The sequence below is a fragment of the Micromonospora lupini str. Lupac 08 genome, from assembly GCF_000297395.2.
GTDB classification, from domain to species: Bacteria; Actinomycetota; Actinomycetes; order Mycobacteriales; family Micromonosporaceae; genus Micromonospora; species Micromonospora lupini.
Genome location: NZ_HF570108.1, coordinates 6,003,877 through 6,117,257 on the forward strand (window position 1 = coordinate 6,003,877; position 113,381 = coordinate 6,117,257).

106 protein-coding genes and 2 pseudogenes (2 of these 108 only partly in view) are annotated in these 113,381 nt (G+C 71.6%); 47 read left to right on the top strand and 61 right to left on the bottom strand.

What is annotated here, in order from left to right:
* A protein-coding gene (locus MILUP08_RS28460; RefSeq protein WP_007464306.1) for a TMEM175 family protein crosses the window boundary here: on the bottom strand, positions 1-331 show its start. The gene continues 368 nt to the left of window position 1, outside the view; only the first 331 of its 699 coding nucleotides appear in the window; its start codon is at positions 329-331; the stop codon falls past the left edge of the window.
* A gap of 133 nt (positions 332-464) precedes the next feature.
* Here MILUP08_RS28460 and MILUP08_RS28465 point away from each other — a divergent pair, with 133 nt between their 5' ends.
* The gene (locus tag MILUP08_RS28465; protein ID WP_237747200.1) at positions 465-1,046 is read left to right on the top strand and encodes a nucleotidyltransferase family protein; all 582 of its coding nucleotides are present in this window, start codon (positions 465-467) and stop codon (positions 1,044-1,046) included.
* Between the two features lie 63 nt (positions 1,047-1,109).
* Here the strand turns inward: MILUP08_RS28465 and MILUP08_RS28470 are convergent, their stop codons facing one another.
* The 4 genes from MILUP08_RS28470 to MILUP08_RS28485 form a co-directional block, all read right to left on the bottom strand.
* A complete protein-coding gene (locus MILUP08_RS28470) occupies positions 1,110-1,550 on the bottom strand; it encodes a PPOX class F420-dependent oxidoreductase (protein WP_007464310.1) in 441 nt (146 codons plus the stop codon).
* Positions 1,551-1,685: 135 nt separating this feature from the next.
* Positions 1,686-2,711 (bottom strand): aspartate-semialdehyde dehydrogenase, encoded by a 1,026-nt coding sequence (locus tag MILUP08_RS28475; RefSeq protein WP_007464311.1) that lies wholly within the window; start codon positions 2,709-2,711, stop codon positions 1,686-1,688.
* 161 nt (positions 2,712-2,872) lie between these two features.
* Positions 2,873-4,216, bottom strand: a complete 1,344-nt coding sequence (locus MILUP08_RS28480) for a M16 family metallopeptidase (protein WP_007464315.1) — start codon at positions 4,214-4,216, stop codon at positions 2,873-2,875.
* Positions 4,213-5,505 (bottom strand): M16 family metallopeptidase, encoded by a 1,293-nt coding sequence (locus MILUP08_RS28485; RefSeq protein ID WP_007464317.1) that lies wholly within the window; start codon positions 5,503-5,505, stop codon positions 4,213-4,215. The genes MILUP08_RS28480 and MILUP08_RS28485 overlap by 4 nt, the downstream gene beginning before the upstream one ends.
* A gap of 106 nt (positions 5,506-5,611) precedes the next feature.
* Between MILUP08_RS28485 and MILUP08_RS28490 the strand changes: the two genes are divergently transcribed.
* Positions 5,612-6,370: a hypothetical protein gene (locus tag MILUP08_RS28490; protein WP_007464319.1), complete on the top strand. Its 759-nt coding sequence runs from the start codon at positions 5,612-5,614 to the stop codon at positions 6,368-6,370.
* Here MILUP08_RS28490 and MILUP08_RS28495 read toward each other — a convergent pair.
* Positions 6,337-6,555 carry a hypothetical protein gene (locus MILUP08_RS28495; RefSeq protein ID WP_007464321.1) on the bottom strand — a complete coding sequence of 73 codons (219 nt, stop codon included), beginning with the start codon at positions 6,553-6,555 and terminating at the stop codon, positions 6,337-6,339. The two genes, MILUP08_RS28490 and MILUP08_RS28495, sit on opposite strands and share 34 nt — an antisense overlap.
* A 272-nt stretch (positions 6,556-6,827) precedes the next feature.
* Between MILUP08_RS28495 and MILUP08_RS28500 the strand changes: the two genes are divergently transcribed.
* The 3 genes from MILUP08_RS28500 (at position 6,828) to MILUP08_RS28510 (ending at position 8,659) form a co-directional block, all read left to right on the top strand.
* Complete coding sequence (locus MILUP08_RS28500) at positions 6,828-7,922, top strand: 3-deoxy-7-phosphoheptulonate synthase (RefSeq protein ID WP_007464323.1); 1,095 nt, start codon at positions 6,828-6,830, stop codon at positions 7,920-7,922.
* Positions 7,923-8,181: 259 nt separating this feature from the next.
* Positions 8,182-8,415, top strand: coding sequence for a hypothetical protein (locus MILUP08_RS28505; RefSeq protein WP_377557785.1), 234 nt, complete (start codon positions 8,182-8,184; stop codon positions 8,413-8,415).
* Between the two features lie 49 nt (positions 8,416-8,464).
* The gene (locus tag MILUP08_RS28510) at positions 8,465-8,659 is read left to right on the top strand and encodes a hypothetical protein (protein WP_007464327.1); all 195 of its coding nucleotides are present in this window, start codon (positions 8,465-8,467) and stop codon (positions 8,657-8,659) included.
* Between the two features lie 64 nt (positions 8,660-8,723).
* Here MILUP08_RS28510 and MILUP08_RS28515 read toward each other — a convergent pair whose 3' ends face one another.
* From MILUP08_RS28515 to MILUP08_RS28525, 3 genes are read right to left on the bottom strand one after another with little or no spacing between them, the layout of a single operon-like run.
* Complete coding sequence (locus MILUP08_RS28515) at positions 8,724-9,263, bottom strand: DUF1360 domain-containing protein (RefSeq protein ID WP_007464330.1); 540 nt, start codon at positions 9,261-9,263, stop codon at positions 8,724-8,726.
* Between the two features lie 49 nt (positions 9,264-9,312).
* Positions 9,313-9,639: a hypothetical protein gene (locus tag MILUP08_RS28520; protein WP_007464332.1), complete on the bottom strand. Its 327-nt coding sequence runs from the start codon at positions 9,637-9,639 to the stop codon at positions 9,313-9,315.
* Complete coding sequence (locus MILUP08_RS28525; RefSeq protein WP_039906750.1) at positions 9,639-9,977, bottom strand: DUF6158 family protein; 339 nt, start codon at positions 9,975-9,977, stop codon at positions 9,639-9,641. The genes MILUP08_RS28520 and MILUP08_RS28525 overlap by 1 nt, the downstream gene beginning before the upstream one ends.
* A gap of 130 nt (positions 9,978-10,107) precedes the next feature.
* Here MILUP08_RS28525 and MILUP08_RS28530 point away from each other — a divergent pair, with 130 nt between their 5' ends.
* Positions 10,108-10,542, top strand: coding sequence for a hypothetical protein (locus MILUP08_RS28530; RefSeq protein ID WP_051066079.1), 435 nt, complete (start codon positions 10,108-10,110; stop codon positions 10,540-10,542).
* 26 nt (positions 10,543-10,568) lie between these two features.
* Positions 10,569-10,895, top strand: coding sequence for a DUF3817 domain-containing protein (locus MILUP08_RS28535; protein WP_007464337.1), 327 nt, complete (start codon positions 10,569-10,571; stop codon positions 10,893-10,895).
* A 19-nt stretch (positions 10,896-10,914) separates the two neighbouring features.
* On the opposite strand, the gene MILUP08_RS28540 is transcribed toward MILUP08_RS28535, so the two are convergent.
* The gene (locus MILUP08_RS28540) at positions 10,915-11,397 is read right to left on the bottom strand and encodes a DUF6232 family protein (protein WP_237747201.1); all 483 of its coding nucleotides are present in this window, start codon (positions 11,395-11,397) and stop codon (positions 10,915-10,917) included.
* Between the two features lie 531 nt (positions 11,398-11,928).
* Between MILUP08_RS28540 and MILUP08_RS28545 the strand changes: the two genes are divergently transcribed.
* On the top strand, positions 11,929-12,906 hold the full coding sequence (locus MILUP08_RS28545) for a C40 family peptidase (RefSeq protein ID WP_007464342.1): 978 nt from the start codon (positions 11,929-11,931) through the stop codon (positions 12,904-12,906).
* Between the two features lie 71 nt (positions 12,907-12,977).
* On the opposite strand, the gene MILUP08_RS28550 is transcribed toward MILUP08_RS28545, so the two are convergent.
* The 4 genes from MILUP08_RS28550 to MILUP08_RS28565 form a co-directional block, all read right to left on the bottom strand.
* Positions 12,978-13,967, bottom strand: coding sequence for a sigma-70 family RNA polymerase sigma factor (locus MILUP08_RS28550; protein ID WP_083915936.1), 990 nt, complete (start codon positions 13,965-13,967; stop codon positions 12,978-12,980).
* A 398-nt stretch (positions 13,968-14,365) separates the two neighbouring features.
* Complete coding sequence (gene murQ, locus MILUP08_RS28555; RefSeq protein WP_039908949.1) at positions 14,366-15,289, bottom strand: N-acetylmuramic acid 6-phosphate etherase; 924 nt, start codon at positions 15,287-15,289, stop codon at positions 14,366-14,368.
* 29 nt (positions 15,290-15,318) lie between these two features.
* Positions 15,319-16,233 (bottom strand): MurR/RpiR family transcriptional regulator, encoded by a 915-nt coding sequence (locus MILUP08_RS28560; protein WP_007464348.1) that lies wholly within the window; start codon positions 16,231-16,233, stop codon positions 15,319-15,321.
* A 75-nt stretch (positions 16,234-16,308) separates the two neighbouring features.
* A complete protein-coding gene (locus MILUP08_RS28565) occupies positions 16,309-17,325 on the bottom strand; it encodes an NAD-dependent epimerase/dehydratase family protein (RefSeq protein WP_007464349.1) in 1,017 nt (338 codons plus the stop codon).
* A 104-nt stretch (positions 17,326-17,429) separates the two neighbouring features.
* On the opposite strand from MILUP08_RS28565, the gene MILUP08_RS28570 reads away from it, so the two are divergent.
* Positions 17,430-18,122 (top strand): SDR family NAD(P)-dependent oxidoreductase, encoded by a 693-nt coding sequence (locus MILUP08_RS28570; RefSeq protein WP_007464351.1) that lies wholly within the window; start codon positions 17,430-17,432, stop codon positions 18,120-18,122.
* Here MILUP08_RS28570 and MILUP08_RS28575 read toward each other — a convergent pair.
* Complete coding sequence (locus MILUP08_RS28575; RefSeq protein WP_039906752.1) at positions 18,107-18,895, bottom strand: dTMP kinase; 789 nt, start codon at positions 18,893-18,895, stop codon at positions 18,107-18,109. The two genes, MILUP08_RS28570 and MILUP08_RS28575, sit on opposite strands and share 16 nt — an antisense overlap.
* A gap of 101 nt (positions 18,896-18,996) precedes the next feature.
* Between MILUP08_RS28575 and MILUP08_RS28580 the strand changes: the two genes are divergently transcribed.
* The 5 genes from MILUP08_RS28580 to MILUP08_RS28595 all read left to right on the top strand — a co-directional run bounded on the left by MILUP08_RS28580 (position 18,997) and on the right by MILUP08_RS28595 (position 21,488).
* Entirely contained in the window at positions 18,997-19,644 is a 648-nt protein-coding gene (locus tag MILUP08_RS28580) for a nucleotidyltransferase family protein (RefSeq protein ID WP_083915937.1), read from the top strand.
* Positions 19,641-19,916, top strand: a complete 276-nt coding sequence (locus tag MILUP08_RS28585; protein WP_007464358.1) for a hypothetical protein — start codon at positions 19,641-19,643, stop codon at positions 19,914-19,916. The genes MILUP08_RS28580 and MILUP08_RS28585 overlap by 4 nt, the downstream gene beginning before the upstream one ends.
* A 10-nt stretch (positions 19,917-19,926) precedes the next feature.
* Positions 19,927-20,703 (top strand): metallophosphoesterase family protein, encoded by a 777-nt coding sequence (locus MILUP08_RS28590; protein ID WP_007464361.1) that lies wholly within the window; start codon positions 19,927-19,929, stop codon positions 20,701-20,703.
* Positions 20,694-20,837 carry a GPGG-motif small membrane protein gene (locus tag MILUP08_RS36150; RefSeq protein WP_007464364.1) on the top strand — a complete coding sequence of 48 codons (144 nt, stop codon included), beginning with the start codon at positions 20,694-20,696 and terminating at the stop codon, positions 20,835-20,837. Before MILUP08_RS28590 ends, MILUP08_RS36150 begins: the two co-directional genes overlap by 10 nt.
* 156 nt (positions 20,838-20,993) lie before the next feature.
* On the top strand, positions 20,994-21,488 hold the full coding sequence (locus MILUP08_RS28595; RefSeq protein ID WP_007464366.1) for a TspO/MBR family protein: 495 nt from the start codon (positions 20,994-20,996) through the stop codon (positions 21,486-21,488).
* A 53-nt stretch (positions 21,489-21,541) separates the two neighbouring features.
* Here the strand turns inward: MILUP08_RS28595 and MILUP08_RS28600 are convergent, their stop codons facing one another.
* Positions 21,542-22,315 carry a M23 family metallopeptidase gene (locus tag MILUP08_RS28600; RefSeq protein ID WP_007464368.1) on the bottom strand — a complete coding sequence of 258 codons (774 nt, stop codon included), beginning with the start codon at positions 22,313-22,315 and terminating at the stop codon, positions 21,542-21,544.
* 249 nt (positions 22,316-22,564) lie between these two features.
* Here MILUP08_RS28600 and MILUP08_RS28605 point away from each other — a divergent pair, with 249 nt between their 5' ends.
* The 5 genes from MILUP08_RS28605 to MILUP08_RS28625 all read left to right on the top strand — a co-directional run bounded on the left by MILUP08_RS28605 (position 22,565) and on the right by MILUP08_RS28625 (position 28,819).
* The gene (locus MILUP08_RS28605) at positions 22,565-23,911 is read left to right on the top strand and encodes an ABC transporter substrate-binding protein (protein WP_007464370.1); all 1,347 of its coding nucleotides are present in this window, start codon (positions 22,565-22,567) and stop codon (positions 23,909-23,911) included.
* Between the two features lie 70 nt (positions 23,912-23,981).
* Complete coding sequence (locus MILUP08_RS28610; RefSeq protein ID WP_007464372.1) at positions 23,982-25,028, top strand: carbohydrate ABC transporter permease; 1,047 nt, start codon at positions 23,982-23,984, stop codon at positions 25,026-25,028.
* A gap of 1 nt (position 25,029) precedes the next feature.
* Positions 25,030-25,998, top strand: a complete 969-nt coding sequence (locus tag MILUP08_RS28615; RefSeq protein WP_007464374.1) for a carbohydrate ABC transporter permease — start codon at positions 25,030-25,032, stop codon at positions 25,996-25,998.
* Between the two features lie 67 nt (positions 25,999-26,065).
* On the top strand, positions 26,066-27,112 hold the full coding sequence (locus MILUP08_RS28620; protein WP_007464376.1) for a LacI family DNA-binding transcriptional regulator: 1,047 nt from the start codon (positions 26,066-26,068) through the stop codon (positions 27,110-27,112).
* Positions 27,113-27,145: 33 nt separating this feature from the next.
* Positions 27,146-28,819, top strand: coding sequence for a glycoside hydrolase family 13 protein (locus MILUP08_RS28625; protein WP_039906756.1), 1,674 nt, complete (start codon positions 27,146-27,148; stop codon positions 28,817-28,819).
* Positions 28,820-28,988: 169 nt separating this feature from the next.
* Here MILUP08_RS28625 and MILUP08_RS28630 read toward each other — a convergent pair whose 3' ends face one another.
* The 3 genes from MILUP08_RS28630 to xylA form a co-directional block, all read right to left on the bottom strand.
* Positions 28,989-30,407: an MFS transporter gene (locus MILUP08_RS28630; protein ID WP_007464380.1), complete on the bottom strand. Its 1,419-nt coding sequence runs from the start codon at positions 30,405-30,407 to the stop codon at positions 28,989-28,991.
* A gap of 84 nt (positions 30,408-30,491) precedes the next feature.
* Positions 30,492-31,916 (bottom strand): xylulokinase, encoded by a 1,425-nt coding sequence (gene xylB, locus MILUP08_RS28635; RefSeq protein ID WP_007464382.1) that lies wholly within the window; start codon positions 31,914-31,916, stop codon positions 30,492-30,494.
* Positions 31,917-31,925: 9 nt separating this feature from the next.
* On the bottom strand, positions 31,926-33,113 hold the full coding sequence (gene xylA / locus MILUP08_RS28640) for a xylose isomerase (protein WP_007464384.1): 1,188 nt from the start codon (positions 33,111-33,113) through the stop codon (positions 31,926-31,928).
* 78 nt (positions 33,114-33,191) lie between these two features.
* Here xylA and MILUP08_RS28645 point away from each other — a divergent pair, with 78 nt between their 5' ends.
* Entirely contained in the window at positions 33,192-34,430 is a 1,239-nt protein-coding gene (locus tag MILUP08_RS28645) for an ROK family transcriptional regulator (protein WP_007464386.1), read from the top strand.
* A gap of 118 nt (positions 34,431-34,548) precedes the next feature.
* Positions 34,549-36,222, top strand: a complete 1,674-nt coding sequence (locus MILUP08_RS28650; RefSeq protein WP_007464388.1) for a SpoIIE family protein phosphatase — start codon at positions 34,549-34,551, stop codon at positions 36,220-36,222.
* 57 nt (positions 36,223-36,279) lie between these two features.
* On the opposite strand, the gene MILUP08_RS36430 is transcribed toward MILUP08_RS28650, so the two are convergent.
* On the bottom strand, positions 36,280-36,930 hold the full coding sequence (locus tag MILUP08_RS36430; RefSeq protein WP_007464390.1) for a MarR family winged helix-turn-helix transcriptional regulator: 651 nt from the start codon (positions 36,928-36,930) through the stop codon (positions 36,280-36,282).
* 96 nt (positions 36,931-37,026) lie between these two features.
* On the opposite strand from MILUP08_RS36430, the gene MILUP08_RS28660 reads away from it, so the two are divergent.
* Complete coding sequence (locus tag MILUP08_RS28660; protein ID WP_007464392.1) at positions 37,027-38,157, top strand: PP2C family protein-serine/threonine phosphatase; 1,131 nt, start codon at positions 37,027-37,029, stop codon at positions 38,155-38,157.
* 10 nt (positions 38,158-38,167) lie between these two features.
* On the opposite strand, the gene MILUP08_RS28665 is transcribed toward MILUP08_RS28660, so the two are convergent.
* The 9 genes from MILUP08_RS28665 to MILUP08_RS37220 form a co-directional block, all read right to left on the bottom strand.
* Entirely contained in the window at positions 38,168-39,652 is a 1,485-nt protein-coding gene (locus MILUP08_RS28665; RefSeq protein ID WP_007464394.1) for a sugar transferase, read from the bottom strand.
* Between the two features lie 213 nt (positions 39,653-39,865).
* Positions 39,866-41,620: a substrate-binding domain-containing protein gene (locus tag MILUP08_RS28670; protein ID WP_039908954.1), complete on the bottom strand. Its 1,755-nt coding sequence runs from the start codon at positions 41,618-41,620 to the stop codon at positions 39,866-39,868.
* 168 nt (positions 41,621-41,788) lie between these two features.
* The gene (locus MILUP08_RS28675) at positions 41,789-42,826 is read right to left on the bottom strand and encodes a lactonase family protein (RefSeq protein ID WP_007464398.1); all 1,038 of its coding nucleotides are present in this window, start codon (positions 42,824-42,826) and stop codon (positions 41,789-41,791) included.
* A gap of 139 nt (positions 42,827-42,965) precedes the next feature.
* On the bottom strand, positions 42,966-43,568 hold the full coding sequence (locus MILUP08_RS28680) for a GTP-binding protein (RefSeq protein WP_007464399.1): 603 nt from the start codon (positions 43,566-43,568) through the stop codon (positions 42,966-42,968).
* On the bottom strand, positions 43,549-43,938 hold the full coding sequence (locus MILUP08_RS28685) for a DUF742 domain-containing protein (protein ID WP_039908956.1): 390 nt from the start codon (positions 43,936-43,938) through the stop codon (positions 43,549-43,551). Before MILUP08_RS28685 ends, MILUP08_RS28680 begins: the two co-directional genes overlap by 20 nt.
* The gene (locus tag MILUP08_RS28690) at positions 43,928-44,350 is read right to left on the bottom strand and encodes a roadblock/LC7 domain-containing protein (protein ID WP_007464403.1); all 423 of its coding nucleotides are present in this window, start codon (positions 44,348-44,350) and stop codon (positions 43,928-43,930) included. The genes MILUP08_RS28685 and MILUP08_RS28690 overlap by 11 nt, the downstream gene beginning before the upstream one ends.
* Positions 44,350-46,800, bottom strand: a complete 2,451-nt coding sequence (locus MILUP08_RS28695) for a nitrate- and nitrite sensing domain-containing protein (RefSeq protein WP_007464405.1) — start codon at positions 46,798-46,800, stop codon at positions 44,350-44,352. The genes MILUP08_RS28690 and MILUP08_RS28695 overlap by 1 nt, the downstream gene beginning before the upstream one ends.
* Before the next feature lie 240 nt (positions 46,801-47,040).
* A complete protein-coding gene (locus MILUP08_RS37215; RefSeq protein WP_272944016.1) occupies positions 47,041-47,856 on the bottom strand; it encodes a catalase in 816 nt (271 codons plus the stop codon).
* Complete coding sequence (locus MILUP08_RS37220) at positions 47,747-48,532, bottom strand: catalase (RefSeq protein ID WP_007464409.1); 786 nt, start codon at positions 48,530-48,532, stop codon at positions 47,747-47,749. The genes MILUP08_RS37215 and MILUP08_RS37220 overlap by 110 nt, the downstream gene beginning before the upstream one ends.
* 229 nt (positions 48,533-48,761) lie before the next feature.
* Between MILUP08_RS37220 and MILUP08_RS28705 the strand changes: the two genes are divergently transcribed.
* From MILUP08_RS28705 to MILUP08_RS28725, 5 genes are all read left to right on the top strand, one after another.
* Positions 48,762-49,361 carry a hypothetical protein gene (locus MILUP08_RS28705; protein WP_007464411.1) on the top strand — a complete coding sequence of 200 codons (600 nt, stop codon included), beginning with the start codon at positions 48,762-48,764 and terminating at the stop codon, positions 49,359-49,361.
* An 11-nt stretch (positions 49,362-49,372) separates the two neighbouring features.
* Complete coding sequence (locus MILUP08_RS28710; protein WP_007464413.1) at positions 49,373-50,539, top strand: hypothetical protein; 1,167 nt, start codon at positions 49,373-49,375, stop codon at positions 50,537-50,539.
* A gap of 222 nt (positions 50,540-50,761) precedes the next feature.
* Positions 50,762-52,420, top strand: a complete 1,659-nt coding sequence (locus MILUP08_RS28715; protein WP_007464416.1) for a sodium:solute symporter family protein — start codon at positions 50,762-50,764, stop codon at positions 52,418-52,420.
* 14 nt (positions 52,421-52,434) lie between these two features.
* Positions 52,435-52,743, top strand: coding sequence for a hypothetical protein (locus tag MILUP08_RS28720; RefSeq protein ID WP_007464419.1), 309 nt, complete (start codon positions 52,435-52,437; stop codon positions 52,741-52,743).
* Positions 52,744-52,859: 116 nt separating this feature from the next.
* Positions 52,860-53,243, top strand: a complete 384-nt coding sequence (locus MILUP08_RS28725) for a hypothetical protein (protein WP_007464420.1) — start codon at positions 52,860-52,862, stop codon at positions 53,241-53,243.
* A 126-nt stretch (positions 53,244-53,369) separates the two neighbouring features.
* Here MILUP08_RS28725 and MILUP08_RS28730 read toward each other — a convergent pair whose 3' ends face one another.
* Positions 53,370-55,172, bottom strand: coding sequence for a glycoside hydrolase family 6 protein (locus MILUP08_RS28730; protein ID WP_007464422.1), 1,803 nt, complete (start codon positions 55,170-55,172; stop codon positions 53,370-53,372).
* Positions 55,173-55,759: 587 nt separating this feature from the next.
* Between MILUP08_RS28730 and MILUP08_RS28735 the strand changes: the two genes are divergently transcribed.
* On the top strand, positions 55,760-57,103 hold the full coding sequence (locus MILUP08_RS28735; protein WP_039908957.1) for a putative sodium/potassium/calcium exchanger: 1,344 nt from the start codon (positions 55,760-55,762) through the stop codon (positions 57,101-57,103).
* 1 nt (position 57,104) lies between these two features.
* Positions 57,105-57,812, top strand: coding sequence for a class F sortase (locus MILUP08_RS28740; protein WP_039906765.1), 708 nt, complete (start codon positions 57,105-57,107; stop codon positions 57,810-57,812).
* Between the two features lie 73 nt (positions 57,813-57,885).
* On the opposite strand, the gene MILUP08_RS28745 is transcribed toward MILUP08_RS28740, so the two are convergent.
* Entirely contained in the window at positions 57,886-62,967 is a 5,082-nt protein-coding gene (locus tag MILUP08_RS28745) for an NAD-glutamate dehydrogenase (RefSeq protein ID WP_007464427.1), read from the bottom strand.
* A 286-nt stretch (positions 62,968-63,253) separates the two neighbouring features.
* Between MILUP08_RS28745 and MILUP08_RS28750 the strand changes: the two genes are divergently transcribed.
* Entirely contained in the window at positions 63,254-65,212 is a 1,959-nt protein-coding gene (locus MILUP08_RS28750; RefSeq protein WP_007464428.1) for a penicillin-binding transpeptidase domain-containing protein, read from the top strand.
* A 927-nt stretch (positions 65,213-66,139) separates the two neighbouring features.
* Here MILUP08_RS28750 and MILUP08_RS36995 read toward each other — a convergent pair.
* From MILUP08_RS36995 to MILUP08_RS28780, 6 genes and pseudogenes are all read right to left on the bottom strand, one after another.
* A pseudogene (locus tag MILUP08_RS36995) lies at positions 66,140-67,106 on the bottom strand (arginase family protein); the annotation flags it as partial.
* A 75-nt stretch (positions 67,107-67,181) separates the two neighbouring features.
* Complete coding sequence (locus MILUP08_RS28760; protein ID WP_007464434.1) at positions 67,182-68,105, bottom strand: tetratricopeptide repeat protein; 924 nt, start codon at positions 68,103-68,105, stop codon at positions 67,182-67,184.
* A 161-nt stretch (positions 68,106-68,266) separates the two neighbouring features.
* Positions 68,267-69,955, bottom strand: a complete 1,689-nt coding sequence (locus tag MILUP08_RS28765) for a coenzyme B12-dependent isobutyryl-CoA mutase large subunit (protein WP_007464436.1) — start codon at positions 69,953-69,955, stop codon at positions 68,267-68,269.
* Positions 69,956-70,050: 95 nt separating this feature from the next.
* Positions 70,051-70,458: an Asp23/Gls24 family envelope stress response protein gene (locus tag MILUP08_RS28770; protein WP_007464439.1), complete on the bottom strand. Its 408-nt coding sequence runs from the start codon at positions 70,456-70,458 to the stop codon at positions 70,051-70,053.
* Between the two features lie 93 nt (positions 70,459-70,551).
* Complete coding sequence (gene meaB, locus MILUP08_RS28775; RefSeq protein ID WP_266249715.1) at positions 70,552-71,487, bottom strand: methylmalonyl Co-A mutase-associated GTPase MeaB; 936 nt, start codon at positions 71,485-71,487, stop codon at positions 70,552-70,554.
* A 121-nt stretch (positions 71,488-71,608) separates the two neighbouring features.
* Positions 71,609-72,808, bottom strand: coding sequence for an acetyl-CoA C-acetyltransferase (locus tag MILUP08_RS28780; protein WP_007464443.1), 1,200 nt, complete (start codon positions 72,806-72,808; stop codon positions 71,609-71,611).
* Positions 72,809-72,870: 62 nt separating this feature from the next.
* On the opposite strand from MILUP08_RS28780, the gene mce reads away from it, so the two are divergent.
* The 4 genes and pseudogenes from mce to MILUP08_RS28800 all read left to right on the top strand — a co-directional run bounded on the left by mce (position 72,871) and on the right by MILUP08_RS28800 (position 79,083).
* Complete coding sequence (gene mce / locus MILUP08_RS28785; RefSeq protein ID WP_007464446.1) at positions 72,871-73,347, top strand: methylmalonyl-CoA epimerase; 477 nt, start codon at positions 72,871-72,873, stop codon at positions 73,345-73,347.
* Positions 73,348-73,711: 364 nt separating this feature from the next.
* The gene (gene ccrA / locus MILUP08_RS28790) at positions 73,712-75,067 is read left to right on the top strand and encodes a crotonyl-CoA carboxylase/reductase (protein ID WP_007464449.1); all 1,356 of its coding nucleotides are present in this window, start codon (positions 73,712-73,714) and stop codon (positions 75,065-75,067) included.
* Between the two features lie 285 nt (positions 75,068-75,352).
* Positions 75,353-76,615, top strand: coding sequence for a hypothetical protein (locus MILUP08_RS28795; protein WP_007464451.1), 1,263 nt, complete (start codon positions 75,353-75,355; stop codon positions 76,613-76,615).
* 178 nt (positions 76,616-76,793) lie between these two features.
* Positions 76,794-79,083, top strand: a pseudogene (locus tag MILUP08_RS28800) (coiled-coil domain-containing protein).
* Positions 79,084-79,166: 83 nt separating this feature from the next.
* Here MILUP08_RS28800 and MILUP08_RS28805 read toward each other — a convergent pair.
* Complete coding sequence (locus tag MILUP08_RS28805; protein ID WP_051065837.1) at positions 79,167-79,469, bottom strand: hypothetical protein; 303 nt, start codon at positions 79,467-79,469, stop codon at positions 79,167-79,169.
* Here MILUP08_RS28805 and MILUP08_RS28810 point away from each other — a divergent pair.
* The 4 genes from MILUP08_RS28810 (at position 79,468) to MILUP08_RS28825 (ending at position 82,221) form a co-directional block, all read left to right on the top strand.
* Positions 79,468-79,914 carry a hypothetical protein gene (locus tag MILUP08_RS28810; RefSeq protein ID WP_007464460.1) on the top strand — a complete coding sequence of 149 codons (447 nt, stop codon included), beginning with the start codon at positions 79,468-79,470 and terminating at the stop codon, positions 79,912-79,914. The genes MILUP08_RS28805 and MILUP08_RS28810 overlap by 2 nt on opposite strands.
* A 139-nt stretch (positions 79,915-80,053) precedes the next feature.
* The gene (locus tag MILUP08_RS28815; protein WP_039908959.1) at positions 80,054-80,833 is read left to right on the top strand and encodes a helix-turn-helix domain-containing protein; all 780 of its coding nucleotides are present in this window, start codon (positions 80,054-80,056) and stop codon (positions 80,831-80,833) included.
* Entirely contained in the window at positions 80,824-81,012 is a 189-nt protein-coding gene (locus tag MILUP08_RS28820) for a DUF397 domain-containing protein (RefSeq protein ID WP_007464467.1), read from the top strand. Before MILUP08_RS28815 ends, MILUP08_RS28820 begins: the two co-directional genes overlap by 10 nt.
* 129 nt (positions 81,013-81,141) lie before the next feature.
* Complete coding sequence (locus tag MILUP08_RS28825; protein WP_039908960.1) at positions 81,142-82,221, top strand: AI-2E family transporter; 1,080 nt, start codon at positions 81,142-81,144, stop codon at positions 82,219-82,221.
* A gap of 3 nt (positions 82,222-82,224) precedes the next feature.
* On the opposite strand, the gene MILUP08_RS28830 is transcribed toward MILUP08_RS28825, so the two are convergent.
* From MILUP08_RS28830 to MILUP08_RS28860, 7 genes are all read right to left on the bottom strand, one after another.
* A complete protein-coding gene (locus MILUP08_RS28830; RefSeq protein WP_007464471.1) occupies positions 82,225-83,022 on the bottom strand; it encodes an alpha/beta hydrolase in 798 nt (265 codons plus the stop codon).
* Positions 83,023-83,092: 70 nt separating this feature from the next.
* Positions 83,093-83,416: a hypothetical protein gene (locus MILUP08_RS28835; protein ID WP_237747203.1), complete on the bottom strand. Its 324-nt coding sequence runs from the start codon at positions 83,414-83,416 to the stop codon at positions 83,093-83,095.
* A 44-nt stretch (positions 83,417-83,460) separates the two neighbouring features.
* Entirely contained in the window at positions 83,461-84,519 is a 1,059-nt protein-coding gene (locus MILUP08_RS28840) for a hypothetical protein (protein ID WP_007464474.1), read from the bottom strand.
* On the bottom strand, positions 84,516-85,010 hold the full coding sequence (locus MILUP08_RS28845) for a SigE family RNA polymerase sigma factor (RefSeq protein WP_007464476.1): 495 nt from the start codon (positions 85,008-85,010) through the stop codon (positions 84,516-84,518). Before MILUP08_RS28845 ends, MILUP08_RS28840 begins: the two co-directional genes overlap by 4 nt.
* Before the next feature lie 40 nt (positions 85,011-85,050).
* Entirely contained in the window at positions 85,051-86,841 is a 1,791-nt protein-coding gene (locus MILUP08_RS28850) for a 3-hydroxyacyl-CoA dehydrogenase family protein (protein ID WP_007464479.1), read from the bottom strand.
* 126 nt (positions 86,842-86,967) lie between these two features.
* The gene (locus MILUP08_RS28855) at positions 86,968-88,122 is read right to left on the bottom strand and encodes an alpha/beta fold hydrolase (protein ID WP_039906777.1); all 1,155 of its coding nucleotides are present in this window, start codon (positions 88,120-88,122) and stop codon (positions 86,968-86,970) included.
* A gap of 219 nt (positions 88,123-88,341) precedes the next feature.
* On the bottom strand, positions 88,342-88,758 hold the full coding sequence (locus MILUP08_RS28860; protein ID WP_007464484.1) for an FHA domain-containing protein: 417 nt from the start codon (positions 88,756-88,758) through the stop codon (positions 88,342-88,344).
* A 255-nt stretch (positions 88,759-89,013) separates the two neighbouring features.
* Between MILUP08_RS28860 and MILUP08_RS28865 the strand changes: the two genes are divergently transcribed.
* Together MILUP08_RS28865 and MILUP08_RS28870 are read left to right on the top strand one after the other, a co-directional pair.
* Complete coding sequence (locus MILUP08_RS28865; RefSeq protein ID WP_007464486.1) at positions 89,014-90,510, top strand: aldehyde dehydrogenase family protein; 1,497 nt, start codon at positions 89,014-89,016, stop codon at positions 90,508-90,510.
* 79 nt (positions 90,511-90,589) lie between these two features.
* Entirely contained in the window at positions 90,590-91,249 is a 660-nt protein-coding gene (locus tag MILUP08_RS28870; protein ID WP_007464488.1) for an SAM-dependent methyltransferase, read from the top strand.
* A 27-nt stretch (positions 91,250-91,276) separates the two neighbouring features.
* On the opposite strand, the gene nucS is transcribed toward MILUP08_RS28870, so the two are convergent.
* Entirely contained in the window at positions 91,277-91,936 is a 660-nt protein-coding gene (gene nucS, locus MILUP08_RS28875) for an endonuclease NucS (protein WP_039908963.1), read from the bottom strand.
* 71 nt (positions 91,937-92,007) lie between these two features.
* Between nucS and MILUP08_RS28880 the strand changes: the two genes are divergently transcribed.
* The gene (locus MILUP08_RS28880; protein ID WP_007464493.1) at positions 92,008-92,625 is read left to right on the top strand and encodes a DUF4126 domain-containing protein; all 618 of its coding nucleotides are present in this window, start codon (positions 92,008-92,010) and stop codon (positions 92,623-92,625) included.
* 580 nt (positions 92,626-93,205) lie between these two features.
* On the opposite strand, the gene MILUP08_RS28885 is transcribed toward MILUP08_RS28880, so the two are convergent.
* The gene (locus MILUP08_RS28885; RefSeq protein WP_007456619.1) at positions 93,206-93,766 is read right to left on the bottom strand and encodes a hypothetical protein; all 561 of its coding nucleotides are present in this window, start codon (positions 93,764-93,766) and stop codon (positions 93,206-93,208) included.
* A gap of 705 nt (positions 93,767-94,471) precedes the next feature.
* On the opposite strand from MILUP08_RS28885, the gene MILUP08_RS28890 reads away from it, so the two are divergent.
* Positions 94,472-94,768 (top strand): DUF1540 domain-containing protein, encoded by a 297-nt coding sequence (locus MILUP08_RS28890; protein WP_007464495.1) that lies wholly within the window; start codon positions 94,472-94,474, stop codon positions 94,766-94,768.
* A gap of 32 nt (positions 94,769-94,800) precedes the next feature.
* On the opposite strand, the gene MILUP08_RS28895 is transcribed toward MILUP08_RS28890, so the two are convergent.
* Positions 94,801-96,801, bottom strand: a complete 2,001-nt coding sequence (locus MILUP08_RS28895) for a protein meaA (protein ID WP_007464497.1) — start codon at positions 96,799-96,801, stop codon at positions 94,801-94,803.
* A gap of 151 nt (positions 96,802-96,952) precedes the next feature.
* On the opposite strand from MILUP08_RS28895, the gene MILUP08_RS28900 reads away from it, so the two are divergent.
* Positions 96,953-97,804: an ABC transporter ATP-binding protein gene (locus tag MILUP08_RS28900; RefSeq protein WP_007464499.1), complete on the top strand. Its 852-nt coding sequence runs from the start codon at positions 96,953-96,955 to the stop codon at positions 97,802-97,804.
* The gene (locus MILUP08_RS28905) at positions 97,801-98,646 is read left to right on the top strand and encodes an ABC transporter permease (protein WP_007464501.1); all 846 of its coding nucleotides are present in this window, start codon (positions 97,801-97,803) and stop codon (positions 98,644-98,646) included. The genes MILUP08_RS28900 and MILUP08_RS28905 overlap by 4 nt, the downstream gene beginning before the upstream one ends.
* Before the next feature lie 42 nt (positions 98,647-98,688).
* Here MILUP08_RS28905 and MILUP08_RS28910 read toward each other — a convergent pair whose 3' ends face one another.
* Entirely contained in the window at positions 98,689-99,537 is an 849-nt protein-coding gene (locus MILUP08_RS28910) for a 3-hydroxyacyl-CoA dehydrogenase family protein (RefSeq protein ID WP_007464502.1), read from the bottom strand.
* Between the two features lie 201 nt (positions 99,538-99,738).
* Here MILUP08_RS28910 and MILUP08_RS36155 point away from each other — a divergent pair, with 201 nt between their 5' ends.
* Positions 99,739-100,374 (top strand): hypothetical protein, encoded by a 636-nt coding sequence (locus tag MILUP08_RS36155; protein ID WP_167626073.1) that lies wholly within the window; start codon positions 99,739-99,741, stop codon positions 100,372-100,374.
* On the opposite strand, the gene MILUP08_RS28920 is transcribed toward MILUP08_RS36155, so the two are convergent.
* Positions 100,365-101,810 carry a serine/threonine-protein kinase gene (locus MILUP08_RS28920; protein ID WP_063827236.1) on the bottom strand — a complete coding sequence of 482 codons (1,446 nt, stop codon included), beginning with the start codon at positions 101,808-101,810 and terminating at the stop codon, positions 100,365-100,367. The genes MILUP08_RS36155 and MILUP08_RS28920 overlap by 10 nt on opposite strands.
* A 44-nt stretch (positions 101,811-101,854) precedes the next feature.
* Between MILUP08_RS28920 and MILUP08_RS28925 the strand changes: the two genes are divergently transcribed.
* Positions 101,855-102,403 (top strand): RNA polymerase sigma factor, encoded by a 549-nt coding sequence (locus MILUP08_RS28925; RefSeq protein WP_007464506.1) that lies wholly within the window; start codon positions 101,855-101,857, stop codon positions 102,401-102,403.
* Between the two features lie 24 nt (positions 102,404-102,427).
* Here MILUP08_RS28925 and murA read toward each other — a convergent pair whose 3' ends face one another.
* Entirely contained in the window at positions 102,428-103,870 is a 1,443-nt protein-coding gene (gene murA / locus MILUP08_RS28930; RefSeq protein WP_039906782.1) for a UDP-N-acetylglucosamine 1-carboxyvinyltransferase, read from the bottom strand.
* Here murA and MILUP08_RS28935 point away from each other — a divergent pair.
* Positions 103,869-104,441 (top strand): cob(I)yrinic acid a,c-diamide adenosyltransferase, encoded by a 573-nt coding sequence (locus MILUP08_RS28935; RefSeq protein ID WP_007464508.1) that lies wholly within the window; start codon positions 103,869-103,871, stop codon positions 104,439-104,441. The genes murA and MILUP08_RS28935 overlap by 2 nt on opposite strands.
* 378 nt (positions 104,442-104,819) lie before the next feature.
* On the opposite strand, the gene MILUP08_RS28940 is transcribed toward MILUP08_RS28935, so the two are convergent.
* The 10 genes from MILUP08_RS28940 to atpB all read right to left on the bottom strand — a co-directional run.
* Complete coding sequence (locus tag MILUP08_RS28940; RefSeq protein WP_007464509.1) at positions 104,820-105,275, bottom strand: DUF2550 domain-containing protein; 456 nt, start codon at positions 105,273-105,275, stop codon at positions 104,820-104,822.
* 12 nt (positions 105,276-105,287) lie between these two features.
* Positions 105,288-105,569, bottom strand: a complete 282-nt coding sequence (locus MILUP08_RS28945) for a F0F1 ATP synthase subunit epsilon (RefSeq protein ID WP_007464510.1) — start codon at positions 105,567-105,569, stop codon at positions 105,288-105,290.
* 89 nt (positions 105,570-105,658) lie between these two features.
* The gene (locus MILUP08_RS28950; protein ID WP_039906785.1) at positions 105,659-106,801 is read right to left on the bottom strand and encodes an LCP family protein; all 1,143 of its coding nucleotides are present in this window, start codon (positions 106,799-106,801) and stop codon (positions 105,659-105,661) included.
* A 219-nt stretch (positions 106,802-107,020) separates the two neighbouring features.
* The gene (gene atpD / locus MILUP08_RS28955) at positions 107,021-108,457 is read right to left on the bottom strand and encodes a F0F1 ATP synthase subunit beta (protein ID WP_007464513.1); all 1,437 of its coding nucleotides are present in this window, start codon (positions 108,455-108,457) and stop codon (positions 107,021-107,023) included.
* On the bottom strand, positions 108,457-109,386 hold the full coding sequence (locus MILUP08_RS28960; RefSeq protein WP_007464515.1) for a F0F1 ATP synthase subunit gamma: 930 nt from the start codon (positions 109,384-109,386) through the stop codon (positions 108,457-108,459). Before MILUP08_RS28960 ends, atpD begins: the two co-directional genes overlap by 1 nt.
* Positions 109,387-109,390: 4 nt before the next feature.
* A complete protein-coding gene (gene atpA, locus MILUP08_RS28965) occupies positions 109,391-111,043 on the bottom strand; it encodes a F0F1 ATP synthase subunit alpha (RefSeq protein ID WP_007464516.1) in 1,653 nt (550 codons plus the stop codon).
* 141 nt (positions 111,044-111,184) lie between these two features.
* Positions 111,185-112,006 carry a F0F1 ATP synthase subunit delta gene (locus tag MILUP08_RS28970; RefSeq protein WP_007464518.1) on the bottom strand — a complete coding sequence of 274 codons (822 nt, stop codon included), beginning with the start codon at positions 112,004-112,006 and terminating at the stop codon, positions 111,185-111,187.
* Entirely contained in the window at positions 112,006-112,545 is a 540-nt protein-coding gene (locus MILUP08_RS28975) for a F0F1 ATP synthase subunit B (protein WP_007464521.1), read from the bottom strand. Before MILUP08_RS28975 ends, MILUP08_RS28970 begins: the two co-directional genes overlap by 1 nt.
* 28 nt (positions 112,546-112,573) lie before the next feature.
* The gene (locus MILUP08_RS28980; protein ID WP_007464523.1) at positions 112,574-112,801 is read right to left on the bottom strand and encodes an ATP synthase F0 subunit C; all 228 of its coding nucleotides are present in this window, start codon (positions 112,799-112,801) and stop codon (positions 112,574-112,576) included.
* Between the two features lie 63 nt (positions 112,802-112,864).
* Positions 112,865-113,381 carry the 3' portion of a F0F1 ATP synthase subunit A gene (atpB, locus tag MILUP08_RS28985; protein ID WP_007464525.1) on the bottom strand. Its footprint extends 281 nt past the window's final position, so the window shows 517 of its 798 coding nt (coding positions 282-798); its start codon lies beyond the right edge, outside the window; the stop codon is at positions 112,865-112,867.

Here is a 113,381-nt window from a genome sequence, read left to right on the forward strand (position 1 = left end):
TCGTGAACAACACCCCGAGGTTGCACCACTGCAGACCCTTTCCACTGCTCACCACCCGGTGGAAGGCAGCCCGATGGTTCAGCCAGGTGATCGCCACGAGCAGGTACGACGTGACGTAGGCCAGGTAGGCCGGCCACTGCTCGACGAGCGCGTGCAGCAGCTGACCCCGGGCGACCCGGGGCGGCTGGAGGTCGAGCACCAGGAGCGTGATGATGATGGCGAAGACCCCGTCGCTGAACGCGAGCAGACGGGACGTCTCCGACCGCAGCGCCGGGCCGCCGGTGCCGTCGCGAATCCGCCCGGCGTCGTCGCTGCCCTGCTCGTTGCTCATCCCGCCCCTCCCCCGAGGTACCGCCCCTCCCCCGGCGCTCCGTATGGGCGGCGCCGGGACGGCAGCGCGGTATACCCGCCGATGGGCGGAGCACCCGCCGCACGCTTCGGCGGCACCACCTACCGTGGGTGGGGTGCTGACGGGTGAGCGGGAGCTGCGGGACCTGGTCACCGGTGACCCTTGGCTGACCCGGGCGCTGACAGTGGTCCGCGATTCCGGCCTGCCGGACGCCTGGATCGGCGCGGGCGCCCTCCGCGACCTCGTCTGGGGCGAGCGGTACGGCGACGGGTTCGACCCGGCGACGGTCCGCGACGTGGACGTGGTCTTCTTCGACCCGACGAGGCTGTCCCGCGACGACGACCACCGGGCGACCGCCCGACTCGCCGCGGCCTGGGCAGAGCCGCCGTGGGAGGCACGCAACCAGGCGGCGGTGCACACCTGGTACGCGTCGAAGTTCGGCGGTGATCCGATCCCGGCGTACCGCAGCGTCGCCGAGGCGGTGGCCACCTGGCCGGAGTACGCCACCGCGGTGGCCGTACGGCTACGCCCGACCGGTGGGTTGGAGGTCTGCGCCCCGTACGGCCTGGGTGATCTGCTGGGTGGGGTGTGGCGGCACAACCCGGCCCGGGTGGACGTCGCGTTGTCCCGGCAGCGACTGGCTCGCCACCGGCCCGCGCAACGCTGGCCCGGCGTGACAGTGATCGACCCAGGCTGACCCGGACGTCGCCGCCCGGGCGGCAGTCGACCTCGTCGCTCGCGGCGGCGCAGTCCGACCCGCTCAGCCGCGGGGCGGCATTCCGTAGATCCGCTCGACGTGCAGGCGCAGCACCAACCGCCGGTCGGCGACCATGGCGTTGCGGTAGTCGGCCCAGTCCGGGTGCTCGCCGCGCAACGACCGGTAGAGCCCCACCAGCTCCTCGACCGTGGCGTCGTCGGCGTCGGCCGCCGGAGCGGTCAGCTCGGCCCGCCCCTCGACCACCGCGTACGCCCAGCCGTCCTCGCTGCCGACGTGGAAGCTGGCGCGCGGGTCCCGACGCAGGTTGGCCGTCTTGGCCCGGCCGTCGGTGACGGACACCCGGATCAGGCCGGCCGCGCGGTCGAACGCGTAGACCACCGTGGACAGTTGCGGTCGCCCGTCGCGTTTGAGGGTGGCCAGCACGCCCATCGAGCGGCCGGCGATCAGGTCGGTCAGCGCCTGCTGGCTGGGGTCCTCCGGCACGGTTTCCTCCAGGTGGCACGGTCGGTTACGTCAATCCAAACACGGGCAGAGCGCCCCCGCCCCCGATGGATCGCCGCCGCCACGCACTGCGGGCCCCCACCGAGACCGGCCGGGAGCCCGCAGTGATCGCTTCGGTCAGCGCCGTTCGGCGGCCACCAGCTCGGCGAGCTGTACGGCGTTGAGCGCCGCGCCCTTGCGCAGGTTGTCGTTGGAGCAGAACAGCGCCAGCCCGTACTCGACTGTCTCGTCGGCGCGGATGCGGCCCACGTAGGTCGGGTCCTGACCGGCGGCCTGCAACGGCGTCGGCACGGCGGTCAGCGCGACGCCGGGCGCGTCGGCGAGCAGCTCGTGGGCCCGCTGCGGGGTGAGCGGGCGGGCGAAGCGGGCGTTGATCTGCAGCGAGTGGCCGGTGAAGACCGGGACCCGGACGCAGGTGCCGGAGACCTTGAGGTCGGGGATCTCCAGGATCTTGCGGCTCTCGTTGCGGAGCTTCTGCTCCTCGTCGGTCTCGAACGAGCCGTCGTCGACGATCGAGCCGGCCAGCGGCAGCACGTTGAAGGCGATCGGCTCGGCGAACGAGCGCGGCGCGGGGAACTCCACGGCCGACCCGTCGAAGGCCAGCCCGGCGGCGTGCTCGGCGACCTTGCGGACCTGCTCGTCCAGCTCGGCGACGCCGGCCAGTCCGGCGCCGGAGACCGCCTGGTACGTCGAGACGACCAGGCCGACGAGGCCAGCCTCGGCGTGCAGCGGGCGCAGCACCGGCATCGCGGCCATCGTGGTGCAGTTGGGGTTGGCGATGATGCCCTTCGGGCGGTCGGCGACGGCGTGCGGGTTGACCTCGGCGACCACGAGCGGCACCAGCGGGTCCATCCGGAACGCCGACGAGTTGTCGATCACCACGGCGCCGGCCTCGGCCACCCGGGGCGCCAACTCCAGGGCGCTGCCCTTGCCCGCCGAGAAGAGCACGATGTCCAGCCCCGAGTAGTCCGCGGTGGCCGCGTCCTCGACCGTCACCTCGCCGTCGCGCCAGGGCAGCGTCCGCCCGGCCGACCGCGCCGAGGCGAACAGCCGCACCTGCTCCGCCGGGAACTCCCGTTCCGCCAGCACCTGCCGCATCACGCCACCGACCTGGCCGGTGGCCCCCACAATGCCGATCCTCATGCCCGCGAGGCTACCCAGCCCACCCCCACGACCGGCACCCCTTTCCCAACCCCCGGGTCCCACCTCACACCGGACCCATCACCCCGTTGATCATGAAGTTATCGTCGCGACACGCCGCGCCGGGTGACGATAACTTCATGATCAACGGGGTCTGGCAGGGGTCAGGGGTGGGTTAGGAGGGTTCCTAGGTTGGCTTCTTCCAGGTCGTTGCGGATTACCGCGGCGTCGCCCTCGATGACCAGGGTCAGCGCCTCCGGGTGGAGGTGGGTGGCTGCCGCTGCGGAGACCTGGTCCACGTCGGCGTTGAGCAGCTCCTCGCGCAGACGGGCGTGGTAGTCGTCCGGCAGGTCGTGCACCACGAGCGTGGTCAGCGCGGACGCGATCGCCCGCGGGCTCTGCAGCTCGACCGACAGCTGCCCGGCCCGCCAGGAACGGGCCACCGCCAGCTCGTCCTCGGTCACGCCGCCCGCCTGCGTACGGGTGATCTCGCCGACGGCCTCGACCAGGGCCGGCGCGGTGACGGCGGTCTGGACGCCCGAGCTGACCGCGAACCGGCCGAACCGGCGGGACGAGGCGAACTCGCCCCGGATGCCGTACGTGTAGCCGTGCACCTCGCGGATCAGGTGGTTGAGACGGGAGGTGAACGCCCCGCCGAGGACCGTGCCGGCGAGGGTCATCGGCACGTGGTCGGGGTGCGCCCGGTGCGGCGACGGGTGACCCAGCCGCAGCGTGGACTGCACCGAGCCGGGCCGGTCCACCAGGATGATCCGACGGTCGGCGCGCAGCGGCACCTCGATCGGGCCGCCCCGCTCGGCCGGACCGCCTCCGGTGCCGGCGAACGCCGCCCCCGCCAACGCGTCCAGGTCGATCCGGTCCAGGTCACCGGCGACGATCAGCGTGCCGGGTCGGAGGAACCACTCGGAGTGGAAGACGGTGATGTCCTCCACGTCCAGGGCCGCCACCGAGTCCGGGTCGCCGTACATCGGTCGTCCCCACCGGTTGTCGGCGCCGAACAGGTCGGCGCGCAGGGCGGCGTCGGCGCGCGGGCCGGGGTTGGCCCAGTCCATCCGCAGCGCGGTGGCCTCGTCGTCGCGGACGCGCCGCACGTCGGCCGGGTCCAGCCGGGGAGTCCGGACGGCCTCGGCGAGGAGCTGCACCGCAGCGGTCAACCGGTCCACCGGGACCTGCACGCTGATCTGGAACGAGTCCCAGTCCAGCCCGGTCACCAGCTCGGTGCCGAGCGCCTCGATGGCCAGCGCGTACGCCGTGGCGTCCCGCTGCGCGGTGCCCTCCTCCAGGGCCTTGGCGAGCACCCCGCCCAGCCCCTCCTTGCCGGTCAGCTCCCGGCCGGCGCCGGCGTCGAGCAGCAGCAACGCGACGGCGAGGTTCTGCCCGGGCAGGTGCGCGGCGACCACCTGGCCACCGCCGGCCGCGCGGCGGACCACCGGCGGGAACCGGTACGGGCGAGCGGCGCCCGGGCCGGGACGGTCGGCGATCAGCGTCATGCGGTCTCCTCGGGCAGGTAGGTAAGGGTCACCCGGTCGGCGGCGCCGAGCACCTCGGCGGCGGTCTCGGCGATCTGCTCGGCGGTCACCGAGAGCCAGGCGGGCAGCCGGTCGGCGGCGCGGGCCGGGTCGCCGAACTGGGTGGCGTACCGCCCGAGCGTGTCCGCGCGGCCGTCCACCGTCGACATCTGCCGCCACCAGGCGGTGCTCAGCAACGCCTTCGCCCGGTCCAGCTCGGCGGCGGTGACGGGCACGGTGGCCAGCTCGTCGACGACAGTGGCAAGCCCTTCGGCCAACCGCTCGGCGCTCACGCCCGGGCGGGCGGTGGCGGTGGCGATCAGCGGCGCCGGGGCGTGCGCCAGGTCCACCCCGTACGCCCCGACCAGGTCGGGTTGGGCGATCCGCTCGCCGTCGGCGAGCCGCTGGTAGAGCCGGCTGCCCCGGCCGCTGCCGAGCACTGTGGCGAGCACGGTGAGCACGTCGTACCCCGGGGTGCCGAACGCGTGGCCGCGGTGCGCGACGTAGACGCGGGGCGCCGGCACGTCGGCGCTCACCGTCTCCACGGCCGGCTGCCCGGTCGCGGCGACGGTGCGGCCGTCCGGGGCGGCCGGAATGTCGTCGCGGGCGGGCAACGCGCCGAAGTACTTGTCGGCAAGCGCGAACACCTCGGTGGCCCGAGCGTCGCCGACGACTGTGAGCACCGCGTTGTTCGGCACGTAGTACGTCTGGTGGAACGCCTGGAAGGTGGCGAGGTCGGCGGCGTTCAGGTCGGCCATCGAGCCGATGGTCGAGTGGTGGTACGGGTGCCCCGGCGGATAGAGCAGCGGAAGCAGCCGCAGCCAGGCGTCGCCGTACGGGACGTTCTCGTAGCGCTGCCGGCGCTCGTTCTTCACCACGTCGCGCTGGTTGTCGAGCGTCTCCTGGGTCAGCGCCGGGACCAGCCCGCCCATCCGGTCGGCCTCCAGCCAAAGCGCCAACTCCAGGTGCTCGGCCGGGACCGTCTCGAAGTAGTTCGTCCGGTCCGGGTTCGTGGTGGCGTTGAGCGAGCCACCGGAGCCCTGGATCAGCTTCATGTGCTCGGTCTTCGCCACGTTCACCGACCCCTCGAACATCAGGTGTTCGAAGAGGTGGGCGAAACCGGTCTGCCCGGCCGGCTCGTGCCGGGATCCGACGTCGTACCAGAGATTGACGGCCACCGCGGGCGCGGTGCGGTCCTCGCTCACCACCACGCGCAGGCCGTTGTCCAGTCGGGACGTCTCGATGGGCCAGGGGTAACCACTGTCGGGCATGGCACGACGCTATCCGATCTCGCGGGCGGAAAGGTGACGTGCCGCCGGTCGGCGAGCCGATCCGTCGGCGGGGCATCGAGTCCGCCCGTCGGGGTACCGCCCAGACATGACCCCACCCACCCCCGTCCGGCCCGCACGCCGCCCGGCCGGCACGGCCGCCGGCGCCGTCGAACGCGCCACCGCCGCGCTCGGCCGGCTGCGCCGCGGCCGGCTGCTGCATCCGGCCGGTCGCTCGTTCGCCGCTGAGGTGACGATGTGGGGTACGCCCGGACCGCCCACCGGGGTCGCCCTGCTGGACGACCCCGGCCGGTACGCGGCAGCCGTCCGGCTCTCCAGGGGGACGCCCACGCCGGAGGGCTGGCCGGACGTGTTGGGTCTGGCGGTGCGCGTGCACCTCGATTCCGGCCGCCCGTTCGACCTGCTGGTCAGCTCCAGCGGCGCCGCGCCGGTGCTGCGGAACCTGCCCCTGCCCCGCCGCGGCTTCACCGGGACGTACAGCACGATCATGGGTTATCGCGCGGCCCGGCGGCGTCTCTGGCTTGCCGCTCTGGCGGACCCGGAAGCGGTCGACCTCGGCAGCAGTCTGGCCGCCGTCGCGGCGGCGGCCCGGACGGACGCGCCGCGCCTGGTGCTCGCGGTCGCGTCCGCCGTGGGGCCGTGGCGCCCGGTCGGTCAGGTCACCATCGGCGCTCAGCTCGCCGCCCGGGAGGACGCCGCGCTCGCGTTCGACCCGGTGCGCAACCTGCCACCCGACCTGCGGGCGGCCGGCCCACTCGCCTGGCTGCGCGAGCAGACCTACCGGGGGTCACGCCGGGCCCGCGGCGCGACGGCTCAGTCCGGAGGTTCGACGGCGGCCACCGTCTGATCCGAGGTACGCCGCTCCAGCACCGTGTCCGGGGCGGCGTTCTGGTCCTCCTCGCGGATGTCCGACTCGGCGAGGATGGCCTCCGCCTGTGCCTGCGGGTCGTCGCTGCCCGCCGCCACCTCCTCGGGAAGGAGGTGGTGCGCGCGGGACTCCACCCGCTCCTGATCGCTCTGCTCGTCAGTCATGGCACAGCTGTTACCCCCGGCCCGGCGTCGGCACGCGATGTTCACCCCGCATCTTGGGACGATGCCCCGGACACCCCCGCGCGGTCGGGTACGCTGGCTCCCGTGACGCGGACGTATCCATGGTTTAGGCAGCCGGCTCAGGCCGGTGACTTCACCATGATCTGACGTCACCACGGACCGAGCCGGCTGGGCAGGAGCTGTCGTTCCTGCCCTTTTGCGTACGAGCAGCCGGCTCGTCCCGGGCACCGGCCCCGGGCACGGTCGGCGGAAGGATGCCCACCGTGACGACCCCGGAGACCGATCGGGTCAGCGATCAGCGGATCGACCGTGTCGTGCCGCTGACCACACCCGCCCTGCTGCACCACGAGTTGCCCCTGGACGCCCCGCTCGCCGCGGCCGTGCTGACCGGCCGGCGCGCCGTGGGCCGCGTGCTGGACCGCGAGGACGACCGCCTGCTGGTGGTCGTCGGCCCGTGCTCGGTGCACGACCCGGCCGCCGCCCTCGAGTACGCCGAGCGTCTGCGTGTCGCCGCCGACCGGCTCGCCGACGACCTGCTGATCGTCATGCGGGTCTACTTCGAGAAGCCTCGATCCACCGTGGGGTGGAAGGGCCTGATCAACGACCCCGGGTTGGACGGCAGTGGCGACGTCAACACCGGCCTGCGCCGGGCCCGGGCGCTGCTGCTCGACGTCCTGCGCCTCGGCCTGCCGGTGGGCTGCGAGTTCCTCGACCCGATCACGCCGCAGTACATCGCCGACACGGTGGGCTGGGGCGCGATCGGCGCCCGCACCGTGGAGAGCCAGGTGCACCGGCAGCTCGCCTCCGGCCTGTCCATGCCCATCGGCATGAAGAACCGCCCCGACGGCAGCATCGGCACCGCCGTGGACGCGATCCGCGCCGCCGGTGTGCCGCACGTCTTCCCGGGCATCGACTTCTCCGGCACCCCGGCGATCATGCACACCCGCGGCAACACGGACGGGCACCTGGTGCTGCGCGGCGGTGGCGGTCGGCCCAACTACGACGCGGAGTCGGTGGCGGGCGCGCTCGACCTGCTCCGGGCCGCCGGGCTGCCGGAGCGCCTGGTGATCGACGCCAGCCACGCCAACAGCGGCAAGGACCACCGCAACCAGCCGCTGGTCGCCGCGGACGTGGCGGCGCAGATGGCCGCCGGCCAGCGCGGCATCACCGGCGTGATGCTGGAGTCGTTCCTCCTGCCCGGCCGGCAGGACCTCGACCCGACCCGCGAGCTGGTGTACGGCCGTTCGGTCACCGACGCCTGCCTCGGCTGGGACGACACCGCCGAGGTGCTCGACCACCTGGCCACCGCCGTACGGGCCCGCCGGGCCACCCTCCCCACCCGGGCCTGAGGTGTGACGGCCGGCACTGCGGGGCGCGGAACACGGGAGGCCGAGGCCTGGTTAACTGAGGTGTCGGTGTGCTCAGTGTCCCCGGGCCTCACCTAAATAGCCCTCGCGGAATACCGTTCGGCTGGAGCCGCGTCGCGCCACTCGCCGAGAGGCGACCTACACACCGACACCAGCGCCGCCCCCGGCCCACAAGGCTCGGGGGCGGCGCTGTCTGTACGGGGCCGTCGACGCGACGTTTGACCGATTCCGACCCGGGTAGCTGATCGGCGTGACCGACGACGCATCAGTGGCCGACGAGCCGGACACCCGCGCCCTCGACGATCTGCTCGACGACATCTTCCGAGGTCAGGAGCGGGTCACCCAGGGGGAGATCTACCGCCGGGCCGTGGCCGCCGAACTTCCCCCGGACCTGCTCGCGCGCATCGACGCGCTGCCCGAGGGCGAGTACGCCGTGGACGAGGCCAGCGACCTGCTGGGCGGCACCGTCGCGTGAGCCGGACCAGCGCAACCAGCGAAGCCAGCGACAGCGAAGGGACACCACCATGACGCACCACGAGGACCATGACGAGAAGGTCCCGGCGCTGGGTCAGCCGCCGAAGGGCAGGGACACCACGCCCGAGCCGGACTTCGCCAACGAGCACGACCGCACGGCGGTGGACCGGGACATCATCACCGGCGAGGACGAGGACGAACGGGAGCCGGAGTCGCCGCACGGCTGGTCCGGTATGCAGCGCTGACGCGTACGACAGCGGGGGCCGGCGAATTCGCCGGCCCCCGCTGCGCTGCGCTGGTCGTGTCGGTTCAGTCGTCGTCGTGCCCACCCTCGGCGGCCTGCTGCGCCGCGGCGTACGCCATCTGGAGGAAGTCGGACGCGGCCACCGCCGTCAACGCGGTGGCCACCAGACGCGTGAGGCGGGGGGCGAGCACGAGACCGCCGGTCAGCCCCGTGGCCACCCACACCGCCAGACAGAACGGGCAGCTCAGCAACTCGCCGATGGCGTGCCGGGTGGAGCTGCCCGAGTCGCGGACCTGCTCCATCACCTCACCGCTGCCGATCGGCCGGTCGTAGCGGGTGAACGGCGCCCGCAGCGGGCTGGTGACCGCGTCCTTGGACAGCAGCCGGCTCAGCTTGTGCGTGGCGATGGAGAGCAACACGACGTCGGCGGGGGCGGGACGCTCGGGCACCGGGCGGCCGGTCGCCTTGACCAGGCCGGCGAGCACCCCGGTCACCCCGGCGTAGGTGCCCATCGCGGCCAGGTAACCGCCGAGCGGCCGGTGCTCGTGCGGCGCGTACGCCCGGCGCAGCCGCGCCGCCTTCTGTCGCAGGCCAGTGTCGCTCACCGTTCTCCTCACATGTCGTCGTGGTGCGAAAGCGCCGTCGGTGACGGCCTCAGCCGGCCTGGAGGTTGTCGGCGACCTCGCGGGCGAGGTTGTTCAGCGCCTCGTCGGCCAACTGGTCCGGGTCGGAGCCCGAGCCGTCGGTCAGGTCGAGCTGGATCCGGGCGCCGCCGGAGTCGGCCGGATCCACCCGGATCTCGGCGGCCCAGTCGGCGTCGCCCCAGCGGGCCCGCAGCTCCTCGCCGCTGATCTCGGCGGGTGGGCTCCCGTCGGTGCGCAGCGGCGCCGGCAACCAGGCCGAGGCCCGGGCCGGGTCGGTGGCCGTGTTGAACACCACCTCGGGTGGCGCGGACATGCCGCGCACGGCTCGCGCCGGCATCAGGCGTCCCGCAGGCGGCTCGGGTCGACCTCCCGGCCCGGGTGCCGGGCGAGGTACTCGGTCTCCAGTTCCGCCGTGCGCCGCAGGTGGTTGGCGAGCGCGGAGTCTGCCGCGTGCCGGAGGGTGTCCAGCCGGGTGCGGTGCAGGCTGTGCATCTCGCGGATCAGATCGTCGTCGGTCAGCTCCGTCGGGTCGACGCCTAGCGTGTCGCCGTCGAGATCGGCGCCCCCGGAGTCGGCGAGGTGGTCGCCGCCCCACTCGGGCACCCGCTGTTCCGGGCTCATGTCCGTGCTGCCGCTGGACGGAAAGCCGTCCTCGCGTACCGATCCGGTCATCATCGCCCCCCTGGTCTCGTTTGGGCTGGCGTCTAGACGGATGCCCACACCGGGTGACGCCAAACCCTCCCGCCCGCGTGGCAGCTACGACACCGTGTCGGAGACCGCCGCCGTTCCCGGTACCCTCGACGCCATGAGGTGGCTCTGGACCCCGGCGTGGATCGCACGTCACGTGGCCATGGTCGTGCTGGTCGTGGGCTTCCTCGGCCTGGGCTGGTGGCAGATCAGCCGGGCCGCGGCCGGCAACAGCCTCAGCTGGGGGTACGCGGTCGAGTGGCCGATCTTCGCCGGCTTCGTCGTGTACGTCTGGTGGCGCGAGGTGCGGCTGGCCCGCCGCAACGCGGAGGGTGCCGCCGAGCCGGCGGCGGACCCCGCCGACGCGCCGACCGTCGAGCCGCCGCCGGCCGCGACCATCGGCGCCCGACCGGCGGTACGCCGACCGGTGCGGGTGGCCCGGGTGCCTGTCGACGGGGTGCCCGGCGACGACACCGACCTGGCCGCCTACAACGACTACCTGTCATGGTTGAACGCCAATCCGGGCGCCCGGCCCGGTGACTATCCCGGCTGAGCCGGGGCTCGGAAGGACGGACGACTGTGGGCGCTGCCCTTACCCGGTACCGCGTGATCGCCTGGATCGTGGGCGTGGTGCTGATCCTGCTGGTCGTTGTCGGCATGCCACTGAAGTACGCGTTCGACAACCCGGTGGTGGTGGAGACGGTCGGCCCGGCCCACGGCTTCCTCTACATGATCTACCTGGTGGCCGCGTTCGACCTGAGCCGCCGGGCCGACTGGCCGTTGAAGCGGATGCTCCTGGTGATGCTTGCCGGCACCGTGCCGTTCGTCTCGTTCTACGCCGAGCGTCGCGTCACCGCCTGGCTGGACCGGCCCGTGACGCGTACGCCGGAGCCGGTCGCCAGCTGACCGACCCCCCGCCGCTGGGTCAGCGGCGGGGCCGCCAGGGGTCGGCCGAGGCGAGCGGGTCGGCCAGACCGCCGTACCGGTTGACCTCCCGGGCGCGCAGCAGTGCCCGCGTGACCTGACCGAACTGCCGCTCGTCGTCGGCACTGAACAGCAGCACCTCCGCGCCCCGGTGCCATCCCCACAGCTCGTAGGGCGGTGGGCGCCAGCGGTCGCCGACCAGGACGAGTGCCGCCGGCAGCAGGAGCACCGCCCCGAGGATGAGGTACGCCTCGGCGGTCAACCGTTGCAGGCCGCCGCTGAAGCCGAGGAGCAGGCCGATCGCGCCGATCATGGATGCGGTGACCACGACGGCCCGGACGGCGATCCGGTCGTGCGGGCCTCGGGTGGTGCGCAGGTGGGTCAGGTCGACGATTCGATAGCTGGTGCGGCCGACGGTGAACCGGTCGACGGTGACGATGATGCCGGGTCGCGCGTACAGCAGCGTGGACCTGGCTCCGGGCACCGTTCGTTGCGGTCGCGTCTTTGCGCCTTCACGATTCACGGTTCCTCCCGTGGGGGGCGGTCTGCCGGGTGTGGGTCCCGGGGCCGGGCATCGCTGCCCGGGGGCGGGATTCCCGGCTGCGGCTCCATTGTTCTGGGGCACCGCCACTCCACCTGGGCATTTACGGGTTCCGACCCGCTCACCCGTCCGGGCGACATCGCCGCGAAACAGCATCCATTTCAGGTTTTATCGGATATTGGCGGCGGCCATCCGGCGGCATACGCCCGGAACGACGAAAGTCGTATATCGGTCAGAGAATGCGAAAAAGGCGCTCCGGCAGCCGTCAGCAGCCCCGCTGGCGCCACCGGGAGCAGCGGCACTTCCCGCCACTTCGCCAACATTCGCCCCTGCTTCAACTGCGCGGTACATGCGTCCCGGGTTAGGTTGGGCGGGCCGGTCCGGCCCAGTGTCGTCCATCCGGATGGCCCCGGCCGGTGTCGCCGAGGGCGTCAGCAGCCCCGTCGGCGGCCGTGGGAGAGGAGCCTTCCGCTCTTGTCATCCCTGAGAACCCTGCTGCGCACCGCATTGCTGGCCGGCATGTCGGCCGCGCTGATCGCCCCGACGGCGGTGGCGCACGCCGAGCCGTCCCCCGCCGACCTGACCCACCGGATCGAGACGTCCTCGGCCGAGTTGGAACGGATCGTGGAGTCGTACAACAAGCTCGCCGAGGACATCAAGGTCAACAAGGCCGCGGTGGCCCGATTACACGCCCGTATCGGCCCGCTGGAGAAGCAGGCCGAGCAGAGCCGGGCCGACGTCGCGGCACTCGCCAACACCGCATACAAGAGCGGTGGTCTGCGTACCGCGGACGCGCTGCTGCGTCCCGGCGGCTCCGTCGCTCTGCTCGACCGGCTCGGCACCCTCGACCAGCTGACCCGCCAGCGCCAGGAGCGCATCTCCGGCTTCACGGCGAACCAGCGGCGACTGCTCGACGAGAAGACCCGCCTGGACGCCACGTTGGCCCGACAGGCCGCGCAGGCCCGCGAGCTGGCGGCGGGCAAGAAGCGCATCGAGGGAGACCTGGCCAAGCTGTACGAGCTGCGCCGGCAGGCGTACGGGGCCGCCAGCGAGAAACCCGCGCCCAAGGCGGCCGAGGCCGAGGCCGAAAACGTGCCCGCCGTGGCCGGGGACGCCGGCGCGGCGGTGCGGTACGCGTTCGGGGCGATCGGCAAGCCGTACGTCTGGGCCGGTGAGGGGCCGAACGGCTACGACTGTTCCGGGTTGACCCTCGCGGCCTGGCGCTCGGCCGGCAGGTCGCTGCCCCACAGCGCCCGGATGCAGTGGGGCGCGGTGGCCCACATCGGTCGGGCTGACCTGCGCCCGGGAGACCTGATCTTCTACAGCGGGCTCGGGCACGTCGCTCTCTACGTGGGCGACGGCCAGGTCATCGACGCGCCGAGCGCCGGTCGCAACGTGCTCAAGCGCGGCATGAACATGATGTCCATCCACGGCTACGGCCGGGTCCGCTGACCCGACCCGATACGGCGAACGGCCGGCGTCCCCCTATCGGACGCCGGCCGTTCGCCGTCATTACTACCAGGTCAGGCTGCCTGCAGCCCCTCCGCCCGGGCCAGCTCCCGGAGCCGGCCGAGGGCCTGGATCTCCAGTTGCCGGATCCGCTCGCGGGACAGCGAGAAGCGGGACGCGACCTCGGTCAGCGAGTGCTCGCGGCCGTCCTCCAGCCCGTAGCGGGCCCGCATGATGCCGGCGGACCGGTCGTCGAGGTGGTTGAGCAGCCCCTCGATGCGCTGCCGCTCCAGGCCGCTGAGGACGATGTCCTCCGGCGACGGCGCGTCACTGTCGGCGACCAGGTCGCCGAGGTTCGTGTCGCCGTCGTCGCCCACCGGGGTGTCCAGCGAGACGGTGTCCTGCGACCAGCGGCGCAGCTCGTTGACCCGCTCGACGGTGACGCCGAGCGACGCGGCGATCTGCTCCGGCTCCGGGTCGCTGCCCAGCTCGCGGGTGAGCTGCCGGGTCACGTTGCGCATCCGGTTGACGTCCTCCACCAGGTGCACCGGCAGTCGGACGGTGCGCTCCTGCTGGGCGATCGCCCGGCTGATGGCCTGGCGGATCCACCAGGTGGCGTAGGTGGAGAACTTGTAACCACGCTCGTAGTCGAACTTCTCGACCGCCCGGACGAGGCCGGTGTTGCCCTCCTGGATCAGGTCCAGCATGGGCATGCCCGAGCGCACGTAACGTCGCGCGATCGAAACGACCAGTCGCAGGTTGGCGCGGATGAAGAGGTCCTTCGCGCGCTCACCCTCGACGACCAGTCGCTCCAGGTCGGCCCGGTCGACACCGTCGGGAACGGCGTCCTCGCCGAGCAGGTGCTCGGCGTAGAGGCCGGCCTCGATCGCCTTGGAGAGGTCGACCTCCTTGGCGGCGTCCAGCAGTGGCGTCCGGGAGATCTCGTGCAGGTAGACGCCGACCAGGTCGCGCTCCTCGGCAACCTCGTCGGTGCGCATGCCGATGTTCTTGTCCACGTTGCCCACGGTCCCCTCGCTCGCGCCGGTTGCCCGGTTCCTTGCCATTCCCCACGTCCGGTCAGCCCCTGGTAACTTCTGCTGTGCCCACCGTCGCTGACACCTACACAACAGATGAGACGTGTCGGGGATTCCATGTCGTGAGTCGAAAGTGTCACGAATGCCTGAGTAGTTGCTGAGAGCACGGTCCATGTTTGCTGTCAGCACCCGTCGGGTGGCTCGCCGCTGGGCACCTCGAACGGTTGGTGGTCGACGAATCGCCGATCGCCCCGCACCATGGCAACACCGCCGCGGCGCCGGCACAGCGACCCGGGTCACCTCCGCGCTGCGATCCTGGTCACTGGCAGATACGCAGCGATGGACCGGTCGGTTCATCCACGGGGTGTGATTACCCCCCGCCCCGGTTAACAATCCGGAGCCCCGTTCGCTTCCCCGGGCGGTGCGGCCTAGGAGGCGAGCAGGGCGAGAGCCCCGCGAACCTGGTCGGCGGAGCGGGCCAGGGCGGCGCGGGCGGCGGCCACCTCGGCGCCGGAGACCAGCGAGACCAGCGCCGTCTTCAGGTCGCCGTCGGCCTCGCCGAGGGCCCGCCGGGAAACCTCCTCCGAGCAGCCGGTCGCCTCGACCAGGATCGAGATCATTCGTCCCCGGAGCTTCGCGTTGGTGGCCACCATATCGATCATGAGGTTCGAGTAGACCCGGCCCAGGCGCACCATGACGGCGGTCGAGAACGTGTTCAGCACCAGTTTCTGCGCGGTGCCCGCCTTCATCCGGGTCGACCCGGTGACCACCTCGGGTCCGGTGTCCACCCCGATGAACACGTCCACCGACCGGGCGGCCTCCGCCTCCGGATTGGCACACAGCAGCACCGTCGAGGCGCCCGCGGCGCGGGACGCGGCGAGCGCCCCGAGGACGTACGGGGTGCGTCCGCTGGCCGCCAGACCGACCACCAGGTCACCGGCGTGCACACAGCCCGCGGCCTCGTCCGCTCCGCCCCGGTCGTCGTCCTCGGCGTCCTCCACGGCCCGCCACATCGCGTCCGCCCCGCCGGCCAGGTGGGCGCAGAACCAGTGCCGGGGCGAGTTGAAGGTGGGGGCCAGCTCGGCCGCGTCGAGCACGCCGAGCCGCCCGGAGGTGCCGGCCCCGAAGTAGTGCACCCGGTGTCCGCCGCGCAGCGCCGCCACCGCCAGGTCGACGGTGGTGGCGATCTCGTCGAGCACTGCGGCGACCGCCGCGGGCACCCGCCGATCGGCCTCGTTGATCACGGTGAGCACGTCCCGCGTCGACATCAGGTCGAGGTCGACGCTGAGGGGGTTGCGTCGTTCGGTGGGTGCGCCCACCCGGACCGTCGGGCGGGCGGGTGGTGCTGACATGTCCTCGTCCGGCTCCACCGAACCGGGCGTCACGCCCGCCTCCGGCTGGCACCTACCCGGTGCGACTGGACCGCCTCGGCGGTCGCCTCGAGGGCCTTGCGGGCCCGGGAGCGGTTGCGGGCGGCCACCCCGACGAAGAGGCAGTCGACGACGGTGAGCTGGGCGAGCCGGCTGGCCGTCGCTCCGGAGCGGTAGGTGGTCTCGCGGGCCGCGGTCGTCAGCACGAAGTCGGCGACCTCGGTGATCGGCGAGCGCGGGAAGTTGGTGAGCGCCACGGTGGCCGCGCCGCGCGTCCGGGCCTGCTCCAGCACCTCGATGACGTCGGAGGTGGTGCCGGTGTGCGAGATGCCGATCGCGACGTCGCCACGACCGAGCAGGGCCGCCGAGGTCAGGGCGGTGTGCACGTCCGGGAAGTAGAAGGCGATCCGGCCGATGCGGTGCAGCTTCTGCTGGAAGTCGGAGGCGACGAACCCGCTGGCGCCGGCGCCGTAGATGTCGATCCGGCCCGCGCCCGCGATCGCCTCGACCACCTGCTCGCAGACGGCCGGGTCGAGCTGCTCGGCGGTCTCCTCGACGGCTCGGGCGTCGTTGAACGCGATGGTGGCGATGATCTGGGCGAGGTCCGCGCCGGGCGGGATGTCACCGCCGACGACCCGGGCGTCCGGCGGCTCGACGCGGCGGGCGGCCTCGGCGGCCAGCCGGATGCGCAACTGTGGATAGCCGTCCATGCCGACCGATCGACAGAACCGGATGACTGTCGCCTCCGACGTCTCCGCTGCGGTGGCGAGGTCGGTGATGGTCCGTCGGGCGGCGGCGGCCGGATCGGACACGACCAGCCGGGCGACCCGCTGCTCGGCGGGCGACAGCGATGGCAACAGCCCGCTGATGTGGACGATCAGCCCACCAGGCTCGTGACTCGCAGAAATCTTCGGACTTTTCGCCACGGGTGAAACTTACTTTCACGAAGCGTGAGCGTCAACCATGACCATATGTGGTGGGAAAAGTGTCGACGCCCCGGATCACGCGTTTCGCTCAGCCTGCCACTCCCTGAGGATCGCCGCCTCATCCGCCGGGTCCAGTCCACCCTGCCGGACGGCGTCGGGCCGCGCTGTCATCCAGGACGCGGTCGCCCGAACGGTGTCGGACAACGGACGGACCGTCAGACCCGCGTCCAGCGCCGGCCGGGCGTCCCGGTCCATCAGGCCGGCCCACTCCGGCAGTCGCACCCAGAGCGGCAACGCCCGCTCCCCCGACCACTCGCGTACGTCGCGGGCCACCAGGAAGTCCTGATCGACCCAGGTGAGGTGCGGGTCGGCGACACCCAGACCGGCCGCCACGCCGGCCAGCAGCTCGGCGCGGGACAGCGCCGGGCCGGTGCCGTCGTACGTGCCGGCGAGGCGGGTGCCGGCGGCGTGCAGCAACCAGCCGGCCAGGTCGGCGACGTCCACGAACTGCACCCGGTCGGTGGGCTGTCCGGGCGCGAGAACCTCCCCGCCGTTCGCCAGCCGTCGCACCCAGTACGGGAAGCGGTCGCTCGGGTCCTCCGCGCCGACGATCAGCCCCGCCCGGCAGATGAACGACCGCTGCTCACCCATCCGCTCGCGGACCAGCCGCTCGATGCTGACCTTGCACTCGCCGTACCAGCGGTGCTCCGGGCCGACCGGAGCGTCCACGTCCGGCGGGGCAGGCGGCAGCAGCGGCGCGTCCGTCGCGGTCTGACCCGGAGTGGTGTTGTCCGCGTACACCGAGATCGTGGACACGAACGACAGGTGACCGACGTGGTCGCCAAGCGTGGCGAGCGCGTACCGGGCATGGCTGACCTGGCGGGTCACGTCCACCACCGCGTCGAAGCCGTCGCCGGCGAGCGGCGCCAGCGCCTCGGGCTCGTCGCGGTCGACAGGCACGAACCGCGCCCCGGTCGGCACCACACCGGACACGCCCCGAGCCGCGCAGGTCACGTCGTGGCCCTGCGCGACGGCGAGCCTTGCCACCGCCCGGCCGAGGAACCGGGTGCCACCGAGAATCAGGATCCGCATCCGCCGATCGTGCGCCGCCTCCGGCCTAATGCGCCAACAACTCTGCTGTCGGCAGAGCGCCGGTCGGCCGATGGGTCGTCGCGGCGGACGCTAGCGTGTGGCGCATGGCGGAGCGCAGCGTGGTGGTGACCGGAGGCACGGGTGGGCTCGGCGGGGCGGTCGTCGCCTCGTTCGTGGACGCGGGCTGGCGGGTTGTCGTACCGCAGCGGGCGAGCCGGCCCGGGTCGGAGCCGGCGGCGGACTCGCTGGTCCGGGTCGTCGCGGACCTCACCGATCCGGCCGGCGCGGCACGCGTCGTCGAGGCCGCCGTCGGCGACCCGGCGGCGCCGCTGCGGGCGGTGGTCAACCTCGTCGGTGGGTACGCGAGCGGCGGCCTGGTGCACGAGACACCTGTCGAGGAGTTCGAGCGGATGCTCACCGTCAACCTGCGACCCACCTACCTGGTCACCCAGGCCGCGCTGCCGCACCTGGTGGCGGCAGGCGGCGGCGCGGTGGTGTGCGTCTCGGCCCGCGCGGCGGTCACCCCGTTCGCCGGCGCGGCCGGCTACGTCACGGCCAAGGCGGCGGTGCTGGCCTTCGCCAACGCGGTCGCGGTGGAGTACCGCTCCCGCAGCGTGCGCTGCAACACGGTGCTGCCCAGCGTCATCGATACCCCGGCGAACCGGACCGCGCAGCCCGACGCCGACCACTCCCGCTGGGTCACTCCTGCCGAGATCGCGCCGGTGATCCGCTTCCTCGCCTCGACGGACTCCGCGCCGACCACCGGGGCCAGCGTTCCGGTCTACGGACGCGCCTGAACGAGCAGCGACGCGCCGTCACCGCGTCCGGCCCGCTCCTGCGCGGGCGCGGCGGGTGGGGCGGGTGGAGGCGCCGGCTGCGGCACGGCGGTGGGCGCCGAGCCCTCCGACGACCCCCGGCTCGGGTCGGGGTGGACGTCGTCCGGCAGCCAGGTCGCCAGGTGCGCCTGGATCTGCTCGGTCACCTCCTCGGCCGAACGGCCCGCGTCGACGAGGACGAAGCTCGGGTACTCGGGCAGGGTCCGGTAGGCGGTGTCCGCCGCGGTCAACCAGCCCATCGACTCGTGATCGGTGCCGCGCTCCTCGATGCGCTGGTACGCCACCGCCGGGTCGACGGCGAGCAGGAACGTCACCTGGGGCGTGGGGAACAGCCGGTAGCCGGCCCGGGCCAGCCGCTCCCAACGGTGCCCGCCGTGCGCGCGGATGCTCACGTACTGGCAGGCCGAGTAGCGGTCCATCACCGCCGTCCGACCGGTGAGCAGGCAGCTGAGCAGGGCCACGGCGATGGCCAGCCAGCGCAGCACGGACTCCACCGCCAGGACGCCGTCCCGCCCGACGAGCCGTTGCGCGTCCGGGAGGCCGAGCCGGTGCGCGAGCCGGCCGAGCCAGCGCCGCCCGCTGGCGTTGCGGCGGTACGCCGCGGGACGCCCAGCGGCGGTCAGCGCGTCGGCAAGCCGGTGCGCCTGCGTGGTCTTGCCCGAGCCGTCGATGCCGATCAGGGCGACGGTGCGCAACCGGGCCCTGCCGCGTCGCATCCCCGATGATCTGGCCACCCTCGACAGGTTATCCGACCCATGCTCGCGGCCCGCGACGTTTGCGGCCCTTTATCCCCGTTGGCACCCGACCGCGACGTCAGCAGGTGTGGGCGACCGGAATGCCGGGTACGGGAGTTGGAATCCAACCGCCTGTCCACCAACACGACCGACGGGAGATCCAGATGGCTGAGCGCGGGGACGAGAGTCTGGTGCACACCCTGAAGAAGGTCGCCGCCGTGCTCAAGCAGTCCGAGATCCCGTTCGCCCTGGGCGGCAGCTTCGCCGTCTACGCCCACGGCGGCCACTCGAGCGACCACGACGTCGACTTCCTGATCCGCGAGGCGGACGTCGAGCGGTCCCTGGAAGCGCTCGTGGCCGCGGGCTTCCGCGCCGAGCGTCCGCCGGAGGACTGGCTGGTCAAGGTCTTCGACGACGGGCGGATGGTGGATCTGATCCACCGGCCGATCGAGACGCCGGTGACCGAGGAGACGTTCGCCGACACCGTCGTGCGGCCGGTGGACGCCATCCACATGCCGGTCCTGTCCGCCACCCAGCTCATGGTGCACAAGCTGTTGAGCTTCTCCCAGCACTACTGCGACTTCGCCCGCGGCCTGCCACTGGCCCGGTCGCTGCGGGAGCAGATCGACTGGGAACGGGTACGCAAGGAGACGCAGCACTCGCCGTACGCCGAGGCGTTCCTGGTGTTGCTGGACCGGCTGGAGGTGGTGCCGGAACCCGGCGCCCCGGCAGGAGAGGAGACACCGTGACGAACGATCAGGCCGGTGGCGCGGCGCCACCCGACGAGTACGTCGAAGCGGAAATTCAACGGCTGCTCACCGAGGATCCGGCAGTCGCCGAGCAGGGGATCACCGTCATCCGGCGGGAGGACGCCCTCGTGCTGTACGGCGAGGTGGAGAGCCCGCACCGGCGGGAGGAGATCCTGCGCCGGGTGTCGGAGCGCTTCCCGGACGTGTCGATCACCAGCGACATCGGTGTGATCCGCGCCCAGGCGCCCACGGAGATCGAGCAACTGCCCTGAGGGAGGTTTCATGGTGATCCGGATCGCCGCCGTGGGCGACGTGCATCTGGACGAGGACGTGGTCGGCCGGTTCCGCCCGGCGCTGGAGGAGCTGCCGGAGTGCGCCGACGTGCTGCTGCTGGCCGGCGACCTGACCCGGCACGGCACCGAGGCCGAGGCGCGCTGCGTGGCCCAGGAGTTCGGCGGGTTGGCCGTGCCGGTGGTGACCGTGCTGGGCAACCACGACCACCAGTGTGACCAGGTGCCGCAGGTCGTGAAGGTGCTTGAGGACGCGGGCATCACGGTGCTGGAGGGCGACGGCGTGGTGCTGGACTGCGCGGGCGGCCGGCTCGGCATCGCAGGCGTCAAGGGCTTCGGCGGGGGGTTCGCCGGCCGGTGCGCGAGTGACTTCGGCGAGCCGGAGATGAAGGCGTTCGTCCGGACCACCAACGAGAGCGCGGACCGCCTCGGTGCGGCCCTGCGCTCGTTGGACTGCGACATGCTCGTCGCGCTCACCCACTACTCGCCCGTTCCGGACACGTTGGTCGGCGAGCCGCTGGAGATCTACCCGTTCCTGGGGTCGTACCAGCTCGGGCAGGCGATCGACTCGGCGCCCACGGCGCTCGCCGTGCACGGGCACGCGCACGCCGGCACCGAGCGCGGCACCACCCCGGGAGGGGTACGCGTCCGCAACGTCGCGCACCCGGTGATCAAGCAGGCGTACAGCGTCTTCCATGTCGGGGATCAACTCGACACCGACCAGGTTTCCCCGATCGGAGGGTCGGGTAGTCAGAGGTCATGGAGCTGATTCTCTGGATTCTCGCAGTCGTACTCGTGGTCGCCGGCATCCTCGCGCTGTTCCGCCGGCAGATCCTGTGGGGCATCGTCCTCATCGTCGTCGGGCTGTTGGTCGGCCCGGGTGGTGTCAGCATCTTCAATTGACGTTCGCACCTCTCGACAAGCACTTCCTTCTCCACACCGGGACCCGTCGGGGTCGCCGTGGCCGGAGCTTCGTCCTCCCGACAGAAGCACCGGCCGCGGTGGCCCCGGCGCTTTTTTGTGGGTTTGACCCGACGACCTAGCGGCAATATCTCGACCATGGAGATATCTCGCGAGGCACGGCCCACCTCCGGCCGGCGGTCACGCCTGGCGCTCGCCGGCTTCGCGGCGGCCGTCTTCGTCGCGGCCGCGATCGGCGGGCTGGGCGTGCAGGGCACCACCGACGAGTACGCGAGCCTGCGCCAGCCGGGCTGGGCGCCGCCGTCCTGGCTCTTCGGCCCGGTCTGGACGGTGCTCTACGCGCTGATCGCCGTCGCCGGCTGGCTGGTGTGGCGTCGGGTCGGCTTCTCCCCCGCCCTGTGGGCGTGGACCGCCCAACTCGTCCTCAACGCCATCTGGACGCCGCTGTTCTTCGGCGCGGGGCAGTACGGGCTGGCGTTCGCCGAGATCGTGCTGATGTGGCTGGCGATCGGCGTCACCGTGGCGCTCTTCTCCCGGGTGTCCCGGGTCGCGACGGCGCTGCTGCTGCCGTACTGGGCGTGGGTCACGTTCGCCGCCGCGCTCAACCTGTCGATCTGGCAGTTGAACACCTGACCGGCGCGGGTCCTCCGGCGGGAGGCAGCCCCGCCGGAGGACCCCCTGCTCCGTCAGCAGCGGGGCACGTTCGGGATGTAGCCGTCGTAACCGGTGTAGACGTACGCGTCGGAGATGTAGCGGCCGCTGCCGATGCGGTCCCAGATCGAGCTGGTGCCGTACGTGCCGGTGACCGTGGTGCCGCTGGTCTGGCAGGCGATGGTCACCCGGGTGCCGTCGGCGACGGTGCCCACCGAGGCGTATCCGGTGCCGGGGCCGGAGCGGACGGTAAGCGGAGTGCCACTGGTGTCGACGGTGGCGTTGCCGGTGCCCGAGCTGCACGCGTTGTCGCTGGTGTAGGTCTTGCTACCCCAGTACAGGCCGAGGGTGCCGTTGAACCTGACCTGGATGTCGCTGCCGTTGAGGCGCTGCTCGTAGTGCAGGTGGGGGCCCGTGGAGCCGCCGGTGCTGCCCACCCAGCCGAGCACCTTGCCGTAGCCGACGGTCTGCCCCACCGAGACGTTGAAGCCGTTGAGGTGGGCGTAGTAGGTCGAGTAGCCGCCACCGTGGTTGATCCGGACGTACTTGCCGTAACTGGTGCCGCCGAGGTCGGTGACCCGGTCGACAGTGCCGGGGGCGCTGGCCACCACCGGGTCGCCGAGGTCGTCGGTGCGGTTGAAGTCGACGGCGTACGCCGGGCTGTGGTCCGACCGGGTCTGCCCCGACCAGGACTGGCCGCACGGGAACGGCACCTTGAAGGTCGGCGCGGCAAGCGCCGGGCTCGCCGGCGCGAGGGCTCCTCCGACGAGCAGGCCCGTCACCAACAGGCTGATCCACCGCTTACGCATGCAGCTCCTCCTATGTTCAAAACCTTCGATGAGGTGCGCCCAGCCTGACAGATATCGCCAATCTTCGAAAGGGTCGGGATCCCCGGCCGGGAGCGCGTCCGGCCAGCCGACACGAGGTTTCGGGATTGTTACTCGCTCGTGTCTGACAGGGGGTGGACCAGACCGGATGCAAGCGCTTACATGTGTGCACGCCCAATCGGACCGGCGACGGGTCACAGCACGACCGCGCCGGCTAGGAAGGAGGACGGCATGGCGGTCTTTACCAGACCACGCCAGGCCTTCGTGATCGCCGGTGTGCTCGGGCTGGCGCTCAGCGCCACCGCTTGCGGTACCGGTGACGACAAGAAGAGCGACAAGGCGGGCTCCGCGGAGTGCGCCCCATACGAGAAGTACCAGGGCAACGACGGCAAGAAGGTCTCCATCTACGCGTCCATCCGTGACGCCGAGGCCGACCTGCTCGAGCGGTCGTGGTCGCAGTTCACCGAGTGCACCGGCATCGAGATCGCGTACGAGGGCAGCGGCGAGTTCGAGGCCCAGCTCCCCGTCCGGGTCGACGGCGGCAACGCGCCCGACATCGCGTTCGTGCCCCAGCCGGGCCTCGTGAAGCGGTTCGCGGACGCCGGGAAGCTGAAGCAGCTCGGCGCCGACACCAAGGCGCTGGCCGAGCAGAACATGCCGGCCGACTGGCTGAAGTACGGCACCGTCAACGGAACGCTCTACGGCGTGCCGCTCGGTGCGAACGTGAAGTCCTTCGTCTGGTACTCGCCGAAGACGTTCAAGGAGAAGGGCTGGGAGGTCCCGACCACCTGGGAGCAGCTCATCGCCCTGAGCGACAAGATCGCTGCCAGCGGCATGAAGCCGTGGTGCGCGGGTGTCGAGTCCGGTGACGCCACCGGCTGGCCGGCCACCGACTGGATCGAGGACGTGCTGCTGCGGACGGCGGGCGCCGAGGTCTACGACCAGTGGACCACCCACGCCATTCCGTTCAACGACCCGCGGGTCGTCGACGCGGTGGACCGCGCCGGCACGATCCTCAAGAACGACAAGTACATGAACGGCGGCTTCGGCGGCGTCAAGAGCATCACCACCACCGCCTTCCAGGAGGCGGGCCTGCCGGTGACCACCGGCAAGTGCGCGATGCACCGCCAGGCGTCGTTCTACGCCAACCAGTTCCCCGAGGGCACCAAGGTGGCTGCGGACGGCGACGCGTTCGCCTTCTACTTCCCGGCCATCGACGCCGCCAAGGGCAAGCCGGTGCTGGGCGCGGGCGAGTTCGTCGTCGCCTACGCCGACCGTCCCGAGGTGCAGGCGGTGCAGACGTACCTGGCCTCCGCCGAGTACGTCAACAGCCGCGCGAAGCTCGGCAACTGGGTCACGGCGAACAACAAGCTGGACATCGCCAACGTCGCCAGCCCGATCGACAAGCTCTCCGTCCAGATCCTCCAGGACAAGACCGGCGTCTTCCGCTTCGACGGATCCGACCTGATGCCGGCCGCCGTCGGCGCGGGGACGTTCTGGAAGGGCATGGTCGAGTGGCTGAACGGCAAGGCCACCGCCCCGGTGCTCCAGGGCATCGAGAGCAGCTGGCCTAAGTGATCTCGACGGTGGCCCGGTCCGCTCGCGCGGGCCGGGCCACCGGCCGAACCGGACCCGGAAGGGAGGGTTGATGGAGTTCGACTTCGCCGATGAGCAGCCGAAGCTCCTCATGCTGATGTACGGGCTGATCGCCTTCGTGGTGGTGGTGGGCGGTCTGCTCCTGCTGCTCGACGTCGTGCCGGCCTGGTTTGCCCGGCGACGGGAGGCGCAGCTCGTCGCCGCCTCGGCGAGTGGAGCTCCCCTCCCCCGCCGGTCCAAGCCGCGGGAGGGGATCTTCGCGATCTTCTTCCTGCTGCCCACTCTGCTGCTGCTCACCATCGGCCTGGTCGTGCCGGCCATCCGCACCCTGCTGCTCTCCCTGATGAACGGGAGCAGCACCGACTGGGTGGGGCTGCGCAACTACGGCTGGATGTTCTCCGACGACTCGATGCTCCGGGTCCTGATCAACACCCTGGTCTGGGTGGTTCTGGTGCCGGTGGTGGCGACCGCATTCGGCCTGATCTACGCCGTCCTGGTGGACAAGGCCCGGTTCGAGGCCGTGGCCAAGTCGCTGATCTTCCTGCCGATGGCGATCTCCTTCGTGGGCGCCAGCATCATCTGGAAGTTCGTCTACGCCTACCGGGGCGAGGGTGACCAGATCGGTCTGCTCAACCAGATCGTGGTCAGCCTCGGCGGCGAGCCGAAGCAGTGGCTGCTGGAATCACCCCTGAACACGCTGCTGCTGGTCGTCATCATGGTCTGGATCCAGGCCGGTTTCGCCATGGTGGTGCTCTCCGCCGCGATCAAGGCGATCCCCGGCGACATCGTGGAGGCCGCGCGGCTCGACGGGGTCAGCCCCTGGCAGATGTTCTGGCAGATCACCATGCCGAGCATCCGGCCGGCGCTGATCGTGGTGGCGGTGACGCTCACGATCGCCACGCTCAAGGTCTTCGACATCGTCCGGACCGCGACCAACGGCAACTACGACACCAGCGTGATCGCCAGCGAGATGTACAACCAGGCGTTCCGGTACGGCCAGAACGGGCAGGGCTCCGCGCTCGCGGTCTTCCTCTTCATCCTGGTCATTCCGGTCGTGATCTACCAGATCCGCAACCTCCGTCAGCAGCGGGAGGGCTGAGATGACCACCGCAACGCCCACCGTCGCCGCAGGCGCCCAGAAGGTCGACGGCACCACGTCCACCACCGCCGGGCGGGTTCGTCGACGGCTCAACAGCCGTACGGCCACGCTCGTCTCGATCGTCATCGCGGTGGTGTGGACCATCCCGACGTTCGGCCTGCTCATCTCGTCCCTCCGGCCGGAGGACGAGATCAAGACCACCGGCTGGTGGACCGCCTTCACCAACCCGCAGTTCACGCTGGAGAACTACCAGCAGGTCCTGTTCGGGCGGTCGTCGTCGTCGGGGCAGCTCGCCAGCTACTTCATCAACTCGCTGGCGATCACCATCCCGTCGGTGCTCTTCCCGCTCGCCTTCGCGGCCCTGGCCGCGTACGCGCTGGCGTGGATCAAATTCCGCGGGCGGGACTGGCTCTACATCGCGATCTTCGCGTTGCAGATCGTCCCGCTGCAGATGGCCCTGGTGCCGCTGCTGAGGTTCTTCTCCACAGGCGTCACCCTCGGCGGCGTCACCCTGATGCCGGCGTGGGACCTGGTCGACGAGCAGAAGTTCGCCCAGGTGTGGTTCGCGCACACCTGTTTCGCGCTTCCGTTCGCCGTCTTCCTGCTGCACAACTTCATCTCGCAACTTCCGGGCGACCTGATGGAGGCGGCCCGGGTCGACGGGGCCACCCACCCGAAGATCTTCCGCACCATCGTGCTGCCGCTGATCACCCCGGCGCTTGCCGCGTTCGGCATCTTCCAGTTCCTCTGGGTCTGGAACGACCTGCTGGTCGCGCTCATCTTCGCCGGCGGCGGCAACGAGACGGCCCCGCTCACGGTCCGGCTGGCCGAGATGGCCGGCACCCGGGGCAGCGAGTGGCAGCGGCTGACCGCGGGCGCGTTCGTCTCGATCGTTGTACCGCTCGTCGTATTCCTGTCCCTGCAGCGCTTCTTCGTGCGAGGTCTGCTCGCCGGCAGCGTCAAGGGCTGACCCGCTTGCCCGCCGCCGCCTGGCCCCTGAGGGCGGCGGCGGGCGACGGGTACCGAGCGGGGGAACCGTGACGAAGATTGATGATGTGGCCCGGTTGGCCGGGGTCTCCACGGCAACCGTCTCGCGGGCCCTGCGCGGGCTGCCGACGGTCTCGGCCGCCACCCGACGCAGAGTCCTCGCGGCCGCCGAGCAGCTCGACTACGCGGTCTCGCCGAGCGCGTCCCGGCTCGCCGGTGGCCGCACCGGCACGGTCGCGGTGGTCGTACCGAGGATCACCCGCTGGTTCTTCAGCACTGTGGTCGAGGCGGTCGAGGAGTATCTGCACCACTCCGGCTACGACCTGCTGCTCTACAACCTGGGCGGTCGGGAGCAGATCCGCCAGCGGGTGCTGCGCACCGCCAACCTGCACAAGCGGGTCGACGCCATGATGCTTGTCGCCACGCCGCTGCGTCCGGCGGACCTGACCGCGCTGGCTTCCCTGGACCTGCCCGGCGTGACAATCAGCTCGGGCAGCAGGGTGCCCAACTGGCCGTGCGTACGCATCGACGACGTGGCCGCCGCGCGGATGGCCACCCGCCACCTGCTCGACCTCGGCCACCGGCGGATCGCGCACATCTCCGGAGACCCCGACGACGAGCTGGCCTTCACCACCCACCTCGACCGGCGGCGGGGCTACCAGGCGGAGCTGCGGGCCGCCGGCCTGCGACCCGATCCGAGCCTGGACGTCGAGTCGTCGTTCACCATCGACGGCGGCAACCGGGCCGCCGCCGAGCTGCTGGCCCGCGGCGTTCCGCCGACCGCGATCGTCGCCGCCTGCGACGAGATGGCGATGGGCGCGATGACCGCCCTGCGCGACGCCGGACTGCGCGTACCGCAGGACGTCAGCGTGGTCGGCATCGACGACCACGACCTCGCCGGCGTGCTCGGTCTCAGCACCATCGCCCAGCCCGCCGCGGAACAGGGCCGCCTGGCCGCCCGGATGCTGCTCGACCCGCTCGGCGCCCGCAACCTGAGCCCGATCATCGGTCAACGAACCGCCGACGGCGACACGCCGGTGATCCTGCCCACTCGGCTGGTGGTGCGAGAGTCCACCGCGCCGCCACGGGCACACTGAACCCTCAAACACCGCGCTACACGGGAGACGACCCTGAACACCGATCCGACCCAGCAGACCTCCTCCGGTCACCCGATCACCGGCTGGTGGACCGAGGCCGCCATCTACCAGATCTACCCACGCTCGTTCGCCGACTCCGACGGCGACGGCATCGGTGACCTGCCGGGCATCACCGCCCGCCTCGACCACCTGGCCGAGCTGGGCGTGGACGCGGTGTGGCTCTCCCCGTTCTATCCGTCGCCGCAGGCCGACGCGGGCTACGACGTGGCCGACTACCGCGACGTCGACCCGCTGTTCGGCACCCTCGCCGACGCGGACAAGCTGATCGCCGAGGCCCGCTCCCGTGGCCTGCGGGTGATCGTCGACCTGGTGCCGAACCACACCTCGTCGGCGCACCGCTGGTTCCAGGCCGCGCTGGCCGCCGCGCCGGGCAGCGCCCAGCGGTCCCGGTACATCTTCCGCGACGGCCTCGGCCCGGCCGGCGACCAGCCGCCGAACGACTGGCAGAGCGTCTTCGGCGGCCCGGCCTGGACGCGGACTGTCGACCCGGACGGCCGACCCGGCCAGTGGTACCTGCACCTGTTCGACACCGGCCAGCCCGACCTCAACTGGGACAACCCGGAGGTGCACGAGGAGTTCCTCGGCGTCCTGCGGTTCTGGCTGGACCGCGGGGTGGACGGCTTCCGCGTCGACGTGGCACACGGGCTCGTCAAGCAGGCCGACCTGGCCGACTGGCAGGAGCCCCAGGAGATCCTCTCCGGCAACGAGATCGACAAGCCGCGGCCGCCGATGTGGGACCAGGACGGCGTGCACGAGATCTACCGGCAGTGGCGGCGGGTCCTGGACAGCTACCCCGGCGAGCGGGTGCTGGTCGCCGAGGCGTGGGTGGAGCCGGCCGAGCGGCTGGCCCGCTACGTCCGCCCGGACGAGATGCACCAGGCGTTCAACTTCGAGTACCTGCTCGCCGCGTGGACCGCGCCGGCCCAGTACGCGGTGATCACCCGCTCCCTGGAGGCGACCGACTCGGTGGGCGCGCCGACGACCTGGGTGCTGTCCAACCACGACGTGGTGCGGCACGCCTCCCGGCTCGGCCTGGCGGTCGGCGGCGGCCGGCCCAACGGCATCGGCATCGGCGACCCGCAGCCGGACGCCGTGCTCGGCCTGCGCCGGGCTCGGGCGGCCACCCTGCTGATGCTCGCCCTGCCCGGCTCGGCGTACCTCTACCAGGGTGAGGAGCTGGGCCTGCCCGAGCACACCACGATGCCCGACGAGGCCCGGCAGGACCCGACCTGGGCGCGCAGCGGGCACACCCAGCGGGGCCGTGACGGCTGCCGGGTGCCGATCCCGTGGGAGGCCGACGCCCCGTCGTACGGTTTCGGGCCCACCGACGCCAGTTGGCTGCCGCAACCCCCGTCCTGGGCGGAGTACGCGCTGGACCGGCAGCGCGACGTGCCCGGCTCGACGTACGAGCTGTACCGCACGGCGCTGCGGCTGCGCCGCGCCCACGGCCTGGGCCGAGGCACGCTGGAGTGGCTGTCGTCGGGCGACGAGGTGCTGACCTTCCGCAACGGCGAGCTGACGGTGCTCACCAACTTCGGTGACGCCCCGGCGCCGATCCCGGCCGGTGCCGAGGTCCTCGCGTCCAGCGCCCCGCTGGACGACGACGGCGCGGTCCCGACCGACGTGACCGTCTGGCTGCGCGGCTGATCCGACCCGAACCGAACCGACCCGACCCGAACCGACCCGACCCGTTCCGCCGACCGCCCCGCGACAGTGCTCGCGGGGCGGTCGGCCGGGTGGTGCCGACTCCCTTTGGAGCTGATGTCGCAGACGAATCAGGCGCGGCGCCCGCACCGCTGCACGCCGGCGAGCGGCGTCAGAGGCGGTCGGCGCGGGTGTGCAGCAGGTCGTGCACGTTGTCGATGTCCGCCGGTGAGGTCCGCGAGGCGAGCCAGTACATGATGCCGGTGGGAATGAAGAAGAGCTGGAACGCGGCCAGCCCGACGGCGAAGTTCAGCGGTGGCGGGAACGCCGCGCGCAGCCCCTGGAAGGCGACGCCGACCACCCCGTTGCCGGCGGCCCGGCCGACGCCGTTGACGAGGTTGCCGAGGCTGTAGACGGTGCCCCGGTGCTCGGGCGGATTCACGTCGGCGATCAGCGCGAACCAGTTCGGCGAGTTGGCCGAGGTGAGCGCCAGCGCCACCACCGCGGTGAGCAGGCTCAGACCGACCGACGGCTCGGTGAACACACTGGACAGCACCGCGCCGATCACCGCGCCGCCGCCGGCGCCGTCGGGCACGTCGATGGTCACCGGCACGAAGAACAGCACGAGGTAGAACGGCACGGCCGCGAGGATTCCGACGGCCGCGACCAACGCCCGGCCCCGAGGGGTACGCCGTTGCACCGCGTCGCCGACCAGCCCGCCGACGATGGAGAGCACGCCGCCGAGCTGGAACAGCGTGGCGAAGACGCTGCCCACCACCACCGCAGTCGACTCGGAGTAGCCCTGCGCCTCGGCCCGCTCGGCGAAGAGCCTCGGCAGCCAGACCAGTGAGCCGAAGGCCGCCTGCGCGGTAAGGCCCTGCAGGATCAACCACCGGTTGGTCCGCCGGGCCAGGATGCGCGGCAGATCGGCGCGGCTGATCCGGTAGTCGTACTCGGCGCCGGTGTCCAACGCGCCGGCCAGCTCCGGTTCGCTCTGCCCGCGCCGGATGTCATAGGTGAACAGGTACGCGAGGGTGGCGACCAGGCCCACGCCGGTCAGCACCCAGAACGGTCGCCGCCAGTCGGTCGCCCCGAGCAGCCCACCCACAAGCGTCCCGGCCAGCGTGCCGACGCCCTGGGAGAGCCCCCAGAAGCTCATCACCAGCCCGCGCCGGATCGGTGAGATCAGGTCGGTGACGACCGAGAAGCCCACCGAGCCGACCGCGCCGAGACCGACCGCCGCGACGAGCTGGGCGGTCAGGAACATGAGGTAGCCGTCGGCGAGCGCGCTGCCTCCGGTGCCCGACGCCCAGAGCAGGGTGCCCACCATCAGCAGCGGTTTGCGGTTGGTGCGGTCGCCGACGTACGCCCAGCCGACCGCGGCCACCGCGCTGACCAGGAAGCTGACGGCGGTGACGAGGCCGAGCAGCCCGCCCGACACGTCGAACGCGTCGGAGATCGGCCCGTACAGCGGTGGGACCAGCCCGATCGCCACGTTGTCCAGCGAGGCGAGCAGCACGAACACCACGACGCTGTACAGCCGGTGCGTCCGGCCACCGCCCCGGCCGTGCCAGCCCCTGGTCACCGTCATGACCGGCAGCCAACCAGACTCCGACGACGGGGTCGTCACGCGGGTGGGTGCCGGTCGGCTCCCACCCGCGTCGACTCCGGGGGGTCAGCGGCGGTCGAGGACCAGTCCGCGGGCGGCCGCGTACTGCTCGCGGACGGCGGGGACGGGCTCCGCCGCGTACTCCTCGGTGCCCTTGACCTCCCACTGCGGCGGCGTCGCACCGCCGAGGGCGACCCAGGCGGCCTGGCGGGCGGCGCCGTCGGCGACGTACTCCCCGGCGGGCGGGACGACCACCGGGCAGCCGAAGACCTGCGGTGCGATCCGGCGGACCGCGGCCGACCGTGCCCCACCGCCGACGAGGATGACCCGGCGGACGGTGGCGCCCTGCGCGGTCAGCGCGTCCAGGCCGTCGGCGAGCGCGCAGAGCATGCCCTCCACGGCGGCCCGGGCCAGGTGCGCGGGGGTCGACGTGCGCAGGGTAAGCCCGTGCACCGCGCCGGTGGCCAGCGGACGGTTGGGCGTCCGCTCACCCTCCAGGTAGGGCACCATGACCAGCCCGTCCGCGCCGGCCGGCGCGGAGAGCGCCAGCTCGGCCAGCTCGTCCAGGCCGACACCCAGCATCGTGGCGGCGGCGTCCAGCACCCGGGCGGCGTTGAGCGTGCAGACCAGCGGCAGGAAGCGGCCCGACGCGTCGGCGAAGCCGGCCACCGCGCCGCTCTCGTCGCCGGCCGGCACGTCGGCCACGCTGAACACCGTGCCGGAGGTGCCGATCGAGACGACCACGTCGCCGGGACCGGCGCCGACGCCGAACGCGGCGGCGGCGTTGTCACCGGTGCCCGCGCCGAGCAGCGCGCCGCCCCCACCCAGCTCGTCGGCGAGCGTGCCGGCCGACTCGGCCGGGCCCAGCACCTCGGGCACCACGAGCTGCCGACCGAAGGCCCGTTCGAGCAGGTCCAGACGGTAGGAACCGGTGGCCGGGGACCAGTAGCCGGTGCCGCTGGCGTCACCCCGGTCGGTCCGCAGCCCCGCCAGCCCCGGCGCACCGGCCAGCCGCCAGGTCAGCCAGTCGTGCGGCAGGCAGACGGCCGCCACCCGGGCGGCCTGCTCCGGCTCGTGCCGGGCCAGCCAGCGCAGCTTGGTGATGGTGAAGCTCGCCACCGGCACGCTGCCGGTGGCCTCGGCCCAGAACCGACTCCCGGCCGCGCCGCCGCCGGCCTCCTCGATGAGGTCGGCGGCGGCGTCGGCGGAGCGGGTGTCGTTCCACAGCAGGGCCGGGCGGACCACCCGGCCCGCCTCGTCGAGGCACACCATGCCGTGCTGCTGGCCGGCGACGGAGACCGCCGCGACGTCGGCCAACCCGCCGGCCTCGTCGGCGGCGCTGCGCAGCGCCTGCCACCAGGCTTCCGGGTCGACCTCCGTGCCGTCCGGGTGCGGTGCCCGGCCCTGCCGGAGCAGGGTGCCGGTCTCCGCGTCCCGAATGACCACCTTGCAGGACTGGGTGGACGAGTCGACGCCCGCGACCAACGGCATGGCGGGGCCTCAGCGAGCGCCGAGCAGGTGCTCGACGGCGAGCTGGTTGAGCCGGACGAAGGCGAAGCCCCGCTCGGCCACCGCGTCCACGTCGACGTCCTCGAACGCGGACCGGTCGGCCAGGAACTCCTCGTAGCCCTCGCCGTCGCCGAGCGTCGGGGTGCTCAACTCGCCGACCTTGCTGGCGGCGAGCGCCTCGGTGACCTCGGGGTCGGCGCGGAACGCCGCAGCCCGCTCCTTGAGCAGCAGGTAGGTGCTCATGTTGGCCGCCGCGGAGGCCCAGACACCGTCCATGTCCTCGGTGCGGGAGGGCTTGTAGTCGAAGTGCCGCGGCCCGTCGTACGTCGGCCCGCCGTTCGGGCCGCCGTTCTCCAGGAGGTCCACCAGGGCGAACGCGTTCATCAGGTCACCGTGGCCGAAGACCAGGTCCTGGTCGTACTTGATGCCGCGCTGGCCGTTGAGGTCCAGGTGGAACAGCTTGCCCTGCCAGAGCGCCTGGGCGATGCCGTGGGCGTAGTTCAGCCCGGCCATCTGCTCGTGGCCGACCTCCGGGTTCAGACCGACCAGCTCCGGGTGGGCCAGCTGGGAGATGAAGCCGAGCGCGTGCCCGATGGTCGGCAGCAGGATGTCGCCGCGCGGCTCGTTGGGCTTGGGCTCCAGGGCGAACCGCAGGTTGTAGCCCTTGTCGATGGAGTACTGGGTCAGCAGGTTCACGGCCTCGCGGTAGCGGTCCAGCGCGGCCTGCACGTCCTTGGCGAGGTCGTACTCGGAGCCCTCGCGGCCACCCCACATCACGAACGTGCTGGCGCCCAGCTCGGCGGCCAGGTCGACCTGACGCAGCACCTTGCGCAGCGCGAACCGGCGGACGTCGCGGTCGTTGCTGGTGAAGCCGCCGTCCTTGAAGATCGGGTGGGTGAAGAGGTTGGTGGTGACCATCGGCACCACCAGGCCGGTCTCGTCGAGCGCCTTGCGGAACCGCGCGATGTGCTGGTCGCGGGTGGCGGCGTCGGCCCCGAACGGGATCAGGTCGTCGTCGTGGAAGGTGATGCCGTACGCGCCCAGCTCGGCGAGCCGGTGCACTGCCTCCACGGCGTCGAGCTCGGGACGGGTCGCGTCGCCGAACGGGTCGCGGGCCTGCCAGCCCACGGTCCAGAGCCCGAAGGAGAACTTGTCGGCGGGGGTGGGACGGGGTGCCATGAGCTACCTCCGGGATGGTGGTGTCAGGTATTTGTTCAGCGATTGAATTATTTGCCCGCCCTATGGCACTGTCAAGGGGTGAGCCCCACCCACGCCCCGGCCGGCGCAGCCCGTCAGGGCAGCCTCCGCGAGCTCAACCTCGCCCTGGTTCTCGGCCGGATCGCCGCCGCCGACCGCCCCCCGTCGCGGGCCGACCTGGCCACCGCCACCGGCCTGACCCGGGCCACCGTCTCCGCGGTGGTCGAGGACCTGCTCGCGGGCCAACTGGTAAGCGAGGCCGACCCGGCGCCCCGGGCGGGCGCCGGCCGCCCGGCCCGAGGGCTGGTCCTGGCCGACCGGGGACCGGCCGGGCTCGGCCTGGAGGTCAACGTCGACTACCTGACGGTGTGTGTCGTCGACCTCGCCGGGCAGGTCCGACACCGCACCGTGCACCGGGCCGACCTGCGCCCGGTCGCCCCTGCCGACGCGCTGGCCCGGCTCGTCGACCTGGCCGGTGAGGCCCGCGCCGACGCGGCCCGGCAGGGCCTCACCCTCGCCGGGGCCGCGCTCGCCGTACCCGGTCTGGTGGACGACGCCGGGCTGGTCCGGCTCGCGCCGAACCTCGGCTGGCGGGACGTCCCGGTTCCCGAACTGCTCAGCGGGCACCCGTCCCTGACCGATGAGGTGCCGGGCGTACCGGCCCTGGTGGTGGACAACGAGGCCAACTTCGCGGCGCTCGGCGAGCTGCACTCCCGGCCGCCCGGCCTGGCCAGTTTCCTGCACATCTCCGGCGAGGTCGGCATCGGCGCGGGGATCGTCCTGGACGGCGCGCTGTTCCGCGGGGTGCGCGGCTGGAGCGGCGAGATCGGGCACCTCCCGGTCCACCCACAGGGGCGGCCCTGCCGGTGCGGCGGCCGTGGCTGCCTGGAGCAGTACGCCGGCCAGGAGGCGATCGTGGCCGCCGCCGGGCTGCTGCGGGCGGAGCTTCCCGCGGACATCGCGACGGCGCGGCTGGCCGAGTTGGCCGAGGCCGGCGACCCGGACGCGCTGCGGGCGCTGCACGACGCCGGTACGGCCCTCGGGGTGGCGGTCGCCAGCGTGGTCAACCTGCTGGACCTGGACACCGTGGTGCTCGGCGGTGGGTACGCCCCACTGGCGCCCTGGCTGTGTCCGCCGGTGCTCGCCGAGATCGCGGCCCGGGTGCTCACCGCCGCGTGGTCACCGGTCACGGTCCGGCCCTCGACCCTCGGTCCGGAGGCGGCCGCCGTGGGCGCCGCCGAATCAGTCGTCCGGCGGATCGTCGCCCGGCCCGCCGGCTGGCTGAGCCGCTCCGGCTGACGCGCTCTGGGCGTGCCTCGGTACGGCTCGGTACGCTTGCCGTCGGACAAGGATCCGCGGGCGAGGAGTGCAGGAGCAGCATGCGTACAGGTCGTCAGACGCGGGCCGGCGTCGGGCGGTGACCACGACCCGACGGGGCGGCATCGCCGGTCCCATCGGCGACGACGGGCAGGCGTCGCGCCGTCCGACCCGCCAGAGCGCCGGCGGTGCGCTGCCGGCCGACTCGCCGCTGGCCCGCGAGCTGCTCGACGGGCTCGCCGAGGCCGTGCTGACGACCGACGAGACCGGTCGGGTCACCCTCGTCAACGCCCGTGCGGCAGACCTGCTCCCGGAGATCGTCGCGGGCGTCGAGCTGTCCCGGTGCCCGGTGGCGGCGCTGGCCCGGGCCGTTTCCGACGGCACCGACAGCTTCGACGCCGAGCACCACGGCCGGCACCTGCGGGGCGGTCGACGGCAGCTCGCCGGCAGCCGGTACGCCTGGTACGTCCGGGACGTCACCGAGGAGCACGCCCGCACCGACGCCCTGCTGGCCGAACGCTCCCGCACCGCGTTCCTCGCCCAGGCCGGCAGCCGGCTCGGGCTGTCCCTGCACCGGGACCAGACGCTGCGCACCACCGCCACCCTCGCCGTGCCGTACCTGGCCGATGCCGCAGTGGCGCTGCTCCGTCCGCCCGCGCCGGCCGAGCCGCACCCGCGCTGGACGCGGTACGCCGACGGCGAGCCGGCCCCGGTCAGCGGGCTGGCCGGCCCGGAGCTGACCGACGCCGTGCCCGGCCTCAGCGAGGCGCTCGACGGCGTACCCACCGAGCCGAGCGCCTGGTCGGACACCGAGGCCGCGGCCCTGACCGCCGTGCTTCCATCCGGGTTCGGGCGGCCGGGCGTGGTGCTGGTCAGCCCGATGCCCGGTCCCGGCGGGTCGGCCGGCGCGCTGGTGTTGGTCCGCCGTGCCGGCCGGGCCGGCTTCGACCCACGCGACGTGGAGCTGGCCCGCGAGTTCGCGGCGCGGGCCGGCGCGGCGCTTGCCGCCGCCGAGCTGTACGGCGAGCAGGCCCACCTGGCCCGGGTGTTGCAGACCAGCCTGCTCCCGCCGGAGCTGCCGACGGTGCCCGGCGTGCGCATGGCCGACGGTTACCGGGCCGCCGGGGACACGCTGCGCATCGGCGGCGACTTCTACGAGGTCTTCCCGCACTCGCGGGGCGCGCTGTTCGCGGTGGGCGACGTGTCCGGCAAGGGCGTCGGGGCGGCCGTGCTGACCGGGCGGGTCCGCCAGTCCCTACAGACCCTGCGACTGGTCGAGCAGCGACCGCTGGAGCTGATCCACCTGCTCAACCGCACCCTGTTCGACGCGCCCGACGCGGCACGGCGCAGCCAGCTCACCACAGTGCTGCTCGGGTCGCTGGAACGCGGGCCGGCCGGGGTGGACATCCGCATCGCCGGCGGCGGCCACCCCGCGCCGCTGCTGCTCACCGCCGCCGGTTCGGTCGTCCCGGTTCCGGTCGGCGGGATGCCGGTCGGCGCACTGGCCGACGCCCGGTTCGCCGAGGCCCGGGTGCACCTCGACCCGGGCGACCTGCTCCTCGCGTACACCGACGGGGTGACCGAGGCGACCGGCGGCCCGGTCCAGGCCGAGAAGTTCGGCGAGCGCCGGCTGCGCGCCGCACTCGCCGCGGCGGCCGGGCTGCCTCCGGCCGCCCTGGTCGACAGGCTGCTCCAGGTGGTGGACGAGTGGCTGGGCGGACAGGCTCACGACGACATCGCCATGCTTGCGGTGTGCGCGTCGCCGCCGGCCTGAGCCAGCGGTGCGAGCGGCGCCGGCCTGAGTCAGCGGTGCGAGCGGCGCCGGCCTGAGTCAGGCGCTCCGGGCCACCGGTGGCTCGCCGGCGGGCCATTCGCGCGGCGTGCCCACCGTCCGCTCGGGGCCGGTCGTCCCGCTCTGCCACGCCCCTCGACTCGACCGCTCCGACTGCTCCGACGAGCCCTTCGTCGGCCCACCGGGCCGGTCCGGATCCTGCGGGTCCGCGTCGTCCGGCCAGTCGCCGGGCCCTCGCGGCCGGTCCCCGTCCTCCGCCTCCGAGCCGCTCAGCGTCTGCTGCCGACGGGCGGCCTCGTCGAACTCCCGCATCCCGCTGACCAGCGCGGTGCGACCCGCCGGGCTCATCGCCGCCAGCACGGCGGCAATCCGCTCCTGACGGTCGGCGCGCAGCTCCGCGAGGAGTCGACGGGCCTCCGGGGTGAGATGCAGGGAGATCTCCCGCCGGTCGAAGCGGCCCGGCTCGCGCTCAAGCATGCCGGCCGCGACCAACCGGTCGCAGAGCCGGCTGGCGGAACTGAGCAACATGTCCAGGCGGGTGGCGAGCCGGCGTAGGTTGATCCCGTCGTGTTGCTCGACCACCATCACTGCCCGTAGTTGGGCTCCGGAGACCCGGCTGGCTGTCGCCTCGCGGGCGGAATCCCAGACGCCCAGCAGGGCGTCCGCCGCCGCGTCCAACGCGGCGGCCATACTCGTCGTAGGGTCCGGCGGACCATGTTTTTCGGCCATGGTGGCCCGAGACTACTCCGAAGCCACTGGTAGTCGAGCTTTGATCAAGGAGGCCTGATGAGCGAACCGGTCAATCGGGCACGACGTACCCTGAACGAGACACCCGCCGACCGTCTCGTGGGTGGTCTCGGGGAGATCCTCGGCGAGGCGTACGGGATCACCGAAGCCGAGCTGTACCAGGTCGACTACCGCCTCTCGGAGCTGTTGCCACTCACCGAGGGTGACTCCCTCCGGGGCGCCGGCCACCCCGCCTGGCGGGCCTTCGACCACCAGTCGCCCCTGTTGGTCGACGGCACCGCCTGGCTGCCGGTGAGCATGCGCGGCGAACGGCGGGGCGTCCTGCGCCTGGCGCCGGTGGCCGACGACCCCGCCGTGCTCGGCGAGCTGGCCGACATCGCCACCGCCCTCGCGCACGAGCTGGCCGCCGTCTCCCCCGGTACCGACGTCTACAGCGTCGCGCGGCGCAGTCAGCGACTCACGCTTGCCGCCGAGATGCAGTGGGACCTGCTCCCCGGCCGCAGCCGGATCCGGCCCTCGTTCAGCCTGGCCGGGCAGCTGGAACCGGCGTACGCCGTGCGGGGGGACAGCTTCGACTGGTCCGACGACGGGGAGAAGCTCTGGCTCTCCACGGTCAACGGGACCGGTGAGGGCGTCGCGGCGTCCCTGCTCACATCGCTTGCCACCCACGCGCTGCGCAACGCCCGCCGGGCCGGCCTCGGTCTGGGTGATCAGGCAGCCCTCGCCGACCAGGCCGTCTACGACGAGTACCGGGGCAAGCGACACCTCTCCGTGCTGTTGATGGAGCTGGACCTGCGTTCCGGGACGATGACAGTGGTGGACGCCGGCTCGCCGCGGCTCGTCCTGCTGCGCGACGGGGAGGTCACCGAGCAACCGCTGGAGGCGCAGTTCCCGCTCGGCATGTTCGAGGCGACCGACTACCACGAGCAGACGTTCACGCTGGAACGCGGCGACCGGCTCTTCGTGGTCAGCGACGGCGTGGTGGAGGCCACCGGGCGGGACGTGCGCTACGGCGAGACGGCACTGGACCGGTTCCTGCGCCGGACGGGCCCGATGGAGCCGCTGGACGCCGTCCGGTCGCTGATCGGTGACCTGCGCGCCTTCGTGGCCGGCGACCTCGTCGACGATGCCGTGGTGGTCTGCCTGGACTGGAGCGGCCCGCAGCCGTGAACGGTGGCGGTCAGTACGCGCCGCGGCTGTTCAGCACCGCGCCGGCGGTCTTCCACAGGATGGTGAGGTCGGCGGCGAGCGACCAGTTCTCCACGTAGTAGAGATCGAGTCGGATGCCGTCCTCCCAACTCAGGTCGGATCGACCGCTAACCTGCCACAACCCGGTCATGCCGGGCTTGACCAGCAGCCGCCGGGCCACGTCACCGTCGTAGCGGGCCACCTCCGAGGGCAGCGGCGGACGCGGCCCGACCAGGCTCATCTGGCCCAGCAGGACGTTCACCAGCTGCGGCAGCTCGTCCAGCGACCACTTGCGCAGCATGCGGCCCACCCGGGTCACCCGAGGGTCGTCGCGCATCTTGAACATGAGCCCGTCGGTCTCGTTGCGGGTCGCCAGCTCGGCGAGCAGCGCGTCGGCGTTGACGACCATCGTCCGGAACTTGAAGACGCCGAACTCCTGCCCGCCCCGACCCACCCGGACCTGCCGGAACAGCACCGGCCCCCGGCTGTCCAGTTTGATGGCCAACGCGATGACCGCGATCAGCGGCAGCAGCAGCGCCAACGCCAGCGACGACGCCGACCTGTCGACGAATCCCTTGACCAGCTTGCGCGCACCTCGGAACTCGGGCGCCTCGACGTGGATCAGGGGCAGCCCGGCGACCGGACGGGTGTGGATCCGCGGGCCGGCCACATCGGTGAGCGCGGGCGCCACGACGAGGTCGACGCCGGTCCCCTCCAGCTGCCAACCGAGCCGACGCAGTCGGGTCGCCGTCAGCTCGCCGGAGGCGGTCACCGCGACCGTGTCCGCGCCGATCGCGGTGGCGGCCTCCGGGATGCCCCGGAACGATCCCACCACCGGCACGTCACCGAGCCGCTGTGCCACCGGCGCGAGCAGCGCGTCGGGGATGCACGCGCCGACCACCTGATAGCCGGCGTACGGCTCCCGGCGCAGGGTGTGCACCAACTCCAGGACGTGCGCGGTGTCGCCGACCACGAGCACCTTGCGGGACCAGCCGGCGCCCTTCGAGCGGGCCCGGTGCAGGCGTTTACGCACGACGAACCGGGTCACCTCCAGCCCGACCGTGCCCACCGCGAACGAGATGCCGAGGAAGCCACGGGAGACGCCGACGTCGGCGATGTAGCCGGCGATGGCGATCGCGCCGGCCAGCCGCAGGCTCGCCGAGCTGACCCGCCGGTACTCGTCCGCCCCGTAGCCGACGACGCGGTCGTCGTAGCAGCCGAGCGCCTTGAGGGAGATCAGCCAGGCGAGGACCAACCCGGGGGCCACCAGCACGTACGGGATCTCGGAGCCGACCGGCTCGTCGTCACCGAACCGGCCGACGTACCCGATGAACAGCGCGATGATCAGGATTGTGGTGTCCAGCACGACCAGGACCCGGACGTAGGACCGTTCGTCGGCGCGGGCCACCAGCCCGCTCGGCGGGCCTTCCGGCGTCGCCGAGGGGCTGGCAGGGGTCAACAGTGTCGCCGCGGTCACCGGCCCTCCCACTCTGCTCAGGACGGCCCCGGCCGACGAGCCGCACCGGAGGCGGACGGACGATGCCGGAACACGTCGACATCCTGCCCTGATAACTATGACTGCCGATTGCTTCCGACGTATTGCCGTCACTTTTCTTCAACCCCGCGGCCATAAAAGGAACCCGCCGTACCGCTGACGCGGTACGGCGGGTTCCTCCTGCTCTGCGGCCGGTCAGCGCGGCGCCGGGGGGCGGCGGGCGATGGCGGTGAGGAAGATGCTGCCGATCTCGCTCGGGTCCTTGGTGACGAAGACGTCGCCGCCGGTCACCTTGGTGATCGACTCCAGCTCGGTCTTGCTGACGCCCTCGCCGATACCGATCATGATGACCTGGACGGGGCGCTCCGGGTCGGCGATCTGCTTGAGCTTCGCGAGCAGTTGCTGCTGGTTGAGGCCGTTGTCGTCCTCGTTCTTGCCGTCGGTGAACAGCACGATCGAGTTGACCCGGCCGGGCTGCCAGTCCTCCTGCACCGCCTGGTACGCGGCAAGCATGGTGTCGTACAGGCCGGTGTCACCGCTTGACGGCTTGATGGTGGCGAGTGCCCCCTCCAACTGCGCCCGCTGGCCGGAGAGCGGCCCGATCGGGACCAGTTCCCGGTAGTCCCGGTTGCCGACCAGCTTGGTGGAGAAGGTCCACAGGCCGATGGACCAGGAGTCGTCGAAGAGCCCGAGGCCGCGGCGGGCCGCGTCCACGGTGACCTCCTCCCGGCTGCGGTTGTTGGCGCTTGGCACCTCGTCCTTCATCGAGCCGGAGACGTCGATGACGGCGAGCATCCGACCCGACTGGGTGGCGATCGACCAGCTGGAGACGACACGCTGTATGGCGGCCGGGTCCAAGCCGCCCGCCGCGGTGCCGCCGGCCGCCGGGGCGGTGGACGCGCCGCCGGCCGGGCTCGGGGCGCCCTGCGGCGCGTTGAAGCCGGCGCCCCAGTTGCCGTCCGGACCGCGCAGCGACTGTGCCGCCAGGCGGTCGCGGAACTTGGGGGCGGTCAGCAGCTCGAACAGCACCTTCGCCGCGGCGGCCTTGGTCGGCTCGATGCCGGGCAGCACCGCGTACGGGTAGTCAAGCGGCATCGGGGCCGGCTCCATGTAGAGCGCGGCGAGCGGCACCGGGGGCTTCTTGCTGTTGTAGGCGATCACGTCTTCTTCGGAGAGCGCCGCCGCACCGAGCGCGCTCGCGATGGACGTCGGGTCCGTGGCGGTCGGGAAGCGGGCCATCAGGTCGTTGCGGAGCGAGGAGCGACCCGTGGCCAACGCCCGCAGCGCGCCGACGGTGTTGCGCTGGGCGTCCCCGCCCGCGCCGCTTGCCGCCGTGGTCAGCGAGAGCAGGCCGGACAGGCCTGCCGCGTCCCGGGTCGGCTCGACGATGCCGGTACGCAGCGGCTTGCTGCTGTTGACCTGCTTGAGCAGATCGGTCCAGGTGAACTTGGCGTTGGGCCACCCCAGCCGCGTGGCCACCGGCTCGGGCATCGCCACGACGACCGGGCTGCGCGCGATGGAGGCGCCGTTGGTAGGCGCGAACGCCGTCGCGTCCTTCTTCAGGCGCAGCAGCCAGGTCGAGGAGTCCGGCACCCAGACGTCCGGGGTGACGGCCGTGCCGCTGGCCTGCCCGACGCCGGCCAGCACGGCACCGTGCTTCGCGGCCACCACGGCGGCCACGTCGACCGGGTCGGACGCCGAGACGTCCACCCGGATGCAGGTGGGGCCGACCGCGGCGCCGTCCTTGACCCACTGGGACGCGGCGGCGTCCACCGCGGGCGCCAGCTCGGAGGCGACCGCCACGGCGAGTCGAATCTCCCCGGAACAGCTGGGCTGGATCAGCTCCTTGTAGCCGAACCAGACGCCGGTGGTGACGACGAGAACCGTCGCCGTCGCGGCGGCGGCTGCTAGATGGAGTTTCGAACGCATGCGATGGCGGCCTGCTGACACGCTGACCATCTTGCGTATTAGGTGCCGTCTCTGCCACATCCGTTCGGACTAAAGTTACGCAGGAGAAACAGTTGATCACCGTTTAGCGACAGAGCGTGACGATGCGGCCCCACGGCGTTGCCAAACCGGTTGCGCTCTCACGTCCGGCCCGACAGCCTGAACGACGGCTCAGGGCAGCACGCAGGTGGGGCTCGCCACCGGCACGGGCTCGCCGACCGGGGCCGGGACGCCTGTGCTCGCGTCCCGGCGGAAGACCCGCACCATGTCCGCCCGCTCGTCGGCGACGTACAGGTGCTCCCCGATGAGCGCGAAGTGTCGCGGCCACTCCCCGCCGGTGTCCACTTCGGCCACCAGCTCGGGCAGCTCACCGGCCAGGTCGAAGACGGCGATGGTGCCCACCCCGCGATTGGCGACGTAGAGGAAACGGCCGTCCGGGGCGACCGCGACCTCCGACGGCTGGACGTGGCCCGCCCGCTCACTCGCCTCGACCCGGCCACGCTGGTGCAGCGCCCCGTCGTCGGTCAACTCGTACGCGGTGACCGAGGCGTCCAGCTCACCGACCAGATAGCAGCGGCGGCCGTCGGGATGGCGGGCCAGGTGCCGGGGCCCGGTGCCGGGCGCCGTGCGCATCCGCGGACCGCGCGGCACCAGCCTTCCGCTCGCGCTGTCCAGGTCGTACCGGTAAACGGAGTCGGTGCCGAGATCCACCGCAAGCAGCGGCGCTCGACCCCGGCCCGGGGAGACCATGTGGGCGTGCGCCCGGTCCTGGCGTTCCGGGTCGGGGCCGTGCCCCTCGTGCACCACCAGGTCGGTGCGCTCGCCGGGCACGCCCTGCGCGTCGAGCGGGAAGACCGCCACGCTGCCGCTGCCGTAGTTGGCCGCCACCAGGTGGTCACCGTCGGGCAGCACCGCCAGGTGACAGGGCTCGGCGCCGCCTGTCGACCGGCTGCCGAGCGCGTCCAGCGCGCCGTCCGGCCCGACCTGCCAGGCGCTGATCTCCCCGTCGGTCAGCTCGTTCACCGCGTAGAGCACCGGACGGGTGGGGTGCCGCACCAGGAACGACGGCGACGGCGTGACCGCCACCGTGCCGAGCGGGGCCAGGGCCCCGGTCGCCGGGTCCCGGTGGGCCGCGACGATGCCGCTGCCCCGCCCGCCGCTCTGCGCGGTGTAACCCCCGATGTGGACGATCTCGCCCTGACCAGTCACGCTGCACCCCTCCGCCGGCATCCTGGAGTAGATCCAACCAGAGCTGCCCACGACGGCGACGCGCTAACCGGCTTTCCCCGAACCAGATCGGCCCGCCGGTCCCCCGTCGGCGGGCCGCCGTCCGTGCGGCGGGGCCGGGTCAGGCGGCCGGAACCGGCTCACCGCGCTGCCGGGCCACGTGCTCGACCAGGGAGATCAACACCAGCTTGCCGGACTGCCGGTCCCGGGCGTCGCAGAGCACCATCGGCACGTCCGGATCCAGGTCGAGCGCCCGGCGTACGGTCTCCAGCTCGAACCGACGGGTGTCCTCGAAGCAGTTCACGCCCACCACGAACGGGATGCCGCGCTGCTCGAAGTAGTCGATGGAGGGGAAGCAGTCGGCCAGCCGCCGGGTGTCGGCGAGCACCACCGCGCCGAGGGCGCCGAAGGCCAACTCGTCCCAGAGGAACCAGAACCGGTCCTGGCCAGGGGTGCCGAACAGGTACACCTGAAGGTCGTCGTTGATCGTGATCCGGCCGAAGTCCATCGCCACCGTGGTGGTCGACTTGCCCTCCACCCCGGAGATGTCGTCGGTGCCGATGCCGGCGTCGGTGAGCACCTCCTCGGTCTGCAACGGTCGAACCTCACTCAACGCGCTCACCAGCGTCGTCTTGCCGGCACCGAAGCCCCCGGCGATGAGGATCTTCAGTGCCAGCGGGACGGTGACCGAGGTGCCCGCCTGGTCATAGCGCACGGAGTCCACTGACCACCGCCTTGAGGATGTCGTCGTCGGGAAGATCGCGGCCGGCCGGCGGCTCGTGCACCGCGACCAGCCCCTGAGCGAGGAGGTCACCGAGCAGCACCCGGATCACCCCGACCGCGAGGTCCAACTCGGCCGCCAGCTCGGCCACCGACACCGGGCGACCGGCCAACGTGACCAGCCGCCGATGCTCCGGCGGCAGCTGCGGGTGGGCCGCCAGGTCGAGGTCCGAGCCGGCCAGCACGAACGCGACCAGGTCGAACCCCTCGACGGCCGAGCGCACCCGGCCGCCGGTGAGCGTGTACGGGCGGACCACCGGGCCCGCGTCGCCGTCCAGCCACTCGTGCTGGGGGCCGGGCGGCTCAGCCCGCATCACCGGCATCCGTCGTCGGTCGGGCGGCCGCGGTGAGGTTTTCCCCCACGCGGATGACAAGCATCGCCATCTCGTACGCGACCAGGCCGATGTCCGCGTCGGCGTCGCTCACCACGGCCAGGCAGGCGCCCTGCCCGGCGGCGGTGACGAAGAGGTACGCCGACTCCATCTCCACCACGGTCTGCCGGACCGGGCCGCCGTCCACGTGCCGGCTCGCGCCCCGGGCCAGGCTGGAGAAGCCGGCGGCCAGCGCGCAGAGGTGCTCGGCGTCGGAGCGCTCCAGCTCGGCGGAGGCGCCGAGCAGCAGCCCGTCGGCGGAGAGCACCACCGCCTCCCGGGCGGCCGGTACGCGTTGCACCAGCTCGTCGAGCAACCAGTCGAGGCTGTCGCTCTGCTTCGTCGTTTGCCGCACTAGGCGTCCCTCTCAGTCGCGGTCGGAGGTTCGGAGGCCGTCGGAGGCGCCGCAGCCGGGCCTGCCGCGGGCGGGGCCGCAGCCGGGCCTGCCGCGGCCGGGGTGGCATCCGGCCGGCTCACCGGGGTGGCCGGGCCGGGCGTACCGCCCCGAGCGGTCGAGCCCGGGGCGACGACTGTGGCCCGGCCGCGTGCGGTGCCGGCCTGGAGGGCCGCCATGACCCGGCGGACCTCCTCCGGCGATCGTGGCGTCGGCGCGTCGGCGACTGTGGACCGGGGTTGGGCGGTGGGGGTCCGCCGTCGCACCCTGCGGGGCAGCCCTTCCAGGTCGTCAGTCGTCCCGTCGGAGGACGACTCGCCGTTGGCGGCCGGCGCGTCGGCCGGCGGACGGTCCGGCGTCGGGCCGGTGGGCAGGGCGAGGGTGGGCAGGTCGTCGGTGGCGGTCGCGGCCACGGCCGCGCTGGTGCGGCCGGCGCGGGGCCGGGGCACCGCGCCTCGGCGCGCCGGTCGGGCCAGACGCCTGTCGCCCGAGGGCGCGGCAAGCGTGGCGGGGTCGGGGCCGGCCGGCGGCTCGGTGGTGACCAGGTCGGTGGGGACCAGCACCACGGCGGTGACGCCGCCCGCCTCGGAGGGCCGCAGCCGTACGCGCACGGCGTGCCGGGCCGCCAGCCGGGCCACCACGAACAGGCCGAGTCGGGCACTCTGCGCCGGGTCGAACTCGGGCGAGCTGGCCAGCCGGGTGTTGGCGCTCTCCAGCGCGGCCGCGGACATTCCCAGGCCCTGGTCGGTGACCTCCAGGACGTACCCGTTGGCGACCTGCTCCCCGGTGATGGTCACCCGGGTGCCCGGCGGGGAGAAGGCGGTGGCGTTCTCGACCAGCTCGGCGAGCAGGTGGATGATGTCGCCGACCGCCCGGCCCAGCACGCCGACCGGCTGCACTGTGGTGATGTCCACCCGGTCGTACGCCTCGACCTCGCTGATCGCGCCGCGGACCAGGTCGACCATCGCGACCGGGTTGCGCCACCCTCGACCCGGCGCGGAACCGGCGAGAATGACCAGGTCCTCGGCGTGCCGGCGGAGTCGGGTGGCCAGGTGGTCCACCTGGAACAGCTCGGCCAGCTCGTCCGGGTCCTCGGCGCGACGCTCCATCCGGTCCAGCAGGTGCAGCTGCCGGTGCACCAGGCCCTGGCTGCGCCGGGCGATGTTGAGGAACACCTCGTTGAGCCCGCGGCGCAGGGTGACCTCGTCCACGGCGGCCTGGACGGCCGTGCGCTGCACCTCGGTGAAGGCCCGGCCGACCTCGCCGATCTCGTCGTTGCCGTACTCAAGGGGTGGCGCCTCCCGGGCGACGTCGACCTGCTCGCCGCGGCGCAGTCGGGTCACCACGTCCGGCAGCCGGTGCTCGGCCAGCTCCAGGGCGGCGGTACGGACGCCGCTGAGTCGTCGGACCAGGGTGCGGCCGACCCGCAGCGCCACCAGCACCGAGACCACCACGGCGGCGAGCCCGAGCACCCCGGCGGCGGCCAGCCGGACCAGGATCCAGACGGCCATCGGCACCGAGCGGTCGGTGAGCCCGTCGGCCTCGGCCAGCTCGAAGTCGCGCAACTGCTGCTGTACGGCGTCGTGGCTGGCCTGCCACGACGCGGCGTCCACAGGTGGCCGACCGGACCTGTTGGCCCCGATCAACGCGTCCTGCATGGCGCGCAGGCTGGTGAACGCCGGGCTCTCGGTCAGTCGCTGGTACGCGGCACGCCCGGCCTCGGGCAGGTCGGCCACCGCGCTCTCGGTGAGCCACCGCTGGTTGCCGATGGCCTGCACGAGCAGGGCGTGCTCCCCCTCGGCGAACTTCCCGGCGGTCAGCACGCCGGCCAGCATGGCGTCGGTCTGGCCGAGCAGCTCCCGGGAACGGCCCAGCGAGGTGAGCGCGAGCGCCTGTCGGTTGATGGCCGGATCGCTCAGGTTCGCCATCGCGGAGAACGCCTGGAAGGCCGCCGAGACCATGCCGCTGTAGAGGCCGAGGGCGCCGGCGCGGTCCATCAGACCGTCGTCGATGAAGTCCCGACCGGTCGGCAACGCCGCCAGGGCGGCGACCAGCCGGTCGACCCGGTCCTCCAACAGGTCGTCGGCGGCGTCGCGCAACGCCTCCCCGTCGACCCGACGACGCAGCTCGGCCACCGCCCGATCCGTACGCTGGCGCTGCTCGGTCAGGGCGGGCAGCTCGGTGGTGCCGGCGAGCTGCACCACCGACAGTCGACGCTCCCGTTGCAGCTCGGTGACGACGGCCTCGCCGGGGCGGCCCAGGTCGTACAGCAGGGTGCGCGCGGAGAGCAGGTTCAGGGCGGGGCCGAACGTCAGCGTCGTCGCGAAGATCCACAGCGCGAGGAGCGCGGTCACCGGAGCGACGACCAACGCGGTCAGCTTCGAGCGGATCGGCCAGTCGCGGGTTCTCATCAGACCTCGCCCGTACAGGGGTGGCAGGAGGGGCGCCGGCACCGCCGGGCAACGCGCTCGCCGGTCGCGCACCCGGCCGTCAGGCCGGGCACCGGCGCGGGCGCCTTGGGCAGGATACGTAATCGCGCCCGGTTGCACTACCGCCCGTCGCGTCGACATCGACGCTGCGAAATGCGCCTGCGCCGGTACGACGAGCGCCCCACCGGTCCACCGACGGGGCGCTCGTGTCACCGGTACGGATCAGATGTTGTCGGCGATGCCGAGCCCCTCGGCGACGCGCCGGCCGTAGCTCGCGTCGCACTGGCTGAAGTGCCAGACCATCTTCTCCTGGATGTGCTTGTCACACTGGGCCAGCAAAGTGGTCAGGTTGTGCACCAGGTCGTCGCGCTCGGCGTCGGTCATCTCGCGGAAGCGGCGGCCGGCCTGCGCGTAGTTGTTCTGCCGCTCGATCGGGGCCTTCATGACGTGCCCGGAGACGAAGGGCCGATACTCCCGGTAGGACTCGTCGGCCTCCTGGAGCCCGGCGACGGAGGACGGCTCGAAGTTGATGTGCGGGTCGGCGCCGCGGTTGTCCACCCCGTACGACATCGCACCGCCGCCCTGGTTGGTGCTGACCTGGACGTCCTCGCGCGGCCGGTTGACCGGGAGCTGGAGGTAGTTCGGGCCGACCCGGTAGCGCTGGGTGTCCGAGTAGGAGAAGGTCCGCCCGACAAGCATCTTGTCGTCGGAGAAGTCGATCCCGTCGACAAGTACGCCGGTGCCGAAGGCGATCTGCTCATTCTCGTTGTGGTGGTCGGTGATGTTCCGGTTGAGCGTCATCATGCCGACCGGCAGGTAGGGGAACTGCTCCTCCGGCCAGATCTTGGTGTCGTCGAGCGGGTCGAAGTCCAGCTCGGGATGCTCGTCGTCGCTCATGATCTGCACGTTGAGCTCCCACTGCGGGTACTCACCGCGTTCGATCGCCTCGTACAGGTCCCGGGAGGCGTGGCCCAGCTCGGTGGCCTGGATCGCGTCCGCCTCGGCCTGGGTCAGGTTGTGCTCGCCCTGCTGGGTCAACCAGTGGAACTTGACGAGCACGGCCTCGCCCTGGGCGTTCACCAGGCGGTAGGTAGTTCACGCCCGACCCGCGCATGGTGCGGTAGTTGCGAGGGATGCCGTAAGGGGAGAAGAGCCAGGTCAGCATGTGCATCGACTCGGGCGTGTCGGACATCAGGTCGAAGATGCGGTTCGGCTCCTGGCGGAAGGTCACCGGGTCGGGCTTCAACGAGTGGATCACGTCGGGGAACTTGATCGCGTCGCGGATGAAGAAGACCTGGAGGTTGTTGCCCACCAGGTCCCAGTTGCCGTCCCCGGTGCGGAACTTGACCGCGAAGCCGCGCGGGTCGCGGGCGGCCTCGGAGGAGTCCCGGCCGCCGATGACTGTGGAGAAGCGGATGGTGACGGGGGTCTTCGCGCCCCTCGTCTGGAACAACTTCGCCCGGGTGTACGTGGCGGCCGGCTCGTCGCCGATCGTCCCGTACGCCTCGAACTCACCGTGCGCGACGAAGCCGCGCGCGTGCACCACCCGCTCCGGGATGCGCTCCCGGTCGAAGTGACTGATCTTCTTCAGGAAGTGGTAGTTCTCCAGCGTGGCGGGCCCGCGCGAGCCGACCGTCCGCTGCTGCTGGTTGTTGTGCACGGGGTGACCCTGGCGGGTGGTGAGGGTCGGCCTGTCGGCCTGCGGGTCGCTCATCGGTCTCCTCCGGATGCGTGGTGCGGCGTACCTGACCGGTCCCGGGTTGGCCGGGCCTGGTCGCTCGCGGGCGTACGGCGGGCACCACCCACCCAACCGCCTTATCTGGAATGAGTCAAGTTTTCGCCACGATGTGGCGACACCCGGCCGGGATCGGCGAGGAAAGTGCCTCGGATCGGGATTGGCGATCAGTACGCGGAGGGAATACCAGGTGACGAAGGAGGAGCCCATGTCGCCCACGCAGATAATCGTCATCGTGCTCGTCGTGCTGGTGATCGTCGCGGCGCTCGCCGTGGCCGTCCGGACGATCGGCCGTCGCCGCGCGCTGCGCAGCCGGTTCGGGCCGGAGTACGACAGGGTGGTGCAGGAGCAGGACAGCCGGTCCGCCGCGGAGCGCGAGCTGCGCGACCGGGAACGCCGGCACGCCGAGCTCACGCTCACCCCGCTCAGCCCGGAGTCCCGGGCCCGTTACGCCGCCGCCTGGGAAGAGCTCCAGATCCGCTTCATCGACTCGCCGGGCGAGACCGTGGGCGACGCCGACGAACTGGTCACCCGACTCATCGAGGAGCAGGGCTACCCGACCGGGGACTTCTCCGACCAGATCGCCCACCTCTCCGTCGAGCACGCCCGCACCCTCACCAACTACCGGGACGCGCACGAGATCCACCTCCGCAACTCCCGGGGGGAGGCGAGCACCGAGGAGCTGCGCCAGGCGGTCGTGCACTACCGGGCCCTCTTCGCCGACCTGCTCGGTGAGGAGCCGGTCGGTCAGCGCACTCCCGAACAGGGTTCCCACCCGGACACTCCGCACGACGCCACGAGCCGCTGAGGAGGCCACCGATGCGCCACGAAGAGCAGCAGGTGAGCAACGACCACCCGGAGGCCGTCCGGTCCGCGCCGGTCCCGGTGCCGCCGACCGGCGACCGGGCCGCCCACTCGGACGTACCCGAGGACGCCCTGGACGACCGGGGCACCTTCGACGACCCGACCACCGACCACGACCGGGTCACCGCCCACGACCGGGCCATCGACCCCGAGCGGGCCAACGGCACCGACCCGGGCACCCTGCACGACCGGACCGACGACGACCGGGTCGCGGACGACGACCGGATTGACGACGACCGGGCCGACACCGAGTGGGCCGACGACAAGCGGGCCGAGGACGACACCGAGCGCCGGAACCGGCCCGACGACGACGAGGGTGGCTTCCACGAGCCGGGACCGCTCCCGACCGCCTTCGGCGCCACCACCGTGGCCGACGCGGTGGCGGCGTCCGCGCTGGCGAGCCCCTACCCGCAGGACCAGCCGGACCCACGTGCCGAGCGGACCGCCCAGCCGGGCGACGGCGCCGAGGACGGCGAGCGGGAGGGTCTGCGCGCCGACCCCACCGCCGAGCTGCACCGCCGCGACGGCGTTCCGGAGACCGACCGGGACATCTCACCGGCGACCGACGAGGCCGCCGACCTGGACGTCGACGACCCGCGCGCGGACGCCGACACCTCCGCGCGCACCGTCGTCGTCCCCGGCAGCACGGACGGTGCGCCCGAGCGACGCGGCGACCTGACCGACTGGGCCGGCGATCCCGACGCGGCAGCCGCGGGCGCGGCCGGCTACGGCAGCGCGTCCCCGGAGATGGTCGACCCGGACGCCGACGCCGAACCGGTCACCACCGAGGCGGCCGGCACCTCTCTGGAGTCCGCCGGGACGTCGCGGCCCGCCGGTTCGACAGTCGCCGCCGAGCCGGCCACGCTGCTCGACGGGGACACCGCGCAGGGCTTCCGGGACCGCTGGCGGGACGTGCAGCTGCGTTTCGTCGACGACCCGCACGCCGCGGCCGGCGAGGCGCAGGCCCTCGTGGAGGAGGCCATCCAGGCTCTCGCCTCCGCGCTGGCCGCCCAGAAGAACACGCTGGGCGGGTGGCAGGACGCCGGCTCGGCGGACACCGAGCAGTTGCGGATGGCCGTCCGCAACTACCGCGACTTCCTGGACCGCGTACTGGGTCGCTGAGCGACACGATCGAGGGGCGCCCCGGCCGGCAGGCCGGGGCGCCCCTCGGCGTTGCGAGGGCGGCCGCTGAGCGCTTCGACACCGGTCAGACGCACAGCCGGGGCGAGCCACCCGCGCGGGCCCGAACACACCGCAGCGGACGCGCAGGCGTGAAACCTCGCGTAGTGGGTAATACGGCGCGCGCATCAAACCGGTGCCAACGTCGGGACGAGGGGTGACGGGATGGACGGCGGCGGTCTGCGGCTCAATATGAACGGGCTGGACTACCTGATTCTTGCGCTGTACTTCGTCACCGTCCTCGGGGTGGGCTTCGCCGCCCGGCGGGCGATCCGGACCAGCGTCGACTTCTTCCTCTCCGGCCGCTCCCTGCCGGCCTGGGTGACCGGCCTCGCGTTCGTCTCGGCGAACCTGGGGGCCCTGGAAATCATCGGCATGGCGGCGAACGGCGCCCAGTACGGCGTCATGACGGTCCACTACTACTGGATCGGCGCGGTGCCGGCGATGGTCTTCCTGGGCATCGTGATGATGCCCTTCTACTACGGGTCCAAGGTCCGCAGCGTGCCCGAGTACCTGCGGCTGCGCTTCAACCGGCCGACCCACCTGCTGAACGCGCTCAGCTTCGCCGTCGCCCAGGTGCTGATCGCCGGTGTGAACCTCTACGCGCTGGCCCTGGTCATGCAGGCGCTGCTCGGCTGGCCGCTCTGGACCGCGATCGTGGTCGGCGCGGCGATCGTGCTGGCGTACATCACCATCGGTGGCCTGTCCGGGGCGATCTACAACGAGGTGCTCCAGTTCTTCGTCATCCTGGCCGGCCTCATCCCGGTCACGGTGATCGGCCTGGTCAAGGTCGGCGGGGTGAGCGGGCTCATGGACGCGGTCCGCGACTCGAAGCTCGGCGAGGCGGGCCTGCACGCCTGGCAGGACACCGCCAGCACCGACAACCCGCTCGGCGCGCAGTGGATCGGCATCGTGTTCGGCCTCGGCTTCGTGCTCTCGTTCGGCTACTGGACGACGAACTTCGCCGAGGTGCAGCGGGCCCTGTCGGCGAAGAACATGAGCGCCGCCCGGCGTACGCCGATCATCGCCGCGTACCCGAAGCTGTTCATCCCCCTGGTCACGATCATCCCGGGCCTGGTGGCCCTGGTGACGGTGAAGGGGCTCGGCGCGGACAAGGGCGACCTGCAGTACAACAACGCGATCCCGCTGCTGATGCGCGACCTGCTGCCCAACGGCGTGCTCGGGGTGGCGGTCACCGGCCTGCTCGCCTCGTTCATGGCCGGCATGGCGGCCAACGTGAGTGGCTTCAACACCGTGTTCACCTACGACATCTGGCAGGCGTACGTCCGCCGCGGCCGGTCCGACGAGTACTACCTGCGGATCGGCCGGTGGGCGACCGTCGCCGCCGTGGTGATCGGCATCGGGACGGCGTTCATCGCGTCCGGCTTCAGCAACATCATGAACTACATCCAGGCGCTCTTCTCGCTGTTCAACGCGCCGCTGTTCGCCACGTTCATCATCGGCATGTTCTGGAAGCGGATGAGCGCCCTCGCCGGCTTCTGGTCGCTGCTGCTGGGCACGCTGGCCTCGCTCGCCACCTACCTGCTCTACAAGGGCGGCGTGATCGGCTTCAACTCCGACCTGGAGGAGAGCTTCTGGGGTGCCGGCATCGCGTTCGTCACCGTGGCGGTGGTCGCCGCGATCCTCACCCCGCTCACCGCGCCCAAGCGCGACGAGGAGCTGCGCGGGCTGGTCTACGGGCTGGGCGGCGTCGACCTGAAGGGTGACGTGCTCGCCGGAGACGCCGTCTGGTACCGGTCCCCCGTGCTGCTCGGCGTGATCGCGGTCGCGCTCGCCGCCCTCTTCTACATCCCGGTCTTCTAGAAAGGAGTCGGCAGATGAGCAACGACGGCCAGCCGGCGCAGGACCCGCTGATCGACGAGACGCAGGCCGAGGAGCGCCGCTCCGCCGCCGCCCGACTGTTCGACATCCGTCGGGTGATCGGTGGCCTCTTCGTGGCGTACGGGATCATCGTGACGCTTATCGGCATCTTCGACAGCCGGGCCGAGATCGACAAGGCCGAGGGCGTCCGCATCAACCTGTGGGCAGGTCTGGTGATGCTCGCCTTCGGCCTGCTCATGCTGCTCTGGCAGTGGGTGCGCCCGGCCGAGGCGCCGAACCCGAACGAGCAGCAGCCCGACAGCTGACGCCAGGCCCGTCGCCGGCGCCGTCCATACGGGCGGCGCCGGCGCCGCGCATGGGCGCGGACGCACGGGGTACGCCAGGGGGATCAGGCAACGTGTCGGACACAGGAGGCAGCACCATGACCGATCGCGACCGCCGACCGCTGGAGGAGAGCCCGCAAACGGCCGCTGCGGTGGACGACGACAGCACCGTCCCGCAGTTGCGGACCGGGGGCGGGCCCGACCGTGACACGCCGACCTTCACCGAGCCCCGCGACCGGCCGGAGGACCTCGCTCCGGACACCGACGACCTGATCGGGGACCCGTACGGCGCCGGCACCGGCGCGACCGGGACGGGCACCGGCGCGGGCGGCGACAACATCCGTACCGGGGCTGAGCAGCCCTGGGAGCCGGAGGATCTGGTGATGGCCCGCGGACAGGACCTCACCCCGGAGAACCTGGACAAGGCCCGCCGCGACCTGGCCGAGCAGGGCCGCGCGGCGATCGAGCGCACTGTGCCCTGACCCGGGGCGGAACAGGGGTGGGGTCCCCGGCCCGACCGTGACGGTCGGACCGGGGACCCCGGGGGAACCTGCCGCCGGCAGTGCCTCACCTACTGCCGGTGGCGGGTTGGTGCGTGAGCTACCCGCTCAGAGAGCCGGGTAGGCGTTGCGCATGAGCTCCTGGAACTGGGCGGAGAACCACGCACCGGAGATCGGCGCGTCCGGCAGGGCGCCCGACGGGTTGTTGCCGTTGCGGGCGTTGCCGCCGTACGTCGGGTCACACATCCGGTCGAAGCCCTTGCCCTCGTTGTTCGGGATCTCCTTGCTGGAGCCGTCCGACTCACCCGGGGGCTTCACCCAGACGTACGCGTCGATGCCCGGCGCCGGGTTCGCCCGCGGCCGCTCGCCGAGGCCGGCACCGGCCTGGTTGCACCAGTTGCCGGCGTGGGCCCGGCGGTCGATGCGACCACCGTTGACGTAGGTGTCCACGCTGGTGGTCGCGCCCGGGCCGGTGGGGCGGGCGGAGCCACCCCAACCGTTGCGGGACGTGTCGATCAGCATGCCGATGTTGGAGTTGAAGCCGACCGAGATCAGCTTGGTACGGAACGCCTGGGCGAAGGACAGCTCGTCGACGTAGAAGTTCCAGTCGATCCACTTGGACTGCCGCACCGTCTGGCCGTTCACGTTGTCCGTGACCTTGAAGTACGGCTCCGTGAGCGCCGAGTAGTTCGCGGTGTTGGTGATGAACCCGTGCACGTTGTTCACCGTGCTGCCGGAGGCGACCGCTGCGGTCTTCAGGATGTCGGCGGTCGGGCCGAAGTTCGAGTCCCAGCCGAGCCAGCCGTGGTGACCGGCGTCGATGTAGTTGTAGACGTTGCCGATCGCGCCCAGCTTGGCCAGGGCGTAGCCGACACCGTTGACGTACGCGCCGTTGGCCTTGACCGTGTCGCACATGACCGTGCCGCCGGGCTGGCCCGAGGTGTTGGTCACGATGTTCGGCAGCGAGTCGATCTCGATGACGTTGACGATCCGGATGTTCCGGTACTTCGCGTCGGCCTGGATCGCGGCGATCGGGTCGATGTACTCGGCCTTGTACCGGGGCAGCTCGTTCGGGCCCAGCTCACCGTTCGAGGAGAGCGCGGAGCAGTCGCGGCCGGGCAGGTTGTAGATCACGAACTGGATGTAGCCGGCGCCCTGGCGCAGTGCCTCGTCCAGGTGCTCCCGCACCCCGAAGGCCCCGTTCGAGCTGCTGTTCGGCGTGCCGTTGATGGCGGCGATCCGGTCCAGCCAGACGGCGGTGGGGTTGTTGGAGACCCGGCTTCCACCCGGCTCGGCGTCCGCCTTGGCCTTCCACTCCGGGTTCACGTAGCCCTTCACACCGGCGTACGGGTTGTCGACCTTGGTGCCCGGAGGGGGCGTGGTCGGCGGCGGGGTGGTGGGCGGAGGCGTGGTGGGCGGAGGCGTGGTGGGCGGAGGCGTGGTCGGCGGGGCGCTGGTGGGCGGCGGGGTGGTGGGGTTGCCGCCGCCGTTGCAGACCACGCCGTTCAGGGTGAACGAGGTCGGCTTCGGGTTGCTGCCGCTCCAGGCGCCGTTGAAGCCCAGGGTGGTCGACGCGCCGGTCGCGAGGCTGCCGTTGTAGGACAGGCTGCGGGCGGTGACCTGGCTGCCGGACTGGGTGAACTCGGCCGACCAGCCCTGCTGCACCCGCTGGCTGGAGTTGGGGAAGGTCCAGCCCAGCGTCCAGCCGTTGATCGGGTCGCCGAGGTTCTTGATGCTGATGTTGGCGGTGAAGCCACCCTGCCAGTCGTTGGTCGTGTACGCGATGTCGCACTGCGTCGCGGCCTGCGCCGCGGTGACCGGGATCGTCACCAGCCCGCCGGCGACCAGGACGCCCGCCCCGGCGAGCGCCAGGGTCCGGCGTGGGCCGGACAGCCTTCTCCACATATTCATGCCACTGATCTCCTTGGGCGAGACCGGGCTCGCGTACGGCCCGGCGAGACGGCCCGGTGGGCGTCCTGCACGGACGGCCTCCGGCGCCACGGGATTCATTGGGGGGTGCCCGACCCGGACGGGCGGTGGTGGTGGTGGTGATTGGCCGACGCGAGGTCGACCGGTTGGCGGCCGGTTGTCGTCCGGCGAACCGGATGCCCTCGACGCCCTGCCTGCGCGGTGTGGCTCCCCGAACCGCGTGCGCCGATTCTTGCATGGGAGCGCTTCCATGGCAATGGCTCGATGCGCGAGCCGCCCTCAACTCGGACGATACCCCCGGGCAGCGCGAGCGGCACGTGCCGCCCGTTATCGGATGACGACCGCCGCCGCGCACTGCGGGGCGGCAACAGCGCGGGGCACGCGCAAGGTCATGCGGGGTCCGAGACGGCACTGCGAGCCGAGAAAGCCGCGTAGCACTCCTTTGCCGCTTACCACCAGCAAAGGTCAAAACGCGAATCTTTCACTTCATTAGTCATGAAACGGTCTAACGTCGGTCGTAGCTCGGTTGTCGCCGGGCTCAGGACAACAGGGATGGAGTGACGCAGGTCATGGCTAAGAAGATGCTCGGGAAGGTCGTTGCGGGCGCCGCACTCGGCGGCGCGTCGCTCCTGGTGTTCGCGCCGGGGATCGCGTTCGCTGACGGGCACCACGGCGAGGACGGCAAGGTCTACGCCAAGCCGCACGTCGTGAAGGCCGGCGACGAGGTCAAGCTCCTCGAGATCTGCCCGGATCGGCAGGAGCACGCGTACGTGTGGTCCAAGGTCACCGGCAAGGTCAAGCTCGAGCCGGCGCGGGACGACCGGGGCGAGGACCGCGGCGAGTGGAGCGAGGAGGAGGACTCCTACGACCACGACGACAAGGGCAAGGACGAGCACGGCAAGGACGAGCAGGGCAAGGACGAGCACGGCAAGGACGAGCAGGGCAAGGACGAGCAGGGCAAGGACGAGCAGGGCAAGGACGAGCACGGCAAGGACGACAAGGGCAAGGACGAGCACGGCAAGGACGAGCAGGGCAAGGACGACAAGGGCAAGGACGAACACGGCAAGGACGAGCAGGGCAAGGGCCACGAGGGCAAGGACGAGAACGGCGACGACGAGTCGCAGCCTGCCGCCGACGGCGGCCAGGGCGGTGGCGCTGCCGCCGACGCCTACGGCGACGAGGACAGCAAGGACTGGAAGGGCGAGGAGCACGGCCAGGACGCGGACGACAGCCGCGGCCAGAAGGACCGGGACTCCAAGGACGAGGGCAAGAAGGACTGGGAGTCCAAGGACGAGGACAGCAAGGACTGGGAGTCCAAGGACGAAGACAAGAAGGACTGGGAGTCCAAGGACGAAGACAAGAAGGACTGGGAGTCCAAGGACGAAGACAAGAAGGACTGGGAGTCCAAGGGCCACGAGAACGGCTCGGACGACGAGTACGGCTCGGACAAGGGCCGCGAGTCCGAGGGCCACGAGTACGGCTCGGACGAGGAGTACGGCTCCGACAAGGGCTGGGAGTCCAAGGGCCACGAAAATGGCTCGGACGACGAGTACGGCTCCGACAAGGGCTGGGAGTCCAAGGGCCACGAAAACGGCTCGGACGACGAGTACGGCTCCGACAAGGGCTGGGAGAACAAGGACGAGCACGGCTCGGACGACGAGCGCGAGTTCGTGTACTACGGCGAGGCCAAGGTCGACAAGGACGCCAAGCCGGGCCGCTACGAGCTCAAGGGCTCGTGCGGCGAGGGCGAACTGGTCGTGCTGCCCCACGGTGGGGTCGACGGTGGTGACGGTGGCGCCAGCACCGGCACCGACCGTGGCCTGGCCACCGGTGGCGCGGGCCTGCTCGGCGCTGCCGCGCTGGGCGGGATCGTTCTGATGCGTCGTCGGCGGACCGATGGTTCGCTCGTCTGACGTGACGGCGACACGGGCCGGCGGCCGTCACGGGAGACCGTGGCGCGCCGCCGGCGCGGCCGTCGTCGTCACCCTGGCCATGGTCGGCGCCGGCATGATCGGCGCCTCGTTGCAGGACAGGCCCGCTCCCCGCCCTCCGCAGCCGCTCGCCCAGGCCGGCCGCGACGTCCCTGGGCCGACGGTCGGCGGGACCGACGCCACGGCGCCGGACGACGGGGAGCACGCCGCGCCTGGCGACGTTCCGGTCGGGCTGAACCGGTCCGCCCCGACCACCATCGAGATCCCCCGCATCGGCGTCGACGCGACGGTCCTGTCGCTCGGCACCAACCCGGACGGCACCGTCCAGGTCCCCCCGTTGGAGCAGGCCGACAAGGCTGGCTGGTACGAGCCGGGCGCGAGCCCCGGTGAGACAGGTAACGCGGTCATTGTCGGGCACGTGGACTCGGCGAAGCTCGGCCCAGCCGTCTTCTTCGACCTCGGCTCACTCGTGCCCGGCGACACGATCACGGTGCGGCGGGCGGACGACCGGCCGGCGACGTTCCGGGTCGACTCGGTGAAGTCGTACCCGAAGACGTCCTTCCCCACCGAGCTGGTCTACGGGCCGAACGACCGGCCCGGCCTGCGGGTGGTCACCTGCGGTGGCCAGTTCGACGAGGTGGCCAGGAGCTACCGGGACAACATCGTCGTCTTCGCCACCCTGGCGGCATGAGCGGGACGGACACGAACGCGGTCCGGCCGGTCGGGGGTCACCCGACCGGCCGGACCGCGCCCGGCGTACCGGATCAGGCGGCGGCGGAGGTCCGCACCAGGGTGCGGATCTGGCGCAGCAGCACGGACAGGGCGGCCAGGTCCGCCCGCGACTCGTCGAACTCCCCCATCGCCCGGCGGGCCCGGTGGATCGATGTGGCGTTCGACTGCTCCCACTGCTGCACGCGCTCGTGCGGCGGCTGATCCTCCGGAGTGGAGTCGAGCACCTCCGCGGTGAGCGCGGCCAGCGCGGCGTACAGGTCGTAGCGCAGCGCCATCCGGGCGAGGGTCTGCCAGCGGTCCTCGCGCGGCAGCAGGGAGATCTTCGACAACAGCGAGTCCACCCGGAACAGGTCGGAGAGCACGAAGTAGACCGAGGCCACCTCGCTGACGTCCCGTCCGCTGCGGGTCGCGGTCTCCACCACGTCCAGCAGACCGAAGCTGTACATCAGCCGGGTCGCCCGCTCCGCCAGCTCGCGGGGCAGCCCACGGTCGGTCATCGAGTCCATGTGCGCCGCGATGGCCTGCCGCTCGCCGCCGTAGAACAGCTCCTCCAGACCCGGCAGCAGCCGGGCCACCCCGTCGCGCAGCCGCGCGATCTCGGTCGGCACGTCGATCGGCGAGCGCCGGTTGGTGACCAGCCAGCGCACCGCGCGGTCGAGCAGCCGACGGGTGTCGAGGTAGACGCTCGTCTGCAGCTCCGGGGAGACCTTGTTGTCAAGCGCCTCCACCGCGTCCCACAGCTCACGCAGCCCGAACACCTCGCGGACCACCACGTACGCCCGGATCACGTCGGCGGCGCTGGCCGCGGTCTCCTCGACGACCCGGAAGACGAAGGAGATGCCGCCCCGGTTGATCGCCTCGTTGACCAGCACGGTGGTCACGATGTCCCGGCGGAGCCGGTGCCGGCCCATCCGGTCGGCGAACCGCTCGCGCATCGGCGTCGGGAAGTACTTGACCAGGACCTCGGTCGTCCACTCCTCGTCGGCCAACCCCTCGGTGAGGATCTCCCGTTCCAGGACGATCTTCACGTACGCGAGCAGCACCGCGAACTCCGGCGCGGTCAGCCCGGACTCGCTTCGTACCGCCAGCTCCTCGTCCGGCGGCAGCGCCTCCAGCGACCGGTCCAACGCGCCGGAACGCTCCAGCTCGTTGATCATCCGACGGTGCACGGGGAGCAGCGAGGCGGCCTGGGCCTGGGCGTTGTTGATGGCCCGGGCCTGGTCGTAGTTGTCCCGCAGCACCAGCTCGGCGACCTCTTCGGTCATCCCGGCCAGCAGCTCGTCCCGCTCGGCCGTGGTCAGCTCACCGTCAGCGACCGCGGTGTTCAGCAGGATCTTGATGTTCACCTCGTGGTCGGAGGTGTCCACCCCGGCGGCGTTGTCGATGAAGTCGGAGAAGATCCGGCCACCGGTCAACGCGTACTCGATCCGGCCGAGCTGGGTCCAGCCCAGGTTGCCGCCCTCGCCGGCCACCCGGCAGCGCAGGTTGCGCCCGTCCACCCGGATCGCGTCGTTGGACTTGTCGCCCACCTCGGCGTTGGTCTGGCTGGACGCCTTGACGTACGTGCCGATGCCGCCGTTCCAGAACAGGTCCACCGGAGCGGTGACGATCGCCTTCATCAGCTCCTGCGGTGAGAGCTGGGTGACGTCGTCGTCGAGGCCGAGCGCCGTCCGGACCTGCGCGGTGATCGGGATCGACTTCGCGGTACGCGGGAAGATGCCGCCCCCGGCCGAGATCAGCTCGGGGTTGTAGTCCTCCCACGACGAGCGGGGCAGGTCGAACAGTCGACGACGCTCCGCGTACGAGGTGGCCGCGTCCGGGTCGGGGTCGAGGAAGATGTGCCGGTGGTCGAACGCGGCCACCAGCCGGATGTGCTCGGAGAGCAGCATGCCGTTGCCGAACACGTCGCCGGACATGTCACCCACGCCGACGACTGTGAAGTCCTGGGCCTGGGTGTCCACGCCCAACTCGCGGAAGTGCCGCTTGACCGACTCCCACGCTCCCCGGGCGGTGATGCCCATCTTCTTGTGGTCGTAGCCGGCCGAACCGCCGGAGGCGAACGCGTCGCCCATCCAGAAGTTGTGCGCCACGGAGATCTCGTTGGCGATGTCGGAGAACGTCGCCGTGCCCTTGTCCGCCGCCACCACCAGGTACGGGTCGTCGCCGTCGTGCCGGACCACGTCCTCGGGCGGCACGATCTGCCCGCTGACGATGTTGTCGGTGACGTCGAGCATCGCGCCGACGAACTCCTGGTAGCAGGCGACCGCCTCGTCCCGGTCGCCTGGCTTCTGCTTCAGCACGAAGCCGCCCTTGGCGCCCACCGGCACGATCACGGTGTTCTTGACCATCTGCGCCTTGACCAGGCCCAGCACCTCGGTGCGGAAGTCCTCCCGACGGTCGGACCAGCGCAACCCGCCCCGGGCCACCGGCCCGAACCGCAGGTGCACACCCTCGAATCGGGGCGAGTAGACGAAGATCTCGAACTTCGGTCGCGGCGCCGGCAGGTCCGGGATGGCCTGCGGGTCGAGCTTGAACGCCACGTACGCCTTCGGTCGCCCGCCGACCGGCTTCTGGTAGAAGCTGGTCCGCAGGGTCGCCTCGATCAGCGTCAGGTACGAGCGCATGATCCGGTCCTGGTCGAGGCTCGCCACGTCGTCCAGCGCGCCCCGGATCGTCTCCACCAGCTCGCCGCTGCGCTGCTGCCGCTGCTCGGCGGTCAGCTCGCCCGGCGCGAACCGGGTCTCGAACAGCTCCACCAACAGGCTGGCGAGCTTCGGGTACGCGATGAAGGTCTGCTCCATGTAGTCCTGCGAGAAGACCGTGCCGGCCTGCCGCAGGTACTTCGCGTACGCCCGCAGCACCACCACCTGCCGCCAGGTCAGCCCGGCGCGCAGCACCAGCTCGTTGAACCGGTCCACCTCGGCCTCGCCGCGCCACGCCGCCGCGAACGCGTTCTCCACGTGCGGGCGTACCTCGGACAGCTCGTGGTGCCCCTCGGGCAGCATGAGGCCGAAGTCGTACAGGTAGACCCGACCGTCGATCCGGTCCACCTCGTACGGGTGCTCGTCGACCACGCGGACGCCGAGCGAGTGCAGCACCGGCAGCACGGCGGAGAGCATCATCGGCTCGCCGTACCGGTAGACCTTGAACCGCACGTTCATGCTGTCGGCCAGGTCCGCACCGGGCACGCGGGTGCCCGGCCGGGGCGCGAGCTGCTTGCGGAACAGGTGCATCTCCAGCTGGCCGGGCTCCTCCAGCAGCTCCAGCTTGGCCAGGTCCTTCATCGCCTCGTACGGCGTGTGCCCGTCCTTGTAGCCCTCCGGGAACGCGTCGGCGTACCTGGCGAACAGGTGCTTGGCCTGCTCGTCGCCGAGCTTGCGCTCCAGCACCAGCCGGTAGTCGTCGTCCCAGAGCCGGGTCGCGTCGGCCAGCTCCTCGGCCAGCAGGTCGGCGTCGATGTCGCCGGGCGGCCGGGTCGGGTCGGTGCGGACGATGAAGTGGATCCGGGCGAGCATCGACTCGGTGACCCGGGTCGTGTAATCCACCCCGACGCCGTTCAGCTCACGCAGCAGGATGTCCTGCATGCGTAGCCGGTTCTGCGTGGTGAACCGGTCCCGGGGAAGGTAGATCAGGCAGGAGATGAACCGCCCGTACGCGTCGCGGCGCAGGAACACCCGCAGCTGCCGGCGGCCCGCCATCCGCAGCACGCCGATCACCGCGTGGTACAGGTCGTCGGTCTTGATCTGGAACAGCTCGTCGCGCGGGTAGGTCTCCAGGATCTGCAGCAGATCCTTGCCGGAGTGACTGCGCCGGCTCAGGCCGGAGCGGTCGAGCACCTCCGCGACCTTGCGGCGCACCACCGGCAGCTCGCGGACGCTGGTCCGGTACGCCGCGGTGGAGAACAGGCCCAGGAAGCGGCGCTCCCCGATGACCTCGCCGACCTCGTTGAAGATCTTGAAGCCGATGTAGTCCAGGTACGCCGAGCGGTGCACGGTGGCCCGCGAGTTGGCCTTGGTGATGATGAGCAGGCGCTTCTCCAGCACCTTCTCGTGTGCCTCGTGCGTCATCGACGACAGCGACCGGGCCTCCGGGGAGTCCGAGCGCAGGATGCCCAGGCCGGTGCCGAGAACTGCCTCCAGCGCCTTGCCGTCGACGGGGTCGGCGGAGTTGCCGTCCGGGGCGTCGACCAGGCGGTACTCGCGGTAGCCGAGGAACGTGAAGTGGTCGTGTGCCAGCCAGCGCAGCAGCTCCACCGAGTCGGTGATGTCCTTCTCCGGCACCGGCGGACGGTTCTCCGAGGTACGTGCCGAGGCCAGCTCGTCGGCGAGCGCGAGCGCGCGCTGACGCATCTTCGGCCAGTCCTCCACGGCCTCCCGCACGTCGGTGAGCACCCGTTGCAGCTCACCGCGCAGGCGGTCGCGCTCGGCGGCGTCCCGGACCGGGTCGATCTCGATCCGCATCCAGCTCTCGATGATGTCGCCGGCGATCGCGTCGTCCGGCTCCACGTCCGCCGAGACCTCCGTGAGGCGGCCCAGCGGCTCGCGCCGGACCACCACCAACGGGTGCACCAGCAGGTGCACGTCCAGGTGGTACGAGTTGAGCAGCGCCGTCACCGAGTCGACCAGGAACGGCATGTCGTCGGTGACGATCTCGACGACCGTGTGGTGCTGGTCGGCGTGCGGCTCGTGGATGCGCAGCTTCAACTCGCCGGGCACCCGCTGCTGGGCCAGGTCCCGGTGCGCCCGGGCCGCGTCGAGCATCTCCTCAGCCGTGAAGCCGACCAGTTCCTCGTCCGGGGCGAACCGCCAGAAGCGACCGACCAGGGTCGCCGCATCGTGGTCGTCCCCGGCGAGTGCGACAGCCTGGGCAACCAGGCGCTCCGCGTTGGGGACCGGTTCGTCGAGCTCGGCGTCCTCCACGTCGTCGGCCAACGCCTCGGTCGGCAGGCCCAGATCGTAGATGGTGTCGATGCTCGACCCGGTCAGCCCTGTGACGCCCGTGTCGAGCCGGCCGTAGCCGTCCCCGTCGGTCGCCGAATCGAAGCTGTCGTCGTCCCGGCCGGAGTCATCCTGCCGGAGGTCGGGTTCCGGTTTGATCGCCGGACGCCGGTCCATCGGTGCCACTCCCCTCGACCCACCGCGTTGTGGGTCACTCTGCCGCCCAGCGTAAGCCTGTCGTTTCCCGCCTTCGTCGGCGGACCACTGGCCGGACGTCCGGATCGGGACTTTGTCCTTTCACCCGTTGCGGGTCCGAGGTTGGCCGGTTGCGGGATACCCCGCCCCGCGATGTTCATCACACCGGCCCGGCCCGTCTTTCCGCACGTCGAGCCCCTCACGGGACGTTGGGGACACCCTTCGCGTACTACCGTGCAGAGCAGCCCGAGACCGGAAGGACCGCTTCATGACCTTGTCCTACCCCCGGCCCCACCGGCCGAACCGCGCCCGGCGGGTCGCCGCGCTCACCGCGGCCCTGCTCACCGTCGGCGTCCTGGCGGCGTGCTCCGGTGACGACGGGCCCGAGCGCAGCGCCGACGCCTTCCTCGCCGGCTGGCGCAGCGGCGACCTGCAGGCGGTCGCGATTGTCGACACGACCGGCGCCAAGGTGCCGGCGGCCGAGGTGGCCAAGGAGATCAAGGAGCTGTCCGGCGAGTTGGCGTCCACCCCGCCCACAGTGACCCGGCAGGGCGAGCCGAAGATCACCAAGAACGTCGCGACCACGACGATCCGGGTCGACTGGCCCCTGCCGGGCCAGGCCCACTGGACGTACGACCGGGACCTGCGGCTCGTCCAGGGCGACGACGACCAGTGGCAGGTGATGTGGGAGCCCCGGGTGATCCACGAGCAGCTCACCAAGGGTGACCGACTGGGGTTGCGTCGCGACACCGGCTCCCGGGCCGGCGTGCTGGACGCGGCCGGCCAGCCGATCGTGTCTCCCCGCCCGGTGGTGCGGGTGGGTGTGCAGCCCAACCAGGTCACCGACATCAAGAAGCTGGTCGAGGATCTCGACGGGGCCTTCAAGGCGATCCGTCCGGCCCTGGTTCCCGCCGTCGACCTGTCCGACCTGCCCAAGCGGGTGGCCGAGGCCGATCCGGGCGGGCTCGTCGAGGTGGTGACCCTGCGCGACGACGCGTACCGCCAGATCAAGTCCCGGATCTACGACCTGCCCGGCACCAAGTTCGCCTCCGACAAGCTCGACCTGGCGCCGACCCGGGAGTTCGCCCGCGCGCTGCTCGGCTCGGTCGACCCGGCGCAGGCCGACGACCTCGCCGCCCACCCGGACCGGTACGTCACCGGCGACCTGGTCGGGCACGGCGGGTTGCAGGGCCGCTACGACGAGCGGTTGCGCGGCGCCCCCGGCCTGACTGTAGTGGTCGAGCGGCCCGACGAGGGCGGCAAGCTGGCCCCCACCGGCGCCGAGCTGTTCCGCCAGGAGCCGAAGCCCGGTGAGGCCCTGAAGACCACCCTGGACGTGGCCACCCAGAACGCGGCCGACGGCGCCCTGCGCGCCGAGTCACGCCGAGCCGCGCTGGTCGCGGTACGCGTCAGCGACGGCGCGGTCCTCGCCGCCGCCAACGGTCCCGGGCCGGCCGGCGAGAACCTGGCCTTCGACGCCCAGGTGCCGCCGGGTTCCACGTTCAAGATGGTCAGCGCGCTGGGTCTGCTGGACCGGGGCGCGGTCACCCTGGACGGGCCGGTGGAGTGCAAGAAGACCTTCACCGTCGATGGCCGGTCCTTCAAGAACTCGGACAACTTCGAGCTGGGCTCGGTGCCGTTCCGCACCGACTTCGCCAAGTCCTGCAACACGGCCTTCGCCTCGCTGGCTCCGAAGCTCGGCGGTGACGGCCTGGCCGTCGCCGGCCGCTCGCTGGGCCTGGAGGGGCAGTGGGATCTCGGCACGGACGCCTTCACCGGCAAGGTGTCGACCGGCGGCAGCCCCGCCGAGCAGGCCGCCGCGTCGTTCGGCCAGGGCACCACGCTGGTCAGCCCGCTGGCCATGGCCGGCGCCACCGCTGCCGTCGCCCGTGGTGCCTTCATCCAGCCGAAGCTGCTGGTCGACCCGGCGCCGGCCAAGCCGGCCGCGACCGACGGACCGCTCAAGCCGCAGTCGATCGAGGCGCTGCGCACGATGATGCGCGAGGTGGTCACCGCCGGCACCGGCAGCGCGCTCAAGGACGTTCCGGGCGACGAGGTGTACGGCAAGACCGGCACCGCCGAGTACGACGACAACCCGGCCCACACGCACGCCTGGTTCGTGGGCTGGCAGGGTGACGTCGCGTTCGCCGTGTTCGTGGAGAAGGGCGGGGCCAGCACGGCCTCGGCCGTCCCGATCGCCGAGCGCTTCCTCCGCGCCCTCCGCTAAGTCGCGCCCTGCGCCCGGCGTGCGGCGTGCGGCGTGCGGCGTGCGGCGTGATCGACTCGGTTTCGCTGAAACCGCGGTCGATCACGGCGAGGTGGGCCGGGCCTGGTCAGGCGGTGTCGGCTTCGTGCCTCTCCGGTGGTTCCGGGGCCGGCGTGGACGGTCGTCGGAGCAGCCCCGGGCCGGCCGACGCGGGCGGACCGACCGGTTCACGCTCGACCATGGCCGCGATCTGCGCCGCGACGCCCGATGGCTCGGACGGGGCCAGAACGCGCACGCCGGGTGGCCCCGCCTCGCCCGCGACGTCGTCCGGCACAGCGCTCAGCGACGAACGGCCGCCCGAGGAACCGGTGCCGGCGAAACGGCCGCCCGAGGAATCACCGCCGGCGAAACGGCCGCCCGAGGAATCACCGCCGGCAGGACCGCCGCCAGAGGGACCGCCACCAGCAGAACCCCCGGCCGAGGAACCGGTGCCGGCAGAACCGCCATCGGCAGATCCGCCGCCAGAGGGACCGCCGCTAGCAGAACGGCCGCCCGAGGAATCACCGCCCGCAGAGGGACCGCCGCCAGGCGACTCGGCGTCGGCGGGGTCGACATCGGGATGATCATCGCCGCCGCCGCGCTCGTCACCGCGACCACCGTCGGCAGGCCCAGCGGAACGCGCGGCACGATCAAGCCCACCAGGCGCCGCACGATCCAACCCACCAGGCGCCGCACGATCCAACCCACCAGGCGCGGCACGATCCAACCCACCAGGCGCGGCACGATCCAACCCACCAGGCGCCGCACGATCCAACCCACCAGGCGCCGCACGATCCAACCCACCAGGCGCCGCACGATCCAACCCACCAGGCGCCGCACGATCAAGGCCATCGAGCGCACTGAGCCGGTCGGAACGCTCGCCGCCAGTCCCGGCCCGGCCGTTGCCGCGCCGCGGGGACGGCGTGGGTCGGGGCGACAGCAGCCGGGGCGGCACCGCCTCCGGGGCAGTGACCGGAGCCAGGCCGGCGACCACTGTGTTGACGATCTCGGCGGCGTACGAGCCGTCCGGGTCGTAGTCGGGGTCGAACACGGTCAGCTCGACGCCCAGGCAGTGTGGGGTGTCGACCAGGCCGGCGAGCAGGATCTCCAGCTCGGCGAAGGCGATGCCGCCAGGGTCGGGGGCGTCCACGGCCGGCATCACCGCCGGGTCGAGCACGTCGACGTCGATGTGCACCCAGTAGCCCGCGCAGTCGGCGAGCTGCTCGTGCGCCCACTGGGCGGTCCGGGCGGCGCCCTCGGCGCGCAGCGCCGGCACCGGTCGGGTGGTGATCCCGGCGGCCTGGAGGTCGAGACGGTACTCGTCCTGCGCCCGGATGCCGAGCACCACCACGTCGATGTCGCGGAAGTAGGGTCGGCGGCCCTCCAGCGCGGCCAGGTCGGCCTGCCCGCGCCCGGTGACGAGGGCCAGGTCCTCCCCGGCGGCCGCGCCGACGTAGGAGGCGTTGCCGGGGTGCCGGAAGTCGGAGTGCCCGTCGACGAAGACGAGCCCGATCCGCCCGCCGACCGCCTCACCGAGGCGGTGCATGGCCAGCGCGGAGCCGAGCAGCACGGAGCAGTCGCCGCCCAGCACCACAGGGAACTCGCCCCGGTCGATGATCGAGCCGATCCGCTCGGCGAGGGCGAGGGAGTAGTCGGCGATCTCCCGGGCGTGGCACACGCCGTCGCCGGGCCGCCAGTCGCCGGGGTCGTACCGCGGTGGGGTGACGCAGCCGGCGTCGCGGGCCCGCAGCCGGGCCAGCAGGTCGTGGTCCCGCAACGCGCCGGGCGCCTTGGCGCAGCCCGGCACGGAGGTGGACGTCGGGGGTCGCAGGCCGAGATTTGTCGGCGCGTCGAGGACGGCGATCCGGCGCATCATGAGCTCCCGTCCTCGGTGGTCGGGCGGGCCGGCGGAAACGCCGGCCCGCGCTGGCGTGCTACGAAGTCATTGAACTCAGAAGAGGGCGCTGGCCAGGGCCCGCCGGGCCGAGGCGACCGCCGGGTCGTCCGGGCCGGCGATGGAGAACAGCGACACCAGGTGCTGGCGGACCTCCTCGCGGTCCTCACCGGCGGTGCGCCGGACCAGACCGACGAGCCGGGCGTACGCCTGCTCGGCCAGGCCGCTGAGCACCTCGATGTCGGCGGCAAGCAGTTGGGCCGCGACGTCGTCGGGGGCGCTCTCGGCGGCGGCCAGCGCGGTGGCCGGGTCGGCGCCCGCCACCCGGCGGGCCACGCCGACCTGGGCCAGACCCGCCGTGGCCGCGGCGTCCGCCGGGGCGTCGGCGAGAATCTTGCGGTACGCCTGCTCGGCGGCGTCCAGGTCGCCGCTCATGAGCGCGTCGTCCGCCTCGTCGAGGCGCGGGTCCTCCGGTTCGGCGACGGCCACGCCACCGGCCTTGAGCACGGCCTGGATCCACTGGCGGAGCTGCGCCTCGGGCACCACACCGGAGAAGGCGTCGATCGGCTGGCCGCCGACGACGGCGTAGACCATGGGGATGCCCTGGACCCGGAACATCTGGGCGATCCGCGGGTTTTCCTGCACGTCGACCCGGGCGAGGACCCAGGTGCCGCCGCTCTCGGCGGCCAGCCGCTCCAGCACCGGGGCGAACTCGTCGCTCTCCGGGAAGCCGGCCGCGCCGAAGAAGACGATGACGGGCATGGCCATCGACCGTTCGAGCACATCGGCCTGGATGGTCGCCTCGGTGACGTCGACGATGGCGGCGTTGCCGCCGGCGGTCTGCGCGCCGGGCACGCCGGCGGACGGGCCGCCCTGCGGGGGTGTGCCGGGGCGGGTACTGGCTGGTGCGGGGCCGCGCAGCGTGCTGAGGTCGACCGCGCCGCGGGTGAAGATCGACGAGGTGATCCGTGGGTCGCTCATGGTTACCTAGTCTCGCACGCGAGCCCGGATTCCCGGCTCACCCACAACTCCGACGTTGCAACTCTCACGCCCCACCCCCACCCCCGCGATCGTGCACTTTCTGTCACCGGAAGGCGGCATTGACCCGGTTCACCGGGACAGGAAGTGCACGATCGAACGGGTCAGAAGCGGGCGGGTTCGCGGTAGGTGCCCCACTCGGCCCGGAGGGCGTCGCAGATCTCGCCCAGGGTCGCCTCGGCGCGGACGGCGTCGAGCATGGCGGGGATCATGTTCTCGTCGGTGCGGCTGGCGTCGACCATCCGCGCGACCGCCGCGCGGACGGCCGACTCGTCCCGGGTGCCCTTGCGCTCGGCGAGCACCCGGCGCTGCTCCAGCTCCACCTCGTGCGAGATGCGCAGGATCTCCAGCTCCTTGGCGACCGTGCCGGTGTGGCAGTTGACGCCGACGATCTTCTTGTCGCCCTTCTCGAGGGCCTGCTGGTAGACGAAGGCCGACTCGGCGATGTGGCCGGTGAACCAGCCGTCCTCGATGCCGCGCAGGATGCCCGAGGTCATCGGGCCGATCTGGTGCGGCCCGTCCCCGCCGAGCTGCCGGATCCGGGCGAAGATCTCCTCCGCCTCGGCCTCGATCTTGTCGGTCAGCGCCTCGACGTACCACGAGCCGCCGAGCGGGTCGGCCACGTTGACCACGCCGGTCTCCTCCATCAGCACCTGCTGCGTACGCAGGGCGATCTCGGCGGACTCGTCGGTGGGCAGCGCCAGGGTCTCGTCAAGCGCGTTGGTGTGCAGCGAATTGGTGCCGCCCAGCACCGCCGCGAGAGCCTCGACGGCGGTGCGTACGACGTTGTTCACCGGTTGCTGCGCGGTCAGCGACACCCCGGCGGTCTGCGTGTGGAACCGCAGCCAGAGGGCCTTCTCGCTGGTCGCGCCGTAGACGTCGCGCAGCCAGCGGGCCCAGATCCGGCGGGCGGCGCGGAACTTGGCGATCTCCTCGAAGAAGTCGAGGTGCGAGTCGAAGAAGAAGCTCAGCCCCGGCGCGAAGACGTTCACGTCCAGCCCGCGCGAGAGGCCCAGCTCCACGTAGCCGAACCCGTCGGCGAGGGTGTACGCCAGCTCCTGCGCGGCGGTCGAGCCGGCCTCGCGGATGTGGTAGCCGGAGACCGACAGCGGCTTGTAGCGCGGGATCTCGGCCGCGCAGTACTCCATCAGGTCGCCGATCAGGCGCAGGTGCGGCTCCGGGTCGAAGAGCCACTCCTTCTGCGCGATGTACTCCTTGAAGATGTCGGTCTGCAGCGTGCCGTCCAGCTTGGACAGGTCGGCGCCCTGCCGCTCGGCGGCGACCAGGTACATGCAGAACACCGGCACGGCCGGGCCGGAGATGGTCATCGAGGTGGTGACGTCGGCCAGGTCGATGCCGTCGAAGAGCGCCTGCATGTCGGTGGCGGTGTCGATGGCGACGCCGCAGTGGCCGACCTCGCCGAGCGCCTGCGGGTCGTCGGAGTCGCGGCCCATCAGGGTCGGCATGTCGAACGCGACGGAGAGGCCGCCGCCGCCGGCGCCGAGGATCATCTTGTAGCGCTCGTTGGTCTGCTGGGCGTTGCCGAAGCCGGCGAACTGCCGGATCGTCCAGGTCCGCCCGCGATAGCCGGTCGGATGAAGACCCCTGGTGTACGGGTACTCGCCCGGCCAGCCGATCCGTTCGAAGCCCGGGTACGCGCTGCCCTCCGGTGGCCCGTACACCGGCTCCACAGGCATCCCGGAGAGCGTGGTGAAGTCGGCGTCCCGCTTGCGCGCGGAGTCGTACCGGGCCTGCCAGCGTGCCCGTCCGGCGTCGATCTCGTCGGCGTCCATGCGCAGGGCTCCTCCTCGGTTCCTCGACTGCACGTCGAGTGTAGAGCCCTCGCCTGAACGATCGCTAAGTAAGCCCGTACCGACGGGTAACCCGGTCAGACGGTGGGAGCGGGGCCACCCATCGCCACGTCGTCGACCCGGATGTTGACCTCGTCGACCCGCAACCCGTACGCCTCGACGGCCTCGGTGACCCGGGCCCGCACCTCGGCGGTGATCTCCGGCACCGCGCGACCGGCCTCGATCACCAGCACCAGGTTGACCACTGCGGCGTCGCCTGTCACGTGCGCCGAGCAGCCCCGCCGGGCGTCGCCCACCTGGTCCAGCCCGACCCGGTCGAGGACGGAGTTGAAGAACCGGGCGACGTCGCCGCCCAACTCGGCAACCCCGGGAACCGCGCGGGCCGCCGCGACGGCGATCTTCTCGATCACCTCGTCGGAGACCTGCGTCGTGCCGCCTGCCGGCACCGACGCCGCCGTCATCTCCTGCGTCGCCTCGTGATCCATGCCCGCTCCCCTGCTCCTCGCACCGGCCCCACCGCCGTGGGGCGGTGCGAGCCTACAAGGATCGGGCAGCGCCGGGATGTCCCCGGTGGACGGTCAGCGGGCGAGCTGGGCGAGCAGGGTGTCGGCCGCCGCGTACGGGTCGAGACCACCCTCGGCCACCTTGGCGGCGAGCGTGCTCAGCTCCGTACCGTCGCGGAGTGAGCCGATCCGGGCGCGGAGGGTGCCGAGCGCGATGGCCTCGATCTCGGCGGCGGCCCGCGCCTCCTGGCGGCGGCGCAGCTCGCCGTGCTCGACCAGCCAGCCCCGGTGCTTGTCGATGGCGGCGGCGATGTCGTCGATGCCCTCACCACGGGCCGCGACCGCCCGGACCACCTGCGGTCGCCACTGCCCCGGGCCGCGCTCACCCAGGGCGATCATGCCCTGGATGTCCCGGACGGTGGCGTCGACGCCGTCGCGGTCGGCCTTGTTGACCACGAACACGTCGGCGATCTCCAGGATGCCGGCCTTGACCGCCTGGATCGCGTCACCCATGCCGGGGGCGAGCAGCACGAGCGTGGTGTCGGCAAGCGAGGCGACCTCCACCTCGGCCTGCCCGACGCCGACGGTCTCGACAAGCACCACGTCACAGCCGGCGCCCTCCAGCACGCGGACCGCCTGCGGTGTCGCCGCCGCCAGCCCGCCGAGGTGCCCCCGGCTGGACATCGACCGGATGTAGACGCCCGGATCGGTGGCGTGGTCCTGCATGCGCACCCGGTCGCCGAGGATCGCCCCACCGGTGAACGGACTGGACGGGTCGACCGCCAGCACGCCCACCCGGTGCCCACGCGCCCGCAACGCCCGGACCAGCTCGTTGGTGGTGGTCGACTTGCCCACCCCGGGCGAGCCGGTGAGCCCGACGACCTGGGCCTGCCCGGCGTACGGCGCCAACGCGGCGGCGATCGCCGGCAGCAGGGTGTCGCCGTTCTCCACCAGGGTGATCAGGCGGGCCACCGCGCGGGGGTCACCGGTGCGGGCCCGCTCGACAAGCATCGGCACGTCCCGACTGCGGCGCACCGACGTGGTGCCCGCCGGGACGCTCTCTGCCGCTTCGCTCACTGCGCCATCTTTGTTCGCGACTGCGGGGCTCGCAAAACCGGCTCACTCCTCGCGCTCACTTGTCGGTCTCAGCCTTGCCCGGCACGTGGATGATCAACGCGTCGCCCTGGCCGCCGCCGCCACACAGAGCGGCCGCGCCGGTGCCGCCGCCACGCCGCTTCAGCTCCAGGGCGAGGGTGAGGACGAGACGCGCGCCGGACATGCCGATCGGGTGCCCCAGCGCGATCGCGCCGCCGTTGACGTTGATCCTGTCGGAGCTGATACCGAGGTCACGGCTGGACTGGATGCCGACCTGCGCGAACGCCTCGTTGATCTCGATGAGGTCCAGGTCCTCGACGCTCAGGCCACCCTTCTTCAGGGCGTGGTTGATCGCGTTGGACGGCTGCGAGTGCAGGGAGTTGTCCGGACCCGCCACGTTGCCGTGCGCGCCGATCTCGGCCAGCCAGGTCAGCCCCAGCTCCTTGGCCTTGGCCATGCTCATGACGACCACCGCGGCGGCGCCGTCGGAGATCGGCGAGGAGCTGCCGGCGGTGATCGTTCCGTCCTTGGTGAAGGCGGGGCGCAGCTTGGCCAGCGACTCGGCGGTGGTGTCCGGGCGGATGCCCTCGTCGTCGCTGATCACCAGCGGGTCACCCTTGCGCTGCGGGATCAGCACCGGGGTGATCTCCTCGGCGAAGTGGCCGTTCTTCTGCGCGGCGGCGGCCCGCTGGTGGCTGGCCGCGGCGAAGGCGTCCTGCTCCTCGCGGGAGATCCCGTGCTTCGTGCCGAGCCGCTCGGTCGACTCACCCATGGAGCAGCAGTCCCAGGCGTCGCTGAGCCCGTCGTGCGCCATGTGGTCCTTGACCACCACGTCGCCGTACTTGTAGCCGGTGCGCTGGCCCATCAGCAGGTGCGGGGCGTTGGTCATCGACTCCATGCCGCCGGCCACCACGATGTCGAACTCGCCGGCCCGGATGAGCTGGTCGGCCAGGGCGATCGCGTCCAGGCCGGAGAGGCAGACCTTGTTGATGGTCAGCGCCGGCACCGACATCGGCACGCCGGCCTCGACCGCCGCCTGCCGGGCCGGGATCTGCCCGGCGCCCGCCTGGAGCACCTGCCCCATGATCACGTACTGGACCTGGTCCGGGCTGACACCGGCCCGCTCCAGGGCCGCCTTGATGGCGATCCCGCCGAGCTTGGTGGCCGGGAGGTCCTTGAGGTTGCCCAGCAGCCGGCCCATCGGGGTCCGCGCGCCGCTGACGATCACCGAAGCCATGCCTGCCTCCGAGGGGGGTGCCGAGCTGTACGCCTTAACGATTGTTCGGCCAGACTAGCGTCATGACCGAGAACTCCTCCGTCGAGCCCGGTGCGGACTACGTCACAGACATCGGGCTTCGCAAGATTGACCACGTCGGCATCGCCGTCTCCGACCTGGACGCCGCGATCGACTTCTACCAGCGGACCTTCGGAATGCGCTGCGTACACGTCGAGACCAACGCCGAGCAGGGCGTACGCGAGGCGATGCTCACCGTCGGGCCGACCGCCGAGGGCGGTTGCGTGCAGCTCCTGGCCCCGCTCACCCCGGAGTCGACGATCGCGAAGTTCCTCGACCGCAACGGGCCGGGCGTGCAGCAGGTGGCGTACACCGTGGCGGACATCGACGTGGCGTGCGCGGCGCTGCGCGAGCGGGGGATGCGGTTGCTCTACGACGCACCGCGCCGCGGCACCGCCGACAGCCGGATCAACTTCGTGCACCCCAAGGACGCCGGCGGCGTCCTGGTGGAGTTGGTGGAACCCGCCCCCACCTCGCACTGACCCTCGCCCCTGCCCGCAAGATCCGCGCAACTTCGGGGATGTTGCTGCCTCCGCCGCGTCTGAGGCAGCAACATCCCCGAAGTCGTCGTCACCGCGCGTCTGCCGCGCGACCCGGGGGCCGCCGCGGCCGCCTCGGCGCGCACTTCTGTGCGTGGTTGGCGGGGTGGCCGGGCACCTTCACGCATCGGTCGATGCAGTTTTTCACAGAGGACTTCCCGCCCTAGCTACCGTTCAGTAACGTCCCGGCCCACAGGGGCGCGACCGGGCCGGATGTGTCGAATGCCGACATGGTGGTCGTGTCCGCCGGCGCCGACGATGGCAGCACCCGGGCCCGTGCGGGTGCGGGGACGAACCGGAGGTCACCGTGCAGGACATCCTCGAAGCGATCATGGCGGCGGAGGAATCGAACGACCCGGACCGCGAGCTGGCGGGCGTCGCCGGACTGCCCGTTCCGGAGAGTTACCGAGGCGTGGTCGTCCGCGCCGAGGAGTCCCGGATGTTCGACGGCATGGCCACCCGGGACAAGGACCCTCGTAAGGCGCTGCACGTGCAGGAGGTGCCGACGCCGGAGCTGGCCCCGGGTGAGGCGCTGATCGCGGTGATGGCGAGCGCGATCAACTACAACACGGTGTGGACGAGCATCTTCGAGCCGGTGTCCACCTTCCGGTTCCTCGAACGCTACGGCCGGGTCTCCGAGCTGACCCGCCGGCACGACCTGCCGTACCACGTGGTCGGCTCGGACGCCGCCGGCGTGGTGCTGCGGACCGGTCCGGGGGTGACCCGGTGGGCGGCCGGCGACGAGGTCGTCGCGCACTGCCTCTCCGTCGAGCTGGAGGACGCCGCCGGGCACGACGACACCATGCTCGACCCGCAGCAGCGGATCTGGGGCTTCGAGACCAACTTCGGCGGGCTGGCCGAGCTGGCCGTGGTCAAGGCCAACCAGCTGATGCCCAAGCCGCGGCACCTGAGCTGGGAGGAGGCGGCCAGCCCCGGGCTGGTCAACTCCACCGCGTACCGGCAGCTCGTCTCGCACCACGGCGCCAACATGAAGCAGGGTGACGTGGTGCTGATCTGGGGCGCCTCCGGAGGCCTCGGCGGGTACGCCACCCAGATGGCCCTCAACGGGGGCGCGATCCCGGTCTGCGTGGTCTCCTCGCCGGAGAAGGCCGAGCTGTGCCGGCGGATGGGCGCGGACCTGGTCATCGACCGGGCGGCCGAGGGCTTCCGGTTCTGGAAGGACGAGCAGACCCAGGACCAGGACGAGTGGCGGCGCTTCGGCGAGCGGATCCGCGAGCTGACCGGCGGCGAGGACCCGGACATCGTCTTCGAGCACCCGGGCCGGGAGACGTTCGGCGCGAGCGTCTACGTGGCCCGCCGTGGCGGCACCATCGTCACCTGCGCGTCCACGAGCGGGTTCCAGCACCAGTACGACAACCGCTACCTGTGGATGCACCTCAAGCGGATCGTGGGCAGCCACTTCGCCAACTACCACGAGGCGTGGCAGGCCAACCGTCTGGTCGCGCTCGGCAAGGTGCACCCGACGGTGTCGCGCACCTACCCGTTGGAGCAGACCGGCCAGGCCGCGTACGAGGTGCACCGCAACGCGCACCAGGGCAAGGTCGGGGTGCGCTGCCTCGCGCCCGCCGACGGGTTGGGCGTCCGTGACGGGGAGTTGCGGGCCCGGCACGAGGACGCGATCAACCGGTTCCGGGGGCACTGAGCGGGCCACCGGCCGGACGGATGAGCACCCGATGGCCAATACGGTGATCGGCCATTGTTCTTCCACCCCCATTAGCCGGAACCCATCCGGATCGAACAAAGGGCCACGGGACGCACCCGTGGCCCTTTTTCGCGTCACGCTGCGTGGCGCCCGTCCCGCCCGGGACCTGCCAAGATCGCCGATTGGTCCGGCCCCGACGGCCAGGTCAGTTGACCATGTAATGAGGACACGAAAGCTCCGTACCGCTCTTGCGAAGCACCCTGGGGCGTCTGCCAGTATGTCCCAATGCCCCAGCAGCAGTCCTCCCCTCTCGCGTTCTTCGATAACGCGAACTCGCAGCCAGATTTCACCGTTGGCCTGCGCGGATACAACACTCACCAGGTCGATGACTTCATCGGCCGGATGACGGCCGCGCTGACCCAGTCCGAGCAGGCCCGTGCCGAGGCCGAGCAGCGGATGAACGACGCCCAGCGTCGTCTCCGCCAGGCCGAGCAGCGCATGAGTGCGCTGGAGCAGAAGCTCACCGACACGAACAAGCAGCTCGAGGAGAACAGCCGGCCCACCCTCTCGGGGCTCGGCACCCGCGTCGAGCAGATCCTCCGGCTCGCCGAGGAGCAGGCCAACGACCACCGCAACGAGGCCAAGCGCGAGTCCGAGGGCATCCTCTCCGCCGCCCGCCTCGAGGCCCGGGAGATCACGGACAAGGCCCGCGCCGAGGCCGCCGCGATGAAGGCCAGCGCCGAGCGCGAGGCCGGCAACCTGCGCACCGCCGCCGAGCGCGAGGCCGCCGAGGTCCGGGTGCAGGCCCGCCGCGAGGCCGACACCCTGCGCGCCGACGCGGACCGCGAGACCAAGCAGCTGCGTACGGTGACGGCCCACGAGGTGGCCGAGCTGAAGTCGACTGTCGAGCGGGAGGTGGCGACCCTCCGGGCGACCGCCGAGCGGGAGATCACCCAGCAGCGGGCCAAGGCTGCCCGCGAGGCCGAGGAGAAGCGCGCCGAGGCCACCAAGCTGCTCACCGACGCGCGGGACAAGCGCGACAAGGACCTCCAGGCCCTGGAGCTGCAGCTCGCCGAGCGGCGCGAGAAGGCCGAGCGCGAGGAGTCCGAGCGGCACGCCGCCCAGGTGTCGCAGACCCAGAAGATGGTCAGCGAGGCCGAGCAGCGCGCCCGCGCCGCCCAGGAGCGCGCGAAGGAGATCGAGCAGCGCGCCGAGGCCCGCCGGGTCGAGTCGGAGCGCAACGCCGCCGAGACGATCGACAAGGCCAAGGCGCACTCCGAGAAGACGCTCAACGAGGCCAAGGCCGAGTCGCAGCGTCTGCTCACCGAGGCGCGCACCGAGGCCGAGCTGACCACGCAGGCCGCCCGCCGCGAGGTCGAGGACCTCACCCGGCAGAAGGACGCGGTCACCTCGCAGCTCGGTCAGATGCTCTCCGGGCTCGCCGGCATCGTGCCCGGCGTGCCGGCGGCGGCTGCCCCGGCGGCCAAGCCGGAGGCGAAGAAGACCGACGGTGGTCAGGAGCGGGTGACCGCGGAGACCGCCGGCTGACGCGAGGCGTCAGGTCGGGGCATCGAACGGCGCGAGGTGACACCGGGTAACCGGTGTGACCTCGCGCCGTGTGCGTTTCCCAACCCTTGGTGTGGTGCCCTCGCCACGGAGTGAAGTAGGTCCCACAAGGGGCGTCCGTATCGCCCCAGCAGGGGGCGATGCGTGTGAGGATGGGGGCATGTCGCACGGCGAGGAACTGTTCGCTCTCGGCGGGGACGTGACCACGGAGCCCAGCTTCGAGTCCGCTCTGCGGGGGTACGAGAAGAAACAGGTTGACCGGTACGTCGCGCGTGCCGAGCACGAGATCGCGACCCTCGCCGCCGAACGGGAACAGGCCTATACACAGATCCACAAGCTCGCCGGCCAGGTCGAGGTCCTGCAACGGGATCTGACCCAGGTCCGCAAGCAGATGAACGTGGTGGACCGGGCCTCCTTCCGGCACCTGGGCCCCCGCGTCGAGTCGATCCTCACCCTCGCCGAGGAGCAGGCCGAGCAGATCCTGTCGGCGGCCAACGAGGAGATCGAGGCCCGTCGCGCCGCCGCCGAGCACATCATCGAGGAGGCCCGCGAGCAGGCCGCGCGGGCACTGAAGGACTTCGAGATCGCTCTCGCCGCCCGCCGCCAGGAGGAGGAGCGGCACAGCGCCTCCCGCCGCGCCGAGGCGGACGCGACCCTGCGGTCGGCCAAGGACGAGTCGGCGAAGCTGCGCAAGGCCGCACAGGACGAGCTGGCCAAGGCCCAGCAGGAGGCCACCCAGCTGCGGGACACCGCCAAGGAGATCCACACCCGGGCACAGCAGGAGGCCACCAAGCTGCGCGAGGCGGCCCGCGAGGCGCTGACCACCGCCCGGCAGGAGGCCGGCGAGCTGCGCGAGGCGGCCAAGGAGGTGCACGCCAAGGCCCAGCAGGAGGCCAAGCGGCTCACCGACACGGCGACCGAGGCGGGCCGGGCGACCCACGCCAAGGCACAGCAGGAGGCCAAGCAGATCATCGACGACGCGTCGATGGCCGGCCGGGCCACCCGCGCCAAGGCACAGCGAGGAGGCCGAGCGGCTGACCACGCAGGCGTCCGAGTCGGCCAAGCGCAGCCGGGCCGAGACCGAGGCGTACGTGCAGCGGATGCGCAGCGAGACCGAGGCGTACGTGCAGCAGTCCCGGGCGCAGACCCAGCAGGAGCTGGGCGCCTGGCGAGCCGGCGTGGAGCAGGAGGTCAACTCGCGGCGCGGGGCGGCCGATCGCGAGCTGGCCCAGCGACGGTCCACCGCCGAGCAGGAGTTTGCCAAGCGCCGCGACGAGCTGGACAAGCAGCACGAGTCCCGCAAGCAGGAGCTGGAGTCGGGCTGGACCGCGCGCAGCACCGAGCTGGAGTCGAGTTTCACCGCCCGGCGCGACGAGCTGGAGACCGAGTACTCGACCCGCAAGGACACGCTGGAGACCGAGTACACCGCCCGCAAGAACGAGATCGAGCAGGGCGCCGAGGCGATCCGCCAGGCGGCCGAGCGGGACGCGGCGGCCCTGCGCCAGCGCGCCGAGACGGAGGCGGCCGAGCTGTTGAGCCGCGCCGAGACCGAGGCGGGCGACAAGCGCCGCAAGGCCGACGAGCACGTCGCGGCCTCGCGTCGCCAGTTCGAGGAGTACGCGGCCACCACCCAGCAGCACCTGGCGACCACGCAGCAGCACCTGGCGGCGACACAGCAGGAATCGGCCGCGGGCCGTCAGCAGCTCGCCCAGGTGATGTTGGAGATCGCCCAGGCTCAGCAGGAGCTCGCCGACCTGCGGCAGGAGACCTGGAAGGCCCGGCAGGAGTCCGACGAGCTCGAACGGCAGATGACCGAGGTGCGGCTACGCGGCGCCACCGGCCCGATCGATGGCCCGACCGCACCGGCCACGGGCGACCGCCCCGACGCGCCGGCCGTTTCCGCGGCGTCGGGCGGCGAGGCCGCGACCGGGTCAGGCACCGACGGGGCCACCGCACCCGCCAACGCTGGCGTGGCTGCCGATGCCGGCAGCGCGAACGGCCGCACGGCCGAGTCCGACGACGCTGGTGCGCCAGTCGGCGCCGGTCTGAAGGCCGCGCCCGACGACACTGCCACGCCGGTCGTCGCCGGCAGCGCGAACGGCCGCAAGGGCGAGCCCGACGACCCGGGTGCGCCGGTCGGCGCTGGCGCCGCGAACGGCCGCAAGGGCGAGTCCGACGACGCCCGGCAGCCGGCGAATGCTGCGGCGGGCGGGGAGTCCGGGCAGTCCACGACCCGCCCGGTGGCCGAACCGATGACCACTGTCGACGGCGGCGCGGCCAGCGCCGGGGTGGACGGCGAGCCGACCGTGGCGGCCGTTCCGGGCGAGGGTGGCCGGGGCGCCAAGCCGACGAAGATCACCAGCACCGGTGAGAACGGCAAGCGGCCCAGCAAGCCGACCACCGACGAGCGCAGCGCCAAGCCCAGCAAGGTCACGATCGAGAAGGACTGACCAACCTCAAGATCGACACGACATCAGCGAAATCGGGGTGTCCGGCTATCCCGGACACCCCGATTTCCTGCAAGGCGAGTGGATCAAGCCCGGTCTTCGGGAGGCGGGTCCACGATCGGGCGGCGGAACGGGCCCCAGGCCACGAAGCGCTCGAACAGCTCCCTGGGCGCCGGCCCGTCGTGGGGATTGAGCTGGTACAGGTCGTGCGCCGCCTCGTGGTAGAGCCCCGCGAGGTAGATGGTCAGCGCGGCCGGATCCTCGTCGAACTCCGCCTTGAGCAGCAGCCGGGCGTCCGCGCAGGGCCAGGGTCGGCCGTCCGCCCGGCAGCACCACATCGGTCGCAGCGGGGTGTGCGGCGTCCGCGCGCCGCAGGGTCGGGGAAACATGGGGTACGGCCCGAGCCGCGGTTGCGGCAACCCCGACACCGGGCCCGAGCTGGAACCCGGCGGCCGGCGACCGGCGGACGGCCCCGACACCGGGGTACGCGCCCCGCCGCCCGAGCGGGAACCCGGCGGCCTGCGAACCGCGGGCAACCACCACGCCGGCGTACGCGCCCCACCACCCGAACTCGGACCGGGCGGCCTGCGACCGGCGGACGGCCCCGACACCGGAGTACGCGCCCCGCCGCCCGAGCGGGGACCTGGCGGTGTGCAGGCGGTGGACGGCGACGACGCCGAGGTCACGGTGACGGGCAGCGACCGGCCGGCGGGGCGAGACGTGGACATGGGTTGCCTCCTCGACTGGGGGACGGTTCTGCCGCCGTGCGACGGCAGGGCCGGGCGGTGGAAACCGAACCGGTCCGGGACCACCCGGTACGTGACAGTCTGCTGAGAGCACCACTACGGTCGGAAGGCATCGCCGCGTCCGGTGGGGTGACTGCGGGAGCGGCGTGCCCCGCCGGGTCGGCCGGTGGAGACGACCCTCGACCTGCGGAGGCACTGTGGAAGGCGACGCCGCGCCGACGGCCGACATGATCCGCGCGCAGCTGCGTCGACTGCGCATCGCCGCCGGGATGAGCCAGGAGGACTTCGGCCGGCTGGTGCACTACTCCGGCTCGATGGTGTCCGCGCTGGAGCTGGGCCAACGCCCGCTGGACCGGCTCTTCCTCGCCCGCGCCGACGAGGTGCTGACCACCGGCGGCCTGCTCGTCCACCTGCTCAAGCTCGCCGAGCGGGACGGCCAGCCGAGCTGGTTCCGCCCCTGGCTGGATGCCGAGCGCAGCGCCCGCCAACTGCGCTGCTTCCAACCCACGCTGGTCCCCGGCCTGCTCCAGACCGAGAACTACGCCCGCGCGGTGATCCGCTGCGACGATCTGCTGAGCGACGACGAGGTGGAACGCCGAGTCCACGCCCGCCTGGACCGACAGTCGCTGTTGGTTCAGCCGGAGCCGCCGCAGTTCGTCGCGGTCGTCGACGAGTTGGTGCTGCGGCGTGCCGGCGAGGAGGTCCGAGGGTTGATGGTCGAGCAGATCAGCCATCTGATCGCCAGCCTGGCGCGACCGCACGTCAGCTTGCACATCGTTCCGGCCGGAGGCGGGTTGCACGTCGGCCTGTCGGGCCCGTTCAATCTCGCCCGAGGCGCGGACGGCGGCTGGGTGGGGCACATGGAACACCAGATTGACGGCCTTGTGGTCGACAGCGACCACGAGGTGGCTACGCTCCTGACGCGCTGGGAGATGATCAGAAACAGTGCGTTGCCCCGCCAGCAGTCGATCGAGCTGATGAAGGAAGTTGTCACGTCATGGACCTGACCGACGCCCAGTGGCGCACCTCCACCCGTAGCGGCAATGGAGAGTGCGTCGAGGTGGCGGACAATCTGCCCGGGGTGGTGGGGGTGCGGGACAGCAAGGATCCGTCCGGCCCGGTGCTGGTGTTCGCGCCGCCCGCGTGGCGGGCGTTCGTGGCCGTCGCCAGTCGTCGGACCCCCTGAGCCGGGAGGCCCCTGGTGCCACAGCACGACCCGTCGGCCGACGACGCGGACGCGACCCCGAGCCCCCCACCTGCGCAGACGTCGACGTCGGCGGAGACTCCACCGGCGGTGCCGGTTCCCGCACCGGGAATCGACCCCGACGAGCCGCCTGCCGTGCCGTCGGGCAAGTTCGGCACGCCGGGGCGTCCGCTGCGCCGCAGCAGCTTCCTGATCGGCTTCACGGGCGCGCTGGGCGTGCTGCTGGCGTACACCCTCTATCTGGGGATTCGCAATGCCGGCGGCATCCTGGTGCTTGTGGTGATCGCGCTCTTCCTCGCGGTGGGCCTCAACCCGGCGGTGGTGCGCCTGCGCACCTGGGGTGTACCCCACGGCCTCGCGGTGACTGTGGTGGCGTTGACGGTGGTGCTGCTGCTCTGCGGCGGCATCGTGGCGCTGGTCCCGCCGATCGTCACGCAGTCGGGGCAGTTCATCGACCAGATCCCGAGCCTGCTCGACGAGTTGCGCCGTAATCCGACGGTCAACGACCTGGTGGAGCGGTACGACGTGGTGGAGCGGGTGCAGGGCGCGGCCAACGCGGACACCATCGGCCGGGCGCTCGGCGGGGTGCTCGGCGGCGCCCAACTGATCTTCGGCACGGTGTTCCGGACGTTGACCGTGCTGGTGCTGACGATCTACTTCCTTGCCTACTTCAACAAGCTCCGGTCCCTGGGCTACTCGTTGGTGCCCCGGTCGCGGCGGGAGCGGGTGCAGCTGATCGGCGACGAGATCCTGGCGAAGGTCGGCGCCTACATGGTCGGCGCGTTGAGCATCGCCGTGCTGGCCGGCGCGACCACGTTCGTGTTCGCGCTGATCGTGGGGCTGCCGTACCCGTTCGCGCTGGCCGTGGTCGTCGCGGTGACCGACCTGATCCCGCAGATCGGCGCGACCCTCGGCGCGGTGATCGTGAGCCTGGTCGGCTTCGCCGCCGGCCTGCCCACCGGCATCGCCTGCGCGGTCTTCTTCCTGATCTACCAGCAGGTCGAGAACTACCTCATCTACCCGAAGGTGATGCGGCGTTCGGTGGAGGTCAACGAGGTCGCCGCCCTGCTGGCCGCGCTGCTCGGGGTGGCGCTGCTGGGCGTGGTGGGCGCGCTTATCGCCATCCCCACGGTGGCCGCGCTGCAACTGATCCTGCGCGAGGTGGTGCTCCCCCGTCAGGAGAGGAGTTGAGCGTCAGTCGGCCGGCCCGGGGACGGGCGTGTCCGCGAAGGCGGCCACCGTGCGGTCGGCGTACGCGCTGACGTCGCCGGCCTCCATCGGCCCGTCCCAGGTCGTCGGCAGCGGCACCTCGACCGCCGGGTTGACCCGCTTGACGATCTCGTCGAGCACCAGCTCCGCGTCGCCGACCCAGAGGTGCTTCGCACCGGGCACCCCGACCACCTCGGCCTGCGGCACCGCCGCGAACCGCTCCCGCGCCTCGGCCGGGCGCAGGTAGTCGTCGAACTCCGGCACCAGCGCCGTCAGCGGCCGACCCGAGGCGGCCCAGGTGGCCAGGTCCTCCGGGGCAGAGAAGCGCAGCGGCGGGGAGAGCAGGATCGCCCCCGCGATCGCCGGGTCGCACCCGTACTTCAGGGTCAGGTCGGTGCCGAACGACCAGCCGACGAGCCAGATGTTGGGCAGTTCGGCGAACTCCGCGTACTCGATGGCGGCGGCCACGTCGTAGCGCTCGCCCACCGCGCCGTCGAACGCCCCCTCGCTGGTGCCGCGCACACTGCTCGTGCCCCGGGTGTTGAAGCGGAGCACGGCCAGGTCGGCCAGCGCGGGAAGCCGCCACGCCGCCTTGCGGAACACGTGGCTGTCCATCATTCCGCCGTGGGTGGGCAGCGGGTGCAGGCAGACGAGGGTGGCCACCGGCGGCCGGTCGGCCGGCAGGGCCAGTTCGCCGACCAGCCGCAGACCGTCGGCGGTGTGCAGCTCGATGTCCTCCCGGCGGCCGGGCAGGATCGACGACGCGCGGATCGCTGTGCTCACCGCCCAAGTCTGTCGCGAACTCGCCGCGACCGCCCGCCCAGGCACGAACAGGGTGATCCAGGTCGCTCGCTCAGTAGCGCGGTGTGCCCCGGCCGCGCTGCACCGCCGGGCCGCGCCGCTCCCGGGCACGCCAGCAGCCGCTGTGCCAGTGCCGGCGGTCGGTCAGGTCACCCAGGCCGTCGGCGGGCCAGGCCACGAGGTGCGCCACCCCGGGTCGGATCTCCTGGTCACAACCGGGGCAGCGGTACGTCTTGACCGACGCCCCCGCTCCGATGCCGCGTACCTGCCAGGCGCCGTCGGTCCACTGCTGCACCGAGGCGACGCCCTGCCGGGCCCGGTCGGCGTCCAGGTTGGCGTTCTCGTCCCGACGAGGGCGGTTGCGACGGGGGCTCACAGTCACCAAGCGTACGGTCCGTCGGGCGGGACGACCCGGGGCGGTCACCAGGTCGTGGGCCGGTCCAGGTGCTCGGCGACCTGCGCCCCGCCCAGCACCGTGGTCGCGTCCGCCTCGGTGTACCCCTGCGCCGGCCAGCCGAAGTTGGCGGTCAGGTGGGCCTTGGGGAAGCCGAGCAGCTCAAGTTCCCCGCTCTGCTGATCAATATGGGCCGGTTTGCCGTTCACCTCCCGGTTTCCCACCGTACGGCCCCCGGCGATGCCGATCGCGTACTGCAACTCGACCTGGATGCCACCCGGGTTGCTCCCGGCGACCGTCAGCTGGACGCCGTACGCGGCCGGGAACGGCGCCATCGTCACCTCGCACCTGGTCACCTGGGCTCCCGCCGGCAGCGTCGTGAGCCGCAGCGGCCCACCGCAGCGGTGCGCCTGGTCGAGCCGCAGCGCGCCGGCCACCTCGAACAGCTCCCGCTCGTCGTCGGCGATGGCGGTGGCTCGGGCGTACACCCCGGGGGCGGGTTGCCAGTGCCGCAGCCAGACCGTGACGCCGTAGGGCCCCGCGGCGTGCGACACCGACCCGTCGAAGACGCCCTCGGTGATCAGCTCCGGCACCAGCGCCGGCAGCCCGGGGGCCCGCAGAGGCAGCGCCTCGGCGGACGCGGAGAGCTCCAGGGTGACCGTGTGCCCGTCGACGTCGAGCCGCGCCATCTCCACGCCGCTCTGCACCGACCAGGACAGGTAGCGGAACCCGTCCGAGGAGAACCCGAAGTGCAGCAGCTGCGGGTCGGCGCCGAGCAGATCCGGCTGGGCGGCCGCGCCCGGCACGTCGTCGGCGCGCGGCGGCACCACGGCCACCACGGCATCCGCCGGCAGACCGGGGCCGGGCGTCCCGTCCGGGCCGGAGTCGATCAGGCCCGCCGGGTCCGTCACCACGCCCAGGCCGAGCACCGCCACCACGCCGAGCGCGAGACCGGCGGCGGTGCGCCGGCGGCGTACCCGACCGCGTCCCCGCACCACGGCGGCGGCCAGCAGCCGGTCCGTGTCGACGCTGCCCTCGGCGCGCTCGCGCAGCGTCTGGTTGATCCGCTGGTCGAGGTCGGTCACTGTCGGCTCCCGTTCGTCGTCGGGACGCCGCAGCGCTCCCGGAGGTTGGCGAGGGCCCGCATGGCGTGGGTGCGGACGGTGACCGGCGAGCAGTTCAGAATCTGCGCGATGGTCGCGTCGTCGAGGTCCTCGTAGTAGCGCAGCACCAGCACCGCCCGCTGACGGTCGGGCAGGCCGAGGATCAGCCGCCACATCTCGTCCCGATCGGCCGCCTCTCCGCCGACGTCGACGCGGTGCGGCCGGTCGACGACGGCGTCGATGACCACTTCCCGGTTCGACCGACGTCGCCACCAGGAGTTGTTGGCGTTGACGAGCATCCGGCGCACGTACACGTCGGGACGGTCGGCGCGGGAGATCCGACGCCAGTGCACGTACGCCTGGGACAACACCTCCTGGGTGAGGTCCTCGGCCCGGTGCTCGTCACCGGTGAGCAGTCGGGCCAGCCGGTACAGGGCCGGGCCGCGACTGCCGACGTACTCCTCGAAGGTCACATCCTGTAGACGCGGCAGGGACCGTCCGACGTTGACCCGGTCAGCGGTGCGAGTGGTCGCGGAACCCGCGGCGGGTCTTGCGGCCCAGGTAGCCGGCGGTGACCAGGTGCTCCAGCAGCGGCGCGGGCGCGAAGCCCGGCTCGCGCAGCTCCAGGTACAGCTCGCGCTGGATGGCCAGCGCGACGTCCAGCCCCACCACGTCGAGCAGCTCGAACGGGCCCATCGGGTAGCCGCAGCCCAGCTTCATGGCGTGGTCGATGTCGTCGGCCGTGGAGTAGCTGGCCTCAAGCATCTTCACCGCGTCGTTCAGGTAGGGGAAGAGCAGCGCGTTGACGATGAACCCGGACCGGTCGCCGCAGACCACGCCGGTCTTGCCCAGCGCGGCGCAGACCGCCCGCGCGGTGGCGGTGGCCTCCGGCGAGGTGCGGATGGTCCGGACGACCTCGACCAGCGGCATGACCGGCGCCGGGTTGAAGAAGTGCAGGCCCACCACGTCGGCCGGCCGCTGGGTGGCCATCGCCACGTCGATCACCGGCAGGGACGAGGTGGTGGTGGCCAGCACCACGCCCGGCTTGCAGATCTCGTCGAGGCTGGCGAAGAGCGCCTTCTTCACGCTCAGCTCCTCGACGACCGCCTCGACCACCAGGTCCACGTCGGCGAGGTGGTCGAGCGTGGCCGACCAACTGATCCGGCCGAGCGCGGCGTCCCGGTCGGCCTCGGCGAGCCTGCCGCGCACCACGCCCTTGTTCAGCGAGGTCTTCACGGCCTCGCAGACCGCCGCGGACTTCTCCGCGCCCCGGGTCACCGACACGACCTCGTAGCCGGCCTTCGCGAACACCTCGATGATCCCGGTGGCCATCGTCCCGGAACCCACCACGCCCACCTTCGTGATGGCGCGCGCGCCGTCGGCGAGCGCGGCCTCCGCGGCCGGCGGCGTCGCCTCATCCGGTACGACGACAGGGGAGCCCGGCCGCTGGTAGGTGTAGAAACCCCTACCGGACTTCCGACCGAGCAGCCCCGCCGTCACCATCTGCTTGAGCAGCGGCACGGGGGCGTGCCGGCGGTCCCGCCCACCGCGCCGGTACATCGTGTCCAGGATCTCGTACGCGGTGTCCAGGCCGATCAGGTCCATCAGCGCCAGCGGACCCATCGGCAGGCCGCAGCCGAGCTTCATCGCGGCGTCGATGTCCTCCCGGGTCGCGTAGTGCGACTCGACCATGGCGACCGCGTGGTTGAGGTAGCCGAAGAGCAGCGCGTTGGCGATGAAGCCGGCCCGGTCGTTGATGGTGACGTCGACCTTGCCCAGCCGGGCGCACAGCGCCTCGACGTCGGCGACCACCTCGGGCGCGGTGACGACCGTGCGGACCACCTCGACCAGCTTCATCACCGGCGCGGGGTTGAAGAAGTGGATGCCGATCACCTGGTTGGGCCGGGTGGTGGCGACCGAGATCTCGGTGACGCTCAACGACGAGGTGTTGGTGGCGAGGATGGTGTCCGGCCGGCAGACCCGGTCCAGCTCCGCGAAGATCCGCTGCTTGAGGTCCAGGTGCTCGGGCACCGCCTCGATCACCAGGTCCACGGAGTGCAGGGCGTCCAGCCCCACCGCGAAGCGCACGCGCTCGTGCAGCGCGTCCCGGTCCGCCTCGGCGAGCTTGCCCTTTGCCACGGCGCGATCGGTGGAGCCGGTCAGGGTGGCCCGGCCGCGCTCCAACGCCGACTCGGAGATCTCGACCGCGAGCACGTCGATGCCGTTGCGGGCGAAGACCTCGACGATGCCGGCACCCATGGTGCCCAGCCCCACCACACCCACGGTGCTGAACTCGCGCGCCACGACCGGCCTCCCCAGACACTCCGCACGGCCACTGAACGGCCGCTAAGGTTATGCGCGCGAGTCTGCCACGTGACGCTGAGTTGTCGAGACGCCGTGGCCTATTTCACCGCCGACGGCGGAAGGCCGCTAGACGGCGGGCACGCCGGTCAGCGCCAGCAACTCCGCGACGAACTCCGCCGGGCGTTCCAGGTGCGGGCTGTGCCCGCAGCCGGGCAACACCACCTCGCGGTACGCGCCGCCGGCCGCCGCGTACCGCTCCAGCACGGCACGGGTCTGGCCGACCATCGGCTGCGGCGGGCAGGACTCCTCCCCCGGCCAGCCGGGCACGACACCCAGCGAACCCAGGTACGCCAGGTCGAACAGCGACGTGTCCGAGACGATCACGTCGGCGTCCCCGCGTACCCAGGTGACCGGCGGCTTGTGGGCGACGGCGACGAGGTCGTCGGCGAGCCGGAACCAGGTCGGGGCGAGCGCGTTGAGCACGCCCCGCTCCCCCGGCGCGGTACCCGGCCAGTTCGCCGACGGCACCGCCGTACCGGGGTAGTTGTCCTCGCCTGTCGCCGTGGACAGCAGGCTGTCCAACAGCAACTCCTCGTCGCCGCCCAGCGCGGCGGGATCGGCCACGTAGGTCGCCCGCAGCACGGCACGCGGGCTGGCCGGCGCGTCGGCGCCACGGTCACCGGCGGCGAGCCGCGCGACGAAGTCCGGGTTGGCCGTGCCCGCGCCGGTACCGGCGAAGTCCGGGGTGGTCGGCGTGCCGGTCAGGTCGCGCGTGCCACCGAAGCCGTACGGCGACACCGGCGCGGCCAGCAGCAGCGCGCCCACCCGGTGCGGATGGTCGACGAGCAACCGCATCGCCACTCCCCCGCCGAGGGAGTGCCCGACCACCACGGGCAGGCCGCTGCTGGCGTTGGCGTTGCTGCTACTGCCGGCGCTGCTGCTGCCGGCGGCGTTGCCGGCGCTGGCGCTGCTGTTGGCGCCGCTGCTGGCGTTGGCGTTGGCGAAGAGCGTCGGGTCGTCCAGCAGGGCGGCGATGTCGTCGGCGAAGTCCCGCAGGCCCCGCGTGGCGTTCACGGGAGCGGTCGCGGAGTCGCCGTACCCCCGCAGGTCGGGTGCCACGACCCGCAGCGTCGGCGGCAGCCGCCGGACCAACGGCTCCCAGAACAGCGAGGACGAGCAGTTGCCGTGGATCAGCAGCACCGGAGTGCCGTCGGGCGGGCCGGCCACCCGTACCGCCTGGGTGGTGCCGTTCGCCGTCACGACCCGCCGCTCGCTCTCCATCCGCGGCATGCTGCCACGCCGCTCTCCGCCGGTCCAGGTGCCGGCCAGCCACCCGGCGACGCCGCCCGGTGTGGCCGACCGCCACGCGGTCCCGGCAGTCCCGGCGGGCCCGGCGGACCCGGCGGACCCGCGTACCCGGCGGCTTCGGCGGTCCCGGCGGACCCGGCGCACCCGGCGGACCCGCGGACCCGGCCGGCGGCGGACCCGAGGGCCCGGCGTTCAGCGGCGGGCGGTCGGCGGCGTGGCCAGGGGCAGCGGCAGCGTCGGTCGGATGTCCCGCCGGGACGGACCGAAGCTCAACCCGACCGGATCCGTGTGCGCGACCCCCGGGTCGAACAGGCGCAGCTCGGTGCGGCCGATCCGGATCACGTCACCGTCGGAGAGGCGCTCCACCTCGGTGATCCGGCGGTCGTTGAGCCAGGTGCCGTTGGTCGAGCCCAGGTCACGCAGCGACGCACCCTCCGGGGCCAGCCACACCTCGGCGTGCCGGCGACTCAGGTGCGGATCGTTGATGACCACGTGCCCGCTCGGCGCTCGACCGATCACCTGCGGCTCGACCCGTAAGCGAAAGCTCGCTCCGCGCATCGGCCCACCGGCGACCGTCAACAACGGCAGCAGTTCCGGATGTTCCTCCATGGACAGTCAGCCCTCCACCCCACACCGTTACTCCGCGCGTCAGCCTGCCATCAGACGGTAATCGTCAATACCGACCGGCCGGTCACCTCATCGCCACCTCCCGGCCACCCACCGTTCGACGATTCGGGCGGCCGGCCTCCGGCACCCGGGGCCTGACCTGCACTGATCAACGAGTGGACGGGTCAACGCGACTCCCGTCCCCGCGAGTCGAAATGTGGCCTACCGGTGAGTAATCCTCGGGTCTAGACTTCCGCCATGACGGCTGTGCATGCCCCCGGCACCCCTCGCATCGAGGCGGACGAGCTGGTCTCCACCAGTCCGGCCACCGGCATCGAAGCCGGCCGCCTTCCCGTCGCCACCGAGGCCGCCGTACGCCAGGCCGTCGACCAGGCGCGCGCCGCCAGCGAGTGGTGGGCCGGCCTGGGTTTCACCGGCCGCCGGCAACGGCTGCTGAGCTGGCGCGCGCTGCTCGCCCAGCGGATCGAGCAGCTCGCCGAACTGATGCACGTCGAGGGCGGCAAGCCGGTCCCCGACGCCATCGTCGAGGTCGTCACCGCGATCGAGCACATCGACTGGGCGGCCCGCAACGCCGCTCGGGTGCTCGGTCCACGCCGGGTCCGGTCGCGGCTCATCCTCGCCGAGTTCTCCGGGCACCTGGAATACCAGCCGTTCGGCGTCGTCGGCGTGATCGGCCCGTGGAACTATCCGGTCTTCACCCCGATCGGCTCCGCCGCGTACGCCCTGGCCGCCGGCAACGCCGTCGTGCTCAAGCCCAGCGAGTACACGCCCGTCGTCGGCCAGTGGCTGGTGGACACCTTCGCCGAGGTGGTGCCCGAGCAGCAGGTGTTCACGGCCGTGCACGGCCTCGGGGACGTGGGCGCGGCGCTCTGCCGCTCCGGCGTCGACAAGGTGGCCTTCACCGGCTCCACCGCGACCGCCCGCAAGGTGATGGCCGCCTGCGCCGAGACGCTGACCCCGGTGCTGATCGAGGGCGGCGGCAAGGACGCCATGATCGTCGACAGCGACGCCAACCTGGACGCCGCCGCCGAGGCGTGCGTCTGGGGCGCCATGACCAACGCCGGCCAGACCTGCATCGGCATCGAACGGGTCTACGCCGTCGACCCGGTCTTCGACGCCTTCGTCGACAAGGTCGTCGCCCGCGCCGGCCGGCTGACCGTGGGCCCGGAGGGCACCGACATCGGCCCGATCACCATGCCCGGCCAGATCGACGTGATCCGGCGACACATCGAGGCCGCGGTCAGCTCCGGCGGTCGCGCCGTGCTCGGCGGCCCCGACGCGGTGCAGCCCCCGTACGTGCATCCGACAGTGCTTGTGGACGTCCCGGAGGAGTCGGCAGCCGTCCGCGAGGAGACCTTCGGCCCGACGCTGACCATCAGCCGGGTCCGCGACGCCGACGAGGCCGTCGCCCGCGCAAACGCATTGTCGTACGGCCTGGGGGGTTCGGTCTTCGGCCGGCAGCGCGCGCTGGCCATCGCGCGGCGCCTGCGCTCCGGGATGGCCTCGATCAACTCGACCCTGACCTTCGCCGGGATGTCCACCCTGCCGTTCGGTGGTGTCGGCGACTCCGGCTTCGGGCGGATCCACGGCGAGGACGGCCTGCGCGAATTCGGCCGCGCCAAGGCCATCACCCGCCGTCGGGCACGGTCGCTGCTGCCGTCGATGACCTTCGAACGCACCCCCACCGACGTGGCGCGCCTCGTCAAGGCCATCAAGGTGATGTACGGCAGGTGAGTGTCGGATAGCCGATCTGGACCCTGATCGGCGTATCCACATGTTTATACGTCGTACTCGCGGCGGTACATTGCGTTAAATGGGCCACAATCGATTGCGCCACCGCCTTGTCGACAGTGACCAGTCGTGGAGCGCCCGGCAGCGGCGTCGTCGTTCGGACTGGCTGGCGCGCACCTTCCCCGACATCGGGGACATGCACGTCGTCGACCTCGGCGGCCGGCTCGGCACCTGGCACCGCGCCACCGTCCGACCGGCCCGGGTGACAGTGGTCAACCTGGAGCAACCGCCCGCCGCGGTGCCGGAATGGGCCCACGTCGAACAGGCCGACGCCTGCGACCTGCCGGCCCACGTCGTCAACGGCACCTACGACCTGGTCTTCTCCAACTCGGTGCTGGAGCACGTCGGCGGGCACGAACGCCGACTGCGCTTCGCCGCCGCGACGAGGTCACTTGCCGATCGCCACTGGGTGCAGACGCCCTACCGCTACTTCCCCATCGAGCCGCACTGGATCGCACCCGGGATGCAGTTCCTGCCGATCCGGCTGCGCACCGCGCTAGCCCGCCGCTGGCCCCTCGGGCACAAACCGACCCGCAGCCACGAAGCCGCCATCCACCAGGTGCTCTGGACCGAGTTGCTGGACCGCTCGCAGATGCGCCACTACTTCCCCGACTCGCGGATGCTCATCGAGCGGGTGGCCGGCCTGCCGAAGTCCCTGATCGCCGTACGAACCGGGGCGTGAGCGGCCAGTCCGGGGTCCGGGGTCGGATCAGAAGAGGGTCAGCTCGTCCTTCTCGATGCCGCGCAGCCGGTCGTAGTTGACGACCACGCACCGGATGCCGCGATCGGCGGCGAGCACCCGGGCCTGCGGCTTGATCTCCTGGGCCGCGAAGACCCCGGTGACCGGGCTGAGCAGCGGATCACGGTTCATCAGTTCGAGGTAGCGGGTCAACTGCTCCACCCCGTCGATCTCGCCACGCCGCTTGATCTCGACGGCGACGGCGCCGGAGTTGGCGTCGCGGCACAGCAGATCCACCGGCCCGATCGCCGTCATGTACTCGCGGCGCACCAACGTGTACCCCTCGCCCAGCACACCCGGGTTGGCAGCCAGCAACTCCTGCAGGTGCGCCTCCACCCCGTCCTTGCGCAGGCCGGGATCCACACCCAGCTCGTACGAGGTGTCCTGGAAGACCTCCTCCAGGGTGATCCGCAGCTCCTCGCCGGCCTTGTTGACCACCCGCCACACGCCGGGGGCCTCCTCCAGCCGACACGGCGGGCTCATCCAGTTCAGCGGCTTGTACGCACGATCGTCGGCATGGATGGACACCGACCCGTCCGCCTTCACCATCAACAGCCGGGTGGCCGGCGGCAGGTGAGCCGAGAGCCGTCCGACGTAGTCCACCGAGCACTTCGCAATGACCAACCGCACCCGACGAGGGTAGCCGAGCACCCGGTCACCACCACCGAGCGGCACTGGCGCGTCGGTGCGATGCTGAGACGGTGTTCGAAGTCCTCACCGGCACCGGCCTCGCCGCCTCGGCGGGGCTGAACGCCTACATACCCCTTCTCGTCCTCGGTCTGCTCGCCCGCTACAGCGACCTCATCGACCTACCCAGCGGCTGGACGTGGCTCGGCAACGGCTGGGTCATCGTCATCCTGGCCGTCCTGCTCGCCGTCGAGATGGTGGCGGACAAGGTGCCAGTGGTCGACCACATCAACGACGTGGTGCAGACCGTCGTCCGTCCCACCGCCGGCGGCCTCGCCTTCGGCGCCGGCTCGTCCTCGGAGACCGTGACCGTCAGCGACCCGGGGAGTTTCTTCACCTCCCACCAGTGGGTGCCCGTGGCCACCGGCGTCCTGCTCGCCTTCGGCGTACACCTGCTCAAGTCCGCCGCGCGGCCAGTGGTCAACGCGACCACCGCCGGGTTCGGCGCCCCGGTCGCCAGCACCGCCGAGGACGCGACGAGCGTGGTCGTCTCCCTGATCGCGATCATCCTGCCGGTTCTGGTGCTCGCCTTCCTGGTGGGCCTGGTCGTCTTCATCTACTGGTTCTTCCGTCGGCGATCCGAACGCCGCCGGGAACGCGAGGCGGCCCGCGCCGCCGGTTTCCGCGTCTGAACCGAGCGGGCCTTCCGACGGGCTGGCCGGTGCGGCGGCTCGGCCGCGCCGGCTCTGCCGCAGTCGGGCTGCGGGACGCCAGCTCCGACTTTCGGACCGGGCGGGGATGTCAACTCCTGCCATCGGCCGGCCCTGTCGGTGGCCGTCACCCATCCCGCAGTCTCGCAAGCACACCGACCGGCCCGATTCCGGTCTCGGCTCAAGTCCGCGCGGACCTTGGCGCTCGGACCGTCGAGATCTTGGACAGTTTCCGTTTCGCCCGGACGGAAACTGTCCAAGATCTGCGGCCAGGCGAGGCCGAGGCGCCGGCCAGGTTGGTGGGCTGGGGCTGGGGGCGCCGGTGGCCGGCGTCCCGGGCTCGGGATGGCGGCCAGGTCAAGTGGCCGGTGGCTGGACATGCCGGTGGCCGGCATCCCGGGATCGGGGTGCCGGCCAGGTCAGCGATCGAGGGCCGGACATGCCGGTGGCCGGCGTCCCCCGCATCGGGTTGGCGGCAGGTCAATGGCCGGTGGCTGGGCATGCCGCTGGCCGGCACCCCCGGGTGTGGGATGCCGGCCAGTCGGTCGGGTCGTGCGGTGGGTCAGCTGTTCCAGTGCTGGCCGACCAGGTCGGTGGCCTGCTGCTCCCACTGGGCGTACGCGTCGGGGTACGCCGACACCTGGACGGTCTGCGCGGCCTCGGTCAGGGGCATGTCCTGCCACCCGTCGACCTGCTTGAGGCCCTTGAGGAACGCGGTGGTGGAGTACTCGGGGTTGGTGATCTGCTCCGGCGTGCCCCAACCCGAGGTGGGGCGCTGCTGGAACAGGCCCAGCGAGTCGTGGTCGTTGGCGTCGCCGAGGTGGCCCAGGTTCTCCAGCTTCGACTCCTGCAGGCTGGTGGCGATGGAGATGACGGCGGCGCGTTCGGGCAGGCCGGCCTTCTTCGTGGCGGCGATGATCGCCTTGACGTTGGCGGTCTGCTCGTCGTTGAGGGTGATGTGCGACTGGTCGCCCTGCGGCTTCGGCGCCGCGCTCTGCACGGCCACCGCGACGGGCTTGGCGTCGACGGGGTTGGCGTGGGCGGCGATCGGGCCGGCGAAGACACCACCGGCGAACGCGAGACCAGCAACCGACAGCATGCTCTTACGGAAGATCGTGTTCATGGGGGTAGCTCCTTCGGGGGTAGGAACACCCACGCACCAGGGGGAAGCGGTGGCGCGGGTGTGAGCACCTCGTCCGGCGCTGCACAAAAGGGGGGAAAGTCTTCGGGTCGGCGGCCGGCGAGCGGGGCTCGCGGCGCCCGGGGTGGCGGCCTGCGAGCGGGGGCTCGTGGCGCCGGGACCGTGTGTAACGACCGTCGGGCCGGGGTCATTCCCGGGGCCGGCCCGCCTGGGTCACCGGATCGAGCCGGTCGCGTCAGCGGGCCAGCGGACGTTCGGGCGTCTGCAACGACCTGCCCGGGCCTGCCATTCCCACCCGGAAAGCGGGCGGGGCGGGTGGCCGTGGTCCTGCGATCGTCAGGGTGTGTGACGACCCCGGGCCCGCCACGATTCCGGCCCACGGATGCACCCGGTCACACCCGGGCGACCCCAGAAAGGGACATTCTGCCCAGCCCGTCCGTCCAGTGACGGCCGGACCGGACGGCGGGCGGTGATCGACACGGGTTCGCCGATATCGGGGCATCCGCCACAGCGGGAAGCCCCGATATCAGCGAACTCGTGTTGATCACGCCAAACCCGACGACCCCGTCAGGACGGCGCGAGCGGCCCGACCGGCGCTGCCGCCGGGGCCGATCGGTCGCCGGACATATCGGGTCTCCGGAGACCGGCAAATGCCTAGAATCGGGGCAAGAACCTAAGGAGGTTGGCATGACCACAGCGATGGAGATGCCCCGGGTCCAGGAGTGTGTGGTCGCGGCGTGTGCGTACAACCAGGGCGGTGACTGCCACGCCTTCGCGATCACCATCGGCAGCATGGACCACGCGCACTGCCACACCTTCGTCGAGTCGCCCGTCCGTGGCGGGGTGGACGGCCTCACCGCCCAGGTGGGCGCCTGCCAGCGTTCCGACTGTCGGCACAACGAGCAGTTGGAGTGCCACGCGTCGTCGATCAGGGTCGGCCCGGACAACGACATGGCCGACTGCATGACGTACGCCGGTCGCTGACCGACCGGCAGCGGGGCCGCCCGGCGGCACGGTCAGGGCAGGTCGTTGGCGTTCCGGATGACCGTCACCAGGTCGTCGATGATGCCGGTGAGGGCGAAGTCCTTCGGGGTGAAGACCCGGGCCACCCCGGCGGCGCGCAGGGTGTCGGCGTCGCCGGCGGGGATGATGCCACCCACCACCACCGGCAGGTCCGCCCGGCCGGCGGCGCGCAGCCCGTCGAGGACGGCGGGTACGGCGGCCAGGTGCGAGCCGGACAGCACGGAGAGCCCCACCAGGTCGACGTCCTCCTCGACGGCGGCGGCCACGATCTGCCCGGCGGTCAGCCGGATGCCCTGGTAGACGACCTCGAAGCCGGCGTCGCGGGCGCGTACCGCGATCTGTTCCGCGCCGTTGGAGTGCCCGTCCAGGCCGGGTTTGCCGACCAGCAGCCGTAGCCGACCGCTGCCCAGCTCGCGCGCCGTGGCGGTGACCCGCTCCCGGACGGCCGCGAGGCCCGGGTCGCCGCCGCTCACGGTGGCGCCGGCCAGTCCGGTGGGCGCGCGGTACTCGCCGAAGAGCTGGCGCAGCGCGCCCGCCCACTCGCCGGTGGTCACCCCGGCCCGCACGCACTCCAGGGTGGCCGGCATCAGGTTGGCGATGGTCGCGGCGTCCGCACGGAGCCGGGCCAGTGCCGCGTCGACCGCCGCGTCGTCCCGACCGGCACGCCACCGGCGTACGCCCTCCACGGCGGCCGCCTCGACCGCGGGGTCGACCTGTTCGACGGCCTCCGCTCCGGCGGCGGTCAGCGGGGAGGGTTCGGTCTCGACGTACCTGTTGACGCCGACGACCACGTCGGCGCCGGACTCGATCCGGCGGCGGCGTTCGGCAAGCGAGGCGACAAGCGCGCTCTTGAGGTAGCCGGTCTCCACGGCGGCGACCACCCCGCCCAGCTCCAGCACCTTGTCCAGCTCGACGCGCGCTCCGGTGACGATCTCGTCGACCAGCGCGGTCATCACGTGCGAGCCGGCGAAGAGGTCGGGATATTCGAGCAGGTCCGACTCGTACGCCAGGACCTGCTGCATCCGCAGCGACCACTGCTGGTCCCACGGGCGGGGCAGGCCGAGCGCCTCGTTCCAGGCGGGCAGCTGCACGGCGCGGGCCCGGGCGTCGCGGGACATCGTCACGCCGAGCATCTCCAACACGATGCGCTGGATGTTGTTCTCCGGCTGCGCCTCGGTGAGGCCGAGCGAGTTGACCTGTACGCCGTAGCGGAACCGCCGCTGCCGGGCGTCGGTCACCCCGTACCGCTCGCGGGTGATCTCGTCCCAGAGCACGCCGAACGCGCGCATCTTGGCGATCTCCTCGACGAAGCGCACGCCGGCGTTGACGAAGAACGAGACCCGCTGGACCACGTCGCCCATCCGCTCGGCCGGCACCTGACCGGAGTCACGGACCGCGTCGAGCACGGCGACCGCGGTCGCCAGGGCGAAACCGACCTCCTGCACGGGCGTGGCGCCGGCCTCCTGGAGGTGGTACGAGCAGATGTTGACCGGGTTCCACCGGGGCATCTCCCGCAGCGTGTACGCCACCACGTCGGCGGTGAGCCGCAGCGACGCGGCCGGCGGGAAGATGTACGTCCCCCGGGACAGGTACTCCTTGATGATGTCGTTCTGGGTGGTGCCGGAGCAGCGGGCCAGCTCGGCGTCCTGTTCGAGGCCGACCGTGCCGTACAGGGCCAGCAGCCACATCGCCGGGGCGTTGATCGTCATGGAGGTGTTCATCTCGGCGAGCGGGATGCCGTCGAAGAGCGCCCGCATGTCGCCCAGGTGGGCCACCGGCACGCCGACCCGGCCGACCTCACCGGCGGCGAGTTCGTGGTCGGGGTCGTACCCCGTCTGGGTGGGCAGGTCGAAGGCGACCGACAGGCCGGTCTGGCCCTTGGCGAGGTTGCGGCGGAAGAGGGCGTTGGTCGCGGCGGCCGACGAGTGACCGGCGTACGTGCGCATCACCCACGGGCGGTCCCGCTCGGGCAACCGGGTCGGCGTCTCATCCATGGCCGGAGTCTAAGTTACCGTTCAGTAAAACAGGCTGTGGAAAACCACACACGTCCATGTCGCGGACGCCGGGGTGTCAAATACGCGCAGTGGCGCTGACCGCCACACCCCGGGCAGCGGGCAGCCCCGACCAGGACGCACACTTGACGTCATGGAAGACGAGCTGGCCATCTCCGTCCGAGGGCTGCGCAAGGCGTACGGCGACAACGTGGCGGTGGCGGGCGTGGACCTCGACGTCCACCGGGGCGAGGTGTTCGCGTTGCTCGGCCCGAACGGCGCCGGCAAGACCACCACCGTGGAGATCCTGGAGGGCTACCGGCGTCGCGACGCGGGTGAGGTCTCCGTGCTCGGCGCGGACCCGGCCCACCCCACCCCCGACTGGCGCTCGCGCGTCGGCATCGTGCTGCAGGGCACGGGCGAGTTCGACGAGCTGACCGTGGCCGAGGTGGTCCGACACTTCTCCGGCTTCTATCCCGACGCCGACGACCCGGACAAGGTGATCGAGCGGGTCGGGCTGACCGGCAAGGCGAAGGCGCGGACGCACACCCTGTCCGGTGGTCAGAAGCGCCGTCTCGACGTGGCGCTGGGCATCATCGGCCGCCCCGAGCTGCTCTTCCTCGACGAGCCGACCACCGGCTTCGACCCGGAGGCCCGCCGCGAGTTCTGGGAGCTGATCCGCGACCTCGCCGCCGCCGGCACCACGATCGTGCTCACCACCCACTACCTGGACGAGGCCGAGGCCCTCGCCGACCGGGTCGGCGTGATCGCCGGCGGTCGGCTGGTCGAGGTGGCCGCACCCAACCGGCTGGGCAATCGCCAGGAGGCCCTCGCGACCGTCTCCTGGCGTACCCCGGAAGGCGCGTTGGAGAGCGCGCAGAGCGCGACGCCGACGGCCTTCGTGGCCGACCTGGCCGCGCGTCACGGCGGTGAGGTCCCCGGACTCACGGTGACCCGGCCGACTCTGGAGGACGTCTACCTCACGATGATCGGACACTCGCGATGACGACCACGACGAAGCCGGCGACGCCTGTCGCCGCGAGCCACGGCCGGCGGCCGGGCGGCGGCGCCCTGGCCCTGCGCCAGGGCCGGCTGGAGATCACCCAGTTCCTGCGCAGCCGGGAGTCCGTGGTCTTCACGATGGGCTTCCCCATCATCATGATCCTGATCTTCGCGTCGATCTTCCACGGCACGATCGGCGGCGGGGTCCGGTTCACCCAGTACTTCATCACCGGCATGATCGCGACCGGCCTGATGACGGTGAGCTTCCAGAACCTCGGCATCTGGATTCCGATCGAGCGGGACCGGGGCGTGCTCAAGCGCTACCGGGGCACGCCCATGCCGAAGTGGGTCTGGTTCGCCGGCAAGGTGATCATGGTGGTGGCGATCGGCATCGCCGAGACCGCGCTGCTGCTTGCCGTCGCGGTGGCGCTGTTCGACCTTGACCTGCCCGGCACCGCCGGGAAGTGGTTCACCTTCGGTTGGGTGTCCGTGCTCGGGGTGACCGCGTGCACGCTGTGCGGCATCGCCATCTCGTCGCTGGCCCGCACCGCCCGCAGTGGCTCGGCGGTGGTCACCCCGGTCGCTCTGGTGCTCCAGTTCATCTCCGGGGTGTTCTTCGTCTTCACCGACCTGCCGACCTGGATGCAGCAGGTGGCGGCGCTGTTCCCGCTCAAGTGGATGTGCCAGGGGCTGCGCGCGGTCTTCCTGCCGGAGAGCTTCGGCGCCCAGGAGCCGGGCGGGTCGTTCGAGCTGGGCCGGGTGGCGCTGGTGCTCGCCCTGTGGTGCGTGATCGGCCTGGTGCTCTGCCTGACCACGTTCCGCTGGACCACCAAGCGCGACGGCTGAGCGGTCGACCGGGGCGGGTGCCCGCCCCGGTCGTCGCGACGCTCAGTACGTGTAGAAGCCCTTGCCGGTCTTGCGGCCCAGGTCGCCGGCGGTGACCATGCGCTGGAGCAGCTCCGGCGGGAAGAACTTCTCGTCCGCCGTGTCGGTGTAGATGTTCTTCGAGGCGTGCAGCAGCACGTCCACGCCGGTCAGGTCGGTGGTGGCCAGCGGGCCCATGGCGTGCCCGAAGCCCAGCCGGCAGGCGGTGTCCAGGTCCTCGGCCGACACCACGCCGGCCTCGACCAGCTTGACCGCCTCCACCACCAGGGCGGAGATCAGCCGGGTGGTGACGAAGCCGGCGATGTCCCGGTTGACCACCACGACCGTCTTGCCGATCTCCTCGGCGAAGGCCCGCACGGTGGCGAGCGTGGCGTCGCTGGTCTTGTAGCCGCGCACCAGTTCGCAGAGCTGCATCATCGGCACCGGCGAGAAGAAGTGGGTGCCGACGACGGCCTCCGGCCGCTCGGTCACCGCGGCGATCTGGGTGACCGGAATCGCCGACGTGTTGGTGGCGAGCACCGCGTCGGACTTGCAGATCTTGTCGAGGGCGCGGAACACCTCGTGCTTGATGTCCAGCCGCTCGAAGACCGCCTCGACCACGATGTCCGCGTCGGCGGCCGCCTCCAGATCGGTGGTCGGGGTGATCCGCGCGAGCGTCGCCTCGACGTCGGACGCCTCGATCTTGCCCTTCTCGGCGAACTTCTCCAGCGACTTCCGGATGCCGCCGAGCCCTCGGGTGGTGGCCGCGTCGTCCAGGTCGCGCAGTGTCACCTGCCAGCCCGCCTGCGCCGCCACCTGGGCGATGCCGGAGCCCATCAGCCCGGCCCCGACGACCGCGAGTCGACCCGCCATCTGCTTCTCCCTCGCTGCGATTGAGTGCCTACCTGCACCCTAGTCGGCGAGCCTGAACGATGACTAAGCGCTCCGGAGGGCGTGGCCTACCCCATTCCGTGCCCCTGTGACGGATGCACGACTTTCCAGAGCGAACAAACTTCCGCGCGGGTGCATCGAACCCTACGACAACCAACAAGTGCAGTCAGCCAGGAGCTCATGATGCGCGCAACGTCCATGGTCGGAACCCTCACCTGCCTCCTGCTCGTCGCGGCGTGCTCGTCACCCGCACACCAGAGCGGCAACGCCGCGCCGGCCGGCTCGCCCGCGCCGACGACCGCCGCGGCCACCACCGACACTCCCAGCCCGTCCACCCCGTCTCCGTCGTCCACGCCGCCTTCGCCGTCCGCCCGGCCGTCGAGCAGCGCCACCAGCGCCGCTCCGCTCGTCCTGGGCCCGAAGGGCATCGGCTCGCTGAAGCTCGGGATGACCCGTCAGCAGGCCACCGCGACCGGGATGGTGCGCCCGTTCGACACCACGGGCCGCTGCGGGGTGTCATTCCTGCGTGCCGCCCCTGCCGAAGAGGGGACCATCACCCTCTCGCCGACCCTGGGAGTCGCCGCCATCAGCGTGTGGCCCGGCATCAAGACGCCCGAGGGAGCGCGCATCGGCATGTCGAGCGCCGAGATGCTTCGGATGTACCCGGGTTACAAGGCCGCCGAAGGTGCGGAGGCGGCCAACGCCCGCGGCTACGTGACGGTCCCCGGTAACGACAAGGCGTCCTACCGCATCGCGACCAGGAACGGCAAGGTCACCTCGCTGACCCTGCAGTTCAGGAACCAGGACTGCTACGAGTAGGCGGACCCGAAACGGCCGGCCTGCGGTGCCAGTGAGCTGGAGATCCGCAGGCCGGCCAGGATCTCGTCGGTCAGGTCCGCGTCGCCGACCTGCTTGATCTGCACGTAGACCCCGAAGCTGCGCTGCGGAACGGCGAACACCACCTCGCTGAACGAGACCGAGGCGGCACACGATGTCCACCGCCGTACCAGCGCCCGGTTACCGCCCACGTCCACGGTCCGGTCGGGCTGCGGGACGCACGAGGTGTGGCTGGGTAACGCCGGCGCCGGACCACCGGCGAGCAGGGTCCTGCTCGCGCCGACGAAGACACCGGGCATCCCGCTCGCCGGATCCGGCCAGACGTCCAGATCCGGGGCGACCACAAGACCCGGCGCCTGGCCTGCGGACAGTCGCAGCACCGAAGGGTCCCAGCCGGCGTCCTTCACCTGACCGGCCCAGCTCGCCGGCACCGCTACCGAAAGAGCACCAGAGTCATCGTGTACGCGAACCCACCCCGACCGTGCCGGCAGCGTGGAACTGGAACCCGTCGTCGCCAGCACAGCGGTAAGTGCGACCCCGACACCGACGACCCGCCCCAGCTGCCGTACGAACCGGCCACGGCCCGCGTCCCGCTCCATCGACGCGATGACCCGATGCAGTTCCTCGAGCAGCGCCGCGGCGGACGCCCAGCGTTGCCGCGGGTCCGGATGCAGCGCCCGCCGCACCACGTCGTCCACTTCGGAGGGAACTCCGGGCCGAAGCTGGGACGGGCGGGGAAGGGAACGCCCGGACCTGCCAGTACGGCTGCCACTGGACCATGCCGGCTGGGGCGGGCGACCGGTCAACATGTGGTAGGTCGTCGCGCCGATCGCGTACACGTCCGCACGGATGTCCAGGCCACCGCCGGCGGTGGCCTGCTCGGGCGGCATGTAGCCGGGCGTGCCGGCCGCGATCGTGAAGCCCGACGCGTTGGCGAGCGCCTTGGCCAGGCCAAGGTCGGCGACGAGGACCCGATCCCGGTCGGCGGCCGGCTGAAACAACACATTGGACGGCTTGAGATCCCGGTGCAGCACGCCGGCCTCGTGCAGCACCGTGACGGCGCTGGCGATGTCGGCCGCGACGAGCAGCGCCTCGCGCACCGGCATCGGCCCCGAGACGAGTCGATCCGCGAGGGTGCCACCGGCCGCGTACGGCATCACCAGGTACGGCCGACCGTCGGGCAGCTCACCGACGTCGAGCACGCGCACGAGCAGGCTGGAATCCGTCCGCCGCATGATCCGCGCCTCCTGCTCGAAACGCTCCCGCAGATCGGCGTGGTACGACCAGTTGTCCGCCAGCACCTTGATGGCGACGGAAGCGTCCAGAGCATCGTCGGCACCGAGCCACACGGTGGCGAACGCTCCGGAACCGATACGTCGGACAACGCGGTATCGGCCGATCTTGGCGGGTACTGACACGCCCGTATTATGGCCGACAAGACGCTGAGGAACGGGGCCTGAGCATGCCAGACGATCTTGATATCGAGGAGCTCGCCGGTCGTGCAGCCAGGGGCGACGCCGCCGCACTCGATGCGTTGCTGAGCAGGATCGGCCCCCAGGTCATGCGTCAGTGCCTGCGGCTGCTCCCCTGTCGGCAGGACGCCGAAGAGGCGTGCCAGGACGCCCTCCTGCAGGTCGCTCGCAAGATCGACAGCTTCGCCGGTCGGTCGAAGTTCTCCACCTGGCTGCACATCGTCACGGCCAACTGCGCCCGGCAGACGTATCGCAGCCTCAAGCGCCGGGCCGACGAGCAGTCCACTCCGGTGCTGCCACTCGACGCCGCCGACCCGCGCACCACGAGCGTGATCGCGGGTTCCCGACTCGACCTGCTGGACGCTCTGGAACGGCTGGAGGCGCACCGACCCGAACTGGTCGCCCCGCTGGTGCTGCGTGACCTGTGCCAGTTGACCTACGACCAGATCGCCGACCACCTCGCCATCCCGGTCGGCACCCTGAAGTCACGCATCCACGACGCACGACGGCACGTGCGCGCCTCGCTCCAGGCCACCTGAGACCGCGAAAGCCGCGGCGGAGCCTCAGATCTCCAGCGACGGCTCGTCCGGGGTGGTGCCCCGCTCGACGGCCACACCGAGCGCCCGCAGGTCGGCCACGAAGTCCGGGTACCCCCGGTCGACGTGGTGTACATGCGAGACCTCGGTGGGTCCGTCCGCGCAGAGCGCGGCGATGATCAACCCGGCCCCGGCGCGGATGTCGGTGGCCCGCACGGGAGCGCCGGAGAGTCGCCCCCGCCCCCGGACCACCGCGTGGTGCCCGTCGGTCTTGATGTCCGCGCCGAGCCGCATCATCTCGTTGGCGAACATGAACCGGCCGTCGAAGATGTTCTCCGTGATCAGGGAGGCGCCGTCGCTGACCGCCGCGAGCCCGATCGCCATCGGCAGCAGGTCGGTGGCGAAGCCGGGGTACGGCAGCGTCACCACGTCCACCGCCCGGGGCCGGTCGTCCATCCGTACCCGAAAGCCGTCTCCCCGCGTCTCGACCAGGCCGCCGGCCGCGACGACCTTGTCCAGGGCGACCTCCAGGTAGGCCGGGTCCAGCCCCGTCACCGTGACGTCGCCGCGCGTCATCGCGGCGCCGAACGCCCAGGTGCCGGCGACGATCCGGTCCCCCACGGTGGCGTGCCGCACCGGCCGCAGACCGGGAACGCCGGTGATCCGCAGGGTGGACGTGCCGGCGCCGGAGATCCGCGCGCCCATCTCGTTGAGCATCGTGCAGATGTCGACGATCTCCGGCTCCCGGGCCGCGTTGTCGATCATCGTGGAGCCCTGGGCCAGGACCGCGGCCATCACCAGGTTCTCGGTGGCGCCCACGCTGGGAAAGTCCAGCACGATGTCCGCGCCGCGCAGTCCGTGCGGGGCCTCGGCGATGACGAAGCCGTGCTCGCCGGAGATCTCCGCGCCCATCCGGGTCAGCCCGGAGATGTGCATGTCCAGCCCGCGCGACCCGATCGCGTCGCCGCCGGGGTGGGCCACCCGCACGTACCCTCGGCGAGCCAACAGGGGGCCCAGCACGCAGATCGACGCGCGCAGCCGCCGGACCAGGTCGTAGTCGGCCTCCGCGCCCGGCTGCTCCGGCACGTCGATGGTCACCGAGCGGGACCGGGCGGCCCCACCCCGGGCCACCATCGGGTCGACGGGGTCGTCCGCGTCGAACCGGACGTCGCAGCCCAGCCGCCGCAGCACCTCCCCCATGATCGCGATGTCGGTGATCCGCGGAACGTTGGTGATCACGCTTCGACCCGGGGCGAGCAGCGCGGCGGCCATCAACTTCAGCGCCGAGTTCTTGGCACCGACGACGTGCACGGTGCCCGTCAGTCGGGCTGCGCCGCAGACCCGGATGACGTCGACGTCGTTGACCGCCGGATCACCGGCGTCGCCGGGGCCCACCACGGCAGGCCAGCCGGCCGTGGCGTCCGGCCGCGCGGGGATCGTCAGGTCCGGTATCCGTAGGCTGTGCGTCATGGCCGTCCACCTCACGCGCATCTACACCAAGGCCGGCGACGCCGGCATGACCAGGCTGAGCAACAACGAGCAGGTCCCGAAGACCGATCCACGGATCGCCGCGTACGCGGATGTCGACGAGTGCAACGCGGCGATCGGCGTCGCACTGGCCCTGGGCAACCTCGACGAGGAGCTGCGGGGCGTGCTCGGGTCGATCCAGAACGACCTGTTCGACGTGGGCGCCGACCTGTCCACCCCGGTCGAGCCGGAGCCGAAGTACCCGCCGCTACGGGTGACCGAGGAGTACGTCGAGCGCCTGGAGGGCTGGTGCGACGAGTACAACGCACGCCTGAGCAAGCTCGACTCCTTCATCCTCCCCGGCGGCACCGCGGGCGCGGCGCTGCTGCACGTGGCGCGGACCACCGCCCGGCGTGCGGAGCGGGCGGCGTGGGCGCTGGTCAGCCACGATCCGGACCGGACCAGCCCGCTCCCGGCAAAGTATCTCAACCGGCTCTCCGATCTGCTCTTTATCCTGTCAAGAACGGCAAATCCGGCGGGCGATGTGCTATGGGTGCCGGGCGGCAAGCGCTGACCGTGTGCGCCGTACGGGTGGGGGGTTCCCAATCTCGCGGCCACCACGCGTGGCACGCGCTTGATCGACTCGCGTTCATGAAAATCGGGGCATCCAGACCACAGGACACCCCGGATTCAAGAAAACCGAGTCGATCAACGCCGAAAAGGCGGAACTCAGCCGCACCAGTAACGGCAGGTGATGAAAACAGCGCCGGACCGACGCACAGCGGCAACGACGGGTTTCCGGGGGAGCCCGCCCGGCGCAGGGATCAAGCCTGACCGCCCGGAGCCGGGCGGGCTCCCCCGGAAACCCCAAGCGCGACCACGGACGGCCCGGCGGGATCCCCCGGAACCCCAAGCGCGACCAAGGGACCGCCTCAGGCCGCTCGAAGCAGCCTCAGGCAGCCGGCCAGTCCTGGGAGGCCAGACGCGGCGAGACCGCCCCCGGAGGGGCGGCCTCGAGCCAGGAGAGGAAACCGGTCACGGTCGATCGCGCCATGGCGATCTCCACCGGTGCGTGCTGACTGGTACAGCGGAGGATCACCCAGTCGGCCGGCATGGAGAGCCGTTCCTGCCCTTCGGGCAACCGCCGGCGCTCGACCGCGAGATCCTTGCGGGAGAGAACCCGCTTGGGCCGGAGCGCGAAGCTGAACATTCGATACCAGCGCAGCTCGTCAGCGGCGAACCGGCCGAAGCCGGGTGACCAGCCACGCCCGTCGAGCACTGTGGTGACCCGGACGCTGAGCCGGATGATGCCACCGCTGCGGGTGACGACGGCCCGCCGGACGAAGAGCACGAGAAGCGCGACGAGGATGACGGCGACGCCGATCCCGATCCCTTCGACGATCTCCATCCCCGGCGTGACTCAGCGGCTCTGCGCGGAAACCGGGGTTGCGCTCTCGGCCAGCACGGTGACGCCCTCGGCGCTCACCGAGAGGAAGCCGCCGGCCACCTCGTACGAGACCTGCTCGCCGCCGGCCAGCTTGATGCGGACCTCGCCGGGCTCGGCGAGCTGGCCGAGCAGCGGCGCGTGCCCCGGCAGGACACCGAGCTCACCCTCGGTGGTCCGGGCGACGACCATCTCGGCCTCACCGGACCAGACCTTCTCCTCGACGGCGACGAGCTCGACGTGAAGCTGCTGTGCCACGCTGTCTCCTTGCTGCGGCGACGGATTGCCGAAAGTCTAGTCGTGACGCCGGGCCCACCCCAAGCCGGGTGGGGAGAGCTGCGCCACGGCTACTTGGTCTTGTTCTGGAATTCCGGGTGCTCCAGCAGGAACGGGTCCAGTTGTTCATTGTGCAGGGCGGTGAAGAAGTCCGGGACGCCTGCCTGGAACTGCTCACCCTTGTAGGTCTTGCCCTCGAAGAGCCCACCACCGGGCAGCTTGATCATCTGGATGGTGTTCGGCCGGATGCTCTTCAGGGCGAGCCCGAAGTCGACAACGCTGTTGCCCCGACCGTTGAAGATCAGCGACTGGCCGGCGGCGCGGAGCACCTTGTCGAGCTTGATCGGGTTGGCGACCACGTCGGCGCTGAAGGCCTGCCCGACCATCGCCTTGACGAACTGCTGCTGGTGGCGCTGCCGGCCGTAGTCGGCGTCCGGGACACCGTTCCGCTCGTAGCGCTGGCGGACGTAGTCCAGGGCCTGCCACCCGCTGAGGTGGTGGTTGCCCTTCTTGTAGAGCGCCTGCGGGCCGATGTAGCCGTAGCCGTGCGGGTTGCCCTGCCGGGCCGTCCCGTCCGGCTGCTTGTGCTCGGACTTCACGTCCCGCTCGACGTACATGTCGACGCCACCCATCGCGTCCACGATCTTCTGGAAGCCCGTGAAGTTGATGATCGCACCGGCGTCGAACCGCTTGATGCCTGTCACGTTCTGGACTGTGGTGGCCAGCAGCTCGAACCCTCGCGCCGCGTCGGGGTTCTTGCCGGGCACCTGACTGCCGAACGACATCGCAGCGTTGATCTTGGTCTTCTCGCCGGGGAAGTTGGCCCTCTTGAACGGCGGAATGTCGACGTAGAGGTCGCGCGGCAGCGAGAAGAGGTAGGCCCGGTCCATCGAGGCCGGCACGTGCAGCACCATGATCGAGTCAGCCAGCGGCGCCGCCGTCGGCGTACGCGGGTCGATGCCGACCAGCAGGAGGTTGAGCGGGCCCTTGATCTCGCTCTTCTTCTCCTTGGCGCCCGCCGCCTGGTCACCGAAGAGGTCGGCCTTGCCGACGGCGCCCTCGTAGCGGGCCATCAGCACCTCGGTGCCGACGAGCACCCCGCCGCTGAGCACGGTCAGCACCATGCCGAAGATGGTGCACACCTTGGCCCAGCGCGGTACGCCCCGCCAGACAGACGACTTGCGGCCACGCTTGCCGGCCTTACCCACGCGCATCTCCGTTCGTTACGCCCACGAAGATGAGACGGGCGCACGTCGTCGAAAGGTTGCAGAAGTCAGCGCTCGTTCAGGTGAACGCGCGGACCGACCGTATCTCGCGTGCCGCCGCACCGACGACCACGAGTAACGGACCGCGACGATGGTAAGACGCGAAGATGAACAAAAGACTGCCCCGACATTGCCGGGGCAGTCTTTTGCGGTACGGATTCCAGGCTGTCAGCCCTTCATCAGCTCCTCAGCCTTGCGCTCCAGGTCCTCGAGACCGCCGCACATGAAGAACGCCTGCTCGGGGAAGTGATCGTACTCACCCTCGCTGATCTTGCGGAACGCCTCGATGGTCTCCTTGATCGGGACCGTCGAGCCCGGCACGCCGGTGAACTGCTCCGCCGCGTAGGTGTTCTGCGAGAGGAAGCGCTCGATCCGCCGCGCGCGCTGCACGGTGATCTTGTCTTCCTCGGAGAGCTCCTCGATACCGAGGATGGCGATGATGTCCTGCAGGTCGCGGTAGCGCTGCAGGATCCGCTTCACCTCGGTGGCGACCTGGAAGTGCTCCTGGCCGACGAACTCCGGGGCGAGGATCCGGGACGAGGACGCCAGCGGGTCCACGGCCGGGTAGATGCCCTTGTCGGAGATCGACCGCTCCAGGTTGGTGGTCGCGTCCAGGTGGGCGAACGTGGTGGCCGGAGCGGGGTCGGTGTAGTCGTCCGCCGGCACGTAGATCGCCTGCATGGAGGTGATGGCCTGGCCCCGGACGGAGGTGATCCGCTCCTGGAGCTCGCCCATCTCGTCCGCGAGGGTCGGCTGGTAACCCACGGCGCTCGGCATGCGGCCGAGCAGCGTGGAGACCTCGGAACCGGCCTGGGTGAAGCGGAAGATGTTGTCGATGAAGAGCAGCACCTCCTGCTTCTTCACGTCCCGGAAGTACTCCGCCATGGTCAGCGCGGAGAGCGCCACCCGCAGCCGGGTGCCCGGCGGCTCGTCCATCTGGCCGTAGACCAGCGCGGTCTTGTCGATGACGCCGGACTCGGTCATCTCGGCGATGAGGTCGTTGCCCTCACGGGTGCGCTCACCCACGCCGGCGAACACCGAGGTACCACCGAAGTTGCGGGCCACCCGGGTGATCATCTCCTGGATGAGCACCGTCTTGCCCACACCCGCGCCGCCGAACAGGCCGATCTTGCCGCCCTTGACGTACGGGGCGAGCAGGTCGATGACCTTGATGCCGGTCTCCAGCATCTCGGTCTTCGGCTCCAGGTCGGCGAAGGCCGGGGCCTTGCGGTGGATGCCCCACCGGTCGTCGGCCTGGATGGTCTCACCCTCGGTGAGGTTGAGGCACTCGCCGATGGCGTTGAAGACGTGGCCCTTGACGGCGTCGCCCACCGGAACGGTGATCGGCTCGCCGCGGTCGGTCACCTCCGCGCCACGGACCAGGCCGTCGGTCGGCTGCATCGAGATCGCGCGGACCAGGTTGTCACCCAGGTGCTGGGCGACCTCCAGGGTCAGCGTCTTCTCACCGCCGGACAGGTTCACGCTGACGTTGAGCGCGTTGAACAGGGCCGGCATGGCGTCGCGCGGGAACTCGGCGTCGACGACCGGGCCGATGACCCGGACCACGCGACCCGTGGCCGTCTTGGTCTCTACTGGGGCAGTCATCACACTTCACTTCCCGACGCGGCCAGCGCGTTGGCGCCGCCGACGATCTCGCTGATCTCCTGGGTGATCCCGGCCTGGCGGGCCGAGTTCATCTCACGCGTGTACTTGTCGATCATGTCTTCGGCGTTGTCGGTGGCGCTCTTCATCGCCCGCCGACGCGACGCCGACTCACTCGCCGCCGACTCGATCAACGCCGCGTAGATCCGCGTGTTGATGTACCTCGGCAGGAGCGCGTCGAGCAGCGCCTCCGCCTCCGGCTCGAACTCGTACGCCGGCAGCAGCCCCTCGGAGCGCGGCCGGTCCTCCACCTGCATCGGACCGATCACCTTGGTGACCGGGGTCTGCGTCATGAGCGAGTGGAACTCGGTGTAGACGATGTGCAACTCGTCGACGCCGAGCACCCCGTCCGCACCGGCCCCGCCGTCGACGTCGTCCGCACCGGCGGTGAACGCCTTGATCAGCGTCTCACCCACGGTACGGGCGTCCTCGAACGACGGCTGCTCGCTGAAGCCGGTCCAGTTCGCCTCGATCGGCCGGTCGCGGAACCGGTAGAACCCGACGCCCTTACGTCCGATGACGTAGAGCACCGGCTCCTTGCCGTCCGCCTTGAGCCGGGCGATCAGCGACTCGGCCATCCGGATCGCGTTGGAGCTGTAACCGCCGGCCAGGCCACGGTCGCTGGTGACCAGCAGGACGCCCGCCCGCCGCACCCGCTCGCGCGGGGTGAGCAGCGGGTGGTCGATCCGCGCGTTGGACGCCAGCGCCGTGAGCACACCGGTGATGGCCTGGGCGTACGGCAGGGACGCCTGCACCCGGGCCTGGGCCTTGGCGATCCGGCTCGTCGCCACGAGCTCCATCGCCTTGGTGATCTTCTTCATCGACTTCGCCGAGCGGATCCGTTGACGAAGAACGCGTACCTGGGCCGCCATCGGATCAGCTCTCGGCCGGGCGGTCGGTCGTGCCGTCGCGGAAGCGGGTCACCGTCTCGCGGTTCTGGTCACCCTCCAGCGGCTGCGCCGGCGCGTCGTTGACCTTGCGCTCGTCGGCCTTGCCGAGGAAGACCTGCTTGAACTCGGTGATCGCCGCCTCCAGGGAGCCGACGATGTCGTCGCCCCACTGGTTGTCGGCGATACCGGCAAGCACACCCTCGTGCTTGTGCCGCAGGTACTGGAGGAACTCCGCCTCGAAGCGCCGCACGTCACCCACCGGGATGTCGTCCAGCTTGCCCTCGACGCCGGCCCAGACCGAGACGACCTCCTGCTCGACCGGGAACGGCGAGTAGTTCGGCTGCTTCAGCAGCTCGACCAGGCGGACACCACGGTCCAGCTGGGCCCGGGAGGCCCGGTCCAGGTCGGAGGCGAAGGCGGCGAACGCCTCCAGCTCGCGGTACTGGGCCAGGTTGAGCCGCAGCGAACCGGCGACCTTCCGCATCGGCTTCACCTGCGCGGCGCCACCGACCCGGGAGACCGAGGTGCCGACGTTGATGGCCGGCCGGACGCCCTGGTTGAACAGGTCCGTCTCGAGGAAGATCTGGCCGTCGGTGATCGAGATGACGTTGGTCGGGATGAAGGCCGAGATGTCGTTGGCCTTCGTCTCGATGATCGGCAGACCGGTCATCGAGCCGCCACCCAGCTCGTCGGAGAGCTTCGCGCAGCGCTCCAGCAGGCGGGAGTGCAGGTAGAAGACGTCACCCGGGTACGCCTCACGGCCCGGCGGGCGACGCAGCAGCAGCGACACGGCCCGGTACGCCTCGGCCTGCTTGCTCAGGTCGTCGAAGACGATCAGGACGTGCTTGCCGCCGTACATCCAGTGCTGCCCGATGGACGAGCCGGTGTACGGAGCCAGGTACTTGAAGCCGGCCGGGTCGGACGCCGGGGAGGCCACGATGGTCGTGTACTCCATCGCGCCGGCCTCTTCCAGCTGCCCCTTGATCGAGGCGATGGTGGAGGCCTTCTGGCCGATGGCGACGTAGATGCAGCGAACCTGCTTCTTCGGGTCGCCGGTGCGCCAGTTGTCCCGCTGGTTGAGGATGGCGTCCAGGGCGACAGTGGTCTTGCCGGTCTTGCGGTCGCCGATGATCAGCTGACGCTGACCCCGACCGATCGGGGTCATCGCGTCGATGGCCTTGATGCCGGTCTGCAGCGGCTCGAACACCGACTGGCGGGACATCACGTTCGGAGCCTGCAGCTCCAGCTCGCGGAAGCCCTCGTTGGCGATGTCACCGAGCCCGTCGATGGGCTGGCCGAGCGCGTCGACCACGCGGCCGAGGAAGGCGTCGCCGACCGGAACGGAGAGAACCCGCTCGGTGCGCTTGACGCGCTGCCCCTCCTCCAACTTGGCGGAGTCACCGAGAACGACGACACCGATCTCCCGGACGTCGAGGTTCAACGCCACGCCGAGCGTGCCGTCCTCGAACTCCAGGAGCTCGTTGGTCATGGTCGAGGGCAGGCCCTCGACGTGGGCGATGCCGTCGCCGGTGTCGGCGACGGTGCCGACCTCCTCGCGGGAGACGTCGGACGAGTAGGAGGAGACGTAGCGCTCCAGGGCGCCGCGGATCTCCTCCGTCGAGATGGTCAGCTCGGCCATCCTCTGCTTCCTTAAAATTCAGGGGCCCGGGATACCTAGTACCGACCGGTCCGAATGGCGTCTGTCATTCCGGGCGCTGCGCGGTCCAGCCGCCCCAGAGCTGGGCGGCGAGGCCGCTCAACCGCCGGGCGGCGGAGCCGCTCAGCGCTTCGCGAGCGCGTTGCGGGTCTCGTTGAGGCGGCGCAGGATGGTGCCGTCGTACAGGTCGGAACCGACCCGAACGCTCACGCCACCCAGGACGAGGGGGTCGACCGTCTGCTTGACGGAGACCTCTCGACCGTATATCGCGCTGAGGCTCGCTCCCAGTCGGCGCTCGTCGGAGTCACTCAACGGGGCTGCGACGGTCACGTACGCCACCTGCCGGTCGCGTCGCTCGGCGGCGAGCTCCACCAGGCGGGTGAGTGCCCCGCTGAAGGAGCGGCCGCCGAACCCGCCCAACGCCACCTCGACGAGGCGGACGGTGACCGGACGGGCCTTGTCGGCGAGCAGCTCGCGGGCCAGGGTGGCCCGCTGCTCGACCGGGGCGACCGGGTCGGCAAGCGTGTTGCTCAGCGCCGACTGACCCGACACGACCTGACCGAAGCGGAACAGCTCGTCCTCGACCTCGCCCAGCTCGCCGGACTTGTCGGCGCTGGCGAGCAGCGCCTCCACGCCGAGGCGCTCGGCGCCGTCGAGCAGCTCCGACGGTGCCGACCAACGGCCGGACACCAGCGTCACGAGCAGGTCGAGAGCGTCGGCGCCGATCCGCCCACCCAGCATGTCGCCGAGCAGGGCGCCCCGGTCCGCGCCGGAGCGAGCCGGCTCGGACAGGGCCCGGCGCAGCCGCGGCTCGCGCCGCAGCAGGCCCGCCACGGAGAGGATGGCGTCGGCGGTGGACGTCACCGCCGACGGCTCCGCGCCGCGGACGTACGCGTCGAGGCGCTCGGCCGCGACCTTGTACGACTCCCGGCTGGCGGCCTGCATCAGCGGGCCCCCGTGCTCTCGAGACCGCTCAGGAACCGGTCGACGGTGCCCTTGCGCCGCGCCTCGTCGGCAAGCGACTCGCCGACGATCTTGCTGGCCAGGTCCACCGCGATCGTGCCGACCTCGGCGCGCAGCTCGCGCACGATGGTGGCCCGCTCGGCGGCGAGCTGGTCCTTGCCGGCCTGGATGACCCGGTCGGACTCCTCCCGCGCCTTGGCGAGGATGTCCTGCCGGATCCCCTCGGCGTCGGCCCGCGCGTCGTCCCGGATCTTGGCGGCGTCGGTGCGGGCCTCGGCGAGCTGGGCACGGTACTGCTCGAGCAGCTGGTTCGCCTCGGCCTGGGCGGCCTCGGCGCGCTTGATGCCGCCCTCGATCGCGTCGACCCGAGCCTGGAACGTCTGCTCCATCCGCGGGAAGACGAACTTCATCAGCACGAAGCAGAGCACGGCGAAGGCGATCGTGCCGACCACGATCTCCTGCCCGATCGGGATGATCGGGTTGTGGCCTGACTCACCACCCTCAGCGGCAAGGATGAACATGGGTGACCTCCCGGTCGAGGGGCGGGTACTACTTGGCCCAGATGAAGCCGAAGGCGATGCCGAACAGCGCGAGCGCCTCGATGACGGCGAAGCCGATCCAGACGTACGGCAGGGTCATCCGCGAGGACTCGGGCTGCCGGGCGGTCGACTGGATGTAGGCGGCGAAGACCAGGCCGACGCCGATGCCCGGGCCGATGGCCGCGAGACCGTAGCCGATGGCGGCGGTGCTGCCATTTACCGCGGCGAGAACGTCCATTAGTGGTTCCTCCTGGTTATCACGCGTGACTCTCACGCGGGACGACAACGGTTGGTGCGTGGATCAGTGCTCTTCGGCGAGCGCGCCCTGGATGTAGCTGGCGCTCAGCACGGTGAAGACGTAGGCCTGCAGGACGATGACCAGCGCCTCGAGAAGGGTCAGCGCCACGGTCATCACCCAGGACACCACCGAGACCGGTGCCAGCCAGGCGTTGGCGTTGAGCATCGCGAAGCCGCCGAGCGTGAAGACCAGCAGGAGCATGTGGCCGGCGAACATGTTCGCGAAGAGACGAACGGCAAGCGAGAACGGCCGGATGATGAAGGTCGAGAACGCCTCGATCGGGATCAGCAGCGGCAGGATGTACCACGGTGCCGGCGGGATCAGGGCGTGCTTGAAGTACTTCCCGAAGCCGTGGTGCCGGATGCCGATGTAGTTGAACAGCACGTAGCTGATCACCGCGAGGATCGCCGGGAAGGCGATGTGCGAGTTCGGTGAGATCTGGAACAACGGGATGATCGCGAACGCGTTCGTCACCAACACGAAGCAGAAGAGCGTCGTGAAGTAAGGAGCGAATCGCACA

Coding starts and splice junctions, on each gene's coding strand:
- MILUP08_RS28475 (WP_007464311.1), bottom strand. CDS start 2,711: ATGAGGATCGGCATTGTGGGGGCCACCGGCCAGGTCGGTGGCGTGATG.
- MILUP08_RS28480 (WP_007464315.1), bottom strand. CDS start 4,216: ATGACGCTGATCGCCGACCGTCCCGGCCCGGGCGCCGCTCGCCCGTAC.
- MILUP08_RS28485 (WP_007464317.1), bottom strand. CDS start 5,505: ATGCCCGACAGTGGTTACCCCTGGCCCATCGAGACGTCCCGACTGGAC.
- MILUP08_RS28490 (WP_007464319.1), top strand. CDS start 5,612: ATGACCCCACCCACCCCCGTCCGGCCCGCACGCCGCCCGGCCGGCACG.
- MILUP08_RS28495 (WP_007464321.1), bottom strand. CDS start 6,555: ATGACTGACGAGCAGAGCGATCAGGAGCGGGTGGAGTCCCGCGCGCAC.
- MILUP08_RS28500 (WP_007464323.1), top strand. CDS start 6,828: ATGCCCACCGTGACGACCCCGGAGACCGATCGGGTCAGCGATCAGCGG.
- MILUP08_RS28510 (WP_007464327.1), top strand. CDS start 8,465: ATGACGCACCACGAGGACCATGACGAGAAGGTCCCGGCGCTGGGTCAG.
- MILUP08_RS28520 (WP_007464332.1), bottom strand. CDS start 9,639: ATGCCGGCGCGAGCCGTGCGCGGCATGTCCGCGCCACCCGAGGTGGTG.
- MILUP08_RS28525 (WP_039906750.1), bottom strand. CDS start 9,977: ATGATGACCGGATCGGTACGCGAGGACGGCTTTCCGTCCAGCGGCAGC.
- MILUP08_RS28530 (WP_051066079.1), top strand. CDS start 10,108: ATGAGGTGGCTCTGGACCCCGGCGTGGATCGCACGTCACGTGGCCATG.
- MILUP08_RS28550 (WP_083915936.1), bottom strand. CDS start 13,967: ATGGCAAGGAACCGGGCAACCGGCGCGAGCGAGGGGACCGTGGGCAAC.
- murQ (WP_039908949.1), bottom strand. CDS start 15,289: ATGTCAGCACCACCCGCCCGCCCGACGGTCCGGGTGGGCGCACCCACC.
- MILUP08_RS28565 (WP_007464349.1), bottom strand. CDS start 17,325: ATGCGGATCCTGATTCTCGGTGGCACCCGGTTCCTCGGCCGGGCGGTG.
- MILUP08_RS28570 (WP_007464351.1), top strand. CDS start 17,430: ATGGCGGAGCGCAGCGTGGTGGTGACCGGAGGCACGGGTGGGCTCGGC.
- MILUP08_RS28580 (WP_083915937.1), top strand. CDS start 18,997: ATGCCGGGTACGGGAGTTGGAATCCAACCGCCTGTCCACCAACACGAC.
- MILUP08_RS28590 (WP_007464361.1), top strand. CDS start 19,927: ATGGTGATCCGGATCGCCGCCGTGGGCGACGTGCATCTGGACGAGGAC.
- MILUP08_RS36150 (WP_007464364.1), top strand. CDS start 20,694: ATGGAGCTGATTCTCTGGATTCTCGCAGTCGTACTCGTGGTCGCCGGC.
- MILUP08_RS28595 (WP_007464366.1), top strand. CDS start 20,994: ATGGAGATATCTCGCGAGGCACGGCCCACCTCCGGCCGGCGGTCACGC.
- MILUP08_RS28600 (WP_007464368.1), bottom strand. CDS start 22,315: ATGCGTAAGCGGTGGATCAGCCTGTTGGTGACGGGCCTGCTCGTCGGA.
- MILUP08_RS28605 (WP_007464370.1), top strand. CDS start 22,565: ATGGCGGTCTTTACCAGACCACGCCAGGCCTTCGTGATCGCCGGTGTG.
- MILUP08_RS28610 (WP_007464372.1), top strand. CDS start 23,982: ATGGAGTTCGACTTCGCCGATGAGCAGCCGAAGCTCCTCATGCTGATG.
- MILUP08_RS28615 (WP_007464374.1), top strand. CDS start 25,030: ATGACCACCGCAACGCCCACCGTCGCCGCAGGCGCCCAGAAGGTCGAC.
- MILUP08_RS28630 (WP_007464380.1), bottom strand. CDS start 30,407: ATGACGGTGACCAGGGGCTGGCACGGCCGGGGCGGTGGCCGGACGCAC.
- xylB (WP_007464382.1), bottom strand. CDS start 31,916: ATGCCGTTGGTCGCGGGCGTCGACTCGTCCACCCAGTCCTGCAAGGTG.
- xylA (WP_007464384.1), bottom strand. CDS start 33,113: ATGGCACCCCGTCCCACCCCCGCCGACAAGTTCTCCTTCGGGCTCTGG.
- MILUP08_RS36430 (WP_007464390.1), bottom strand. CDS start 36,930: ATGGCCGCCGCGTTGGACGCGGCGGCGGACGCCCTGCTGGGCGTCTGG.
- MILUP08_RS28660 (WP_007464392.1), top strand. CDS start 37,027: ATGAGCGAACCGGTCAATCGGGCACGACGTACCCTGAACGAGACACCC.
- MILUP08_RS28685 (WP_039908956.1), bottom strand. CDS start 43,938: ATGCGGGCTGAGCCGCCCGGCCCCCAGCACGAGTGGCTGGACGGCGAC.
- MILUP08_RS28695 (WP_007464405.1), bottom strand. CDS start 46,800: ATGAGAACCCGCGACTGGCCGATCCGCTCGAAGCTGACCGCGTTGGTC.
- MILUP08_RS37220 (WP_007464409.1), bottom strand. CDS start 48,532: ATGAGCGACCCGCAGGCCGACAGGCCGACCCTCACCACCCGCCAGGGT.
- MILUP08_RS28705 (WP_007464411.1), top strand. CDS start 48,762: ATGTCGCCCACGCAGATAATCGTCATCGTGCTCGTCGTGCTGGTGATC.
- MILUP08_RS28710 (WP_007464413.1), top strand. CDS start 49,373: ATGCGCCACGAAGAGCAGCAGGTGAGCAACGACCACCCGGAGGCCGTC.
- MILUP08_RS28715 (WP_007464416.1), top strand. CDS start 50,762: ATGGACGGCGGCGGTCTGCGGCTCAATATGAACGGGCTGGACTACCTG.
- MILUP08_RS28720 (WP_007464419.1), top strand. CDS start 52,435: ATGAGCAACGACGGCCAGCCGGCGCAGGACCCGCTGATCGACGAGACG.
- MILUP08_RS28725 (WP_007464420.1), top strand. CDS start 52,860: ATGACCGATCGCGACCGCCGACCGCTGGAGGAGAGCCCGCAAACGGCC.
- MILUP08_RS28730 (WP_007464422.1), bottom strand. CDS start 55,172: ATGAATATGTGGAGAAGGCTGTCCGGCCCACGCCGGACCCTGGCGCTC.
- MILUP08_RS28735 (WP_039908957.1), top strand. CDS start 55,760: ATGGCTAAGAAGATGCTCGGGAAGGTCGTTGCGGGCGCCGCACTCGGC.
- MILUP08_RS28745 (WP_007464427.1), bottom strand. CDS start 62,967: ATGGACCGGCGTCCGGCGATCAAACCGGAACCCGACCTCCGGCAGGAT.
- MILUP08_RS28750 (WP_007464428.1), top strand. CDS start 63,254: ATGACCTTGTCCTACCCCCGGCCCCACCGGCCGAACCGCGCCCGGCGG.
- MILUP08_RS28760 (WP_007464434.1), bottom strand. CDS start 68,105: ATGAGCGACCCACGGATCACCTCGTCGATCTTCACCCGCGGCGCGGTC.
- MILUP08_RS28765 (WP_007464436.1), bottom strand. CDS start 69,955: ATGGACGCCGACGAGATCGACGCCGGACGGGCACGCTGGCAGGCCCGG.
- MILUP08_RS28770 (WP_007464439.1), bottom strand. CDS start 70,458: ATGGATCACGAGGCGACGCAGGAGATGACGGCGGCGTCGGTGCCGGCA.
- meaB (WP_266249715.1), bottom strand. CDS start 71,487: ATGCTTGTCGAGCGGGCCCGCACCGGTGACCCCCGCGCGGTGGCCCGC.
- MILUP08_RS28780 (WP_007464443.1), bottom strand. CDS start 72,808: ATGGCTTCGGTGATCGTCAGCGGCGCGCGGACCCCGATGGGCCGGCTG.
- mce (WP_007464446.1), top strand. CDS start 72,871: ATGACCGAGAACTCCTCCGTCGAGCCCGGTGCGGACTACGTCACAGAC.
- MILUP08_RS28795 (WP_007464451.1), top strand. CDS start 75,353: ATGCCCCAGCAGCAGTCCTCCCCTCTCGCGTTCTTCGATAACGCGAAC.
- MILUP08_RS28810 (WP_007464460.1), top strand. CDS start 79,468: ATGGGGTACGGCCCGAGCCGCGGTTGCGGCAACCCCGACACCGGGCCC.
- MILUP08_RS28805 (WP_051065837.1), bottom strand. CDS start 79,469: ATGTTTCCCCGACCCTGCGGCGCGCGGACGCCGCACACCCCGCTGCGA.
- MILUP08_RS28815 (WP_039908959.1), top strand. CDS start 80,054: ATGATCCGCGCGCAGCTGCGTCGACTGCGCATCGCCGCCGGGATGAGC.
- MILUP08_RS28820 (WP_007464467.1), top strand. CDS start 80,824: ATGGACCTGACCGACGCCCAGTGGCGCACCTCCACCCGTAGCGGCAAT.
- MILUP08_RS28855 (WP_039906777.1), bottom strand. CDS start 88,122: ATGGAGAGCGAGCGGCGGGTCGTGACGGCGAACGGCACCACCCAGGCG.
- MILUP08_RS28860 (WP_007464484.1), bottom strand. CDS start 88,758: ATGGAGGAACATCCGGAACTGCTGCCGTTGTTGACGGTCGCCGGTGGG.
- MILUP08_RS28865 (WP_007464486.1), top strand. CDS start 89,014: ATGACGGCTGTGCATGCCCCCGGCACCCCTCGCATCGAGGCGGACGAG.
- MILUP08_RS28870 (WP_007464488.1), top strand. CDS start 90,590: ATGGGCCACAATCGATTGCGCCACCGCCTTGTCGACAGTGACCAGTCG.
- MILUP08_RS28885 (WP_007456619.1), bottom strand. CDS start 93,766: ATGAACACGATCTTCCGTAAGAGCATGCTGTCGGTTGCTGGTCTCGCG.
- MILUP08_RS28890 (WP_007464495.1), top strand. CDS start 94,472: ATGACCACAGCGATGGAGATGCCCCGGGTCCAGGAGTGTGTGGTCGCG.
- MILUP08_RS28895 (WP_007464497.1), bottom strand. CDS start 96,801: ATGGATGAGACGCCGACCCGGTTGCCCGAGCGGGACCGCCCGTGGGTG.
- MILUP08_RS28900 (WP_007464499.1), top strand. CDS start 96,953: ATGGAAGACGAGCTGGCCATCTCCGTCCGAGGGCTGCGCAAGGCGTAC.
- MILUP08_RS28905 (WP_007464501.1), top strand. CDS start 97,801: ATGACGACCACGACGAAGCCGGCGACGCCTGTCGCCGCGAGCCACGGC.
- MILUP08_RS28910 (WP_007464502.1), bottom strand. CDS start 99,537: ATGGCGGGTCGACTCGCGGTCGTCGGGGCCGGGCTGATGGGCTCCGGC.
- MILUP08_RS36155 (WP_167626073.1), top strand. CDS start 99,739: ATGCGCGCAACGTCCATGGTCGGAACCCTCACCTGCCTCCTGCTCGTC.
- MILUP08_RS28925 (WP_007464506.1), top strand. CDS start 101,855: ATGCCAGACGATCTTGATATCGAGGAGCTCGCCGGTCGTGCAGCCAGG.
- MILUP08_RS28935 (WP_007464508.1), top strand. CDS start 103,869: ATGGCCGTCCACCTCACGCGCATCTACACCAAGGCCGGCGACGCCGGC.
- murA (WP_039906782.1), bottom strand. CDS start 103,870: ATGACGCACAGCCTACGGATACCGGACCTGACGATCCCCGCGCGGCCG.
- MILUP08_RS28940 (WP_007464509.1), bottom strand. CDS start 105,275: ATGGAGATCGTCGAAGGGATCGGGATCGGCGTCGCCGTCATCCTCGTC.
- MILUP08_RS28950 (WP_039906785.1), bottom strand. CDS start 106,801: ATGCGCGTGGGTAAGGCCGGCAAGCGTGGCCGCAAGTCGTCTGTCTGG.
- atpD (WP_007464513.1), bottom strand. CDS start 108,457: ATGACTGCCCCAGTAGAGACCAAGACGGCCACGGGTCGCGTGGTCCGG.
- MILUP08_RS28960 (WP_007464515.1), bottom strand. CDS start 109,386: ATGGCGGCCCAGGTACGCGTTCTTCGTCAACGGATCCGCTCGGCGAAG.
- atpA (WP_007464516.1), bottom strand. CDS start 111,043: ATGGCCGAGCTGACCATCTCGACGGAGGAGATCCGCGGCGCCCTGGAG.
- MILUP08_RS28970 (WP_007464518.1), bottom strand. CDS start 112,006: ATGCAGGCCGCCAGCCGGGAGTCGTACAAGGTCGCGGCCGAGCGCCTC.
- MILUP08_RS28975 (WP_007464521.1), bottom strand. CDS start 112,545: ATGTTCATCCTTGCCGCTGAGGGTGGTGAGTCAGGCCACAACCCGATC.
- MILUP08_RS28980 (WP_007464523.1), bottom strand. CDS start 112,801: ATGGACGTTCTCGCCGCGGTAAATGGCAGCACCGCCGCCATCGGCTAC.